The sequence below is a fragment of the Campylobacter iguaniorum genome (assembly GCF_000736415.1).
Taxonomy (GTDB): domain Bacteria; phylum Campylobacterota; class Campylobacteria; order Campylobacterales; family Campylobacteraceae; genus Campylobacter; species Campylobacter iguaniorum.
On the sequence record NZ_CP009043.1, the window covers coordinates 1,495,518 to 1,610,860 of the forward strand.

The 115,343-nt window shown below is 36.7% G+C and carries 115 protein-coding genes, 7 tRNA genes and 4 pseudogenes (1 of these 126 only partly in view); 56 read left to right on the forward strand and 70 right to left on the reverse strand.

The features are described 5' to 3' along the window. Nucleotides 1-315: 315 nt before the first annotated feature. A complete protein-coding gene (gene gltX / locus CIG1485E_RS07560; protein ID WP_038455126.1) occupies nucleotides 316-1,692 on the reverse strand; it encodes a glutamate--tRNA ligase in 1,377 nt (458 codons plus the stop codon). 72 nt (nucleotides 1,693-1,764) lie between these two features. On the opposite strand from gltX, the gene CIG1485E_RS07565 reads away from it, so the two are divergent. After that, entirely contained in the window at nucleotides 1,765-2,592 is an 828-nt protein-coding gene (locus CIG1485E_RS07565; protein WP_038455128.1) for a peptidylprolyl isomerase, read from the forward strand. A gap of 69 nt (nucleotides 2,593-2,661) precedes the next feature. Here CIG1485E_RS07565 and CIG1485E_RS07570 read toward each other — a convergent pair whose 3' ends face one another. The 6 genes from CIG1485E_RS07570 to modA form a co-directional block, all read right to left on the reverse strand. Continuing rightward, entirely contained in the window at nucleotides 2,662-3,195 is a 534-nt protein-coding gene (locus CIG1485E_RS07570) for a methylated-DNA--[protein]-cysteine S-methyltransferase (RefSeq protein ID WP_038455130.1), read from the reverse strand. Nucleotides 3,196-3,207: 12 nt separating this feature from the next. Further along, entirely contained in the window at nucleotides 3,208-3,876 is a 669-nt protein-coding gene (locus CIG1485E_RS07575; protein ID WP_038455132.1) for a DNA-3-methyladenine glycosylase family protein, read from the reverse strand. Nucleotides 3,877-3,986: 110 nt separating this feature from the next. Continuing rightward, nucleotides 3,987-5,324, reverse strand: a complete 1,338-nt coding sequence (locus tag CIG1485E_RS07580) for an acetyl-CoA carboxylase biotin carboxylase subunit (protein ID WP_038455134.1) — start codon at nucleotides 5,322-5,324, stop codon at nucleotides 3,987-3,989. Further along, nucleotides 5,321-5,773, reverse strand: coding sequence for an acetyl-CoA carboxylase biotin carboxyl carrier protein (gene accB, locus CIG1485E_RS07585; RefSeq protein ID WP_038455136.1), 453 nt, complete (start codon nucleotides 5,771-5,773; stop codon nucleotides 5,321-5,323). The genes CIG1485E_RS07580 and accB overlap by 4 nt, the downstream gene beginning before the upstream one ends. A 124-nt stretch (nucleotides 5,774-5,897) precedes the next feature. Beyond that, complete coding sequence (locus CIG1485E_RS07590) at nucleotides 5,898-6,599, reverse strand: molybdate ABC transporter permease subunit (protein WP_235183847.1); 702 nt, start codon at nucleotides 6,597-6,599, stop codon at nucleotides 5,898-5,900. Further along, a complete protein-coding gene (modA, locus tag CIG1485E_RS07595; protein ID WP_038455138.1) occupies nucleotides 6,556-7,254 on the reverse strand; it encodes a molybdate ABC transporter substrate-binding protein in 699 nt (232 codons plus the stop codon). Before modA ends, CIG1485E_RS07590 begins: the two co-directional genes overlap by 44 nt. Nucleotides 7,255-7,401: 147 nt before the next feature. Between modA and dcd the strand changes: the two genes are divergently transcribed. Next, nucleotides 7,402-7,962 carry a dCTP deaminase gene (gene dcd / locus CIG1485E_RS07600; RefSeq protein ID WP_038455139.1) on the forward strand — a complete coding sequence of 187 codons (561 nt, stop codon included), beginning with the start codon at nucleotides 7,402-7,404 and terminating at the stop codon, nucleotides 7,960-7,962. Nucleotides 7,963-7,980: 18 nt separating this feature from the next. Beyond that, nucleotides 7,981-9,108 (forward strand): UDP-4-amino-4,6-dideoxy-N-acetyl-beta-L-altrosamine transaminase, encoded by a 1,128-nt coding sequence (pseC, locus tag CIG1485E_RS07605; protein WP_038455142.1) that lies wholly within the window; start codon nucleotides 7,981-7,983, stop codon nucleotides 9,106-9,108. A gap of 1 nt (nucleotide 9,109) precedes the next feature. Here pseC and CIG1485E_RS07610 read toward each other — a convergent pair whose 3' ends face one another. The 8 genes from CIG1485E_RS07610 to hemB are packed head-to-tail and all read right to left on the reverse strand — an operon-like array spanning nucleotide 9,110 to nucleotide 15,993. Beyond that, a complete protein-coding gene (locus CIG1485E_RS07610) occupies nucleotides 9,110-9,454 on the reverse strand; it encodes a TIGR04076 family protein (RefSeq protein ID WP_038455144.1) in 345 nt (114 codons plus the stop codon). 1 nt (nucleotide 9,455) lies between these two features. Then, nucleotides 9,456-10,718: a (Fe-S)-binding protein gene (locus CIG1485E_RS09530; protein ID WP_038455146.1), complete on the reverse strand. Its 1,263-nt coding sequence runs from the start codon at nucleotides 10,716-10,718 to the stop codon at nucleotides 9,456-9,458. Then, nucleotides 10,719-11,462 carry a pyrroline-5-carboxylate reductase gene (locus CIG1485E_RS09535; RefSeq protein WP_038455148.1) on the reverse strand — a complete coding sequence of 248 codons (744 nt, stop codon included), beginning with the start codon at nucleotides 11,460-11,462 and terminating at the stop codon, nucleotides 10,719-10,721. Then, entirely contained in the window at nucleotides 11,459-12,280 is an 822-nt protein-coding gene (locus tag CIG1485E_RS07625) for a DUF5718 family protein (protein WP_038455150.1), read from the reverse strand. Before CIG1485E_RS07625 ends, CIG1485E_RS09535 begins: the two co-directional genes overlap by 4 nt. A 9-nt stretch (nucleotides 12,281-12,289) precedes the next feature. After that, a complete protein-coding gene (gene hemN, locus CIG1485E_RS07630; protein ID WP_038455153.1) occupies nucleotides 12,290-13,651 on the reverse strand; it encodes an oxygen-independent coproporphyrinogen III oxidase in 1,362 nt (453 codons plus the stop codon). Next, entirely contained in the window at nucleotides 13,648-14,091 is a 444-nt protein-coding gene (locus CIG1485E_RS07635) for a DUF2603 domain-containing protein (protein WP_038455155.1), read from the reverse strand. Before CIG1485E_RS07635 ends, hemN begins: the two co-directional genes overlap by 4 nt. Continuing rightward, the gene (gene argF / locus CIG1485E_RS07640; protein ID WP_038455157.1) at nucleotides 14,084-15,013 is read right to left on the reverse strand and encodes an ornithine carbamoyltransferase; all 930 of its coding nucleotides are present in this window, start codon (nucleotides 15,011-15,013) and stop codon (nucleotides 14,084-14,086) included. Before argF ends, CIG1485E_RS07635 begins: the two co-directional genes overlap by 8 nt. A gap of 8 nt (nucleotides 15,014-15,021) precedes the next feature. Then, nucleotides 15,022-15,993: a porphobilinogen synthase gene (gene hemB / locus CIG1485E_RS07645; RefSeq protein WP_038455159.1), complete on the reverse strand. Its 972-nt coding sequence runs from the start codon at nucleotides 15,991-15,993 to the stop codon at nucleotides 15,022-15,024. Nucleotides 15,994-16,109: 116 nt separating this feature from the next. Here hemB and ribA point away from each other — a divergent pair, with 116 nt between their 5' ends. Genes ribA through htpX form a run of 5 tightly spaced genes read left to right on the forward strand, consistent with a single transcriptional unit; the run spans nucleotide 16,110 to nucleotide 18,587 of the window. Beyond that, the gene (gene ribA, locus CIG1485E_RS07650; RefSeq protein ID WP_038455161.1) at nucleotides 16,110-16,694 is read left to right on the forward strand and encodes a GTP cyclohydrolase II; all 585 of its coding nucleotides are present in this window, start codon (nucleotides 16,110-16,112) and stop codon (nucleotides 16,692-16,694) included. After that, the gene (gene rsmG, locus CIG1485E_RS07655) at nucleotides 16,678-17,229 is read left to right on the forward strand and encodes a 16S rRNA (guanine(527)-N(7))-methyltransferase RsmG (RefSeq protein WP_038455163.1); all 552 of its coding nucleotides are present in this window, start codon (nucleotides 16,678-16,680) and stop codon (nucleotides 17,227-17,229) included. The genes ribA and rsmG overlap by 17 nt, the downstream gene beginning before the upstream one ends. Further along, nucleotides 17,223-17,417, forward strand: coding sequence for a PP0621 family protein (locus CIG1485E_RS07660; protein WP_038455165.1), 195 nt, complete (start codon nucleotides 17,223-17,225; stop codon nucleotides 17,415-17,417). The genes rsmG and CIG1485E_RS07660 overlap by 7 nt, the downstream gene beginning before the upstream one ends. Then, complete coding sequence (locus CIG1485E_RS07665; protein WP_038455167.1) at nucleotides 17,414-17,728, forward strand: hypothetical protein; 315 nt, start codon at nucleotides 17,414-17,416, stop codon at nucleotides 17,726-17,728. The genes CIG1485E_RS07660 and CIG1485E_RS07665 overlap by 4 nt, the downstream gene beginning before the upstream one ends. Nucleotide 17,729: 1 nt before the next feature. Further along, nucleotides 17,730-18,587, forward strand: coding sequence for a zinc metalloprotease HtpX (gene htpX, locus CIG1485E_RS07670; protein WP_038455169.1), 858 nt, complete (start codon nucleotides 17,730-17,732; stop codon nucleotides 18,585-18,587). Here htpX and CIG1485E_RS07675 read toward each other — a convergent pair. The 3 genes from CIG1485E_RS07675 to pgp2 are packed head-to-tail and all read right to left on the reverse strand — an operon-like array spanning nucleotide 18,584 to nucleotide 20,828. Then, on the reverse strand, nucleotides 18,584-19,594 hold the full coding sequence (locus CIG1485E_RS07675) for an alanine racemase (RefSeq protein WP_038455171.1): 1,011 nt from the start codon (nucleotides 19,592-19,594) through the stop codon (nucleotides 18,584-18,586). The two genes, htpX and CIG1485E_RS07675, sit on opposite strands and share 4 nt — an antisense overlap. Then, nucleotides 19,587-19,847, reverse strand: a complete 261-nt coding sequence (cmeU, locus tag CIG1485E_RS07680) for a CmeU family protein (protein ID WP_038455173.1) — start codon at nucleotides 19,845-19,847, stop codon at nucleotides 19,587-19,589. The genes CIG1485E_RS07675 and cmeU overlap by 8 nt, the downstream gene beginning before the upstream one ends. A gap of 12 nt (nucleotides 19,848-19,859) precedes the next feature. Beyond that, nucleotides 19,860-20,828, reverse strand: coding sequence for a cell shape-determining L,D-carboxypeptidase Pgp2 (gene pgp2, locus CIG1485E_RS07685; RefSeq protein ID WP_038455175.1), 969 nt, complete (start codon nucleotides 20,826-20,828; stop codon nucleotides 19,860-19,862). A 120-nt stretch (nucleotides 20,829-20,948) separates the two neighbouring features. Between pgp2 and CIG1485E_RS07690 the strand changes: the two genes are divergently transcribed. Genes CIG1485E_RS07690 through pseB form a run of 3 tightly spaced genes read left to right on the forward strand, consistent with a single transcriptional unit; the run spans nucleotide 20,949 to nucleotide 24,087 of the window. After that, on the forward strand, nucleotides 20,949-21,383 hold the full coding sequence (locus CIG1485E_RS07690) for a copper chaperone PCu(A)C (RefSeq protein ID WP_038455177.1): 435 nt from the start codon (nucleotides 20,949-20,951) through the stop codon (nucleotides 21,381-21,383). A 35-nt stretch (nucleotides 21,384-21,418) separates the two neighbouring features. Beyond that, a complete protein-coding gene (locus CIG1485E_RS07695) occupies nucleotides 21,419-23,041 on the forward strand; it encodes an asparagine synthetase B family protein (protein ID WP_051870954.1) in 1,623 nt (540 codons plus the stop codon). A 53-nt stretch (nucleotides 23,042-23,094) separates the two neighbouring features. Then, the gene (gene pseB / locus CIG1485E_RS07700; protein ID WP_038455178.1) at nucleotides 23,095-24,087 is read left to right on the forward strand and encodes a UDP-N-acetylglucosamine 4,6-dehydratase (inverting); all 993 of its coding nucleotides are present in this window, start codon (nucleotides 23,095-23,097) and stop codon (nucleotides 24,085-24,087) included. Between the two features lie 261 nt (nucleotides 24,088-24,348). Here pseB and CIG1485E_RS07705 read toward each other — a convergent pair whose 3' ends face one another. From CIG1485E_RS07705 to exbB, 13 genes are all read right to left on the reverse strand, one after another. After that, nucleotides 24,349-25,908 carry a flagellin B gene (locus CIG1485E_RS07705; RefSeq protein WP_038455180.1) on the reverse strand — a complete coding sequence of 520 codons (1,560 nt, stop codon included), beginning with the start codon at nucleotides 25,906-25,908 and terminating at the stop codon, nucleotides 24,349-24,351. Between the two features lie 63 nt (nucleotides 25,909-25,971). After that, nucleotides 25,972-26,142, reverse strand: coding sequence for a hypothetical protein (locus CIG1485E_RS09470; RefSeq protein WP_156412529.1), 171 nt, complete (start codon nucleotides 26,140-26,142; stop codon nucleotides 25,972-25,974). Nucleotides 26,143-26,369: 227 nt separating this feature from the next. Further along, entirely contained in the window at nucleotides 26,370-27,923 is a 1,554-nt protein-coding gene (locus CIG1485E_RS07710; RefSeq protein WP_038455182.1) for a flagellin B, read from the reverse strand. 194 nt (nucleotides 27,924-28,117) lie between these two features. Next, nucleotides 28,118-30,124, reverse strand: coding sequence for a motility associated factor glycosyltransferase family protein (locus CIG1485E_RS07715; RefSeq protein ID WP_038455184.1), 2,007 nt, complete (start codon nucleotides 30,122-30,124; stop codon nucleotides 28,118-28,120). 71 nt (nucleotides 30,125-30,195) lie between these two features. Continuing rightward, entirely contained in the window at nucleotides 30,196-30,870 is a 675-nt protein-coding gene (locus tag CIG1485E_RS07720; RefSeq protein WP_038455186.1) for a hypothetical protein, read from the reverse strand. 137 nt (nucleotides 30,871-31,007) lie between these two features. Then, nucleotides 31,008-32,354, reverse strand: coding sequence for an anaerobic C4-dicarboxylate transporter (locus CIG1485E_RS07725; RefSeq protein ID WP_038455188.1), 1,347 nt, complete (start codon nucleotides 32,352-32,354; stop codon nucleotides 31,008-31,010). Between the two features lie 182 nt (nucleotides 32,355-32,536). After that, nucleotides 32,537-33,961 (reverse strand): aspartate ammonia-lyase, encoded by a 1,425-nt coding sequence (aspA, locus tag CIG1485E_RS07730; RefSeq protein WP_038455190.1) that lies wholly within the window; start codon nucleotides 33,959-33,961, stop codon nucleotides 32,537-32,539. A 265-nt stretch (nucleotides 33,962-34,226) separates the two neighbouring features. After that, nucleotides 34,227-34,880 carry a potassium channel family protein gene (locus tag CIG1485E_RS07735; protein WP_038455192.1) on the reverse strand — a complete coding sequence of 218 codons (654 nt, stop codon included), beginning with the start codon at nucleotides 34,878-34,880 and terminating at the stop codon, nucleotides 34,227-34,229. Continuing rightward, nucleotides 34,877-36,205 carry a TrkH family potassium uptake protein gene (locus tag CIG1485E_RS07740; protein ID WP_038455193.1) on the reverse strand — a complete coding sequence of 443 codons (1,329 nt, stop codon included), beginning with the start codon at nucleotides 36,203-36,205 and terminating at the stop codon, nucleotides 34,877-34,879. Before CIG1485E_RS07740 ends, CIG1485E_RS07735 begins: the two co-directional genes overlap by 4 nt. Further along, on the reverse strand, nucleotides 36,205-37,215 hold the full coding sequence (locus CIG1485E_RS07745; RefSeq protein WP_038455195.1) for an AI-2E family transporter: 1,011 nt from the start codon (nucleotides 37,213-37,215) through the stop codon (nucleotides 36,205-36,207). The genes CIG1485E_RS07740 and CIG1485E_RS07745 overlap by 1 nt, the downstream gene beginning before the upstream one ends. Nucleotides 37,216-37,308: 93 nt before the next feature. Then, a complete protein-coding gene (locus tag CIG1485E_RS07750; protein WP_038455197.1) occupies nucleotides 37,309-38,052 on the reverse strand; it encodes an energy transducer TonB in 744 nt (247 codons plus the stop codon). After that, nucleotides 38,049-38,438: a TonB system transport protein ExbD gene (exbD, locus tag CIG1485E_RS07755; protein WP_038455199.1), complete on the reverse strand. Its 390-nt coding sequence runs from the start codon at nucleotides 38,436-38,438 to the stop codon at nucleotides 38,049-38,051. Before exbD ends, CIG1485E_RS07750 begins: the two co-directional genes overlap by 4 nt. Beyond that, nucleotides 38,435-38,854: a TonB-system energizer ExbB gene (gene exbB, locus CIG1485E_RS07760; RefSeq protein ID WP_038455201.1), complete on the reverse strand. Its 420-nt coding sequence runs from the start codon at nucleotides 38,852-38,854 to the stop codon at nucleotides 38,435-38,437. The genes exbD and exbB overlap by 4 nt, the downstream gene beginning before the upstream one ends. 219 nt (nucleotides 38,855-39,073) lie before the next feature. Between exbB and cfrA the strand changes: the two genes are divergently transcribed. The 13 genes from cfrA to CIG1485E_RS07825 all read left to right on the forward strand — a co-directional run bounded on the left by cfrA (nucleotide 39,074) and on the right by CIG1485E_RS07825 (nucleotide 53,006). After that, complete coding sequence (gene cfrA / locus CIG1485E_RS07765; protein WP_038455203.1) at nucleotides 39,074-41,176, forward strand: TonB-dependent ferric enterobactin receptor CfrA; 2,103 nt, start codon at nucleotides 39,074-39,076, stop codon at nucleotides 41,174-41,176. 146 nt (nucleotides 41,177-41,322) lie between these two features. Beyond that, nucleotides 41,323-42,099 (forward strand): sulfite exporter TauE/SafE family protein, encoded by a 777-nt coding sequence (locus tag CIG1485E_RS07770; RefSeq protein WP_038455205.1) that lies wholly within the window; start codon nucleotides 41,323-41,325, stop codon nucleotides 42,097-42,099. Between the two features lie 296 nt (nucleotides 42,100-42,395). Further along, nucleotides 42,396-44,504, forward strand: a complete 2,109-nt coding sequence (locus CIG1485E_RS07775) for a TonB-dependent receptor domain-containing protein (RefSeq protein ID WP_051870955.1) — start codon at nucleotides 42,396-42,398, stop codon at nucleotides 44,502-44,504. A 50-nt stretch (nucleotides 44,505-44,554) separates the two neighbouring features. Next, nucleotides 44,555-45,694, forward strand: coding sequence for a PepSY-associated TM helix domain-containing protein (locus tag CIG1485E_RS07780; protein WP_038455207.1), 1,140 nt, complete (start codon nucleotides 44,555-44,557; stop codon nucleotides 45,692-45,694). A 56-nt stretch (nucleotides 45,695-45,750) separates the two neighbouring features. Beyond that, entirely contained in the window at nucleotides 45,751-46,374 is a 624-nt protein-coding gene (locus tag CIG1485E_RS07785) for a MerR family transcriptional regulator (RefSeq protein WP_038455209.1), read from the forward strand. Beyond that, nucleotides 46,371-47,003 (forward strand): UPF0323 family lipoprotein, encoded by a 633-nt coding sequence (locus tag CIG1485E_RS07790; RefSeq protein ID WP_038455211.1) that lies wholly within the window; start codon nucleotides 46,371-46,373, stop codon nucleotides 47,001-47,003. The genes CIG1485E_RS07785 and CIG1485E_RS07790 overlap by 4 nt, the downstream gene beginning before the upstream one ends. A 53-nt stretch (nucleotides 47,004-47,056) precedes the next feature. Beyond that, nucleotides 47,057-47,338 carry a hypothetical protein gene (locus CIG1485E_RS07795; RefSeq protein ID WP_038455213.1) on the forward strand — a complete coding sequence of 94 codons (282 nt, stop codon included), beginning with the start codon at nucleotides 47,057-47,059 and terminating at the stop codon, nucleotides 47,336-47,338. 11 nt (nucleotides 47,339-47,349) lie between these two features. Continuing rightward, the gene (locus CIG1485E_RS07800; protein ID WP_038455215.1) at nucleotides 47,350-48,525 is read left to right on the forward strand and encodes a glutathionylspermidine synthase family protein; all 1,176 of its coding nucleotides are present in this window, start codon (nucleotides 47,350-47,352) and stop codon (nucleotides 48,523-48,525) included. Then, nucleotides 48,525-49,070: a UbiX family flavin prenyltransferase gene (locus CIG1485E_RS07805; RefSeq protein WP_038455217.1), complete on the forward strand. Its 546-nt coding sequence runs from the start codon at nucleotides 48,525-48,527 to the stop codon at nucleotides 49,068-49,070. Before CIG1485E_RS07800 ends, CIG1485E_RS07805 begins: the two co-directional genes overlap by 1 nt. 225 nt (nucleotides 49,071-49,295) lie before the next feature. Then, nucleotides 49,296-50,228: a D-2-hydroxyacid dehydrogenase gene (locus CIG1485E_RS07810; protein ID WP_038455218.1), complete on the forward strand. Its 933-nt coding sequence runs from the start codon at nucleotides 49,296-49,298 to the stop codon at nucleotides 50,226-50,228. 200 nt (nucleotides 50,229-50,428) lie between these two features. Further along, nucleotides 50,429-50,926, forward strand: a complete 498-nt coding sequence (locus CIG1485E_RS07815) for a YajQ family cyclic di-GMP-binding protein (protein WP_038455220.1) — start codon at nucleotides 50,429-50,431, stop codon at nucleotides 50,924-50,926. A 10-nt stretch (nucleotides 50,927-50,936) separates the two neighbouring features. Then, nucleotides 50,937-51,605, forward strand: a complete 669-nt coding sequence (locus tag CIG1485E_RS07820; RefSeq protein WP_038455222.1) for a thioredoxin domain-containing protein — start codon at nucleotides 50,937-50,939, stop codon at nucleotides 51,603-51,605. 99 nt (nucleotides 51,606-51,704) lie between these two features. After that, the gene (locus CIG1485E_RS07825; RefSeq protein ID WP_038455712.1) at nucleotides 51,705-53,006 is read left to right on the forward strand and encodes a coproporphyrinogen III oxidase family protein; all 1,302 of its coding nucleotides are present in this window, start codon (nucleotides 51,705-51,707) and stop codon (nucleotides 53,004-53,006) included. Here the strand turns inward: CIG1485E_RS07825 and CIG1485E_RS07830 are convergent. Genes CIG1485E_RS07830 through CIG1485E_RS07850 form a run of 5 tightly spaced genes read right to left on the reverse strand, consistent with a single transcriptional unit; the run spans nucleotide 52,998 to nucleotide 58,837 of the window. After that, nucleotides 52,998-54,704, reverse strand: coding sequence for an ATP-binding protein (locus CIG1485E_RS07830; protein ID WP_038455224.1), 1,707 nt, complete (start codon nucleotides 54,702-54,704; stop codon nucleotides 52,998-53,000). The two genes, CIG1485E_RS07825 and CIG1485E_RS07830, sit on opposite strands and share 9 nt — an antisense overlap. Continuing rightward, nucleotides 54,701-56,239 carry a fatty acid--CoA ligase gene (locus CIG1485E_RS07835; protein ID WP_038455226.1) on the reverse strand — a complete coding sequence of 513 codons (1,539 nt, stop codon included), beginning with the start codon at nucleotides 56,237-56,239 and terminating at the stop codon, nucleotides 54,701-54,703. Before CIG1485E_RS07835 ends, CIG1485E_RS07830 begins: the two co-directional genes overlap by 4 nt. 2 nt (nucleotides 56,240-56,241) lie before the next feature. Further along, nucleotides 56,242-57,516 (reverse strand): OmpP1/FadL family transporter, encoded by a 1,275-nt coding sequence (locus CIG1485E_RS07840; RefSeq protein ID WP_038455228.1) that lies wholly within the window; start codon nucleotides 57,514-57,516, stop codon nucleotides 56,242-56,244. Continuing rightward, complete coding sequence (nfo, locus tag CIG1485E_RS07845; protein ID WP_038455230.1) at nucleotides 57,516-58,364, reverse strand: deoxyribonuclease IV; 849 nt, start codon at nucleotides 58,362-58,364, stop codon at nucleotides 57,516-57,518. Before nfo ends, CIG1485E_RS07840 begins: the two co-directional genes overlap by 1 nt. After that, nucleotides 58,361-58,837: a hypothetical protein gene (locus CIG1485E_RS07850; protein ID WP_069107387.1), complete on the reverse strand. Its 477-nt coding sequence runs from the start codon at nucleotides 58,835-58,837 to the stop codon at nucleotides 58,361-58,363. The genes nfo and CIG1485E_RS07850 overlap by 4 nt, the downstream gene beginning before the upstream one ends. 135 nt (nucleotides 58,838-58,972) lie before the next feature. Here CIG1485E_RS07850 and CIG1485E_RS07855 point away from each other — a divergent pair. From CIG1485E_RS07855 to CIG1485E_RS07875, 6 genes and pseudogenes are all read left to right on the forward strand, one after another. Beyond that, nucleotides 58,973-59,047, forward strand: a tRNA-Glu gene (locus CIG1485E_RS07855). 256 nt (nucleotides 59,048-59,303) lie between these two features. Next, nucleotides 59,304-60,140 (forward strand): annotated as a pseudogene (locus CIG1485E_RS09720) (nitrate- and nitrite sensing domain-containing protein); the annotation flags it as partial. A gap of 588 nt (nucleotides 60,141-60,728) precedes the next feature. Beyond that, a pseudogene (locus CIG1485E_RS09725) lies at nucleotides 60,729-61,265 on the forward strand (methyl-accepting chemotaxis protein); the annotation flags it as partial. Between the two features lie 141 nt (nucleotides 61,266-61,406). Next, nucleotides 61,407-62,504 (forward strand): aldo/keto reductase, encoded by a 1,098-nt coding sequence (locus CIG1485E_RS07865; RefSeq protein ID WP_200876031.1) that lies wholly within the window; start codon nucleotides 61,407-61,409, stop codon nucleotides 62,502-62,504. A 29-nt stretch (nucleotides 62,505-62,533) separates the two neighbouring features. Continuing rightward, complete coding sequence (locus CIG1485E_RS07870) at nucleotides 62,534-62,944, forward strand: putative quinol monooxygenase (protein WP_235183848.1); 411 nt, start codon at nucleotides 62,534-62,536, stop codon at nucleotides 62,942-62,944. A 43-nt stretch (nucleotides 62,945-62,987) separates the two neighbouring features. Next, complete coding sequence (locus tag CIG1485E_RS07875; RefSeq protein ID WP_038455235.1) at nucleotides 62,988-63,413, forward strand: MerR family transcriptional regulator; 426 nt, start codon at nucleotides 62,988-62,990, stop codon at nucleotides 63,411-63,413. Between the two features lie 27 nt (nucleotides 63,414-63,440). Here CIG1485E_RS07875 and CIG1485E_RS07880 read toward each other — a convergent pair whose 3' ends face one another. The 15 genes from CIG1485E_RS07880 to tig all read right to left on the reverse strand — a co-directional run bounded on the left by CIG1485E_RS07880 (nucleotide 63,441) and on the right by tig (nucleotide 72,869). After that, nucleotides 63,441-63,977, reverse strand: coding sequence for a hypothetical protein (locus CIG1485E_RS07880; RefSeq protein WP_235183849.1), 537 nt, complete (start codon nucleotides 63,975-63,977; stop codon nucleotides 63,441-63,443). 20 nt (nucleotides 63,978-63,997) lie between these two features. After that, nucleotides 63,998-64,456, reverse strand: a complete 459-nt coding sequence (locus CIG1485E_RS07885; protein ID WP_051870957.1) for a hypothetical protein — start codon at nucleotides 64,454-64,456, stop codon at nucleotides 63,998-64,000. Between the two features lie 130 nt (nucleotides 64,457-64,586). Then, nucleotides 64,587-64,671, reverse strand: a tRNA-Leu gene (locus tag CIG1485E_RS07890). 9 nt (nucleotides 64,672-64,680) lie between these two features. Then, a tRNA-Arg gene (locus tag CIG1485E_RS07895) sits at nucleotides 64,681-64,757 on the reverse strand. A 49-nt stretch (nucleotides 64,758-64,806) separates the two neighbouring features. Beyond that, nucleotides 64,807-64,883 (reverse strand) — tRNA-Arg (locus CIG1485E_RS07900). Nucleotides 64,884-64,904: 21 nt separating this feature from the next. Further along, a tRNA-His gene (locus CIG1485E_RS07905) sits at nucleotides 64,905-64,981 on the reverse strand. Nucleotides 64,982-64,985: 4 nt separating this feature from the next. Then, nucleotides 64,986-65,063: transfer RNA gene (locus CIG1485E_RS07910), tRNA-Pro, on the reverse strand. A gap of 129 nt (nucleotides 65,064-65,192) precedes the next feature. Further along, nucleotides 65,193-65,912 carry a TerC family protein gene (locus tag CIG1485E_RS07915; protein WP_038455239.1) on the reverse strand — a complete coding sequence of 240 codons (720 nt, stop codon included), beginning with the start codon at nucleotides 65,910-65,912 and terminating at the stop codon, nucleotides 65,193-65,195. Further along, entirely contained in the window at nucleotides 65,906-66,490 is a 585-nt protein-coding gene (purN, locus tag CIG1485E_RS07920) for a phosphoribosylglycinamide formyltransferase (RefSeq protein WP_038455240.1), read from the reverse strand. Before purN ends, CIG1485E_RS07915 begins: the two co-directional genes overlap by 7 nt. Continuing rightward, complete coding sequence (locus tag CIG1485E_RS07925; protein WP_038455243.1) at nucleotides 66,481-67,860, reverse strand: bifunctional ADP-dependent NAD(P)H-hydrate dehydratase/NAD(P)H-hydrate epimerase; 1,380 nt, start codon at nucleotides 67,858-67,860, stop codon at nucleotides 66,481-66,483. The genes purN and CIG1485E_RS07925 overlap by 10 nt, the downstream gene beginning before the upstream one ends. Further along, nucleotides 67,857-69,371: a YifB family Mg chelatase-like AAA ATPase gene (locus CIG1485E_RS07930; RefSeq protein ID WP_038455245.1), complete on the reverse strand. Its 1,515-nt coding sequence runs from the start codon at nucleotides 69,369-69,371 to the stop codon at nucleotides 67,857-67,859. Before CIG1485E_RS07930 ends, CIG1485E_RS07925 begins: the two co-directional genes overlap by 4 nt. 2 nt (nucleotides 69,372-69,373) lie before the next feature. Further along, nucleotides 69,374-69,886, reverse strand: coding sequence for a peptide deformylase (def, locus tag CIG1485E_RS07935; protein ID WP_038455247.1), 513 nt, complete (start codon nucleotides 69,884-69,886; stop codon nucleotides 69,374-69,376). Further along, the gene (locus CIG1485E_RS07940) at nucleotides 69,886-70,956 is read right to left on the reverse strand and encodes a GGDEF domain-containing protein (RefSeq protein ID WP_051870958.1); all 1,071 of its coding nucleotides are present in this window, start codon (nucleotides 70,954-70,956) and stop codon (nucleotides 69,886-69,888) included. Before CIG1485E_RS07940 ends, def begins: the two co-directional genes overlap by 1 nt. Nucleotides 70,957-70,971: 15 nt before the next feature. Continuing rightward, the gene (gene clpP, locus CIG1485E_RS07945; RefSeq protein ID WP_038455248.1) at nucleotides 70,972-71,562 is read right to left on the reverse strand and encodes an ATP-dependent Clp endopeptidase proteolytic subunit ClpP; all 591 of its coding nucleotides are present in this window, start codon (nucleotides 71,560-71,562) and stop codon (nucleotides 70,972-70,974) included. Beyond that, nucleotides 71,562-72,869 carry a trigger factor gene (gene tig / locus CIG1485E_RS07950; protein ID WP_038455250.1) on the reverse strand — a complete coding sequence of 436 codons (1,308 nt, stop codon included), beginning with the start codon at nucleotides 72,867-72,869 and terminating at the stop codon, nucleotides 71,562-71,564. The genes clpP and tig overlap by 1 nt, the downstream gene beginning before the upstream one ends. Nucleotides 72,870-73,004: 135 nt before the next feature. Here tig and folE point away from each other — a divergent pair, with 135 nt between their 5' ends. The 7 genes and pseudogenes from folE to CIG1485E_RS07980 all read left to right on the forward strand — a co-directional run bounded on the left by folE (nucleotide 73,005) and on the right by CIG1485E_RS07980 (nucleotide 82,024). Further along, nucleotides 73,005-73,592: a GTP cyclohydrolase I FolE gene (gene folE / locus CIG1485E_RS07955; protein ID WP_038455252.1), complete on the forward strand. Its 588-nt coding sequence runs from the start codon at nucleotides 73,005-73,007 to the stop codon at nucleotides 73,590-73,592. Beyond that, nucleotides 73,589-74,893, forward strand: coding sequence for a flagellar protein export ATPase FliI (fliI, locus tag CIG1485E_RS07960; protein WP_038455254.1), 1,305 nt, complete (start codon nucleotides 73,589-73,591; stop codon nucleotides 74,891-74,893). The genes folE and fliI overlap by 4 nt, the downstream gene beginning before the upstream one ends. 156 nt (nucleotides 74,894-75,049) lie before the next feature. Then, entirely contained in the window at nucleotides 75,050-76,240 is a 1,191-nt protein-coding gene (locus CIG1485E_RS07965) for a NifS family cysteine desulfurase (protein ID WP_038455256.1), read from the forward strand. A gap of 23 nt (nucleotides 76,241-76,263) precedes the next feature. After that, complete coding sequence (locus CIG1485E_RS07970; RefSeq protein WP_038455258.1) at nucleotides 76,264-77,265, forward strand: iron-sulfur cluster assembly scaffold protein NifU; 1,002 nt, start codon at nucleotides 76,264-76,266, stop codon at nucleotides 77,263-77,265. 190 nt (nucleotides 77,266-77,455) lie between these two features. Further along, nucleotides 77,456-78,112 (forward strand): annotated as a pseudogene (locus CIG1485E_RS09730) (cache domain-containing protein); the annotation flags it as partial. Between the two features lie 282 nt (nucleotides 78,113-78,394). Further along, nucleotides 78,395-79,417: pseudogene (locus tag CIG1485E_RS09735) on the forward strand (methyl-accepting chemotaxis protein); the annotation flags it as partial. A gap of 159 nt (nucleotides 79,418-79,576) precedes the next feature. Further along, entirely contained in the window at nucleotides 79,577-82,024 is a 2,448-nt protein-coding gene (locus CIG1485E_RS07980) for an autotransporter outer membrane beta-barrel domain-containing protein (protein ID WP_038455262.1), read from the forward strand. 359 nt (nucleotides 82,025-82,383) lie between these two features. Here CIG1485E_RS07980 and infC read toward each other — a convergent pair whose 3' ends face one another. Together infC and thrS are read right to left on the reverse strand one after the other, a co-directional pair. Beyond that, nucleotides 82,384-82,902, reverse strand: coding sequence for a translation initiation factor IF-3 (gene infC, locus CIG1485E_RS07985; RefSeq protein WP_038455264.1), 519 nt, complete (start codon nucleotides 82,900-82,902; stop codon nucleotides 82,384-82,386). After that, nucleotides 82,899-84,716, reverse strand: a complete 1,818-nt coding sequence (thrS, locus tag CIG1485E_RS07990) for a threonine--tRNA ligase (protein WP_038455266.1) — start codon at nucleotides 84,714-84,716, stop codon at nucleotides 82,899-82,901. Before thrS ends, infC begins: the two co-directional genes overlap by 4 nt. A 251-nt stretch (nucleotides 84,717-84,967) precedes the next feature. Between thrS and CIG1485E_RS07995 the strand changes: the two genes are divergently transcribed. Then, a complete protein-coding gene (locus CIG1485E_RS07995; RefSeq protein ID WP_038455268.1) occupies nucleotides 84,968-86,098 on the forward strand; it encodes an NAD(P)-dependent alcohol dehydrogenase in 1,131 nt (376 codons plus the stop codon). Further along, nucleotides 86,098-86,541 carry a cyclophilin-like fold protein gene (locus CIG1485E_RS08000; protein ID WP_200876032.1) on the forward strand — a complete coding sequence of 148 codons (444 nt, stop codon included), beginning with the start codon at nucleotides 86,098-86,100 and terminating at the stop codon, nucleotides 86,539-86,541. The genes CIG1485E_RS07995 and CIG1485E_RS08000 overlap by 1 nt, the downstream gene beginning before the upstream one ends. Before the next feature lie 4 nt (nucleotides 86,542-86,545). On the opposite strand, the gene CIG1485E_RS08005 is transcribed toward CIG1485E_RS08000, so the two are convergent. The 5 genes from CIG1485E_RS08005 to glmM all read right to left on the reverse strand — a co-directional run bounded on the left by CIG1485E_RS08005 (nucleotide 86,546) and on the right by glmM (nucleotide 89,322). Then, a tRNA-Val gene (locus CIG1485E_RS08005) sits at nucleotides 86,546-86,621 on the reverse strand. A 58-nt stretch (nucleotides 86,622-86,679) separates the two neighbouring features. Continuing rightward, the gene (locus CIG1485E_RS08010; RefSeq protein WP_038455270.1) at nucleotides 86,680-87,126 is read right to left on the reverse strand and encodes a CopD family protein; all 447 of its coding nucleotides are present in this window, start codon (nucleotides 87,124-87,126) and stop codon (nucleotides 86,680-86,682) included. 60 nt (nucleotides 87,127-87,186) lie between these two features. Beyond that, nucleotides 87,187-87,549 (reverse strand): NINE protein, encoded by a 363-nt coding sequence (locus CIG1485E_RS08015; protein ID WP_038455271.1) that lies wholly within the window; start codon nucleotides 87,547-87,549, stop codon nucleotides 87,187-87,189. Then, nucleotides 87,549-87,989: a signal peptidase II gene (gene lspA / locus CIG1485E_RS08020; protein ID WP_038455273.1), complete on the reverse strand. Its 441-nt coding sequence runs from the start codon at nucleotides 87,987-87,989 to the stop codon at nucleotides 87,549-87,551. Before lspA ends, CIG1485E_RS08015 begins: the two co-directional genes overlap by 1 nt. After that, nucleotides 87,982-89,322 (reverse strand): phosphoglucosamine mutase, encoded by a 1,341-nt coding sequence (gene glmM, locus CIG1485E_RS08025; protein ID WP_038455275.1) that lies wholly within the window; start codon nucleotides 89,320-89,322, stop codon nucleotides 87,982-87,984. Before glmM ends, lspA begins: the two co-directional genes overlap by 8 nt. Nucleotides 89,323-89,501: 179 nt before the next feature. On the opposite strand from glmM, the gene rpsT reads away from it, so the two are divergent. From rpsT to CIG1485E_RS08040, 3 genes are read left to right on the forward strand one after another with little or no spacing between them, the layout of a single operon-like run. Then, nucleotides 89,502-89,768, forward strand: a complete 267-nt coding sequence (gene rpsT / locus CIG1485E_RS08030; RefSeq protein ID WP_038455277.1) for a 30S ribosomal protein S20 — start codon at nucleotides 89,502-89,504, stop codon at nucleotides 89,766-89,768. Nucleotides 89,769-89,774: 6 nt separating this feature from the next. Further along, on the forward strand, nucleotides 89,775-90,842 hold the full coding sequence (gene prfA, locus CIG1485E_RS08035; RefSeq protein WP_038455279.1) for a peptide chain release factor 1: 1,068 nt from the start codon (nucleotides 89,775-89,777) through the stop codon (nucleotides 90,840-90,842). 6 nt (nucleotides 90,843-90,848) lie between these two features. Continuing rightward, nucleotides 90,849-91,199, forward strand: coding sequence for an MmcQ/YjbR family DNA-binding protein (locus tag CIG1485E_RS08040; RefSeq protein ID WP_038455281.1), 351 nt, complete (start codon nucleotides 90,849-90,851; stop codon nucleotides 91,197-91,199). A gap of 7 nt (nucleotides 91,200-91,206) precedes the next feature. Here CIG1485E_RS08040 and CIG1485E_RS08045 read toward each other — a convergent pair whose 3' ends face one another. Together CIG1485E_RS08045 and CIG1485E_RS08050 are read right to left on the reverse strand one after the other, a co-directional pair. Then, entirely contained in the window at nucleotides 91,207-92,820 is a 1,614-nt protein-coding gene (locus CIG1485E_RS08045; RefSeq protein WP_200876033.1) for a sulfatase-like hydrolase/transferase, read from the reverse strand. A gap of 88 nt (nucleotides 92,821-92,908) precedes the next feature. Beyond that, nucleotides 92,909-93,667, reverse strand: a complete 759-nt coding sequence (locus CIG1485E_RS08050; protein WP_038455285.1) for an exodeoxyribonuclease III — start codon at nucleotides 93,665-93,667, stop codon at nucleotides 92,909-92,911. 135 nt (nucleotides 93,668-93,802) lie between these two features. Between CIG1485E_RS08050 and CIG1485E_RS08055 the strand changes: the two genes are divergently transcribed. Genes CIG1485E_RS08055 through CIG1485E_RS08065 form a run of 3 tightly spaced genes read left to right on the forward strand, consistent with a single transcriptional unit; the run spans nucleotide 93,803 to nucleotide 95,951 of the window. Then, a complete protein-coding gene (locus CIG1485E_RS08055) occupies nucleotides 93,803-95,326 on the forward strand; it encodes a phosphoethanolamine transferase (protein ID WP_051870959.1) in 1,524 nt (507 codons plus the stop codon). Nucleotides 95,327-95,334: 8 nt separating this feature from the next. Beyond that, nucleotides 95,335-95,697 carry a diacylglycerol kinase gene (locus CIG1485E_RS08060; protein WP_038455289.1) on the forward strand — a complete coding sequence of 121 codons (363 nt, stop codon included), beginning with the start codon at nucleotides 95,335-95,337 and terminating at the stop codon, nucleotides 95,695-95,697. Further along, nucleotides 95,691-95,951 (forward strand): replication/maintenance protein RepL, encoded by a 261-nt coding sequence (locus CIG1485E_RS08065; protein ID WP_144242184.1) that lies wholly within the window; start codon nucleotides 95,691-95,693, stop codon nucleotides 95,949-95,951. Before CIG1485E_RS08060 ends, CIG1485E_RS08065 begins: the two co-directional genes overlap by 7 nt. On the opposite strand, the gene CIG1485E_RS08070 is transcribed toward CIG1485E_RS08065, so the two are convergent. Beyond that, entirely contained in the window at nucleotides 95,910-96,473 is a 564-nt protein-coding gene (locus tag CIG1485E_RS08070) for a manganese efflux pump MntP (protein ID WP_038455291.1), read from the reverse strand. The genes CIG1485E_RS08065 and CIG1485E_RS08070 overlap by 42 nt on opposite strands. Before the next feature lie 81 nt (nucleotides 96,474-96,554). Here CIG1485E_RS08070 and CIG1485E_RS08075 point away from each other — a divergent pair, with 81 nt between their 5' ends. Further along, a complete protein-coding gene (locus tag CIG1485E_RS08075) occupies nucleotides 96,555-97,460 on the forward strand; it encodes a DMT family transporter (protein ID WP_038455726.1) in 906 nt (301 codons plus the stop codon). On the opposite strand, the gene CIG1485E_RS08080 is transcribed toward CIG1485E_RS08075, so the two are convergent. The 3 genes from CIG1485E_RS08080 to CIG1485E_RS08090 all read right to left on the reverse strand — a co-directional run bounded on the left by CIG1485E_RS08080 (nucleotide 97,452) and on the right by CIG1485E_RS08090 (nucleotide 100,012). Further along, nucleotides 97,452-98,258, reverse strand: a complete 807-nt coding sequence (locus tag CIG1485E_RS08080) for a metal ABC transporter permease (RefSeq protein WP_144242193.1) — start codon at nucleotides 98,256-98,258, stop codon at nucleotides 97,452-97,454. The genes CIG1485E_RS08075 and CIG1485E_RS08080 overlap by 9 nt on opposite strands. Continuing rightward, nucleotides 98,258-99,019, reverse strand: a complete 762-nt coding sequence (locus CIG1485E_RS08085) for a metal ABC transporter ATP-binding protein (RefSeq protein ID WP_038455295.1) — start codon at nucleotides 99,017-99,019, stop codon at nucleotides 98,258-98,260. The genes CIG1485E_RS08080 and CIG1485E_RS08085 overlap by 1 nt, the downstream gene beginning before the upstream one ends. A 105-nt stretch (nucleotides 99,020-99,124) precedes the next feature. Continuing rightward, on the reverse strand, nucleotides 99,125-100,012 hold the full coding sequence (locus CIG1485E_RS08090; RefSeq protein ID WP_038455298.1) for a metal ABC transporter solute-binding protein, Zn/Mn family: 888 nt from the start codon (nucleotides 100,010-100,012) through the stop codon (nucleotides 99,125-99,127). Between the two features lie 145 nt (nucleotides 100,013-100,157). Here CIG1485E_RS08090 and CIG1485E_RS08095 point away from each other — a divergent pair, with 145 nt between their 5' ends. The 7 genes from CIG1485E_RS08095 to CIG1485E_RS09540 all read left to right on the forward strand — a co-directional run bounded on the left by CIG1485E_RS08095 (nucleotide 100,158) and on the right by CIG1485E_RS09540 (nucleotide 107,256). Next, nucleotides 100,158-100,508 carry a Fur family transcriptional regulator gene (locus tag CIG1485E_RS08095; RefSeq protein ID WP_038455300.1) on the forward strand — a complete coding sequence of 117 codons (351 nt, stop codon included), beginning with the start codon at nucleotides 100,158-100,160 and terminating at the stop codon, nucleotides 100,506-100,508. A gap of 74 nt (nucleotides 100,509-100,582) precedes the next feature. Next, nucleotides 100,583-101,296: a class I SAM-dependent methyltransferase gene (locus CIG1485E_RS08100; RefSeq protein WP_038455302.1), complete on the forward strand. Its 714-nt coding sequence runs from the start codon at nucleotides 100,583-100,585 to the stop codon at nucleotides 101,294-101,296. Next, nucleotides 101,293-102,150: a cytochrome-c peroxidase gene (locus tag CIG1485E_RS08105; RefSeq protein ID WP_051870962.1), complete on the forward strand. Its 858-nt coding sequence runs from the start codon at nucleotides 101,293-101,295 to the stop codon at nucleotides 102,148-102,150. Before CIG1485E_RS08100 ends, CIG1485E_RS08105 begins: the two co-directional genes overlap by 4 nt. Beyond that, a complete protein-coding gene (locus CIG1485E_RS08110) occupies nucleotides 102,143-104,587 on the forward strand; it encodes an EAL domain-containing protein (RefSeq protein ID WP_038455303.1) in 2,445 nt (814 codons plus the stop codon). The genes CIG1485E_RS08105 and CIG1485E_RS08110 overlap by 8 nt, the downstream gene beginning before the upstream one ends. Nucleotides 104,588-104,599: 12 nt before the next feature. Then, nucleotides 104,600-105,268 (forward strand): carbonic anhydrase, encoded by a 669-nt coding sequence (locus CIG1485E_RS08115; RefSeq protein ID WP_038455305.1) that lies wholly within the window; start codon nucleotides 104,600-104,602, stop codon nucleotides 105,266-105,268. After that, a complete protein-coding gene (locus CIG1485E_RS08120) occupies nucleotides 105,231-107,105 on the forward strand; it encodes a mechanosensitive ion channel family protein (RefSeq protein ID WP_038455307.1) in 1,875 nt (624 codons plus the stop codon). The genes CIG1485E_RS08115 and CIG1485E_RS08120 overlap by 38 nt, the downstream gene beginning before the upstream one ends. Then, nucleotides 107,098-107,256, forward strand: a complete 159-nt coding sequence (locus CIG1485E_RS09540; RefSeq protein ID WP_200876034.1) for a hypothetical protein — start codon at nucleotides 107,098-107,100, stop codon at nucleotides 107,254-107,256. Before CIG1485E_RS08120 ends, CIG1485E_RS09540 begins: the two co-directional genes overlap by 8 nt. A 24-nt stretch (nucleotides 107,257-107,280) precedes the next feature. Here CIG1485E_RS09540 and aroC read toward each other — a convergent pair whose 3' ends face one another. Genes aroC through CIG1485E_RS08150 form a run of 6 tightly spaced genes read right to left on the reverse strand, consistent with a single transcriptional unit; the run spans nucleotide 107,281 to nucleotide 112,134 of the window. Continuing rightward, on the reverse strand, nucleotides 107,281-108,351 hold the full coding sequence (gene aroC / locus CIG1485E_RS08125) for a chorismate synthase (protein WP_038455309.1): 1,071 nt from the start codon (nucleotides 108,349-108,351) through the stop codon (nucleotides 107,281-107,283). Next, complete coding sequence (rnc, locus tag CIG1485E_RS08130; RefSeq protein WP_038455311.1) at nucleotides 108,348-109,019, reverse strand: ribonuclease III; 672 nt, start codon at nucleotides 109,017-109,019, stop codon at nucleotides 108,348-108,350. Before rnc ends, aroC begins: the two co-directional genes overlap by 4 nt. Nucleotides 109,020-109,040: 21 nt before the next feature. Beyond that, nucleotides 109,041-109,790: a PDDEXK family nuclease gene (locus tag CIG1485E_RS08135; RefSeq protein WP_038455313.1), complete on the reverse strand. Its 750-nt coding sequence runs from the start codon at nucleotides 109,788-109,790 to the stop codon at nucleotides 109,041-109,043. After that, nucleotides 109,783-110,733, reverse strand: coding sequence for a DNA (cytosine-5-)-methyltransferase (gene dcm / locus CIG1485E_RS08140; RefSeq protein ID WP_038455315.1), 951 nt, complete (start codon nucleotides 110,731-110,733; stop codon nucleotides 109,783-109,785). The genes CIG1485E_RS08135 and dcm overlap by 8 nt, the downstream gene beginning before the upstream one ends. Then, nucleotides 110,730-111,152, reverse strand: a complete 423-nt coding sequence (gene rnhA, locus CIG1485E_RS08145) for a ribonuclease HI (RefSeq protein ID WP_038455317.1) — start codon at nucleotides 111,150-111,152, stop codon at nucleotides 110,730-110,732. Before rnhA ends, dcm begins: the two co-directional genes overlap by 4 nt. After that, nucleotides 111,130-112,134: a tetratricopeptide repeat protein gene (locus CIG1485E_RS08150; protein ID WP_235183850.1), complete on the reverse strand. Its 1,005-nt coding sequence runs from the start codon at nucleotides 112,132-112,134 to the stop codon at nucleotides 111,130-111,132. Before CIG1485E_RS08150 ends, rnhA begins: the two co-directional genes overlap by 23 nt. 75 nt (nucleotides 112,135-112,209) lie before the next feature. Here CIG1485E_RS08150 and dnaG point away from each other — a divergent pair, with 75 nt between their 5' ends. The 3 genes in view from dnaG to CIG1485E_RS08165 are tightly spaced (each overlapping or abutting the next) and all read left to right on the forward strand, a layout consistent with a single transcriptional unit that may run on beyond the window. Continuing rightward, nucleotides 112,210-113,844 carry a DNA primase gene (gene dnaG / locus CIG1485E_RS08155; protein ID WP_038455321.1) on the forward strand — a complete coding sequence of 545 codons (1,635 nt, stop codon included), beginning with the start codon at nucleotides 112,210-112,212 and terminating at the stop codon, nucleotides 113,842-113,844. Further along, nucleotides 113,844-114,833 carry an argininosuccinate synthase gene (locus CIG1485E_RS08160; protein ID WP_038455323.1) on the forward strand — a complete coding sequence of 330 codons (990 nt, stop codon included), beginning with the start codon at nucleotides 113,844-113,846 and terminating at the stop codon, nucleotides 114,831-114,833. Before dnaG ends, CIG1485E_RS08160 begins: the two co-directional genes overlap by 1 nt. Further along, nucleotides 114,830-115,343 carry the 5' portion of a radical SAM/SPASM domain-containing protein gene (locus tag CIG1485E_RS08165; RefSeq protein WP_038455325.1) on the forward strand. Its footprint extends 377 nt past the window's final position, so the window shows 514 of its 891 coding nt (coding positions 1-514); its start codon is at nucleotides 114,830-114,832; the stop codon falls past the right edge of the window. The genes CIG1485E_RS08160 and CIG1485E_RS08165 overlap by 4 nt, the downstream gene beginning before the upstream one ends.

Consider the following 115,343-nt stretch of genomic DNA (forward strand, 5'->3'; position numbering starts at 1 on the left):
TTTGATTTTTTTAAACTCTTTAAATTTATGTATAAATATATTTTAAGTTGGGTTTTATAATTTAATTTAGAGAAATTTTAAATGGCGTATATTGGATATTTAGAAGTATTTTTATTTATCTGAATTTATAAAATAAATTTATCTCAAAATCAAATTCACGTCATATTGAAATTTGCCAAGCAAATTTATTAAATTTTTTACTTATATTTATTGCTTTGATAGATAAAAGAAGATTATAATTATTTAGTTAGTATATTTTAAATTTATTTTAATCATCTGGCTATAAAATTTAACCAGATGATTTAGTTTGAAAAACTATTTTGATAGGAGTTTTGTGATTCTTGATTTGAGTTTTTGAGTGCCAATAACTTCGATAATCTCAAAAATACTTGGACTCACAGTCCCACCAGTGATAGCAATACGGATTGGCTGAGCGATGTCTTTTAGCTTTTTACCACGATTATCTAAAAATGCAATTGTCATCTCTTCGTACTCTTTAGCACTCAAGTCCTTATCCCCAAGCTCATCTTTAAACTCGCCTAGAAGTGCTTTTGCCTCATCGCTGATAAATTTAGCCAAAGCCTTTTCATCGTAAATTTCAGGCTCATTTATGATATTTAGTGCTGAGTTTTTAAGCTCGAGCAAAGTTTTGCTACGCTCTCTAAGACTATCAAGAAGTAGCTCGCCTTTATTTATAGCCCTAAAATCCAAGCCAAAATACTTCATATCATCAGCCAAACGCTCATAAGGAAGGGTTTTGATATAGTGAGCATTTAGCCAGTCGAGTTTGGTTAGATTGTATGTTGAGGCTGATTTATTGATGTCGTGCGGATCAAAAAACTCAAGCATATCATGCATAGAAAAAATCTCATCATCGCCATGACTCCAGCCAAGACGAATGAGGAAATTTAGCAACGCTTCAGGCAAATAGCCCATATTTTTGTATTCCATCACATCAGTCGCACCATGTCTTTTTGATAGCTTGCTGCCGTCGCTTCCATTTATCATCGCTACGTGGAAAAACTCTGGTATCTTAAAGCCCAAAGCCTCGTACAAAATGATCTGTTTTGGTGTATTACTAAGATGATCGTCGCCTCTGATGACATGAGTCACGCCCATCAAAGCATCATCTATCACAACGCAAAAATTATAAGTCGGAGTGCCGTCACTTCTAGCGATAATAAAATCATCAAGTATGTCAGCGCAGTTGAATTTCATATCGCCTTTTATGCCATCTTTAAACTCAATTACACCATCAAGTGGAGCTTTTATACGGATAACTGGCTCTATGCCACTTGGTGGAGTGCCAGTAAAATCCCTATATCTGCCATCGTATTTTGGGCGTTCTTTTCTAGCTTCTTGAGCTGCTCTTAGCTCATCAAGCTCGACTTTGCTCATATAGCATTTATATGCTTTGCCCTCATCAAGGAGTTTTTGGATATATTCTTTGTACAGATCAAATCTTTTTGATTGGTATGTCACTTCGCCATCATAGTCTAAGCCACACCAGTTAAAGGCTTCTCTGATAGCCACAACTGCTTCTTGTGAGTTTCTTTTTAGATCCGTATCTTCTATACGTAGTAGAAATTTTCCGCCATTTTTCCTAGCATAAAGGTAGCTATAAAGTGCCGTTCTAAGCCCTCCGACGTGCAAAAATCCTGTTGGACTTGGAGCAAATCTAGTTGTAAGCATGTTATTAATTCCTATTATTTATCAAATTTGGATATAATTTTAACTCAAATTTGCTTTAATAAAGGTTTGTTAATGAAAAAAATAGCATTTAGCTTTGCGTTTTTAGTTAGTTTGGTTCATGGAGGATATGTAAATGGTCTTGTTGCGACAGTAGAAAATGAACCGATCACAGACTATGAAATGAACTCAGTGATGAGACAGATGAATATAGACTCACAAAAAGCCCTAAATGTCTTAATAAGACAAAAGCTTGAAGACGCGCAAATAAGTGCTTTAAATATCACAGTTGATCCATTTGAGGTAAATGAAAAAATTTCGCAAATCATCAGCGCAAACGGCCTTGATATGCAGACTTTCCAAAGTATGCTCGCCTCAAAGGGCGTAAGCTTTGATATGTTTAAAAAAGATATAGAAAACGGCTTAAAAAAAGAAAAACTTTACGCTAGAATCCTGAATAATCCAAGCCAAAACATCACTCCAGAAAACGCAAGAAGATTTTATGAATCAAATTTGGGTATGTTTGCTCAGTTTGAAACTATAAATATAGTAAGATACTCTTCAAACTCAAAAGAAGCTTTAGAAAACGCAGCAAAAAGCCCTATGAGCGTGCAACCTGGCGTAAATATAGAAAACCTAAAACTAGAATCCAAAAATCTAAATCCACAGCTAAGATATATATTTTTAAATACCAAAAATAACACTTTCACTCCAGCTTTTGGTGGCAATGGCGAATATCAGATGTTTTACGTGGTTTCAAAAGAAGGCTCATACGTGCCTAGATTTGAAGATGTTGAAAAAGAGGTTATATCTGCTATGGCAAACCAAGAACGCGAAATCGCAGTGGCTGATTATTTCAACAAACTACGCTCAAAAGCAAATATTGAAATTGTAAAGAGATAGTGGTTTGACAATAATTTAAATAAATTTGGTATCAAATTTGATACCAAATTTATTGTCAAAATTACAATTTTATAATGCACTACCCTTTTTAGGGATAAAAAAGCTTTCCATATTTGCCTTTTCTAGTTTAAGTAACTGCACTTTTTTATCGATACCACCTGCGTAACCAGTTAGGCTTCCGTTTGTTCCGACCACACGATGACAAGGGATAATGAGCGATATTGAGTTGTGGCTCACAGCGTTGCCAACTGCTTGTGCTGACATTTTGTCTAGGCCATTTTCTTTGGCGATTTTCGCAGCGATTTGTCCGTAAGTCATCGTGTGACCGTGTGGAATTTGCAGCATAATATCCCATACTGATTTGCGAAATTTAGAGCATTTCATCAAAAGTTTAGGCGTAAAATCTGGTATTTCACCACCAAAATAAATGTCTAGCCAACGCTTAGTTTCTTCAAAAACCAAAAGCTCCTTAACAAGGGCTTGTTTATCAAGCGTATCGGCAAAATATTTTTGATCATCAAACCACAAACCAATCAAACTCTCCCCGTCGCTACCAAGCGTAATACCACCTAGTGGCGAATCATAATGACTGATATATTGCATTTTCTCTCCATTTTATACCGTTTTATTGGATATTTTATTTATATTTTTTGTGTATTTTGGTGCGTAATCTCTCAGCTCAGGGATTGCCCCACCAGCAACCGCCCAAAAATACAGACTCACCACGCTGCAATAAGGGCTAAAACGCCTACGGTATTTTTCAAAAAGTTCTTTGCTAATGAATCTGTGATGATAAACCATACGAATCCCGCGCAAAATAGCAAGGTCGCCGTAACTAAATACATTTGGTCGCTGCAAGCAAAATATCAAAATCATTTCAGCCGTCCATACGCCAATTCCTTTGAGCTTTGATAACTCTGTGATAAACTCATCGTCGCCTAGCTGCGATAATTCATCTAAATTTAGTTCGCTAGATGCGACTTTTTTAGCAAAATCCAAAATATAATCTGCTTTGCGGTAGCTTATACCAAGCCCTTGAAGTTTATCTTGTTTAGCAATAATTGCTCCGGCATTTACTACGCCAAGTTCTGCTTGAAATTTACCCCAAATGCTCTGGTGAGCTTTGGTTGAGATCTGCTGACCTATGATAGAATTAACAACGCAAGCAAACAGATCCGAACGCACTTCTTTCTTGACGTGTCCTATTTGGTCTATGATGCGTGCTAGCATTTTGTCTTTATTTTTCAAATAATTTATCTCTTCTAATCCATACTGAAAATACACTATAGCGCCTTTTTGTTTTGATTAAATCTTAAAATTATAACTAAATTTGAGAATATTAAGTGATTTGCTTGAATAAATAATGAATTTGGCATCAAATTTGATGCCAAATTTTAGTGTTTAGATAGATAGTTTGTATCGTAAAGGTTATTTATAAAATCGCTATTATCCATCATATTTAGATGGAAATCTTTTGTAGTTTTAATGCCTTGGATTACAAGCTCATCAAGTGCTACTTTCATCTTCGCAATGGCTCTAGTTCTGTCTTTATCATAAACTATAAGCTTGCCTATCATACTATCATAATACGGTGGCACGCTATAGCCCTCATAAACGTGGCTATCCATTCTTACATTTCTACCACCAGGTGCAATGTATTTTGTGATCTTGCCTGGGTTTGGAGTGAAACTTTTTGGATCTTCAGCTGTGATACGACACTCTATAGCATGACCTTTTAGATTTATCTCATCTTGGCTAAGAAGTTTTTCGCCTTGAGCGATTCTTATCATCCACTCGATCAAATCTAGTCCGCTACACATCTCGCTTACACAGTGCTCGACTTGAAGCCTTGTATTCATCTCAATGAAGTAAAATTTATTATCTCTTTGGTCGTATAAAAACTCAAATGTACCAGCTCCAGCGTATCCGATAGCTTTTGTAGCTTTGACTGCTGTTTCGTGAAGCTCTGCTCTGGTTTTTTCATCTAAGATAACTGCTGGGCTTTCTTCGATGAGCTTTTGGTGGCGACGTTGGAGTGAGCAATCTCTCTCGCCTATATGCACGACATTTCCATGCTCATCGCCAAGGACTTGCACCTCTATATGGCGTGGATTTGTGATGTATTTTTCCATATACATTGTTCCATCGCCAAACGCACTCATAGCCTCGCTTTCAGCTGACCAGAAGTTTTTTTCAAGATCTTCTTCTCTCTCGACCACACGCATACCACGACCGCCACCACCAGCTGCTGCTTTTACGATGACTGGATAGCCGATTTCGCGAGCTAGTTTTTTAGCTGCTTCGATGTCTTTTATAGCGCCATCACTACCAGGGACGACAGGTATTCCAGCTCTCATCATGACTTGTTTTGCTTTGCTTTTATCGCTCATCAAAGCCATAGCTGCTACGCTTGGTCCAATGAATTTAATCCCATGTTTAGCACAAATTTCAACGAAATTTTGATTTTCGCTCAAAAATCCATATCCAGGAAATATCGCGTCTGCTTCGCTAATCTCACAAGCTGTGATGATAGCTGGTATATTTAAGTAGCTTTCACTACTTCTTGGATTGCCTATACATATAGAAGCGTCTGCGTATTTGACATATAGTGCGTCTTTGTCAGCTGTAGAATGCACGACAATGGCTTCTTTGCCCATTTCTTGGATAGTTCTAAGAGCCCTTAAAGCAATCTCGCCACGGTTTGCGATGAGAATTCTTTTTATCTCTTTCATATCTTTTCAACCTCGTATAATGCCATTCCAAACTCAACTGGCTGTCCGTCTGCAACCAAAGATTTTACTATGCGGCAGTCAAACTCAGCTTCTATCTCATTCATGATTTTCATAGCTTCGATGATACCGATACAATCGCCTTTTCTTACAGTTTGACCTGGTTTTACAAACGCTGCCGCACCCGGGCTTGGAGCTACATAAAATGTTCCTACCATAGGTGAGTTCATAGTCTCATTTGCAGTTGATGCAACTGGAGCTGAGCTTTTATCGTTTACGACTACATTTATTGGAGCTGGGGCTGGAACTGGAGGGCAAACTACTGGAGTAGCAGCCACTTCTGGCTCGTATTTTTCAAGTTCGATTTCGAAATCTTTATCTTTTATCTTAATTCTGTTGATATTTGTTTCATCAAAGAAGGTCATAAGCTCTTTAACTTCATCTCTTGTCATGGAATTCTCCTAGAAATTTATTCTTAAAATTAACATTGTATCAAATTTAAGTAAAGATTTAGTTTAAATTTAAAAATTATGAATTGTAAATGATATTTTAAAATCTCAAATCACGATTTTATGGTTAATTCTGCAATGCTTTTTTCTTAAGTAAATTTATGATAAAAAACATACTAAGGCTCAAAACAACAAGAATTAAGCTTAAAAATAGTGCTTTTTGGTTCTCGCCGTCATACACTGCATTAAAAATAGCTAGAGATATTGTATCTGTTTTGCCGATGATATTCCCGCCAAGCATAAGCGTGATACCGACCTCTCCAAGCCCTCTAGCAAGGGCTAAAATCAGAGATGAGGCGATTGTTCTTATGATATTTGGAAAAATAATAAAAATCGCGATTTCAAATTTGCTTTTTCCAAGACTCTGACCGGCTTCTATCAAAGTCTTTGGGAACGCTTCTAAGGCACTTTGTATGGGCTTGACAAATAGCGGAAGTCCGGCTAAAAAAGAGGCTAAAACAAGAGCTTTAAAGCTAAAAACTATCTCCAAACCAAAAAGCTCGCCTAAAAAACTGTTTCTACCAAGCAAATAAAGTAGCAAAAACCCAGTTGCAATAGGCGGAAAAATCAAAGGAAAAACGACTATGGTTTCAAGTACCACTTTGCATTTTCCTTTGTAAAATGCTAAAAAATAAGATAGCAAAATACCGACGCTAGCGAACAAAACCGCACACCACAAAAGCGTTTTGAAGCTAAGAAAAAGCGGGTTTAAAAACCGATCAAGATTATTTAAGTCCAAATTTAGCAAAAATAGCCTTTGAACGCTCACTTTTTAGCTCGTTTATAAAGACCTCACATGACGCATTTGCCTTGCAAGCTTCAAGCCTTGCTGCACTGATATACACAGGAGAGTATAAATCTTCATCAACATAAATGATAGAGCCAAACTCACCACTTCTAGCAATGGCTTCTGTGGAGTTGATAAATCCAGCTTCAACCTCGCCATTTAGGACATAAGCGACTGCTTGAGGCACTGTGGAAACTTCTAAAATTTTGCCTTGCAAAACGCCTTTTAAATTTGACTTTTCTAAAAACTCAGTCGCCCTAATACCATAAATCGCTTTTTTAGGGTCAGGAATTGCGATTTTGCTAAGTTTTTCTAGCTCTTTTACATCTTTTATAACGATATTTTTTGGAGTGACTAAGACCAAAGCCCCCTTGCCTATCCTTTCATAACCACTCAAATTTAATCCACTTTTGTCCAAAAACGCTTCATCTCCGACGATGATAGACATTTTCCCTTCTTTTGCTTGGATAGTGATTTGTTTGATATTTGCAAACGCACCATCTACATTTACGCCATCTTTTTGCAAATTTGATATAACTTGCATGAGCGGTTTTTTGTACCCAGCGCCAGCTCCCACAAGCAGACTTTCACCAAAAACAAAACTACAAAGCAAAGCTGAAAATAAAATCTTTTTCATAGATAACTCCTTGAATTTAAGTCGTTTGATTATATAAAATATAATCTTACATACATATAAATAACTATATTTTAAACCACTTTGATTTATGTTAAAAAAACACTATGAAAGATTATGTTATAATCCCACAAATTTAAAAGGAAAATTATGGGACTAAAAAGCGATAAATGGATACGCGAACAAAGCATAAATCACAAGATGATAGAGCCGTTTTGTGAAGAAAATGTCGGTCGTGGCGTCGTGAGTTATGGGCTTTCAAGCTATGGATATGATATAAGGGTCGGACGTGAGTTTAAGATATTTACAAACATCGGCGGAACTGTCGTCGATCCTAAGAACTTTGATGAGAAAAATGTGGTTGATTTCGTAGGCGATATCTGCATCGTGCCGCCAAATTCATTCGCTCTAGCTAGGACTGTTGAATACTTCAAAATGCCACGCGACACACTTGCTATCTGTCTTGGCAAAAGCACCTACGCAAGATGTGGAATAATCGTAAATGTCACACCTTTTGAGCCTGGATTTGAAGGACACATCACGATAGAAATCTCAAACACAACTCCACTTCCAGCTAAAATTTACGCAAATGAAGGGATCGCTCAGGTGCTGTTTTTACAAGGTGATGAGCCATGCGAAGTAAGCTACGCTGACAAAAAAGGCAAGTACCAAAGTCAAGAAGGTATTACATTGCCAAGAATTCTAAAATAAAATTTAAAGCGAGATAAAATGACTAATACTTATAGCAGACAAAGCATCGATGAAGACGATATAAAGGTAGTTTGCGACGCACTAAGAGGCGATATTTTAACAGGCGGAAGTAAGGTTAGTGAGTTTGAAAAAGCGCTTTGTGATTACACTGGAGCTAAATTTGCAGTGGTGATGAACTCTGCGACTGCAGCCCTGCACGCTGGATATTTGGCTCTTGGAGTACAAAGTGGCGATGAGATTATCACTACACCTATCACATTTGCTGCCACTGCAAATACGGCTTTGATGTGTGGGGCAAATGTCAAATTTGCTGATGTGCTTGGCAATGGAAATATCGATCCAAAAAGCGTAGAAAAGCTAATAAGCCCTAAAACAAAAGTCATAACTCCTGTTGATCTTGGCGGATTTCCAGTCGATATGGACGCTTTAAATTTACTCGCAAAAAGCCGTGGCATAAAGATACTTGATGACGCCAGTCACGCTCTTGGAAGCAGCATAAATGGCAAAAAGGTAGGCTCGCTAGCTGACGCCACCGTCTTTAGCTTTCATCCTATCAAGCCAGTTACCACGCTTGAAGGTGGAGCGCTCCTAACAGACGATGAAGAAATCGCCACAAAAGCAAGACTGATCCGCTCTCATGGAATAATCAAAAAAGAGGCTTGGAACTCAGATATGATAAGCCTAGGCTACAACTACCGCTTGAGCGACGTGGCATGTGCTTTAGGCACTTCTCAGATGAAAAAGCTTGATAAATTTATAGCCAAACGTGATGAAATAGCCAAATTTTATGACGCTAAATTTGAAAAAAGCCCATACCTTAGCACTATCAAAATCCCAGCAAATGTCAAAAGCTCTCACCATCTCTATCCTGTGCTTTTATTTAGAGAGTTTTGGTGTGCCAAACAAGATATTTACGAAGAGCTTCACGCCCAAAATATCGGCGTTCAAGTACATTATAAACCAACTTATCAGTTTAGTTTTTACAAGAATTTATACGGTGAGATGAGTTTACCAAATGTTGAAGATTTTTATAGGGCTGAGCTGAGTTTGCCTTGTCATCAGCTAATGAGCTTAGAAGATGCAAACTTTGTAGTAGAAAAGCTAAATGAAATTCTAGCTAAATTTAAAGGATGTAAGGTAATTTAAATTACCTTACTGGCGTATAGTCTATTTTAGAGTCTATATCAGTGGCTTCGAGTTTGAAAATTACTGGACGAAGACCGTCGTTGCAGCTACATATCGCAACGCCTGGTTTTCTTATCCAATCTCCATAATAAAACACCTCATTCCCACATCCATGAGCTAGAGCAAAAACATACTGATATACAGCTTTCCATGCTTCATCACAAAAGCCATCTGGCTTAGCATAATCAGCCAAAAACTCTTGCCCTACCTTTAGCATAGGACAGGCTCCAAGCCCTATTGCGCCGTACTCTTTAGCTAATTCTTCATCAAAAGTAGTCTTTAAGACTGTGATTTTTACCTTTTTCATTTTACAAAACCTTAGCTATAAGCTCGATTGGATTAAGACATCTCATGTCGGAAGCTTTAAGATGAAGAGCGTTGTTTAGCTGCATTTTACACGCACTACACTCAGCGCTCACAGAGCTAGCCTCAGTGGCGATGATAGAGCTAGCTCTACTCACTCCAGCAGCGCGGCTTAGGTGATACTTCTCGCTTTGCATTGTCACACCACCAAATCCACAGCAACTAACATTGTCGCTCATCTCTTTGATATTGTAAATTTTACTTAGCAAAGCTCTTGGTTCTTTCCATACGCCTTGCATTTTTTTAGCATGGCAAGGGTCGTGATAAGTGATTGTTTGCTTGTCTAAATTTGCTCCGATTCGAGCCAAAATCTCACCTAAATTTGTCTCTTTCTCAAAATACTGGGTCGCTAGAAAAATCCTTTTTGCCACGTTTTTAGCTCGTTCTTGCCACTGCTTATCATTGGCAAAAAAATGCTCGTAATCGACTTTTAGCATACCTGAGCAAGTCGCTTCTGGCACGATTATAGCATCAACGCTTGTTAGCATCTCTTCAAAATAAGCTATATTTTTTTTAGCCAAAACCTCAACAGTAGCAAAATCTCCAGTGAAATACGCCGGAGCGGCGCAGCAGCTTTGCTCTTTCATCAGATGTGCGTTTAATTTTACAGCCTTGCAGATTTTCAGTAGCCCCTCACCAATGCTTGTATATGCGTAGTTTCCCATACAGCCTATGAAAATCCCGACAGTTTTACTTCCGCCATTGTCGATAAACTCAGGGTGCGAGTTCATAAAGCTTTTTTTACTCGCAGTTGGCAAAAGACGCTCTTTTTTCATCATCGGAATACTAAATCGTGGCTTCATTTCGCCGTTTGCCACCTTAAATCCACAGCTTTGAAACACATATCCCATGCTTGCAGCCATATCCATGATTTTGCGGTGTCTTAGCAGCCAGAAAAACGCTCTTTTAAACCAAGCTATGCCAAATTTATCAGCTATATCTCGCCTTACATTTTCTATCATCGTATCAGTTGCTAGTGAATTTGGGCACTCGCTTACGCAGTTAGTACACAAAAAACAGCTCTCAAAAATATCTTTTGCATTTTTATCTAGCTCAAGTTCGCCACGATTATAAGCCCCAAGCAGATCCAAAAATCCACGCGGACTTCTCACCTCATCGCCACTTATTTTAAAAATAGTGCAGTTTGGCTTACACTTACCGCACTTTACACACATATCTGAAATGGTATTAAAATTATATTTTTGCATTTAACTTCTTTGCTTATTACAACTCGCCTTAACAGCTTCAAAAAAAGCGTTTCTAACGCCACATTCTTCTAGCTTGGCAACGCCCTCTATCGTCGTGCCTGCTGGACTACAAACTGCTTCTTTTATGAGCGCTGGATGTGATGCTTCTAAAAGCTTGGCAAATCCATCAAAAAGCCCACTTACAAGCTTGCTTGCATCATCTTTTTTGACGCCTTCACGCACGACAGCATTGGCTAGAGCCTCAGCCACGACAGCTAGATACGCAGGCGCACACCCTGCCACCACGCTAGCAGCGTCAAGCTCGTTTTTGGTTTCAAATTTAACACATTTGCCAAAACCATTTAGAATCTCTTCTATGATTTTTGTATCGCCCTGGCTCATAAAAGGAGTTATACTTGAGTTAAACTCTGCAGCGATATTTGGTAGGCAAATAGCGATATTTTTGGCTTTTAAATTTGTCTTTACATCTTCTAGGCTAGTTCTTGCTAGAACGCTTACGCATGAGTTTGCCTCTCCTTCAAGCAAACTACAAACGCTTTTTAAAGCGTAAGGCTTCACAGCTAAAATCAGATTTTTGCCAGTTATATCAAATTTGCTTCCATATTCGCAAGTCTCAAAATCATTGCTTAAAAGCTCTAATTTATCCTTGTTTCTACCCACGATAACGACTTCAAATTTAGCATTTTTAAGCCCATAAGCCATTGCAGTAGCCATAACTCCGCTACCTAAAATATGTATTTTCATTTTACAACCTGTTTTAAGATAGAAATATCTGATTTATCTGGTATTTGGGTATCATTTTGGACGAAACTTTCTATTAGCTCTAATGAGTATTTGTTGTGATTAAACACAACTATGCTGATCTCATCTCCGTGATTTAAAAAATAACTCTCGTAAGCCTTTTCGTATCTAGTAGCTCCTACTGAAATAATTGCTTCTTTTATGTAGCCACTTTGCTTGGTGATAGATGAAAGATTTTCTAGCACGGTGTAGTCTTTTTGGGTGTTAAAAGTGACTTTCATCCACTCTATAAGCGTGGAATAAAAGTAGTTATACTCGCTAAGTTTAGCACACTCTCCATACCTAAAAAAGCCATTTTGGTTTTTTAAAAACGACACTATAGAAAAGTTTTGACAGATTCCGTTACTGTCAAATTTATCTATCAAAATTTCATTTCCAAAGCCTTTTGAAGCGTTCGAAAAGTTCTTTTTTTGAGATACTTTTATAGCTGTCGTATCTCGCCTAATAGAAGCGTCATTAAACGCCATAAACGATTTTACTTTGATATCTTTTACCTTGCCATCTTCATCGTACTCAAGCTCACATCTTAAAGCCACTTCTGGCTCGGCTTGGACTAGCGTTTTTTCTGGCATTATCAAATAATTATTGTCAAAACAGTCATTTGACAAAAAATTATGTGCGTTTGGTACGTAAAATGGAAATATTCCCTTAGGAGCATTGTCACAAGTAGTTTTGACAAGTGCAAATGTACTAGCCTCGCCTGCTTGCTCTAAGTGAAAAGCGAAATTCCCAACAACTCCAAAACCCAAAAAATCTCTCATAATTAGTCCTTAAACAGTCTTAGAAAAGCTATTTTTAACACCTTTAAATTTAACCATATATTCATCAAAACACATTGCGATATTGCGGATAAGCAGCGTTCCAGTCTCATTTACGCTGATTTTTTCATCAGTGATATTTACAAACTCACTAAGCTCTTTTAACTCTTCTAAGCTATCTTTGAAGTGAGTGAAGAAATTTATACCAAATTTAGCTTCGATTTTTTTGATATCAAGAGCGAAATTTGCCATCAAATCCATAATCACAGCTTTTCTTAGCCTATCTTCATCGTTTAGCAAAATTCCTTTGAAATTTGGTAGTTTTCCAGCGTCTATTGCCTTTTCGAATCCCTCCATATCTTTGAAGTTTTGTGCGTAATAGTCCTCGCCCTCACCTATACTAGTAAGTCCTATTCCTATAAGATCAGCACCACCTTTTGTAGTATATCCTTGGAAGTTTCTGTGCAAAGTGCCGTTTTCAAGGGCTTTAAATAGCTCATCGCCAGGCTTAGCATAGTGATCCATACCTATCATTTTGTAGCCATTACTTGTTAAAAATTCCATTGTGTATTTTAGGATTTCTAGCTTGACTTTTGGGTTTGGCAAGGTGCTTTCATCAAATTTACGCATTGATTTTTTGATCCAAGGCACGTGAGCGTAATTAAACACCGCAAACCTATCTGGATTTATCGCCACTCCAAGCTCTAAAGTCTTTTTGAAACTCTCCAAGCTTTGAAATGGCAATCCATAAATAAGATCTGTATTTACGCTGATTATTCCTTTGGCTCTTGCCATATCTACGGCATTTTTAGTCATATCAAAAGGCTGGATTCTGTGGATCTCTTTTTGGACTTTTTCGTCAAAATCTTGCACGCCAAAGCTAACACGGTTAAATCCGTGACTTACTAAAACATCAAGTTGCTCTTCATTTAAAAATCTAGGATCAATCTCACAGCTGATCTCTGCGTCATTTGTGAAGTTTTTGAAGTGTTTTTTTATAGAAGTTATCAAGCGATCAAGTTGTTCCGCACTATAAAATGTCGGAGTTCCACCACCAAAGTGCATCTGAGTGACTGGACGAGAATTATCCAAAATCCCACTCATTAGCTCAAGCTCACGCTCCACATAATCCAAATAGCGATCCATTTTATCACTTTTGCTTGTATAAATGACATTACAGCCACAAAAATAACAAGCTGAGCGGCAAAATGGTAAGTGAAAATATAACGATAAAGGCTTTTTAGGGTCGCCATTTTTTAGTCTTTTTATATATTCATCATAGTTAAAATCATCGCTAAACTCAAGCGCTGTGGGGTAGCTTGTATATCTTGGTCCTGGTTTAGAATACTTTACAAAAGCTTCAAAATCTATCATTCTATTTCCTTATTTTGCATCAAATTTGACATATCAACGAACAAATTTGGATGTTCTTTTTTGATTTTTTTAATAACCAAATCTAAATTTGGCTCTTTTTTGATTTTTTTACTCTTTATCTCATCTATCGCCACACTCCAAACATCGCCAAAATCGACTGGAATGTGTTGCCAGATGGACTTTTCAAGCTTCAGCTCAAAGCTCTCTTTTTGTGCGTTTTTGAGTGCATTTATGATAGCTTCAAGTAAAGTTGCTGGCACTATTGCACACGCCTTGCCGTCATTGAAGCCAAACCAAGGCTGAATCTCGTCCATTTTACCTTTTGTTATGGTAAATTTCATCTCATTTTCATCTATTTTTTGCATGTCAAACATAGTTCTTTTTCGCTTTGTTATCCCCAAAGACTCACTCAAAGAATCTAGTTTTTGCATTTCATTCATAGCGTTTCCTGTCACACCAGACCATTACGGCTTTTTGGGCGTGAAGTCTGTTTTCTGCTTCGCTAAAAATCTCATCGCTATGAGCTTCAAATACGCTTTCACTCACCTCATAGCCACGATACGCTGGCAAACAGTGTAAAAATTTAGCTCCACTATTAGCTAAGCTCATCATCTCATCATCTACGCAATATCCCGCAAAATCCTTAACGCGTTTTTCTTTTTCATCTTCTTGGCCCATTGACACCCAAGTATCAGTTGTGACGACATCGGCGTCTTTTATAGCCTCTTTTGGATCATTTGAGATGATGATTTTAGCTCCACTTATTTTTGCATTTTCTAAAGCGATATCAAGCACCCAGTTTGGCACTGCGTAAGCCTTTGGAGTGGCGACTCTAAGCTCAAATCCAAGCTTGCTTGCAGCCATTAGCCATGAGTTTGTCATGTTATTGCCATCGCCTACGTAAGCTACTTTCATGGTCTCTAAATTTAATCCAAGCTCGCTTAAAGTCAGCAAATCAGCCATTAGCTGAACTGGATGAAAATCATCGCTAAGCCCGTTTATGACTGGAACTCCGCTAAATTTAGCTAGCTCTTCAAGGTCGCTTTGTTTATAAACTCTAGCCATAATCATATCTACCATTCTGCCAAGCACTCTAGCAGTGTCTTTGACTGGCTCCCCACGTCCAAGCTGGATATCACGACTGCTTAAAAACAGCCCCTTGCCGCCAAGCTGATGAATACCAACTTCAAAGCTAACTCTGGTTCTAGTTGAACTTTTTTCAAATATCATAGCCAAAGTTTGTTCGTTTAAATACGGAGTGTAGATCTTTTGCTTAGTCTCTTTTTTGATATCTTTTGCTAAATTTATTATATCTAAAATCTCATCTTTGCTAAAATCTTTAAGTGTCAAAAAATGTCTCATGTATCTGCCTATTTATTTAAAATTTTTGCTACTTCTTTTGCGTGGTAGCTGATAATTAAGTCTGCTCCAGCACGCTTAAAGCCGACCATTGTCTCCATCATCACTCTTTCATAATCAATCACTCCAGCTTTTGCTCCAGCTTTTAAAAGTGCGTATTCGCCACTCACATTATAAGCACAAACTGGAAGAAGTGTTCTATCTTTTAGATCGCGAATTATATCAAGATACGCAAGTGCAGGCTTGACCATCAAAATATCAGCGCCTTGCGCCTCATCTTCCAAGCTCTCACCGATTGCTTCAAGGCGGTTTGCTGGATCCATTTGATAGCTTCTTCTATCGCCAAAGCTAGGAGCTGATTCAGCCACGTCACGGAATGGTCCATAGTAGGCTGAGGCAAATTTAGTCGAATACGCCATAATAGGCAGATTTTCAAATCCATTGTCATCAAGCGTCTCTCTTAAAGTCTTAATAATACCATCCATCATTCCACTTGGCGCTATCATATCTGCACCATTTCTAGCATGGACTAAGGCTTGTTTGGCTGAGATTTCAAGTGTAGCGTCATTATCAACTGTTTCATGGACGTGGTCAAGTATGCCACAATGCCCGTGATCTGTGTATTCGCAAAAGCAAAGGTCAGTGATGACGACTAATTTTGGGAATTTTTCTTTTATAGCTCTTAGGCTTCTTGCTATTATACCCTCATCGCTCAAAGCGTCGCTTCCTACGCTGTCTTTAAGCCCTGGAATGCCAAAAAGCAAAATTGATTTGATACCTAAATTTACGACCTCTTCGCACTCTTTTAGAAGTTCATCAAGGCTGAGTTGAAACACGCCAGGCATAGAGCCTATCTCTTTTCTCACGCCATTTCCCTCAACCACAAAAAGTGGATAGATAAAGTCTTCAACACTAAGTTTATTCTCTCTTACCATGTCGCGAACGGCTGGATTTATTCTAAGTCTTCTATATCTTTTAAACATATTTAGCTCCTAAATTTTGGCTATTATATCTAAATTAATGTTAATTAAAAATTATCTATTTTTCATAAATTTAAATACTTTTGATAAACTTTGTCAAAAAAATAAAAGAAGAATATATGCAAATACAAAGTTCAAATATCGCAAATTTGCCAAGTCGTTTTGGTAAATTTAAGATAAAATCATACAAAGAGGGCTGCAAAGAGCATTTGGCGATATTTTCACCAAATTTGGACGTGGATAACGCTGTAAATGTGAGAATCCACTCAGAGTGTCTCACTGGAGATGCCATCGGTAGCCTTAAATGCGACTGCCGCGACCAGCTTGAAGCAAGCCTAAAATACATAAATGAGCATGGCGGAATGGTGATTTATCTTCGTCAAGAGGGGCGAAATATCGGGCTTTTAAACAAAGTAAATGCTTACGCACTTCAAGACAAGGGCTTTGATACGATTGAAGCAAATCATCAGCTTGGATTTAAGGCTGATGAGAGGACTTACGAAATAGTCGATTTCATACTCAAAGATTTTGGGATAAAATCCATAAATTTACTCACAAATAATCCACTCAAACTAGCAGGTCTTACTTGCGTGAAGATAGAAAAAAGGATTCCTATCGAGATCGAGCCAAATGAGTTTAACAAAGAGTATTTGAAAGTAAAAAAAGAGCAAATGGGGCATATGTTAGATGAATTTACCAACTAATTTTTGGGACAAAGTGGGCGAGTTTGAGGTTATTTTAAAGCAGTTTAACAAGGTTCATAACCTAACAAACTATAACGATATAAAACCAGTCGTGCTTGATAGCATAGCTCCGCTTGAGTTTTTGGGATTTAGCCCAAAGAGCGTAATCGATGTGGGTAGTGGGGCTGGATTTCCTGCTGTATTTTTGGCGTTTATCTTGCGTGATAGCGAGTTTCATCTCTATGAGCCAATAGCCAAAAAATCAAGCTTTTTAACCTATATCAAGCTAAATTTGGACTTACCAAATTTAACCGTGCATTCAAAAAAACTAGAAGATAGCTCAAAATTTATAACTGATCTAATCACGTCAAGAGCTTTGATGAGAACTGCGTTTTTGCTTCAAATTTGCAAAGGCTTTTATGATGAAAATAGCACGTTTTTACTCTACAAAGGCAGTGAAGCTGGAGCAGAAATAGCAAATTTAGAGTGTAAAAAAGATATAATACAAGCTAAAAATCATAGAAATTACGTGATATTAAAGGATGTCAAATGCTAGGAAAAATAATAATTTTTGCTCTAATTGTGGCGATAATTTACTTTTTTATTGTGCCTAAATTTAGAAAAAAAGATGATAAAAAAGATAGTCAAAACTTCGTCGAATGCGAAAAATGCGGCACTTTTGTTAGCCTTGATGAAGCAGTTTTGAGTAGTGGTAAATACATCTGCAAGGAGTGTCTGAAATGACAGTTATCGGTAGTGAGTTTGTGCCGTTTAGAAATGCTAAAATCACTAAATTTAGCTTGCAAGCTATGCAAAACCAAAGCGAATTTGTGCTGGTTAATTCCAAAAAAGAAGCAGTTTTGGCAAATGCAAACGAGATTAAATTTATAGTTTGTAACAACTTAAATTTAGCCAGACAGATCCAAAGCCTAGCCAACGACTACATATTTGACTCAAAAATCGCCCTAATAATCGCAAATGATGACGAGCTAGAAGATGCCATAGAAGCAAGAATCGACGCAGTCATCTACCAAAAAGCCGTGATCGGAGCCTAAAATGGAGATCTTTAAAACCGCATTTTTGATGGTTGCATTAATGCTTTTATTTATCACAGTTGGATTTTATATCGGTGGAAGCGGTGGTATATTAATCGCCTTTTGTGTCGCACTTGCTATGAACTTTTTTAGCTATTTTTTTAGCGATAAATTAGTACTCAAGCACTACAACGCTCAGCCCGTCCTAGAAAGCTCAGAGCTTTACAATATAGTAAGAAGCCTTGTTGCAAAAGCAAATTTGCCAATGCCAAAACTCTACATAATCGCTGATGAGACACCAAATGCATTTGCCACTGGAAGAAATCCCGCAAACGCAGCAGTAGCCGTGACTAGTGGGCTTTTAAATTTGATGAGCGAAAATGAGATAAAAGCAGTCATCGCTCACGAGCTAGGACATGTAAATCACTACGATATACTTACTGGAAGTATCGCAGCTGTATTTGCTGGCTCTATAGCGATGCTTGCTAATTTCGCTCAACTTGGAGCAATTACAAATCAAAATAATAACAGGCCAAATATCGCCGTAACTCTGATACTAGCTATCATTATGCCACTTGTTGCGACTATCATTCAGATGAGTATTTCAAGAAGTAGAGAGTATGAGGCAGATCGCTATTCAGCGTTTTTGAGCGATCCAAAGTGGCTAATAAGTGCTTTATCTAAGCTAGAAAATTACTCCAAAAACGGCGTTAGAAACGCCGATCCCCAAACCGCGCATATGTTTATCATAAATCCATTTGGGCTAAGAGCCTCAAGCATGGCAAATCTATTTCGCACACACCCAACCACAGAGCAAAGAATCGCAAAGCTAGAGAGCTATGTAAAAAGCTCGCCAGCTTCAAGATATTTTAATAGCTAAACGATTGTTCTTTTTATAATAGGGCTTAGTTTGACTAGCACGTCATAGCTGATAGTGCCAAAAAACTCAGCCCACACTCTTGCATCATCAAACACGCAAACTCTATCTCCAGCGTATTTCGTGCTAAAGCTATCCATAGACATTTTGCCAAGTAACAAGTTGCCGTTTGCAAGTTTTAGCTCGCCAATTCCTGCGTATCTCAAAAGTCCGTCACCATATCCAAGATCATAAGTGGCGATTTGTATATCTTCTTTGGCTGTAAATTTAGCCCCATATCCCACGCTTTGACCAGCTTTTAAAACTCTTTTACTGACAAGATCCGCCCACAAGCTCATTACTGGTTTTAAGCTCAAGCTAGAATTAAATTGCTCATATCCGTGCTGAGCTATTCCAGCTCTGACGAACTCATCATCAAAGTCGGTCGCTCTTTCTATTCCAGCTGAATTATTTGAATGAAAGGTTAAATTTAGTCCAAATTTAGCGCCCAAAGCTTTGATTTTGGCTTTGGCTTTGGCGAAATTTTCTCTTTGGACGAAGTATTCTGCGCTTGTTTCATCACTACTTCTAAAGTGCGTAAATGCACCACAAATTTCGATATTTCTTTGACTTGCGATCTCAAAAGCACTCTCAAGCTCATCTTCGCCAAGCCCATTTCTATGCATCAAAGTATCAATGCCAAGATGAACTTTGCAGCCGCTTTTTAAAACGCTTAAATTTGAAATATCATTTATTGTATAGATAAATCTTAGGTCTTCATCGCCTGTTGGAATATGCGATAAAATAAGGATATTTTTGAAAAACTCAGCGATCTCCTGTGCTTCGCTCATCGTTCTAACGCAAGCGAATTTGATCCCAAACTCGCTTGCTAGCTTTGCGATTTGCAATGCACCATGTCCGTAAGCATTGTCTTTTAAGATGACGATTATTCGGTCTTTTGAGCCTACTTTATTTGAAATTTGGGTTAGATTGTGAAGATAGGCAGCCCTATTTATCAAGATTTCAGACATTAAAGCTCACACCAAATCTTTTATAGACATAAGGCAAAATTTTTCTTATCGAGTAGTCGTAAGAATAAAATTTGGCGTAAAGCTCTTTTAAGCTTTTATCTTTGCAAGCATCGAAGTCAAAAACGTTGCTATTACCTTGTTTTGGGACGTTTGCGTCAAGCACTGCTAAAAACTCATCACGTGCTTTTAGCATTGTTTCGATCTGGCTTTTTATAAACTCTTTTTCTTCGTTTGAAATCTCTTGATTTTCCATATTTTTCCTTTATTATTGTTCTGTTAAAATCTTCATTTTATCACCGTCAAGCTTGACATAAAGGGTTTTTTCTCCATCAAATTTATAAGTTGCAGTTCTGTATTTTTCCATAAAACTAACTCTAAAAATCTTATCTTTGCTTGTAGATGGATATGGAGTTATCTCAAATTTGGTAAATTGTATGAATTTATCCTCTTTTTTAGCAAAAATACTCTTTTTCATCTCACTAAATCTATCAAATTTAACCCCATCAAACCGAACAAAAGTTTTATCATAAAAATTTAAATATTTGTTTATATCGCTGTCACTCCACGCTTTTTTCCACTTAAAAAGCTCAGCAAAAATAGCAGAAATTTGATCATTTGAAGCCTCTGCGATAGAGTTTTCATTGATAAGAACAAAGCCACCTTTGTCACCCACAAACTTCTCATATTCGACCAAAAAATTATTTGGTATGGCAATACAGCCTTTTGTTTTAAGTGTATCTTCTCTGACTACGCCTTGCATCGGAAAGCCGTGTATCCATATGCCGCCGCCAGTTCTATCTCTTGCTTGATCATAGATATTTGGGTACGAAAGACTAAAAGCAACTGGCCCATAATACGTGTCGCTTGGCACAAATCTTCTTGTGATGTTATAAACCCCAACAGGCGTTTTTAGGTCGCCCTCTTTTAGTTTATCGCCCATAAGACCAGTTAAAATTTCGTGGTTAAATTTTTTATTTAACTTGCCATTTTTATATTCATAAAGAAAAATATTTTTTGATTTTTTATCCACGATTGTTAGGAGTTTGTCATCTTCGTAATATCCGTATCTCAAATCCATATCTTTGATCTTGTTTGACCAATAATCCTTGCTTTGCAAATTTGATTCTATCGCATTTTGCACAGCTACTATGCCATTTTCTAAGTAAATTTCTTCAAGAGATTTTGCAAAAAGCACACTAAATCCCAAACAAATGAAAAACGCTATCTTTTTCAACCAAGCCGCCTTAAATGTAATATTTGAGGCGTTATTATAGCTGAACTAATTTTAATTTTAAGTTATAATTTATATGGTTTCATATAAAATTGTATAAATCTTAATTTTAAGGAGACAGATATGTTGAAATTTTTAGGTTTAGCATCTTTAGCTGCTAGTTTAGTTTTAGCTGCAAATATCGAAATCAGCAACGCTTACGCCAAAGCTACTCCGCCAAATGCCAAGAACAGTGCTGCTTTTATGAAAATAACAAACAACACCGATAAAAACATTGCGCTTGTTTCAGGTAGCAACAGCGTGAGTGAGTTTACAGAGCTTCACACTCACGTAAGTGAAAATGGTATGAAAAAAATGATTCAAATACCAAAGATAGATGTCCCAGCAAAAAGCACAGTAGAGCTAAAACCAGGCAGTCTTCACATCATGATGATAGGACTAAAACAAGCCGTAAATCCTGGTGATAAAGTTGATCTTACTCTTAACTTCGATAATGGCGATAAGGTTGATTTAAAAGGTATAGAAGCTAAAAAAATCCAACCTATGAAAATGAAATAATCCTAAGGCGACTTTTGTCGCCTTTCTGCTCTTTAATGAAAACTCTCTGCGAAAATTTAAACGTAATCTTTGATAAATTTGTAACCTTAGGTAACACAACTATATTTTTTGATGAAGATATTTATAACAAGCAATTTTTGGGCGATAAAATTTGTGGTAATGCTAAAAATAGTGGTGAAATTTTACTTCAACTTTATGAAAAATATGGCTCTGATTTTTTGAGTCAGCTAAATGGGAATTTCGCCTTTTTGATCTACGACAAAGACGCAAATTTAGCATTTGGTGCGAATGACACTCTTGGTGCTAAGCAGCTTTTTTACTATAAAAAATCTGGCAAATTTATATTTTCAACCAGCATAAAATCGATTTTATCAGCTCTTAATCACACTCCAAGCCCAAATTTAAAAGCCCTTGATAGCTATCTTAGTTTTATGAAAACAACAAGCTACGAGACGTTTTATGAGGGTATTTTTTGTCTTAATGGGGGCGAGTATTTTAGGCTAGAAAATGGCAAATTTGAGATAAATAGTTTTGAGAATTTGCGTGGTATTGATGAGATAAATTTGGATTTTGAAACGGCTTCAAAAAAGGCTTTAGATTTGCTAGCTAAATCGCTAAATTTAAGAGTGGCAAGTAGCCAAAATCCTTGTTTTTTGCTCTCTGGCGGGATTGATAGCTCCATGATTTGCGCACTTTATAAGCAAATTTATGGTGGTAAATTTGATACATTTAGTCTTGGATTTGATGAGTTTAAAAACTACGATGAGAGTGCTGCGGCTTTAGAAAGTAGTAGATTTCTAGACTCAAACTACCACCAAATCACGTTAAATAAAAGTGATTTTTTAGATATTTTGGATAATTTTTTTGAGATTTTTGATGAGCCAATTGCTGATAGCGCATGTTTGCCACTTTATCATTTAAGCAAAAAAATCACGCAAAACGGCTTTTGTGAGGCGTTTAGTGGCGAGGGCGGTGATGAGTGTTTTTTAGGATATAGGTTATACTTTAGGGTGCTTGAGTTTTATCAAAAAAGCCTATCCAAGCAAGATTATCCGCCCATCAGCAAGGACTATGAATATCTAAGGCGGAAAGAGCTAGGACTACCAATATATGGCTCTTTTGGGGAGGTTTTTACGCATTTTGGTAAGTCGCATTTGCTAAAAAACTACGCCTTAGGCGAACCGCTAAGCGAGTATAAAAATGACTACACAAATTTACGCCAAATGAGTTATATTGACTTTAAAATTTGGACTGGCGTGGCGATGAGTAAAACAAGGCAAATCGGCGTCAAAAACGCTCTAAACTTTAAAACGCCGTTTTTGGATCTTGATTTGGTTAAATTTAGCCTAAGTTTGGCTGATAGCACGAAATACCAGCATTCTACCAAAGATATTTTAAAATTTATAGCTAAGGATTTTCTGCCAAAAGAGATCATAGAACGCAAGAAAAAGGGCTTTAGTTCGCCATTTATGGAGTGGATTTTAGCTGAATTTGGCAAAACGATAATAGATGAAATTTTAAGCGTAAATAAACTTATACCACTTTTTGATGAAGAATTTGTCAAAATCCTCTACCAAAAAGCCACTCAAGGCAGATTCAAACAGCACCTTTACTCGCTTTTCATCTTTGCAAAGTGGTTTAAGAAAAATTACATTTGACGATTTTTAAATAAATCTAAAATTTGGTATAATCCAAATAAAAGGAATTTTCAATGTTTAATGGCAAAAATATACTGATAACTGGCGGAACTGGGAGCTTTGGTAAAAAATACACAAAAATCCTACTAGAGAACTACAAACCAAACAAAATCATCATCTACTCACGCGATGAGATGAAACAATACGAAATGGCAAGCGAATTTAGCGACAAATGTATGCGTTATTTCATAGGCGATGTCAGAGATGAAAGACGCCTCCAAACCGCAATGAACTCTGTGGATTACGTCATTCACGCTGCAGCGATGAAGCACGTGCCAGTGGCTGAATACAATCCAATGGAATGTATCAAAACCAACATAAACGGCGCTCAAAACGTCATAAATGCGGCGCTAGCAAATGGCGTCTCTAAAGTCATTGCCCTTAGCACAGACAAAGCTTGCAATCCAGTCAATCTATATGGCGCGACCAAGCTAGCTAGCGACAAGCTCTTCATCGCTGCAAACAACATCGCAGGCAACAAGCCAACTCGCTTTAGCGTCGTAAGATATGGCAATGTCGTAGGAAGTCGTGGCTCAGTCGTGCCACTGTTTAAAAAGCTAATCGCTGGGGGCGAGAGAGAGCTGCCTATCACAGATGATAGAATGACTAGATTTTGGATTACGCTTGAAGATGGCGTTAAATTTGTTCTTAAAAACTTCGCTAGAATGCAAGGCGGAGAACTTTTCATCCCAAAAATCCCATCTATGAAAATGACCGATCTAGCCCGTGCTATGGCGCCTGATCTTGGCATCAAAATCATAGGTATTCGCCCTGGAGAAAAACTCCATGAGATGATGATAAGTAAAGATGACGCACACCATACTTATGAGTTTAGCGATCATTACGTTATCACACCGTCAATTCAGTTTGTAGCAGAGCCAAATTTTGGCATAAATTTATTAGGAGAAAATGGTATAAAAGTAAATGATGAGTTTGAATATAGCTCAAATACAAATAGACAATGGCTTGATACAAATAGCTTAAATAATATACTCACAAAAATTTAATTAATTCAAAAATAAATATCCCCAAAAAAAAGGGGATATCGGACTAAAGAGTTTTGGTAAGTGTGAGATTTTCCCAAAACGAACCTACCAACATTTTGGGAATGTGTCTCTTAATAATAGCTCTTAATTATTATAACTTTAAGACATTCTCAAAGAAACAACCTTAACGTCGTAAAGCGGCTAAAAAGCTACTTTACTCGCGTAGAGACGTATTAAAACTATTGTAATAGTTTTAATACGTTTTCAAGGAAATGCTTAAAGTTATTGTAGTAACTTTAAGACATTTTGTTGTACCGCATTAGCTTGGCTCATTGCATAACTTCCTGATTGGGCTAATATATTATATTTAGAGAAGTTTGCACTCTCTTCAGCGAAGTCAACATCACGGATTTGGCTTTCTGCACTCTTGACGTTTACTTGAGTTACGCTAATGTTATTAATAGTGCTTACTAGTTGGTTTTGTACAGAACCTAAGTCAGCTCTAATGCTATCAAGTGTTTTTTGAGCTGATTGAGCTACATCTATCATAGCTTGAGCTCCGGCAAATGTATTAACGCCACCCGATTGATCGGTTGCCATTTCTCCACCTTTGAAAAATCCCATAGCTTTAGCTATAGCACTTGAAATAGTTCCTGAGTTCATATATTTCAAATTTACAGAAGCTTGATTGTAAGCTATCGAAGCGACAGAAACAGTTGAAATATTTGCTGCAGTAGAGAAAGTAGCAGACATACCACCCACAGAAAGACCATTTATACCTACTTTTATATCTCTAGCATCTTGTCTTGTAAAAGTAAGCTGACCAAGATATACACCACCAGCGCCACTACCGACTACTGCTTTACCACCAGCTATGCTAAATCCACCCACAGAAGAAGCATCTATACGTATAGCCCTGCCATCTTTAGCAGCTAGAGTTAGCTTGCCATTTTCTATACTTGCTTCTATGCCTGTTTCATCTTTGACTTTATTTATGGCAGCAGTTAAGATATTTCCCTCATCTCCAGCTTTTATAGTAAGGTCACCTATAAGAACGCCATTTATTCTAAGGTCTTTTATAGTACCAGCTTGAACTCCAACTGACATAACTTGAGTATTATTTACACTAGCCTTTACTCCGGTTAAATCCGATATAGCATTTATTTGATCGGCAACTGCTTTAAAGCCATCTACTTTTAAAGTATCAGCATCTATAGTTTTAAAAACATAACCAGCTGGATATCTATCTATACCACTAAGCTTCACCGTTAAATCAGTTAATGCACTAATCGCTGAAGCAACTGCGTTTTGAGTAGTTTCAAATCTAGTATGACCTATAGAATTTGATCCTGTAGCACCTATGCTTACTTTTGCAGTTTCATTTGAATATGAGCCGATTTGAAACTCTTTATTGCTGAAGCTTCCATTTAGGAGTTGTTGACCGTTAAAACTAGTAGTACTTGCGATATTATCTAACTCTTCAAGTAGTCTTGAGATGTCGTTTTGTAGCGCACGTCTTGAGTCACTGCTTTGACCATCTTGAGCTGCTTGGATAGATTTGGTTTTGATAGTATCAAGGATTTTTATTTGCTCATCCATAGCTTTATCTGCTGTTTGGACGATACCTATTGCATCGTTTGCGTTTTTGACTGCTTGTCCAAGACCGCTTGCTTGGCTTCTTAGAGAGTCTGCGATACTCATGCCAGATGCGTCATCTGCTGCTGTTTGGATACGAAGTCCTGAGCTAAGACGACCAAGAGAGCTGTCTAAGCTACGGTTATTTACCACCGCATTTGTGTGGGCGTTCATAGCCGCTATATTTGTGTTGATTCTAAAACCCATTTTTAGTCCTTTAAAATAGTTTGGACTAATAAAGCAAAAGATGTTCCAAAATTAAAGAATTATCTACTCTTCAAGTAAATTCACTATAAGTTTTATGATTATATCTTTTTGGCTTGGTTCGCTTTTAGCAGTCATCAAAGCTATGGTGGTAAGGGCATTATCGTTTATTTTTAACTCATTATTTGGTTTATAAAGCAATGAGTTTTTAGACAAAAACAAGTTAAACTGTCGCAAAATTTATGACAACTGAATTTCTATCTAAACTCCTTATCACTAAAAACATTATTGATATGCTTACCTATTATTTTTGAGTATTTTATCACAATGAGATTACTAAGACAAGCGAATTTTAAGAGAGGAAAAAGGGAGAAATTTAAAAAGCCGGAGTTGCCTCCAGCTTCGGATTTATGATTTAGATTATTGTAACAATCTTAATACATTTTCAAGGAAACAACCTCAAACTACTGAAGTAGTCTAAGAACGTTTTGTTGTACTGTATTAGCTTGGCTCATTGCATAGCTACCACTTTGAGCTAAGATGTTAAATTTAGAGAAGTTTGCACTCTCTTCAGCGAAGTCAACATCACGGATTTGGCTTTCTGCTGATTTAACGTTTACTTGAGTTACGCTAATGTTATTAATAGTGCTTACTAGTTGGTTTTGTACAGAACCTAAGTCAGCTCTAATGCTATCAAGTGTTTTTTGAGCTGATTCAGCGACATCTATCATAGCTTGAGCGCCTGCGAAGCTATTTACACCACCTGATTGAGCTGTAGCTGTTTCACCACCTTTAAAGAATCCCATAGCCTTAGCAATATCAGAAGCTATAGTTCCTGAGTTCATATATTTCAAGTTTACAGAAGCTTGATTGTATGAACTTGACGCAACAGACGCAACAGAAATAGATGCGCCAACAGACATACCAGAAGAAGACATTGCTGAAAGACCGTTTATACCTATTTTGATATCTCTAGCATCTTGTCTAGTGAATGTAATTTGTCCTAAATATGTTTTACCAGCACCCGTACTAGCAGTAACTTTACCACCAGCTATACTAAATCCACCAAGAGATGTTGTATCTACGGCAATAGCTCTACCGTCTTTGGTGGCTAGAGTTAATTTACCATTTTCTATACTTGCTTCTACGCCAGTTTCATCTTTTTTCTTATTGATAGCAGCTGCTAGGACATTGTCGCTATCTCCAGCTTTTACAGTTATATCACCTATTAAGACACCATTTATAGTTAAGCCTTTTATAGTACCAGCTTGAACTGCTACACTCATAACTTGAGTATTGTTTACACTAGCTTTTACACCTGTTTGATCAGATATAGCATTTACTTGATCAGCTAATGCTTTATAACCATCTTGTTTTAAAGTATTAGCATCTATAGCTTTAAATGTATATCCGCTAGGGAATCCATCTATACCACTTAATTTTACAGTAACAGAACCAGCCAAACTTGTTGTGACAACAGTATTCATTGTAGTTTCAAATCTAGTATGACCTATAGAGTTTGAATCTGTAGCACCTATGCTTACTTTAGCTGTTTCGTTTGAGTATGCACCGATTTGGAATTCTTTATTGCTAAAGCTTCCGCTCAATAGTTGTTGTCCGTTGAAACTTGTTGTTTTAGCTATGTTATCTAGCTCTTCAAGTAGTCTACTGATGTCGTTTTGAAGTGCACGTCTTGAGTCACTGCTTTGACCATCTTGAGCTGCTTGGATAGATTTAGTTTTGATAGTATCAAGAATCTTGATTTGCTCATCCATAGCTTTATCTGCTGTTTGAACTATACCGATTGCGTCGTTACCATTTTTGATAGCTTGACCAAGACCATTTGCTTGACTTCTCAAGCTGTCGGCGATACTCATACCAGAAGCATCATCTGCTGCTGATTGGATTCTTAGACCTGAGCTAAGTTTTCCAAGTGAGCTATCAAGGTTACGGTTATTCATAACTGAGTTTGTGTGTGCAGACATCGCAGCGATGTTATTGTTGATTCTAAATCCCATTTTAAATCCTTTTAATTTGAATTATCTTTTAGCGTCCTTGCTAAAAAGTTATTAGATATATCGGAGTGGTTTTGAAAATGTTTATAGATGAATGAGGAAATTTTAGATTTTTTGGGGTTGATTTTAGATTGTCAAGTTCGTTTCACTCACTCGCAATGACGCTTAAATTTGTCATTGCGAGATTAAAATAAAAGCTAATTATCACCCATCCAGTCTTTAGACGCTTCTTTTAGTCTACCTAGTGCAGCGTCTATGCTTCCTGCTAGACTAAAAAACCAGTAGCTTTGGCATGAAACCCACTCAAAAAGCTTATCGTTCTTTTCATCTTCATTATCGACTCTTCTAGCAGATATTACAGCAAGCTCTAGTTCTTGGTGTAATAGCATAGAGCTACAAACGGCGTAATATACTGATAGGAACATTGGTTCTTTGTATGTTTTTTCTTTGAGTGCATCTATATCAAAAGAAATTTGTTGTAGTTTCATATAATCGATTTTATCTTTTTGATCTTTGGCGATCAACTTTTTATCTTTTTCTATCTCTTTTGCTATCTTTAAAAACATTTTTTCACACTGTTTTTGTAGTTTTTCACCATATTTCAATACACTTTTTAGGTATCTTTTAGTTTTTATCAAACGCAATTCTTGTTGTTTTGGTGTTAATTTTGGCACAGTAGCGAATTTCTTTTTTATACCAGCTTTTATGATTTCGTCTGCTTTTTGTTTAAATGGAACTTCTATGGTGCCTTCTATCCTAGCGCCACCTTCTGTGCAGTTATATACTGGATATTCTCCATTTGCTCTTTTTAAATTTGCTATAGAATGCTCGAAATATGTCCTAAATACATTCCAAGTGGTCGTAGTGGCTATCTCGCCGACGCCACCGTATTTTGTCGTCATAATCTTTTCGCGTTTAGTTGGATCTATTTCGGTAGATTTAAAAATATGACCTTTTGAATGGCTAGAACCATCTTCACCAAAAGCCAAATCCTGACCGATAAGTATGATATCGTCACATTCTAAGACTTGAGCTACGTTAAAAGCCATGTGAGCTGCACTTTGACCCCCACCGATATATCCAAAAGTATAATCCTTAAAACTCATTTCATAAGCTAGTGGTCTAAGCGCGTAACAAACCTCTCTACCTTTTAAATTTGCCACAGTATCATCATGTGTAAGTGATGCTACAATAAATATAATACCATTATCGAAGTCGCTTACAGGCTCACTAAAAAATTTTGATGTCGCTGGAACTCTCTCGATAGATGTAACATAATCAGGCTTGATACCGTACTTTTTAAGCACTGGATAGCTCGCATCAACTGCTATTATGGTTGTATATGGGGCTAATTTTTTAAGCATGGGGAGCTGTTTGGCAAGAGATGGACCAGTAGAAACTATAACTGCTGATTTACACTTTTTTTTACGCTTATCAATAATACGTTTTAAAGGAACTCCTGAAAAGACGTTTGGCAAATGTTTTGTAGTATACTCCATACCTATAAGATTGTCTTTAGAGTCATTGCCACGCTCTTTTATCGCTTGGGAAATAGCTCTTGCCATTTCTTGATTTATCGTAAGTATATTATCTTTATACTTATCTTGTGCGTAATAGTCATTTATAATATGAAGGTTATACAATCTTAAACTATTAAATATATCTGGAATTCTGCATATAATATACAACTCTATAAACTTAACCATATCTGCTTTAAGGATGATTAACCTATCTTTGAAAATCTCTTGTGAAAAATCAATCAAACTAAGAGCCGCGTACAAAATCTCAAGTTCTGGCTCGAATACAATGATTTTTGCGTGAGAGGGATTGGCTAATAATGATTTTAAGAAAATTCCATTACCTATACCGTATATAAATATCGCTTTGTGGCGACTATATTCTTTTTCAAATTCTATAAGCTTTTTTTCTACATCTTTGGCTGGGCTTTCGTATAGATACTCTTTAGTTTCTAAATTTACTATATTTATATCAAGCGGATCTTTACCCATGAATACACCAAATTTGGTATTTTCTTTCAGCTCGAAAAGCTCAGTAGCTGTATCTATAGCATAAGGCATAATGGATACGATGTTTCTATCTAGCGTGGTTATCTCTTTTTTGGTTGCTATTTTGTCTGCGAGTTTGTCGTTTAGCTCTTTAAATTTAATCTCATCGGGCGTTAGTTTTCTAGCTTCTTTTTCCATATTTTTCCTTATATAAATGTATAACTATTTGGTATTAGATCGGCAAAGATAAGATTTTATGAAAGGTTTATCTATCCTTTTAAATTTACAACTTCAAATCCGTATTTCAAGTCGCTATTTCCTAAAAACGCCACAGTTCCTTGCATATTTTTATCAAGGCTAAAAGTAGCTTCAAGCTCTTTTTGGCTTGTTTTTAGGCTGACTTTGGCGCCGTCTTTAATCTTAGCAGCCATAGCAAAGTACATTCCGCCTCTAAACTCATCAAATTTAGGGTGAGTAAATACAACTCCGCCATCAAAGCTCTCAAGCTCGCTAAGCTCGTTTAATTCGCCATTTAGGCTGATTTTTTCTCCGCTTAAATCCACGATATCAAAGCCAAATTTCATACTTAGTAGATTTAGCATTTGCTTGGTTTGTGAGCCATTTGTGCTAAAAATCTCATCGCTTACGACGCAAACTTTTGTATTTTCTATAAATTCGCATATTTCTGGGATTTCTTCTTCTCCGATGTTGCTCTCGCCACTCAAATATCCCTCGTCAAGGTCATCAAAAAACTCATCATCAAGCAAGTTTTTGCATATCAAAGCTAATGTGTAGCTCATAGCACCGATCTCGCATTTGATAAATTTAGCATTTGCCAAAGCATCTTTTAGAGGGCTGATGACTAGTATTTCATCATCTTTATATACGTTTGCTAAATTTGGAGATTGAAAAGATAAAATAGTTGCTAGACTTAGGATTTTCATGAAATTGCCTTAAATTTAAATTTGAAAGATTATAACTGAAATTTGTTTATGAAATGCTTTTAAAATAGTATGAAAAAATGGAGTAAATTTGAGTATAAATATAGCCACCTTGCTAGGCAAAGTGACTATAAATTTGTTTATGCAAACATTGGAGCTATTAAAAATCCAAGTGCTACAGAAATAGCGATAGCTAAAACACCTGGGACTAAGAATGCATGGTTGAATATGTATTTTCCAAGTCTAGTTGTACCTGTATCGTCCATTTGAACTGCACCAAGCAAAGTTGGGTAAGTTGGAAGAACGAACAAGGCTGAAACTGCTGCGAAGCTAGCAACTAGCATATAAGCGTCGCCTGGGTTTGCTGCACTGATACCAAGAGCTGCAACTGCAACTGGAGTTATGGCTTTTGCAGTAGCTGCTTGAGAGTATAGAAGCATAGCTGCAAGGAAGAAAACAACTGCAAGTAGAGCTGGAATTGCTTTAACCCAGTTTTCAGCTAGACCTTTAATCTCGTTTGTGTAACCACCAACAAATGTATTACCAAGCCATGCAACACCAAGAACGCACACACAAGCTACCATACCGCTTTTAAATACGCTACTTTCGCCTATTTTGCCTACTTCGATTTTGCAAAGCATAGTGATAAATGTAGCCACACCAAGCATAAAGCTCATGATAGCTGCGTCACGTGGAACGATTACGTTTTCTATAAATACTGGTTTGCCACCGATTTTTGAGATAGCAGTTGCGTATAAAACAACAAGTAAAACGCCGATCAAGAATATACCAACAGATAGTTTAGCACCTGGTTTTAATTCAATATGTTGAGCGCCTTTTGGTGGGTTTACAAGACCTGCTGCTAATCTTTCTTGATAAACTTTGTCTTTTGAAAGATCAAGATCTGTGATAAGAGTCATGATAAAAGCTGTAAGCATACAAGCTGCAAATGTAGTAACTATCCAAATACCAAGTAGTAGTGGGTAACTCCAACCAAGTGGCTCTAAAACACCACTCATATAAACAACTGCTGCTGAAACTGGGCTTGCTGTAATTGCTATTTGAGATGCGACAACAGCTATACTAAGTGGTGAGCTTGGTTTGATGTTTTGCTCTTTTGCAACCTCAACGATAACAGGAATCATTGAAAATGCTGTGTGCCCAGTACCTGCTAAGATAGTTAAGAAATAAGTAACTGTCGGAGCTAGGTAGTTGATGTGTTTTGGGTTTGAACGCAAGATTTTCTCTGCGATTTGAACCAAATAATCAAGACCGCCAGCAAGTTGCATAGCTGAAATTGCAGCAATAACAGACATGATGATAAGGATAACATCCCAAGGAATGCTACCTGGTTTCATACCAAGGCAAAGCCCCAAAATAACAACGCCTAGACCACCAGCGTAACCTATGCCTATACCGCCAAGTCTGATACCTACATAAATGGCACCAAGCAAGACTATTACTTGTAAAATCAACATAATGTCCATGAATTCTCCTTATTTATACTACCTAAACTAGATAGCATTTGTGTATTTAGCTTGTGACTAAATTTTTTACGATACTAAGTTTGCTTAGCTGGCGCTTTAGGCGTCAGCTTTTGCAAAATGGTTTTTTATTCCAAATTTTTGCCGCCAAACGCTCATTTAGAGCCTTTGGCTTTTGCAAAAATTTAATTTTTAAATTTACTTTTATCTTCACTTGTCATATGTGGGTTCAACATATTTTCTGGGCGAAGAATATCGTTGATTTGATCTTGGGTTAAAAGACCTCTTTCAAGTGCGATAGCTGAAACGCTTTTACCAGTAGTTAGAGCTTCTTTAGCTATGCTTGCACTGTTTTCATAACCGATATATGGGTTAAATGCTGTAACAATACCGATTGAATTATAAACAAAATCAGCACAAACTTTCTCATTTGCAGTGATTCCATCGATACATTTTGTAGCTAGAGTTTTGCAAGCTTTTTTAAGCATAGCAATTGAATTAAACAAGCTGTAAGCTACAACTGGTTCAAATACGTTTAGTTCTAATTGACCGCCTTCGCAAGCTAGAGTTACAGTAATGTCGTTTCCGATAACTGAGAAGCAAACTTGGTTTACAACTTCAGGGATAACTGGGTTTACTTTACCTGGCATAATGCTTGAGCCTGGTTGCATTTTTGGTAGATTTATCTCATTTAATCCACATCTTGGACCACTACTTAAAAGTCTTAAGTCGTTACAAATTTTACTTAGTTTTGTACTAACTCTTTTTAATACGCCTGAAATTTGAACGTAAGCACCAGTATCTTGAGTAGCTTCTATAAGGTTTCCAGCTGTTATAAATGGACGTTTTGTAACTTCTTGAAGTTTTGTCTCAACTACTTTTGGATAGTCTGGGTGAGAGTTGATACCTGTACCGATTGCTGTACCACCAAGATTTATCTCGCGAACTAGGTTTCTAGCTTCTCTTACTCTATCGATATCTTCGCCAATCATGATAGCAAATGTTTTAAACTCTTGACCAAGAGTCATAGGAACTGCATCTTGAAGTTGAGTTCTACCCATTTTTAAAACATCTTTAAACTCTTCAGCTTTATTTTCAAAGCTATTTTTTAAGATATGCATAGCTTCAGTTAGCTCGCAAAGTCTCTCATATATAGCTACTCTTAGAGCTGTTGGGTAAGCGTCGTTTGTACTTTGGCTTAGATTTACGTGGTCGTTTGGATGGCAGTATTGATACTCACCTTTTTTGTGACCCATCATCTCAAGTGCGATATTTGCTATAACTTCGTTAGCATTCATATTTGTACTTGTTCCAGCGCCACCTTGTATCATATCGACGACAAATTGGTCATTGTATTTACCGCTCATTACAGCATCGCAAGCATCGCAAATAGCGTTTTTGATTTTTGCATCTAATAAGCCTAAATCAAAGTTAGCTAAAGCTGCTGCTTTTTTAACTTGAGCAAGTGCAACTATGAAATTTGGAAAATTGCAAAGTCTTTCATGTGTAATATTGAAATTTTCAACTGCTCTAAATGTTTGAACGCCATAATAAACGTTGTCAGCAATCTCTAATTCACCTATAAAATCGTGTTCTTTTCTAGTACCCATTTTGTTCTCCTTTGAACTATGAAATCAGAGAAAATCGTATCCTAGAATTATTAAAATTAGCTTAAATAAATAATTAAGCCGTATAACAATGGACTTAACGTATTCTTAGAAAAAAAATTTATTGCGTAAATTTATCAAAAAAATATTTTATCGATAAAAAATATAATAATCCGAATACTATTTAAGCTAAATATAAAAATAATGTTACTAAAAGTTGCACTTTTTGAGAAAAACTTAATCTTTACTTAAACAAATTTATTTTTGATTAAGCTAAATTTAATAAAAATTTTTGGGTCTGCGCTACATTTCCAAGCAATAAAATAACATCACCCTTGCATAATACTAAAGAATTATTCACACTATTTTTCCACTCATCATCTCTTTTTAGAGCTATTATATTTATGTTTGGTATAGTTTGATTTGAAAACTCTTCTATAGTGATATTTGCATATTTAGAAGGTATTTTGTATTTTATGATTTTCATTGTATTAGTTATGTCTATGAGTTCTACTTTTGGGTTTGTAGTAATACCTTTAACAAGTCTGTTTGCTGCGTCTCTTTCTGGATATATGACTCTATCTGTGCCTATTTTTGATAGTATTTTACCGTGAATTTGACTATGGGCTTTAGCCATAATCTCCTTTACGCCAATCTCTTTTAGAGCCATAACTGTAAGTATGGACGCTTCTATATTTTCACCAATGCTAACTATAGCTGTATCAACCTCATTTATACCAGCTTCTTTTAAAGAGAGTATATCTGTCGTATCTATGATAAATAAATTTTCGCAGATATTTTTAAACTCTTTGAGCTTATCTTCGTTTTTATCTATCGCGATGACTTGTTCTTCATTTTGTAATAGATCAAGGGCGACTTGAGAGCCAAATTTACCAAGCCCAATTACTGCGTAAGTTTTCATAATACAACTCCTTCTTGTGGATATTTTATATTTATTGATTTGCTCTTTTTAAGTATAGCCATACTAAAAACCAAAACCCCAACCCTACCCATAAACATCAAAAGTATAATATAAAGCTTGCCAAACTCACTAAATTTAGCCGACAGTGATAAGCTTCCACCATCTCCCACGCTCACTCCAACAGTACCAAAAGCCGAACAAATCTCAAAAAGCAAGCCTAAGAAAAATGAGTTTGTCTTATCATTTGTTGCACTCAAAATCATAATAGAGACAACTATATATAATGTAGCTATAATAAATATCAAAAAGGCTTTTTTGACTATAGCTTCTGGTATTTCTCTTTTAAAAACGACTGGATCTTTATCTCTTAAAGAGCAATAAGCATAAATAAGCAAAACCGCTACAGTAGTGACCTTTATACCTCCAGCAGTACCACCAGGAGCAGCGCCTACTATCATAAGCAGTGATGAGAAAAACAAACTTTGGTCGTTTAAGGTACTAAGATCTATAGTGTTAAATCCTGAGGTTCTTAAATTTACAGAAGCAAAAAATGTAGTCAAAAACTTACTAAAAACATCATACTCGCCAATGCTTTTTGGATTATTCCATTCAAACACTAGCAAAACAAATATTCCAAGCACCAAGCAAATAGCCGTCGCTATCAAAACTATCCTTGTATGAATGCTGATTCTTGAGCTTTTTTTATAAAAGTTAAAACACTCACTAAGCACTAAAAATCCAAGCCCACCAAAGATTATCAAAAAGCAAATTGTCAAATTTAGAACAAAATTATCTCTATAACCCATTAAGTTATACTCAAATATACTAAATCCAGCATTGTTAAAGGCTGAAACTGAGTGAAAAATCCCAGCCCAAATAGCTTTTGTTAAAGACATATCAAGCATAAAATTTAGCGTCAAAAGTACAGCTCCGACCAGCTCTATACAAAGTGTAAATATAAAAATTTTCTTTAGATATTTGATAAGACCTTGCATAGTCGGATAATCAAGCGACTCTTTTAAGGTCATTTTACCTTTGAAATCCACTCTTTTGCCTATCAACAAAAACAAAAATCCAGCCAAACTCATATACCCAAATCCACCAGCTTGGATAAGCAAAAGTATAATGCCTTGACCATAAATACTAAAATCAGTTGCCGTATTTGCCACGATAAGCCCAGTCACACAAACTGCCGAAGTAGCAGTAAAAAGCAAATCTATGAAAGCAATCGGTCTTACACGCATTACATCAAAGCTCAAAATAACAGCTCCTAAAAAGGCTAGTAAAACGTAGCTTATTAGGATAGTTAAAAAGATTTTATTCATTAATCCGCTTTATTACTCAGCAAAATGGCTAAAAATTTGGTCTTTGGATTTTCATTTAGGGCGATTTTTATACTCATTGTTAAAGGAACTGCTAAAAACATACCGCCAATTCCAAGCAAAAATCCCCAAAAAAGCAGGCTTAAAATAACCACCAAAGTCGAAATCCCAAGCCCTGAGCCAAGAAATTTCGGCTCTATGAAATTTCCTATAGCAATATTTACTATAAGATAGATCGCACTTAGCCAAACCACTGTGCTAAGGTCGTTTGCGATGAGTGCCATAAGAAGTGCTGGAATAGCTGCTATGATAGAGCCGATAGTTGGAATGTAATTTAGTATAAATGCCACAACCGCCCAAAGTGGCGCATAAGGCACACCAAAATAAACTAAAACTCCCCAAAGTATCAGTCCAGTTGCGATAGATGAAACTGTTTTTATCGCCAAATATCTTTTTAAATTTGATATGAAGTTATTTACTATGTCGTGGGCTGAATTGTGTTTTTTAGAAAAATACTCGACCTTGTCTTTAAAAACTTGAGTTTCAACAAGCATAAAAATCACAAGCAAAAACACCAAAAACGACTTGGTAACTATCTCGCTAGTCTGCCTTAGCACAGTACTTGTGGTCGCAAATATTTTATTCGTATCGATACTATCAATCACAAAGCTATTGATTTTAATGATTTCATAAGAGTTTAGCCACGCCACAGCCTCATCCATGAAAGCTTTAAGCTGAGCTTGATACTCTGGCAAAGATGCGCTAAAACCGTTTAGTGCGACAGATACCACACTACCTAAAAACCAAAGCACAAGGATAAAAGCCGATATAAGCATGATAAAAGCTAGGCTTTTACGCACTTTGAGTCGCTCCATAAATCCAAGCACCGGAGAAACGACGATCGCTATAAAAACTGCTAGCAAAAATGGAACCATAATAGCCGAAGCCGCGCTCAGTCCAGCTGCGATAATCACAAAACTCGCAACAGAAATTAGCATAAGTTGGTATTTCAAATTTAATCCTTAGGCAAAAGAAAAATCCTATCCATATTCGCCTTAACAACTCATAAATTTATAAATATTTCCAAATTTGACTTACTTTTTGAACTACTTCAAATCATAGACTATAGGGACTTCTAAGCGTATATCTTTATCCAAAATCGGGAAATCTTTTGACGCGGTTTTAATGGTCTGCAAGGCGCTTTCATCAAGCACGTCGTGGCTGGAGCTTTTTTTGATTTTTAAATCTTTTAAAACACCGTTTTTTTGCCATAAAAACTCTACCCAAACCTCGCCGCTAAGCCGCATTTTTCTAGCTTTGCGTGGATAAAATCCAGCTTCATCGATAGCCATTTTTATCTTTTTTAGCCTTTCATCGTTTGTTTTGCCATAAGTTAGAGTTTGGGGTAAATTTGAAGTCGTGGCTGGGGAGGGCAAATTTGAGCTTTGGGCTGGATTTGCAGCTTGAGTTTGAGCTAAATTTGAAGCCTTGGTTTCTTCTATTTTTGGCGTATCTTTAAGCATGTCTTTTGGTTTTTCTGGATTTTTACTAGGCTTTTTTATCTCTTTTTTAATATGCTTTTTTATAGGTTTTTTGGGTGGCTCTTCTTTTTTGATCTCTTCTTTTATTGGCTTGAGATTTGGCTCCATAGTTTTTGGCTCTTTTGGTTGTGAGCTTGCTACAAACTGAGCTATTTGCATAGAAAAATTCTCATTTTGAAGTTTAATTGGTTCCAAAACAACCGCATTTGCACTTTGGTAAATAAGAAACAAAGTCAAAATGCTAATAACCAAACTTATATAAAACGCTTGAAATTTATGCGTCCAAAACGGCAAAAATAGGCTTTTCATTGCTCTTTACTCGTGATGATTTGAAACTTTTCATGCCCTTTTAGTTTTAAGGCATCGACTATGACTACAAAACTATGAAATGTCGCATTTTTGTCGCTTTTTAGCTCCACTAAAGTATCTTTGTGTAAATCCATTATTCTATCTTTTATTTCGCCCTCGCCCTGCTCCTTGTCATCTATAAAAAACTTGCTCTGACTATCAATAACTATCAAAAGCCTATCTTTTTCATCCTCCATTTTCACAGATGACTGTCCGCTTGGCAGATCTACTTTGATTTTGCCCTCAGCCACGAAGCTAGAAATGCTTAGCACAATCGCTAGCAAAACTAGGATTATATCGATAAAAGGAACTATGTTTAACCCCTCATTTTTTGGTAGTTTTATCATAATTTTGCTTTGTATTTGTTGGCTATCAAATTTACCTTTCTAAGCAAGGCATTGTAAGCTATAAGCGTAGGAATAGCCACAAAAAGCCCAAGAGCAGTAGCTTTGAGCGCCAAAGATAGACCAGAAACGACTGATTTAACATCTATATTTCCAGCTAAGCTCATATCGTAAAATGTTATCATAATTCCGATAACCGTTCCCAATAATCCAACATAAGGAGCATTAGAATATATGATGTAAAGCGTCGTCAAATTTTCGCTCAAACTATCTTCAAATTCATCTTGGCTTTTGTAATTATCAAGATTAATTTTCCTAAAAAATAGCAATCTTTCTATAACACACCAAAGCGCTATAAATGCCATAATACCAAGTATTGCAAAGATACTTAAATCAATATATTCTTTTATGAGTTCCATTATTTTCCTTAGTTAAATTTGCCGAATTATACAAGAACAAAAATAAATTTATAATTAATATCAATTTGTTTTTTACTTGATTTTATTTGATAATTAATATTAAAATAAAATCTATAAATTTAATTTTGATAGTTACTACCAAAATTCAGTGGATATTAAATAAATTTACAATAATATTCGCTTTATCAAATCAAATTTATAAAAAATCAAAGGGAAAAAATGCGTAAATTTACCAGCAAAAGCTTTGTTTGCGTACTCGCAAGTTCTTGTATTATGACAAATTTAGTAGCGAATGATAGCGCTACTTTAGACAAATCAGTAATCAGTGCAAGCGGGTTTGCTCAAGACATCAAAGAAGCTCCAGCGACCATAAACGTGCTAACTCAAAATGAACTCCAAAGCAAACCATACCGTGACGTCGCAGAAGCCATCTCAGACGTGCCTGGCGTGGATCTATTTGCTAGCAAAGGCAAAACAGGCACATACAATATCACAATGCGTGGAATTACTGGTTATACGCTGATTTTGATAGACGGCAGACGTCAAGGCGTGGGTGGCGAGATCGGACCAAACGGCTTTGGCGAGGTCGGCTCAGCACTTTTACCACCACTCTCATCAATAGAGCGAATAGAAGTCATCAAAGGCCCGATGAGTACACTGTATGACTCTGAAGCACTTGGTGGCGTGATAAACATCATCACCAAAAAAGTCAGCAATGAATGGCACGGCTCAGTAAGCTTGGACGCCTTGATACAAGAAAATAGCGACTGGGGCAATACTTGGGGGCAAAGCGTGTTTTTAAATGGTCCGCTTATTGAGGACAAACTAGGTCTTAGCCTAAGGCTCAAAAACTCCTACAGACAAGCCTCAGATGTGACCTACTCCACTCCAGATGGCAAGCAAGTTGATGCCACTCAAGCCCAAAGCCCAACCAAGGCAAACAACTACAACATCGGAGCTAAATTTGATTATTTAGTCGATGATAAAAACACGCTCACATGGGATATCGACTACAGCCAAAACCACTACAACAATTCAAAAGGTCAGCTTGGCACTCTTACTGCTCCTGGCAAACAAGCTGGATCTCTCACTGGTGGATATACCGATAAAATGGATATAAAAAAGCTTGTAACCTACCTTGCTCACGAAGGAGATTATGATGATTTTAGCCTAAGTTCAGCACTACAATACAATCGCGTGACAAATAACGGTCGCGAGGTCGTGGGTCAAAAAACTCAGCCGTTTTTAGGCGAAAATAGAGATATAAAAGCTGAGGATTTCATCGCCGATACAAAGAGCGTTTTTAACGTCGGCTCATCAAACACATTCACACTTGGCGCCGAATATCGCCTTGAAAAAATGCACGACAAAATCGCAAATCCAACTAGCTTTGATCAATATATGCTTGCATTTTATGGCGAAGATGAGATAAGCTTGAGAGAAAATTTACTCCTAACACTTGGTGGAAGATATAATTACCACGAAATCTTTGGCAACAACTTCTCTCCAAGAGCCTATTTAGTCTATATTCCTACAGATGAAATCGTGCTAAAAGGCGGCGTCTCAACTGGCTTCAAAGCTCCTTATGCAAACCGCTTAATAGCTGGCGAATACAACTTCAGCGGTCAAGGCAAAATCCCAGTATATGGCAATCCAAACTTAAAAGAAGAAACATCGATCAATTACGAGCTTGGCGCAAACTACGATAATGGCGTATTTAATGCAGGCTTGACTGGATTTTTGACTAAATTTAAAGACAAAATCTCTTCAAGAAAATATGCGAAAAATGAAAGCATTCCAAGTATTGGAGTTTGCACGGCAGATAGTTGCTATCAAGCAATAAACCAAGGCGAAGTCGAATATAAAGGGCTTGAAGCAAGCGTTGGGCTTAAACCTACATCAAATTTAGATCTAAATTTAGGCTGGACGTATCTTGATACCAAAGTCAAAGAAAGTAGCTCACCAGAAGAGATTGGCAAGCCAGAAGTCGGCAGCTTAAAGCACAATCTAAGCGCAAAAGCATCATACAAAATAGGCAAATTTACGCCATGGATAAAGGGCGAATGGCAAAAAGACAGATACATGGGCGATACTAACATAGACCGTGAATACTACAAAGATATATTTTTAGCCTCTCTTGGCGCACGTTATGACTTTAGCAAAAATTGGAGCTTAAATTTAAGCGTTCATAATCTCTTTGATAAAGACTTCACAGATAGCTTCGAGAGCTACACTAGTGGTGGCAGCACAAGCTGGGTCAATGCGTACAATAGAGTAGAAGAAGGCAGGAGATATTATTTGCAAATCACTGGCAATTTTTAAGCTAGTTGGCTCGCTGTTTTGGTGAGCCGATTAGTCAAATTTAGTCTAAATTTAGCCCAAATTTAATCCAAAATCTGCAAAATATAAGCAAATAATATGCAAATATGGTGTAAAATCAGCTTTTAAATTTGTTAAAAGAGTGGATTATGGAATTATCTTATATATTTATTGGTATTGTCTCAGGGGTCGCTTCTGGGCTTTTTGGGATTGGCGGCGGTATGATTATCGTGCCATTTATGCTTACTATTGGATTTAGCTCTCATCACGCCATAGCGATCTCTGTTTTTCAGATGATGTTTTCGTCGGTTTTTGGCTCATTTATAAACTACAAAAAGAAAAATTTAAATCTAAAAGACGGCGTTTTAGTCGGTATCGGTGGGCTTTTTGGAGCTAGTTTTAGCGGCGTGATAGTAAGAATGTTTTCAGACGTGGCGCTTACTGGCGCGTTTTTATGTTTGAGTATAATATTTTTCTTAAAATACGCATTTGATGTAAAAAACGTCGTCAATCAAACTCAAAGAAATGAGCTACAAAAACGCATTATTTTGGTTGGGGCTGGAGCTGTGACTGGGGTTTTTGCTATATCTTTAGGCATCGGTGGCGGACTACTTATAGCACCGATTTTGGGATATATGCTAGGATTTGATAGCAAAAAAGTCGTGCCTATATCTCTGTTTTTTGTGGTATTTGCATCTTTTTCAGGTACGATTTCTTTCATAAGCTCTGGAGTTATAAACAAAGATATCATAAATGCTGGAATTACTGTTGGAATTTCATCTATGATTGGCGTTGTTATAGGCATAAAAATCATAGAAAAAATGCAACTTAAAGCTCACAAAAAAGTGCTTCTAAGCGTATATTTGCTATCGATAATTCTCACATTCATAGGACTACTAAGAAAATTAGAGATTTTAAATTTTTAATAAACAAAACTATTTCATAGATACGCAATAAAATTAAAAAATAAAATTTAATTTTTATAAATTACTGATAACCACTATAATCTAAAAAAATATTATTAATATTCCTTTAGTAGCCATTTTCTACGCAAATTCTGACTGCAAATTTAAATCAAATTTATAGAATTTTTTGATAATCTATACCAAAAAATACCTCTCAATATAATTATGATAATTGCTACCAAAATTCAGTTAATATTAAATAAATTTATAATACTATTCGCTTTGTAAATTAAATTTAAACAAAACAAAGGAGAAAAATGCGTAAATTTACTAGCAAAAGTATGACTACTATACTAGCGAGTTCTTGCATTGTAGCAAATTTATTAGCAGCAGATGAAAGCGCTACTTTAGATAAATCAGTAATCAGCGCAACAGGATTTATACAAGAGATAAAAGACGCGCCAGCGACTATTAGTGTCATTTCATCTACCGAGATTATGAGTAAGCCTATTCGCGACCTTGGAGACATAGTCCAAGAGATTCCAGGAGTATCGACTTCTGTCGAAAAAACTGGAGCCACAAGCATTCTTATGCGTGGAATGAGTAGCGACTATACTCTTATCTTGGTCGATGGAAAAAGAATTAACCAATCAAAAGGCTTTGATGGAAATGGATTTGACTCAACTAGTGGTTTTATACCGCCAACTTCTATGATAGAAAGAGTAGAAGTCATCAGAGGACCTGCTTCTTTAGTCTATGGAAGCGACGCTATGGGTGGAGTTATCAACATAATCACAAAGAAAAATACAAAAGAAGCTAAAGCCAGCATAGGACTTGAAACAAGACTTCAAGAAGACCACGATACTTGGGGTAATACATACGGATTAGACGGTAACGTTTTTGCCCCTATAAACGATCAGCTCTCTATCAATGTTCGCGGTAAATACGTTTACGGAGAGAAGAATGAATTTTTACAAAAAGATATAGCTGGATGGACGCCATCAGGTACCAATCCATACACAAGCCACTCACCATCTGCATACAGAAACTACTCTTTAGGCGGCAGATTAAACTGGGAAGTTGATCCTCAAAACAACATCTACGCAGACGCAGACTATGGATTTCAACGTTTTGGTAGCTTAAATACCTCAAGCTCACAAATCCAAGCAAAAAGAAACTACTATAAATACAAAGGCGTATTAAACCACGACGGAGATTATGACTGGGGTAAGACAAACAACTACGTACAGTTGATGAGAACAAAAATACTTCCATACACCAAACAAGTTGGCAGAGGGCTTGTTGTCACTGATTCAGAAAATAAAGATGGTCTAATACAAAATGACAATATCACATTAGGCAACTCAAATGCTGTAAATTTTGATTTCAAAAATTATGGTTCTATGATTTTTACTTTTGGTGAGTATTTCCAATATGAAGAGCTATACAAAAGAGCTGATGATTTCAAAAAAGACCAATACACTTTAGCTGGTTTTGCAGAAGCTGAATATATGTTTAATGAATATTTTTCTACAACAACTGGCGCTAGGGTAAATTATATAGAAAAATACGGCACTTTTGTAAATCCAAGATTGTATTTTAACTACTATCCAACTGAGGATTTGACATTTAAATTTGGCATAAGCACTGGCTTAAAAGCTCCACAACTTGGCGCTCAATATGATGGATACTACGACACAGATGGCACGACTGATCTATACGGCAACCAAAACTTAGATGTCGAGCAAACTACAAGCTATGAAATAAGCTCTATATGGGAGACATATTTAGCAGATTTTACTGCTACAGCATTTTATACAGAGTTTAAAGACGCTATTAATACAAAAACTTATGATAGCGGTGCAACTTTGCCAGGAGGATATGGCACTTGCGGTAGCCAAGGTGGCGCAACTTGCTCGATATATGAAAATGTAGATGAAGCCACATCAAAGGGATTTGAGCTTGCTATAAACTCAAAACCGCTATTTGAAAGAGTAATTCCACGTGGAATTTACGTTGATTTTAGCTATGGATATACAAAAACAGAGCAAAAAAGCGGAGACAACAAAGGCAAAGCCCTAAACGACGTCCCAAAACACAATCTAACAACCAAAATATCATACAAAGCCCCGAGCTGGAATACCTACTTAAGATGGGTTGCTAAGCTAGACACTCCAGCAGACAATGCCCATACAGCCAACAGCGGACTTGATGATAAATTTAAAGATATGCACGTTGTAGATCTTGGATATAACTATAAATTCAAAAACGGCATAACAGTCGGTGCAGTTATCAATAATTTACTTGATGAAAACTTTGTAGATTATCAAACATATCAAGGCTCTAGAGGACTTGCTTACACAAATACTTACCAAAGAATGATTCCAAGACGAAATCTTTGGCTAACTATAAGAGCTGATTTCTAGCATATAAAACCACCAAATTTGGTGGTTTTACTAAATTTAAAGGAAAAGCGTTGCTATTTAAAAAGAAAAAACTGATTTTTAATCTACACCTGATTTTGGGATTTTTAGCTTGTTTGCCACTAATCATCATCGCCGTAACTGGCTCAATGATAAGCTACAACAACGAAATACGAAACACCATAAACTCTCTAAGCTTCAAAGCTGATTTTAACCAAATCCACACCATAGCCAAAACGACCCAAATGTTTAAAAACAACTATCCAAACTTAGAGATAAACTCTATTAAATTTGAAATCCAAAATCCAAATTTACTCACCATTACTACGCACAAAGACCAAACAAATTATCTCATAAGCAGAAGTGACGGAGCTATTTTAGGCACTGATTTAGGGGCTAAAGTCATGCAAATCGCCCTTGCCTTACATAGAAATCTAGGGCTTTCTTTGATTAATAGTAGCTTTGATGGTAGGATTATTGGCAAACACATAGTTGGAGTTTGTTCCATTTGTCTTATTGTTTTGTGTTTAAGTGGTCTATATCTTTATGCTCCACGCTTAAAATACGCATTTTTTCGCTCTTTAAAGCCAAATTTCAAACTAAAAAAATATCAATTTTTTTATAATTTTCACTCGGTTTTTGGGGTATGGAGCTTTGCTATTTTGATTTTGATATCGCTTACTGGTTTGTTTTGGTCTTATGCTTGGGTGAATTCTTTGTTTCACAAAGCTTTTGGAATAGAGCAAGTTCAAAGAGATAGCAAAATGCGTACTAAACAAACTCAAAAAACAGCGCAAGCAAAGTTTGATCAAACCAGCTTAGAAGTGGTTTTAGCTACATTCGAACAAAATGTAAAACCCGGCTTTCAAAAGCAGACTATCAAACAAACCAGCCCAAATATATATGAGATAGCCTATCAAAACGATCTTGATACAAGAGTATCAAACAGCGTCGCAATAAATGCAAGCACTGGCGAAATCTTAAATCATCAACTAGCCAAAATCAGCCCACAAAGAGCTCTGAGCTTGACTATTTTAGACTTGCATAGTGGTAAATTTTTTGGCAAAATAGGACTTTTTATATTTTGTATTGTTTCACTTTTAGCCGCACTTTTTGCTATTAGTGGCGTTATTATGAGCTATTTTAGACTAAGCAAAAAACCCAAAATAGGCAAACACACCAAAAAGATTTAACTCAAATTTTAGTAAATTTAAAATATAATAAAAGCTAAATCAATCTGGGGCAATATATGAAAAAAGTTCTAGTCCAAGAAGCAGCTGAGATTTTGGGCATCACCAAAGAAGCAGTTTATAACCGTATTCGCAGAGGCTCTTTGAAAATGACAGAAACAAACGGCACAAAATACGTCTTTATAGGAGACACCAAAGAGACCAAACCCAAAAAAGAAGTCACCAAAAAATCCAAAAAACCAGATGATGATTTTGGAGCCTATCTCATATCTCAAGTTGAGCAACTCAAGAAAGAAAACCAAAAGCTTCAAGATGACAAAGACGAGCTTTTTAGACAAAAAGAGCAGATTTTGATAAGCAAAAATGAAGAGATAAAAGAAATTTACAAAAGCAATGATGAACGCCTAAGAAATATCCTAACCATGCTCCAACAACCGCTATTAGCCAGACAAAACGGCGAATACATCGAAGCCATCGACGTCGAGCCAAGCGATGAAATAGACAGAAAATGGATAAATTTGAATGATTTTTTATCAAATTTAGCAATAAAACAAAAAAAGTTAAAAAAACTTCAGAATTATTTGCTAAAATGTATCGGCAAAGAGAAATTTATAAAGTACAAAAACGGCATTATTTACGTCAAATTTGACTTAGACTACAAAAAAATCAAGGAGAAAATTTGAAACATATAAAAACATTAAAAGATATAAGCAAAACTGCGGGTCTTGGGGCTGTGCTGGTTTTAGGTTTAGCAGCTTGTGGAAATGGCGATCAAAATAGTGGTGCAAATAGTGGCGCTATAAATGAAGCCGCACAAAAACAAGGCGCAACCGTATTTATAGAAAAAAACCCTGACGGCAGCTACAAGATAGCAGATGAGTTCCCAAGCAACGAAACAAGAGTGTTTTTACGTGAAGCAGACGCCACTGGAGCTATGAGCGAAAGACTTCTTAGCCAAGCCGAGCTTGACAAACTCATGCAAGAAGAAAATGCCAAAATAGAAGCTGGCACAAGTGGGCTGACTAACCAAAACGCAAGCGTGAGTAGCGGCGGAATGAGTCTTGGAGAAACGATACTAGCAAGTGCAGCTGGAGCGATTATCGGTAGCTGGATAGGAAGCAAACTATTTAATTCTCCAGGCTACCAAAACCAACGCCAAACCGCATACAAAAATCCAAGCGCATATAATAGAAGCGTAAATAGCTTCAACAAATCAGCCACCACAGGAGCTAGAACTACTGGTGGCAAAAGCGGATTTTTTGGCGGGTCAAGCACGGGAGCAAGCACAAGTTCTACTTCAACTGGCGGTTGATAGGCTAAATTTGGCTTGGAATTTGCTTTTAGCTTTTAAAACAAGGAGCAAATATGCAAATCTCAAACCAATTAAACTCTGTTTTACAAGAATATGTCCAAAAAACCAGCCTTGGCGACACATCTTTTAGCGATATGTTAGAAGAAAATTTATCTAAATTTGACGAGCTTGAAGACAAGATGAAATCCATTACCGAACAAGCTAAAAAAGATAGCGATATGTTTAAGGTATTTGATTTTATGCAGATAATGAACCAGCTTATTTATGGAAATGTCAGCGACAAAGAGAGATCAAAGCTTCTTGCAAAAGCTAAAGAGATCAGCCAAAGCGTATAAATTTAAGGAAAATAATGAATTTAAAAACAATAAAACCACTTGATAATGATTATCTTCAAAGTATAGGATTTAGCTGGCATACAGATCCAGACAACACACCATATATCGCTGATGAGCTTGTAGAGGTTAGCAGTGATGAGTGTGAGGCATATTACGACGCGGCAAATGAACTTTATGATATGTTTGTCGCAGCAGCCCAGTATGTGATAGACAATGACCTTTTTCACGAGCTTGGGATTCCTTTTAATCTAATCGATACAATCAAACAAAGCTGGGAAAATGAAGTCCACTGGCATCTTTATGGCCGTTTCGACTTCGCTGGCGGGACTGGTGGTAAGCCGATTAAATTAATCGAATTTAACGCCGATACGCCAACAAGCGTCTTTGAAACAGCCATAATCCAATGGGCTATGCTTAAATTTAACAGTCTTGATGAGGGCAAACAATTTAATGATTTGTACGATGGTTTGGTCGAAAATTTCAAACGCCTTGTCACGTTGGACGAGGATACAAGCAGTTTTGATGAACATTATGAGGGCTGGAAAATTTTATTTAGTTGCATAAGTGGTAGCGATGAAGATGAAAGCACTACAAGACTACTTCAAAGCGCAGCGAATGACGCTGGATTTGAGACCAATTTTTGTTATGTAAACGACGTGAGTTTTGATGATGAAAACGGTATTTTTTATGATGGTCAAAACTACGAATACTGGTTTAAACTTATCCCTTGGGAGAGCATTGCTATAGAAGAAGGCGAGCTAGCCTTGATACTCAAAAACATCATAAATAACCAAAAAGCCATAGTCTTAAATCCAGCCTACACACTGCTTTTTCAAAGCAAAGGCATTATGAAAATTTTATGGGATTTATACCCAAATCACCCACTTTTGCTAGAGAGTAGTTACGAGCCACTAAGCGGCAAAAAACAGGTCAAAAAGCCATTTTTAGCTCGCGAAGGAGCAAATGTCACATTGCTTGATAATGACGGAAATATCATTAAAGAAAATGGCGGAAGCTACGGCAATGGTAAATTTTTGTATCAAGAGTTTGCCGAGTTTGACAAAAGTGGCGATGAGAGCTATCAAGCTGGGGTATTTTTCGCTTTTGAAGGATGTGCGCTTGGCTTTAGAAAAGGCGGCGACATCATCGATAACTACTCTAAATTTGTCGGTCACATCATAAAATAATGAAAATAATCGTTGGAATAACTGGAGCAAGCGGAGCAAATTTAGGCGTAAAACTGGCAAATTTATTGCCAAATTTAGGTCATGAAACCAGCGTGATTTTAAGCGACGCAGCTAAAATTTCGCTTGAAAAAGAGGGGTTTGAGTCTAAATTTAATGAGCAAATTCATATTTATTCTAACGATGAAATTTACGCCCCAATGGCGAGCGGATCGGCTAAATTTGATAAAATGATAGTGGCACCTTGTTCTATAAACTCACTTGCCAAGATAAGCTGCGGCATCGCTGAGAGTTTGATTTTAAGGGCGTGTGCTGTAACGCTTAAAGAAAAAAGAGAGCTGATTTTGGGCGTGAGAGAAACCCCGTTTTCGACCATTTCGCTTATGCAAATGGCTGAGCTTTCTAAGCTTGGCGTCATCATCGCACCACCAGTTTATGGGGCTTATAGTAAGGCAAAAAGTATAGATGAGCTAGAAAATTTCATCATAGGTAAGTGGCTAGATCTACTTGGCGTGGAGCATGAAATTTACAAAAGATGGAGTAAATAGCCCAAATTTAAAATAATTTTTGCCAAATTTACAAGTTGTAAATAATATTTTTGTAAATTTCAGACAATTTAAACCATAGAAATTATAAAAACAAAGGCGAAGTATTTTTTCGCTAGACAAGGCGATTTTAAAATTTAGAAAAGAGCGGACTAAACGTCCGTGACTGACTAAATTTAAAAATCAACAAAGTCTAGTAGAAAAAAGATGAGCCGCAAAGGAAAATATATGAAAATAGTATGCTTAGACGCCGATACCTTAGGCAACGACGTAGATTTAAACCAGTTTTTTTCCAAATTTGGAGAGTTCATCAGTTACCCAAAAACAGAAGCCAAAGACACAATAGAGAGACTAAAAGACGCTGATGTGGTGCTCACAAATAAAGTTCTCATCACCAAAGAAGTCCTTGCAAACACTAGTTTAAAGCTCATTTGTGTGACTGCAACAGGGGTAAATAACATAGACCTTGAAGCAGCCAAAGAAGCTGGCGTAAGTGTCAAAAACGTCGCTGGATACTCCACTTCTAGCGTCGCACAGCAGACTTTTGCAAACCTTTTAGCTCTTAGAAACCAAACAAGTTATTATGATAGCTACTGCAAAAGCGTAGAGGGCTGGGCGAAGAGTGAGATTTTCGTGCATTTAAATAAGCCGATTTTTGAGCTTAGCGGCAAGAGTTTTGGCATCGCGGGGCTTGGAAGTATCGGCAAAAGCGTCGCAAACATCGCCAAAGCCTTTGGCTGCGAAGTCTGCTACTACTCAACAAGTGGCAAAAATGACAATAACGAGTTTAAAAAAGTGAGTTTTGATGAACTTTTAAAATGCGATATTATCAGCATTCACGCTCCGCTAAACGCCGATACTAAGGGACTTTTTGATGAAAAAGCCCTTTTAAATTTAAAAAACGGCGCGACTTTGATGAACTATGGTCGTGGTGGAATAGTAGATGAAACTGCCATTGCAAGGCTAGTTGATGAGCGTGAGATCTACTTCGCAACTGACGTACTTGAAACTGAGCCGATGAGAGCCGATCATCCGTTTTTGAGTGTCAAAAACAAAGACAGATTGCTTCTTAGCCCACACATCGCTTGGGGAAGCGTTGAAGCTAGAAAAAGGCTTTTGGAGCTTGTTGTCAAAAATATTGAGGATTTTTATCAAATTTAGACAACCTTTACAAAGTCTCGCAATGACAAATTTGCATTGAAAAATCAAATAAAAATAAAAGGCGAAGTATTTTTTCGCTAGACAAGGCGATTTTAAAATTTAGAAAAGAGCGGACTAAACGTCCGCGACTGACTAAATTTAAAAATCAACACCGTATAGTAGAAAAAAAACAAGCCACAAAATAAACCAAAGGAGACATTATGGCAGACGAACACAGCTTTGATATAAGCGCTAGCGTTGATTTGATGGAAGTCAAAAACGCTATTGAAACTTCTAAAAAAGAGGTTGGCTCAAGGTTTGATTTCAAAGGGCTAAAAGCAGAGATTGACTTAAACGAAAAAGACAAAACCATAACTCTTTTGAGCTCAAGCGATTCAAAAATCGACGCTTTAAAAGACATAGTCATAAGCAAACTCATCAAACGCGACATTCCACCAGTTGCGATAACTGAGCTAAAAAGAGAAAATGCAAGTGGCGCAAACACCAAATGCACGCTCAAGCTCAATGATACGCTTGATTCAAACAATGCCAAAAAAATCACAAAAGCTATCAAAGATGAGAAGCTAAAGGTAAATGCGAGCATTCGCGGCGAAGAGGTGCGAGTAACTAGCAAGTCAATCGATGAGTTACAAGCTGTAATTAAACTAGTAAAAGGGCTAAATTTGGAGCTTCCACTTAGCTTTAGAAATTTAAAATAAAGGATTAAATTTGAGTAAATTCAGACTATTTTTAGGAGCGATTACGCTATTTTGCGCTGTTTCATTAAACGCCATTACTGAGGGCAAAGACTACATCAAGCTAAACTCAGCTCAGCAAATACCAGATGCCGATGATAAAATAATCGAGCTTTTTAGCTATAGTTGTATCCACTGCTACAACCACTTCAAAGGTGGCACTCTTGAGTTTGTCGCTGAGCTTTTGCCAGAGTTCAAATATGAAGAGTGGCAAGTAAGACAAATGGGCGATTATGGCTATTTGATGGGCGAAGTTTTGGCTTATGCTAAGATGATGGATGAGGCAAATCTTATCAAATCAACAAGCAAAAAATCAGCCTATCACGCAGTTTTGAAAGCGTATTTTGAGGCGTATTTCAAACATCGCCAAAGATGGAACACTGGGGCTGCATTTTATCAAGTAGGCGCAGACGCTATCAAAGAAGCAACCAAAAAAGATGTAAGCATAAGCGATATATCTGAGTATGCAAGCAGCGATGAGGGTAAGAAATTTACTTCAAGATTAGATGACGGACTAGAAGTAGCTAAGCTAAACGGAACTCCAGCTTTTATCATCAAAGGAAAATACCTTGTAAATTTAGAAAATGTTAAAAGCGAAGATGAATTAGTGAATATTATAAAAGAAATAATTAAACTTAAATAAAAATGAGCCACAAATTGGCTCTTTTTATTTGCATTTAAATTTAATATACAAATTTATGATAAAATCTTATAATTTTTTTAAGGAAAAGTATTAATGTTTATGGACAAGATCCAAAATCTTGCTGTAAAATATGCAAGTTTCACTATGCAAAAATCCTTGCGTCAAAATTTGCAAATAGATATTTTACACAAAGATTTTACTAAGCAACCAAATTTAGATAAAAGCTATATGCTTTATGCTCATATCCCTTTTTGCCATACGTTTTGTCCGTATTGTTCGTTTCACAAATACGCATATAATGAAGAAAAAGCCAAAGCTTACTTTGAAAATTTAAGAGCCGAGATGATAGATAAAAAAAATCTTGGCTATAATTTCACCTCCATGTATGTCGGCGGCGGCACAACTCTCATAAACGAAAATGAGCTGCTAAAAACACTCGAGCTTGCTAAAAAGCTCTTTGATATCAAAGAAATCTCATGCGAAACAGATCCAAATCATATAAATCCAAATGAATTATCTAAATTTAAAGGTCTTATAGACAGGATCAGCGTCGGAGTGCAAAGCTTCGATGATGAGATACTAAAAAAAGTAGCAAGATACGATAAATTTGGCTCAAAAGATGTCCTCATTGACAAACTTAGCAAAGCCATTGGAATACTTCCAGTTACGAGCTTGGATCTGATTTTTAACTTTCCTTTCCAGACAAAAGATGGACTAATAAACGATATATCAATAGCCAAAGCTCTAAGCCCAGATCAAATCACATTTTATCCACTGATGAAATCAAACATCACAAAAGACAAAATTGCTTCAAGTCTTGGCATCAGCCAAAAAGACAATGAAGCCCAGTTTTACGAGATAATACGTGCTGAATTTAAAGACTATCATAGCAACAACTCTTGGTCGTTTTCTAAAACAAAATCAAATCTCCAAGATGAATATGTCGGCTCAAATCACGAATATTTGGGCGTCGGAAGTGGTGCTTTTAGCTTTATGGATGGAGAGCTTTATGTCAATGCCTTCGACCTTGATGAGTATGGCTCAAGGATAATAAATCACAGAAGTGCAACCATAGCTAAATGCAAATTTGAGCAAAAACAAAGGCTAAAATATCTATTTTTAACAGAACTTTTTGACGGGCAAATTTGCATAAATGAATTCAATCAAAAAAACCAAGCAAATTTAACCCAAAGCCTATTTTTAGAACTAACAATGCTAAAACTTACAAAAGCAATCATTATCAAAGACGGCAAAATAACCTTAAGCAAATTTGGCAGGTATTTGTTTGTCGTGCTTATGAAAGAGTTTTACATAGGTATGGATATGGTAAGAGCAGTTTTTAGAGACGGCAAAAAGCTAAAATCAGGCACAAAACTAAAAGTAATGGAGGGCTTAGAGTAAGCCCACTCTTTTATCCTCGCCAAATGCTGAGTTTAGCTCCCTTTTTATCTCATTTTCAAACTCACGCATGGTAAATATCCCATTATCACTGCAAGCTACTTTGAGCGCTGTATTTTTGAGAGTAAGCATGATCTGAGCTCCGCTTAGCTCGTATTTTGCTAGCTCTTCTAGACTAAAACTCTCTTCAAAACTAGCATTTTGTGGAATGACCTTTTGCCAAATTTCAAGTCTGGCTTTGAAATCAGGCTTTTTAAATTCAATTTTATAATCAAATCTTCTTGAAAAAGCATGATCCAAGCTTTGCATAAAATTTGTTGTAGCGATCAAAACTCCCTCAAATTTTTCTATCTGTTCTAAGAAAATATTTTGCATTTGGTTATGCATTTTATCACTTCCAGAGCTTGCATCGACGCGGGTTGAGAGGAATTGATCTGCTTCATTTAGTAGCAAAACTGGCTCACTTTTACTCTTGGTGCAAATTTCTTTATAAGTATCAAAAATCTTGCGGACATTTTGCTCGCTTTCGCCCACATATTTGCTTAAAATCTTAGAACAATCAAAGCTTAGAACCTGCTTTTTAAGGCTCTTTGCGAGGCTTAAAGCGCTCATTGTTTTGCCAGTGCCTGGACTTCCGTAAAATATCACTTTTACCATAGCGCTTTTTGCCTTTTTAAATCCCCATGAGTTTAGGCGATTTAGTACCTTTTTATCGCCTTGTTTTAGGATATTATCAAGCAGCTCTTTTGTCCCAGCATTTAGCACGACGTCATTTAGATCGCTGCTTGGCTCGATGAGTTCGAAAATCTCGCTTTCTTTTACTAGCGTTTCTAGCTTTAGTTTTTTTGATTTTTTGGAGTTTTGTGGGTGCATGATGAGCTGCAAAATATCTTCATTGATAAAAAAGCTCCTACTTACACTCCCAAAAGCATTTAGCACCTCATCATAGTCAATAAGCCCATTTTCAAGCAAATTTGAGCCCTCTTCAAGCAAACTTCTGCTCTTCATTCGCTCCATTTCATCCTTGCTAACAAGGCTTACAAGAGTGTTTAAATCACGCAAAGCCTCAAATTCGCCACTATATTCTTCTTTTAGCAATGCCAAAAATATAATCTGCTCTTTTGGACTTAGTGCATTATCTTTAAAAATTTGCTCGCAAGCTAGAGGAATTTTGCTGATTTTTAGGCGATTTTCCACGATATTTTCTATCTTTTGGATCTTGCTTTCTAGCTTTGAAATGCTATTTTGACTATGATTATTTAGCCTTTTTTGATAAAGCTCGATTTTCAAAAACTGATCTTTTAGATACTCCAAATGGTCATTATATGGCTCACTTACTGGCATTAAATTTATGCTTTTGCCCTCTTCTAAAAGCACCAAAAACGGCTCACTAAGCTCAACTTCACTATAAAGCATACTTAGTTTGCTAAGCTTTGGTTTGTTTTCTTTAAAAAATGAGAAATTTTGCGTCAAATAGCCAGCGTCTATAAGATTTTTTAGCTTTGAAATTTTATCTAAATGTTCGAAATCTTTTGGACTAAAAACAGCATTTAAAAGATCGAAAACACTAATAGAGCTAACTCCATTTATATAACTTTTTGTTAGATGTCTTAAAATTTCAAGCTCGTCGCTATCGCACTCAAGCAATGAAAAAATCTCAGAGTCAGCATTTGCGTTCAAAAAATCTTTTAAATATTTCAACCAATCTTACCTTTTATCTGTTCTTTTAGAACTCTTTTTAGCACTTTTCCAGCAGCATTTTTTGGCAATTCATCTGCGAAATATATGCTTTTTGGAATTTTGAAGTTTGCAAGGTGTCCTTTTAAAAACGCCTTTACTTTAGCCCCGTCTAAGCTCATATCTTCTTTGAGCTGGATAAATGCGATCACATCTTCATCTTCAGCTTCATCTTTGATGCCTATTACTGCACACGCCTCGACCTCTTCAAGCTTGTAAATAAGCTCTTCGATCTCTCTTGGATAGATGTTTTGACCTTTTGAGATGATAAGGTCTTTCAGTCTATCTACAATGTAGATAAATCCGTCTTTATCGACTTTTCCAAGATCTCCAGTTTTGAGCCAGCCATTTATGATTGTATCATCAGTAGCAGTAGGATTGTTTAAGTATCCTTGCATGACGTTATCGCCTTTGACGATGATTTCACCGACTTCGCCGATCTTTTTTTCTACCATTTCTTCATCTACGATTTTGACTTGATAATTTGGCAGCGCTAAGCCTACGCTTGAGACTTTTTTGTTTTCTGGGCGGTTTACGCTCACAAGTGGTGAACATTCACTTAAGCCATATCCCTCAAGTAGTTTCGCACGTGGAAAAATACGCTCAAAATCATCGATTGTCTGCTTTGCTAGTGGAGCTGATCCGCAGACAAAATATCTAATAGAGTTAAACCACTTAAAATACCATGGGATTTTTGCCTTAGCAATAGCCGTATAAATCGCTGGAACACCCAAAAATACAGTAACCTTTTTAAGTAAAGTCTGTTTTAGGACGTTTGAAAATGGAAACACTGATTTTACCACGACTTCACTACTCGCGCTAAAAAGCGGCATGATAACCATAACGGTCAAAGTAAAGCTATGAAACATCGGCAAATACACGATAAATCTATCTTTTGGAGTTATGCTAAAAATCTCATTTATGCCAAGTATATTTGAAAATACGTTTTTGTAGCTGATTATCGCGCCCTTTGGGTGTCCAGTCGTGCCTGAAGTATACATGATATTTGCGATATCATCTAGCTTGGCTGGGCAAATTTGAGTGGTTGGCTCACAAGCAAGTGCGTCGCTAAATTTAAGATAATCATCTCTTTTAGCTTCACCGATAACTACTACATTTTGGATTTGCGTGCTTTCTTTGAGTCCTTGGGTCTCTTTTTGGTGTGAGTCTGAGACGAAAAGCATTTTTGCATTACAATCATTTAAGATATAAGCGAACTCATCTTTTTTCAAAAACGTATTTATAGGAACTGCAATCGCTCCTATAGAAGTAATAGCCAAAAACGATATGATAAACTCACTTGAGTTAGTCACTATCATCGCCACTCTATCTTTGTATGAAATCTCATGATTTCTTAAAAACTGAGCTACTCGATCTACTTTTTGCTTCAAATCTTTATAGTTGATTTTGACTTCATTTTCAAAAATCGCTACAGTCTTGGGATACTCTAAAGCCGAATTAGTAAGCATCTCATAGTAGTTATTAAATTTATATTCCATAATTAGAACCTATATTTTATACCTAAATTTACTAGTTGAGAGTTGGCATTTGTCATCTCGCCTACGACGTTGTTAAATTTAGCCCTTTCATCGTTTTTGTCGATATGCCTATTTTGTCTATCTTGGAATAAATATCCAAATGCAATCTCTATATCTTCATTATACTTGTAGTTCAAACCAACTGAATATATATAAGCTGAAGTATCAGGAAGCTCAAAACCTATGAGTGTCGGGTCGCTTGGGCTCTCATCATAAGCAAAACCGGCCATCAATCTTAGCTTATTTGTCGCGTCCCACGCCACGCCAAGACGGTATGTGTTTGAGTCGTGGAAGTTTTTTTCTACTGGTTTGTCAAAAACTGCTTGAGCCGGTATGCTTGAGCCACCGTAATTAAAATCAAATCTCTCAAGCTTGCTCCAATAAGTCCTTTCAAATGCAGCTAGCAAAGTCACATCATCTATCTTGTATCCAAGACCAAGAGTAAGAACTGCTGGCAAAGGTATGTTTACGCTAACTGGACCGTTGTATGAACCGTTAAATCCCGGAACAAAAGTAGAAGTCGATGAAGTAATTTGTGCATTACCTTCAAGATTCATATCTATTTTTGATCTATAGGTAGCTACCAAGCTTAGATCTTCAACTGGTCTATAAGTGATAGCCGCATTCCAGCCGAAATTTACATCATCGCCTTCAAGTTGTCTGCTTGCATTTAATGTAGCACCACCAAGACTTCCATTTGGATTTGTGCTGACCTTGCCTGTAGCATATATCACTCTAAATCCAGCTGCGATGCTAAGCTCATCACTCACTCTATAAGCTGCACTTGGGTTTAGCTCAAATACCTTTAAGCTGAAGTTGTTTGCAGTAGAAGCTGGATAGGTGTCTTTCCATCTCATAGAAAGTCCAGACGGCACGACAAAGCTTAGTCCAAAACGCCAGTTTTCTATGTATTCAGGAGATACGAAATGAAAAGTAGGAACCAAAAAGTCTGCATTTTGGGAAGTTGTTGTGTAGTTTTCAGCTGTCTTTACATCTGGGTCAAATCTGCTTTTGCCTAAATGTATATAAGTAAATGAATTTTCAAAATAATGCCTGACGTCATCAACATACATCATATTTGCTGGGTTGTAATACGCCGCGTCTGGGCCAAAACTAAAAGCCACGTTTGATGCGCTCAATGCGACAGAATCGCTGCTTTGCTCTGGTATCTTGTATCCAGCTGCGTAAAGTGTGCTAGTCGCCAAGGCAAGAAGTGAAACTTTTTTTAAATTTGTCATTATTTCCCTTTGATTAAATTTCTAAGTTGGGCGATCTCTTCGCTCCACAAACTATCATCGATAGTTTCTAAAATAAGTGGTATTTCATCGATTCTTGAATCGTTCATTATGTTTTCAAAACTACTCCAGCCAAGATAGCCTTTACCAAGACTTTCGTGGCGATCTTTTTTACTTCCAAGGTTAAATTTAGTATCGTTTAAATGCATTCCTGAAAGATACTCAAAGCCTACTATTTTATCAAACTGGCTTGTAGTTTTTTCGTAGCTTTTCGCGTCCCTTATGTCATATCCAGCGCTAAAAAGATGACAAGTATCTATGCAAACTCCAACCCTGCTTTTATCGATTGAGTTTTGCACCAAATAGCCTAAATGCTCAAATTTAAAACCTAAATTTGAGCCTTGGCCTGCTGTGTTTTCGATGACAAGTTTGATGTGATTTGAGTTTTGCAAGAGATAGTTCATGGAATCACTGATATTAGCCAAGCACTCTTCTGTGCTGATTGCTTTTAAATGTGAGCCTGGATGAAAGTTTATCATTTTTAATCCAAGCATTTCACACCTTTGGATTTCATCTAAAAAAGCGTCTATACTTTTTTGGCGTTGCAAGGTGTCTGGATGACCTAAATTTACAAGGTAGCTGTTGTGTGGAAGTATATGCTCGGGCCTAATATTTGCAGTTTTTAAATTTGCCTTAAACTCTTCTATCTCTTTTGGCTCAATCGCTTTTGCGCTCCATTGTCTTTGGTTTTTGACAAACAAAGCAAAAGCATCAGCCCCTATTTTCATAGCATTTAACGGCGCATTTGATACGCCTCCACTAGCACTTACATGTGCGCCAAGTCTTTTCAATTAAGCTCTTTCATAATGATTTTTGTACCATTTTTTTTATCAATGAAGCTAGTAAGCCCATCACAAACCTTGTATTCTACTAAAAGTTTTCTTATGCTTTGCTCAAAGCCACAAGATGTTTTTTGCATTTCAATGCCTTGAAATATCGGTTTTTGGCTGATTATATCTTCTAAAAGTTCGGGATAATGGGAGCTTAAAAAAAGCTTTTGATTGAAATCTAACTTGCTTTGGCAAGCACCGTTTATGCAAATTTGATCTTTGATATTTAGGTTTAAAATATTTTTTCCGCTGTTATAAACTTGCAAATTTATGCCATTTTTATAAAAATGCACAAAACCAGTGTCGTTTATCTTTATTAAATTTGATTTGATAAGCAAAGATATGCTTTTTGAGTGTTCAGCCTGAGGCGTAGCACAAGCATTAAGCAAGAAAATAGCCACAAATAGGCTAAAAAATCTAATAAATTTAATCAATCAAAAGCCTTTTTTAATTTAAATTAGTATGATTATATAACAAAATCTTAAATTTTTTGTATATTTAAGCAAATATTAAGTCCTACTAAAGTATAATCACACTTCCTAAACGAAACCGCAAAACCGCACTTTAGTGGCCCCTTCGTCTAGCGGTTAGGACATCGCCCTTTCACGGCGGTAACACGAGTTCGAGTCTCGTAGGGGTCACCATTTTTTATTTTAAATCATCCTAACTTTTACAAATAGCTTATAAATGTTTTCTAAATATATTTAATTTTTATTTACTATCTAGGGATAGAATGATACCCGATTTACACAATTTTTTCTGTTATTTTACCTATTTTTGCCTTGTATTTATAATTTTGTATAAATTTGGCACTTTTACGTTTCAAAATTTACAGAAAATTAAATTACAAATTTGGAGATTGCCATGTCATTTTTAAGCAATATTAGCATTAAAACAAAAATGCTTAGCTTCATTGCCATTCCACTTTTAGCCCTTGGAGTTTTTTCTGCTATCTTGATAAATGATAGATATGAAATTTACAACGAATCAGTGATACTAGATGAAGGGGTCGTGCTATCGACCAAAATCACGCCCTTGCTTCACGAATTGCAAAAAGAAAGAGGCACGTCTGGCGGATTTCTTGGTTCTGGCGGCAATGATTTTGTCGATATGCTAAAAGCCCAAAGACAAGAGAGCGACAAAGAGATCAAAACTCTAAAAAGTCTTATATCTCAGTATAATACTAACGGTCGCAAGTCACTAGAACAAAGCATCAAAGTAGCCATAAATGCCTTAGATGATTTAGGTGAGTTAAGAGCCAAGATTGATACTTTAAGCATAGCTGGAAATGAAGCTATTGGAAGATATACGCAGACTATAGCTTTGCTTATGAATGTTATGTCAGAAATATCAAAAACCAGCACAAATGACGAAATCACAAACGAGCTGATAGCTTACATAAATTTCTCATATGCCAAAGAAAATGTCGGTCAAGAAAGAGCCATACTATCAAACGCATTTAGCGCAAACAAATTTGCACCAGGCATATATGATAAACTTATCACATCTGCAACATCTCAAAAGATATTTATAAATAATTTTCAAAGATTTGGCTCAAGCAAGGCTTTGGATTTTTATGAGAAGATAGCAAAAGATGATAGCTTTAGCGAGACTTCCAAGCTAAGAGATATCGCTATCAAAAACGCTCAAAATGGTAACTTTGGCGTGCAAGGCAAATACGCCTTTAGTACTTTTACTAAAAAAATAGATCTATTAAAAAACATCGAAGATGAACTAGCTTCTGAGCTAATAATCTTAAACCCAACCATACAAAATAACGCTCTAACTAGCTTATGGACTATGGTGATTATCACAGTAGGCTCTATGTTTGCGACCTTGCTTTTAGGGTATCTAGTAGCAAAAGATACAACCACAAGGATTTTTGAGATACAAAAATACCTAATCACACTATCAAAAACAAAAAATATAAGCAACGAGCCAAATAAAAATCAGCTATCAAAAGATGAAGTTGGCGATATATTTAGATCAGTCTCTGAGTTTTTAATGGCTATTAGAGAGATTTTTACAAATTTAAACCATCAAAGCAAACAAAACGTCCAAATTTCAAAAGATCTTTTGCTTGGCTCAAATGAAGTCTTAACTCATACAAAAGATGGGTTTGATATATCACAACAAGCAAACTCTATTGGTTCAAGAGTTGAGGCTTGCTTGCTTGATAACATAGCCAAAAACGACTCAACCATGAAAGATATACTCCAAGCCCAAAACGAACTAAACTCAGCTTCTATCACTATTTCTAATTTCACAGATAGTATGAACAAAGACGCTCAAAATCAAGAAAAACTAGCCTCAGACGTTTCTATTTTAAATCAAGAAGCAACAAATATAAAAGGCATACTTGTAACTATCGCTGACATCGCAGATCAGACAAACCTGCTTGCTCTAAACGCTGCGATTGAAGCGGCACGTGCAGGCGAGCATGGGCGTGGATTTGCCGTAGTCGCTGATGAGGTAAGAAAACTAGCTGAGCGAACCCAAAAATCCCTTGATGAGATAGACGCCACCATAAATACAATAGTCCAATTCATAGACAATCTCAGCACCCAAATCACAAAAAACTCAAAAAATTTCATAAGCTTTGCCTGTAGCTCACAAAATATCAAATCTACAATCGATATTGCTCTTTCAAAATTGCAAGCTGTCAATCACATCGCCAACGAAAACATAAAAAGTTCAAAAGAATTAGGTCAAGAAACGCAGCTTTTGCTTAAAAACAACAAGCTTCTAAATCAAAATCTAGAAAATATTGCATCTGAAATGAACAAAATAACAGACGCCGCAAATGGTCTTGATGCAAAAACTATCGAAATAGAAGCCAAAATCAACGAGTTTAAATTCTAACTACTCTAAATTTAGTTCGCTATAAATGCGGACTAAATTTAACCCTTTACTAAAAAATTTTACAAATAATCCAAATTTAACTTGACTAATAGTTGCTATCAAGTCGTATAATAAATCCATAAATTCAAGTAAGGATAAAAGATGACAAACGAGAATTCCAGAAGAGAATTTTTAAAAAGTTCAACTAAATTTATCGGAGGCTTAGCGGTTTTAGGCGGAACTGGTGGCTTAAATGAGATTTTTGCAAATACCACTAAATCCACAGCTACTAATTTTGAAATAAGAAAAATCGGCGATATGAAAGTCTCAGCAGTGGGGCTTGGATGCGTGGATTTCGCTCCTATCGGATATTACGGCTGCCAAAATCAAAAATCAGACATCATAAAGCTAGTTAGACGTGCATTTGATAATGGAATCACGCTTTTTGATACGGCTGAGATTTATGGTATGACTACTAGCGAAGAGTGGCTTGGCGAGGCGATTGCACCGTTTAAAAATCAAGTCAAAGTAGAAACTAAATTTGGCTTTGAAGTAGCAGAAAATCGCCCAAGAGTTTTAAATAGCAAACCAGCCCATATCAAAAAAGCAGTCGAAGGCTCATTAAAACGCCTTAAAACTGATCATATTGATATGCTTTTTCAACACAGAGTAGATAAAAACACTCCTATAGAAGAGGTCGCAGACGTGGTAAATTCACTCATCAAAGAGGGCAAGGTTTTAAGATGGGGACTATGTGAAGCCAGTGCAAATACCATTAGAAAAGCTCACGCAATCTCACCTATAAGTGCGGTTGAAAGCGAATATGCTATTTGGTGGAGAGAGCCAGAAACCAAAATCTTCCCTACTTTAGAAGAGCTCGGGATTGATTTTGTAGCTTACTCGCCTTTGGCTAGAGGATATTTGACTGGAGCTTTTAATGCAAACTCCAAATTCGCCCTGCCAGATAGAAGAGCCGTCTTACCACGCTTTAGCCCAGAAGCGATGAAGCACAACGCACCATTGCTAGAGCTAGTCCAAAAATGGGCTAAGGCTAAAGACGTCACGCCAGCGCAGTTTTGTTTAGTGTGGGCATTGTCACAAAGACCATACATCATAGCCATTCCTGGCACGACTAAAGTGCCACATTTAGATGAATTATGTGGGGCAAAAGGCATAAGAATGAGCCAAGAAGAAATAGCTAAATTTGACAAAGAATATGCAAAATTGATATCTTGGGCCACAGAGCAAACGAAGCCATAGAGGCTCAAATAGACAAATAAATGATAGTCATGAAACAAATAATAATCTTAGCCGTTGGGGTTTGTATCGGTGTTTTGCTAAGCTTGGTTTATGCAAACAAAGACAAAAATATAGACAAAAGCTCGCTCTCAGTAAGATCTGCATATATCGAAATAATGCCAGAAAAGCTAGATGAGTTTTTACAAAGTGTAAAAACAGGTATGAAAACCTCAGTCCAAAGTGAAGATGGAGTTTTAGCATTATATGCCATCTCAGACAAAAACGATCCTACCAAAATCACATTTTTTGAGATATACAAAGATGAAGCCGCTTACGTCTCTCACATAGGCTCAGAGCATTTCAAACGCTACATCGGCCAAACCAAAGATCTAGTAACTAAAAAAGTTCTATCGCAAGTAGAAGCAGTAGAACTCCAAGCAAAAGGCGTTAAATTTGAGTGATTTAAACTATTTTAGCTACAATTAAATTTAAAAAGGGGTGAAAATGGCATCTACGATCATAGAAGTTTCAAAAGCAACTGGCATTTCTAAGTACACGCTTAGATTTTGGGTCAAAAAGGGGCTATTTCCACTCTTAGAACGCGATAAAAACGGAGTGAATTATTTCAGCCAAAAAGACATAGAATGGGCATCTTGGATAGAGTGCTTACGCGAGATGGAGATGAGTATAGAAGATATCAAAACGTATGAAAGACTAGCATTTCAAGGTATCAAAACAGCAAAACAAAGAAAGCAAATGCTCCAAAACCAACAAAACATCGTCCAAACAAAAATCCAAAAACTAGAACTCTCAATGCAAAAACTAAGCTCCAAAATCCAAATTTACGAACGCATGATAAAAACTGGCATAGACGAGCTGAATCCATCTGGCAAAGGATATGATTTTCAAATCAAGCAAAAAAATAGCTAAATTTGATTAGATAAATTTAGCCACGATTTACACGCCTAAATTTACAATCTTCCCCGCTGGGAAACCAAGCTTTGCTTCATTTGTGATATTATTAGCATTGTAATTATCAATAAAGCTTTTGTTTGCTTGATAGTATTCTTTATTTACTTGGTCTATACTTTTTAAGAATTCATCAAATAACTCTCCAGCCTTATCTGCTCCATTTGCAAATTGCAGTGCAGCATCTTTTAGATAGTCAGCTCCAAATTTACCATTAAGATAGTCAGATAGACTACTACCACTTTTTAAAAAATTATAGTAGTTCTGTACTAATTCTGATCTAGTAGGAAGTCCTGCATCAACGCTAAGTTGTGATGTTGTTGCTTCTGATTTTATAAACATGTGAAATATTTCACCAGTAGTAACTTCATCTGAATTGCTTTCTAGATTAAAGCCCAAATCTTCTTTATAATGTTCTTTAATATTTTCTACACCCGAGCTAGTTCCATAAAAATGTCCACCCACATTGTTTATATCTCCTATGTCCATGGTATAGTTTGATGCTGCACTAATCCTTCCCATCATATCTATTGGTATTGACTCATCTACATTATTTTGTTTAGAAACAATATTCCAAATATTGTTCCATTTGATGATAAGGCACTTTCTGGCATTGAAGCTAACTGTGATACACTTGGCTTACCATTACCCAAATTAGTGCCACTATTTAGTGTAGAAAAGAAACTCCAAGCCTTTGACATAGCCGAAATTGGATCTAGATTCATCTTTTCATTTTTAGCGTAATTCACTGTCATATCTACAGTCTTTACATTTATTTTTACATTACTAGGAATGCCAGCTAATTCATTAAATAATGGATCTAAAAAACCATTTTCATCAGCTTTGAAGCCGTATTTTGTAGATACAGTGTATTTGGAGTCAGCTTCGCTTACGCTGTTTAATGCCGCACTAAATGCGGAAGTATTTAAATTTGAGCTAGTTTTTGTGGTTTGAGATGGGTTGTAGGTTTGTAAATTTGTGTATAATGAATTAATACTTGGCATTGCTTTACCCCTTGATTAATTTTTTATATTTAAAAGAGTAAAGCAATAGGTGTTCCAAATAAATAACAAATTTAGATAAAAACTTAAAAATAATTTAAAATATGATTTAAAAAATTGAATGATAAAAGAATGGTGCGGACGAGAGGACTTGAACCTCCACACCGTAAGGCACCAGATCCTAAGTCTGGCGTGTCTGCCAATTTCACCACGTCCGCATAAATAAGTGGTACGCCCAAGAGGATTCGAACCTCTGGCCTACGGCTTAGAAGGCCGTTGCTCTATCCAGCTGAGCTATGAGCGCATAGCTAAAATAAACAATAAAAAGCTGCAAACTCAGCATTAACCTAAAGTGGCGCGCCCGATAGGGGTCGAACCCATAACCTACAGATCCGAAGTCTGTCGCTCTATCCAATTGAGCTACGAGCGCATCCTTAAAATCTTTAAACAATGGGGTGAGTGATGGGAATCGAACCCACGACCCTCAGGACCACAATCTGATGCTCTAACCGACTGAGCTACACTCACCAAATGGTCGGGGTGAAAGGATTCGAACCTTCGGCCCCTTGGTCCCAAACCAAGTGCGCTAACCAGACTGCGCTACACCCCGAAGCATGAGTCATCACTACTTCAAATTAAGAAGTAGAATTATATCTACTTTTTTTTGCAATGTCAATTAAAATACGCTTAAAATTTAAGGAATTTGGCTTAAATTTATCAAATAAGCCAAATTTATATATTATTTTTCGTGTTTTTTCTTTGAATAGATGTTTATCATCTCTACAACCAAAGAAAACGCCATCGCAAAGTATATATAGCCTTTTGGGATATGTAGTCCAAGCCCTTCACCCACAAGAGCGATACCTATCATTATCAAAAACGCCAAAGCTAGAACTTTTATAGTCGGATTATTATCCACAAATCTACTAATAGCTCCGCTAGCAAAAAGCATCACGCCCACAGCCAAAATGACTGCAAGTATCATGATCTCAATATGATCAGCCATACCGACAGCTGTTATCACGCTATCAAGAGAAAATACAATATCCAAAATCGCAATCTGAGTTATCACTGAGACGAAACCAGCTTTTTTGCCACTTTTTAGCTCGGCTTCTTCATCTTCGCCAGTGGCGTGAGAGTGGATCTCTAAAGTGGATTTAGCTATCAAAAACAGACCTCCAGCTATCAGCACGAGATCACGACCAGAAATAGCTTGATCAAAAACACTAAATAACGGCGTTGTTAGCTTCATAATCCAAAATAGGCTTAAAAGCAGCAAAATCCTTGTAATCATCGCAAGCCCAAGGCCGACGATTCGCGCCTTGTCTTTTTGAGAGTCTGGCAGCTTCCCGCATAAAATGGCGATAAAAATGATATTATCTATACCTAAAACTATCTCTAAACTAGTTAATGTTAAAAGGCTTATCCACGCTTCTGGCGAGTATATCCACTCTAGCATTTATCTCCTTTGGTTAGAATTTTGATTATTGTATTTGGCAATAATTCATGCTCTATGGCGTGGATTTTGCTCTCCCACTCTTCACGGCTTTTAGCCTCTCTTTGGAAAGTTTCTTGTGCGATTATCTTGCCGCCATCTAGCTCGGCGCTGACATAATGCACGCTCACTCCACCCACTTGCATATCGCTTGCAAAGCTCTCATCAATGGCATGAGCTCCTTTGAAAAGTGGTAAAATACTTGGGTGTAAATTTATCGCTTTTATGCGGTCGCAAAAAACTGGAGTAAGTATTCTCATAAATCCTGCAAGCACGGTTAAATCAATGTTTGCACTCTCTATATGCTTTACTAGCTCAGCGTCAAACTCTTCTCTTGAGCTAAATTTAGAGTTTTCGATGATTTTAGTTTCTAAGCCAAATTTTTTGGCTCTTTGTATTCCAAAGGCGTCAAATTTATTGCAAATGAGTAAATTTACTACTATTTTTGTATCTCCAAAGACCTTGTTGTGGACTTTTTGCAAGATTGCTTCTAAATTTGATCCGCTCCCACTGAATAATACTGCGATGTTTTTTATAACCATTTGATTCCTTCTATAATGTCGTTTGGTGTGAAACTATATGCGTTTGCTTTGAAATTTAACGCTGTTTTTGCATGGGCTAGAACTCCACTAATGGCTGCATTTAGCGGGGAATATCCCTGAGCAAGAAGTCCTAAAATAATGCCTGAAAGTGCGTCTCCACTACCTCCTACGCTAAGCGCTGGTGTGCCAAAAGGGCTGATATAAACATTGCCTTTTTGAGCGATGAGCGTGTTTGCGCCTTTTAGTACCAAAACGCAGGCAAATTTGGAGCTAAACTCAATGGCAAATTCCAGCCTTGAGCTTTGGACTTCTTCCACGCTAAACTCGCCAAAACTAGCGATTTTAAGTAGGTTTGCAAACTCTTTTGGGTGTGGGGTTAAGACGGCTTTTTGGCTTGTGGCTAGATTAAAAACCTCATCACGGTAAAACATATCAGCATCGACCACGCAAGGCAAAGTGATAAAATCCCCAAGATCAAATCTCGCCACGCCAAGCCCCATTCCTATGGCAACCGAACTAGCTAATTTGAAGCTATTTTTTAGCATAATTTCATCATCTAGTATGATTTGTTTGTCGCTTAAATTTACCACGCTTACACGCCCAGCTCCCATTTTTAGGGCTGCTTTTGCTACGATTTTAGCTGCACCACTCATCATTCCACAAGCCACAAAAGCATGACCAAAGTCGCCCTTGCTTACATTTTGTTTATCCCTTTTTGGAAGCTCTAAATCGCTCATTTCAAGCAAAAAGCTTCTACTCTCACCGCTAAATTTATCTTCGCAGATGCCTAAATTTGCTAGCTTTATCTCACCGACAAAATCTTTAGCAAGATCGCTGTAAAGCCCTATTTTTCTAGCTCCCATAGCCACGGTAAAATCAGCTTTGAAGCAAATTGGCGATAATCTGCCAAATTTATTCAGCCCTGTTGGGACATCGACTGCGATTTTTAGACCCGGTTTTTGATTTATCGAATTTAATAGATCTTGCAAGTCTTGAGGCAAATCCCTATCAAGCCCACTGCCTAAAAGCCCGTCCACATAGCAATCTGCCTCACAAATCTCACTAGCGATTTTCACGCCGACATTCTCTGTGATTTGGAGCTGGATTTTTGCATTTTGGTTTAAATTTGAGCTCCATAAAAATAGCTCACATTCATACTCCCCACTAAGCATTCTAGCAGCAGCTATCGCGTCACTTGCATTGTTTCCGCCACCACACAAAAACAAAATCTTCTTGCCAAAATCAAGCTTTTGTCTGATTAAATTTGCCACGCCTAAGGCTGCGTTTTCTTGGAGGACTAACTCACTTAATCCAAGATTTTCTATGCAGTTTTTATCTAGTTCATTTGTGCTTAAAAATAGCTTTTTCATGCTTTCATCCTATAGCTTAAACTCTCCAAAATATGGGCTTTTTTGATGGTTTGACTACCTTCAAGGTCGGCTATGCTTCTTGCCACTTTTAGAGTTTTGTTTATACCTCTTTGGCTAAGATTGTAGCTGCTTACTGCCTTGTCTAAAATCCCTTTTGCCTCGTCATCTAAAAGGCAAAATTTAGCTATATCAGCGTCACTTAGTTTGCCATTTAGCTCACTTTGACCTCGCATTATTTGAGCCTCAAAAGCCCTTAAAACCATACTTTGCATCTCTTTGCTACTCATACTTGGCTGATCACTTGCATTCACATCACTCATAGCCACATACACATCAATCCTATCAAGCAGAGCTTTTGAAACGCTACTTTGGTATTTGTCAATCTCTTTTTGAGTACATCTGCAAAGAGCAGTTTTGCTAAAAGCATTGCCACAAGGGCATGGATTTTGTGCGGCAACAAAGATAAATTTAGTCTCATAGCTAACTTTTGAATTTACCCTTGAAATGTTGATTTTATTGTCTTCTAATGGCTCACGCAAACTCTCAAGTATCTGCTTGCCAAAGTGTGGAAACTCATCAAAAAATAGCACGCCACCATTTGCTAAGCCAAGCTCGCCGATTTTGGCTCTAGCGCTGCCACCACCAAAAATTGAGCTTCTTGTGCTTGTATGATGAGGGCTTCGAAACGCCCTAAGAGCGCTAAAATCTGCGTCATTTGAGTTTAGTGATTCATAAGCGCTAGCTAGTAAAATCTCGTCCAAGCTTTGGGGAGGAAGTATGTAAGCAAGGCGTTTTGCGCTCATTGATTTGCCACATCCTGGGCTGCCTTCAAACAAGATATTATGCATTCCACTAGCCGCGATTAGGCAAGCTCTTTTGGCTCTTTCTTGACCTTTTATCTCTTTGAAATCTAGCTCAAATTTAGTATTTGGAACAAATTTTTTGCCATTTATCTCTATGACGTTTTGAAAAAGTGGATGAGTGGCTTGCACTTTGCACTCGTTTTTAAACTCATCATTTCTAAAAAACTCTCTAGCCTCGGCTAAATTTGAAATGCTAAAAACGTCTAAATTTGGTATCATCGCAGCTTTTAGTGCAATGTCTTTTGGCACCAAAACTTTAGCAGACTTGACCTTTGTACTAAGAAATAAAAGTATAGAAAATAGCTCAGCTGTACTTTTGACACTTCCATCAAGACCAAGCTCACCAAAGACAAAAAACTCACTATCGAATTTTTCTTTTTGGAGCAAAATGAGTAATGCGATAGGCAAATCAAAATGCGAACCATCTTTTTTCACATCGCTTGGGCTTAAATTTATGATAATTCTAAGAGCTGGAAATGCAAAATCCCCAAGCAAACTAAGAGATGATTTGACCCTTGAGACGGATTCTTTTATGGTAGTGCTAGCAAGACCAACTATATCAAAGCTTGGAAGTGCCCGTAAAAAGGAGGCTTCGATATCAATGATATGTAGCTTATCACTCAGGCTCGCACTTTTTAGGGATTTCATACTTATTTGGTTTTTGCTTTCTTTTTGTACTCTTTGTCAAATTTTTTGCGTTTATTAAAGCCAATTCTTTCTATAAAAAGATGTCCATCTATGTGGTCGTTTTCGTGCTGGATCGCTACTGCAAGCAAGCCTTTTGCTTCTAGTGTTTTTTTGTTGCCATATCTATCAAAATACTCGATTTCGATATGCTCTGCTCTTCTTACATCTTCGTAATAATCAGGTACACTAAGACAGCCTTCTTGATAGACTATCTCACCATCTTTTTTTAAAAATTTTGGATTTATTATTTCAAGTAGATCGTTTTTATCTTGAACTTCGTTTTCGTTTACTAAATTTACTATAAATGCCCTAATCGGTTTCCCGACTTGCAAAGCTGCTAAGCCGATACCATTTTTAGCTATCATAGTTTCGTACATATCATCTAAAAACTTACCCAACTCATCGTCAAATTTAGTAACTTCAAGACCTATATCATATAGCCTTTTGTCTGGGTAGGTTAATACCTCTAATATCATTAAATTCCCTCAATAACTTCATATAATTTTGTTCTTTTTCCACTATTTGGCAATCCATCAAGCGCTTTTGAGATTATCTCTTCTGAGCTATATTCTGGATTTAGTGCTATGACAGAGATTTCCATATCCATATCAAGCTCTTCTTCGCCTATGAAAAATGTTGTTTGATATAGCATTTGACCGATTCTTTCGCAAGCTTTTTTAGCTCCTGTTATATCGGTGTGTTTCATAACCATACCAAAGCATCCCTCGCCATAATGCGCGACTACGTCACTTCTTCTTGAAGTTTTTAGTAGTATTTTTGCGATATTTCTTAAGATTCCGTTTTTGTCTTTTACGCTTGGGATAAGGTCTAAAACCCTATCTTTTATATGTATTAGCATTACAGATACGTTGTAGTTGTATCTTTTTACGTTTATAAGTTCTTCTTCTACAGTTTTTAAGAAGTATTTTTTGTTGTAAACGCCAAATTTAGAGTCATAAATAGACTGTGCTTCAACTCTTTTAAATATTTTATTTACATCATCATAGTTATTTCTGATTATTTCAAGATGCTTTGCCATAAGTGAGTTTAGTTTATCTAGCTCTTCACTAAAAAATTTTATGATAGTTTGGGCTTCTAGTGGATTGGCGTTTGCTCTTGTTTCATCTAGCCTTTTTTGGACTATTCCTTTCATAACGACCAAATTTTTATATATCAGAGTTATGGTTTGTAGCATATTTTTGATCTGACCAAAGCCAAGACTAATCTCTTTTTCCATCAAGGCTTGTTGGTCGATATCGTCGTTTTTTTCACAATCCAAAAGCTCTAAAACTCTCTTTTGGAATGTTGAGGACTTAGTTTCTAGTAGTTTTCCAAAATAAATATCAAAATTTCCAGGCGTTGCTTGGACATTATCATCGCTAAGCTGCTTTAAAACCTGTTGTGAAAATTTATTTAGATCCACATTGTCATCGTTTTTTTCGCTAATTCTAGCACTTCTTGTGGCAACTGTTTTTTGAGAGTCACCCAAACTAGTGCTACTTTTATTTATATCTATACGATCTTTATCATTTCTTAATTTAACCACTAGAACCTCACTTGATTATTTAAAGCTTTTTTCTAAAACTTTATCAATAAGCCCATATTGTGCGGCTTCTTCGGCACTCATGAAAAAATCCCTATCAGTATCTTTTGCTATTTTAGCAAGTTTTTGTCCAGTATTTTTCGCAAGAGTTCCGTTCAAAACCTCTTTAAGACGCAAAATTTCTTTTGCTTGGATCTCGATGTCAGTTGCTTGACCTCTAGCTCCACCAAGAGGTTGGTGGATCATAATACGTGAGTTTGGAAGCGCATATCTTTTGCCTTTTGTTCCACAACTCAGTAAAAATGCTCCCATGCTAGCTGCTTGACCTATACAAATCGTGCAAACATCTGGTTTTATATAGTTCATGGTGTCATAAATGCTAAATCCGCTTGTCACCACGCCACCTGGGCTATTGATATAAAGATAGATATCTTTGTCTGGATCTTCAGCTTCTAAAAACAGCATTTGAGCTACAATCGCACTTGCCATTGAGTCTTCGATCTCGCCACTAAGCATGATAATACGGTCTTTTAAAAGGCGAGAGTAGATATCATAGCTTCTCTCACCTTTGCTTGTTCTTTCAACTACATAAGGAACATAATAGCTCATTATTCGCCTTTTTCGTCTTTAGCGTCTTTTTTAAATAGATTATTGAAAAGTTTTTCTTCTATCATTGCCATTTTAACAGCTGGAAGCATGCCTTGATTTTTGTAGTCTTCAAGGTGTTTTTTAGGATCGATGCCATATCTGTAAGCCTCGAAATATACAGCTTGTAAAAGCTCTTGATCGCTTACGCTTACGCCTCTTACTTTTGCAAGTTCATCAATGATAAATGTAAGTGCTACGCTTTTTTTAGCTTCATCTGCATAAGTTTCACGCTGAGCCATAGCAGCGTCTCTATCTTCGCTAAATTTCTTTCTTTCATCTTCGCTGAAGTTGCCCCAAGCGTTTCTAAATTGCATATCCATCTCTTGCTCGACGATGTTTTTTGGAAGATCAAATTTAAACTTCTCAACAGCTTTGTCAGCAAATTTTGGTTTTAGCTCTTCATTTAGCAATTTTTGGAATTTTTCATTTCTGATTTGCTCTTTGATTTTTTCTTCTAGTTTTGCAGCAGTTGGGTTTTCTTCTGTTGGAAGAAGTGCTTTTAGCGTTTTTTCGTCAAGCTCGCCGACTTTTTTGCCTTGAATTTCAAGTAATTTTACTTTGAAAACTGCAGGTTTTCCAGCAAGATGAGCTGCGCCATATTCTTTAGGGAAAGTTACGTTTACATCTTTTTCTTCGCCGACTTTTAGTCCGATCATGCCATCTTCAAATCCAGGAATGAATTGATTTGAACCGATTTCAAGGACGTAATCTTCAGCTTTTCCGCCTTCAAAAGCCACGCCATCAACAAAGCCTTCAAAGTTAAATTTAGCCCAGTCGCCTTTTTCTAAAACGTCTTTTTCGACCTTTTCAACTGGAGCCATCATAAGTAAAAACTCATTAACTTTATCTTCAATCTCTTTTTTAGTTACTCTTGGAGTAGCATAGTCGCTTATAAGCTCTTCATAGCCATCAACTTTTACTTCTGGTTTGAATGAAATTTCGATTTCTACATCGATATTTCCGTCTTTTTCATCAAATTTTAAAACCATTGGTTCGCCGATTATCTCATCTGCTTTTTTGTTTATATCAACTAAGCAAGCATTGATTATATCTTTAAAAAATTCATTTCTAGCATCATTTTGTAAATCCCCACCATATCTTTTTAGAACTTCAGCAGTTGGGACTTTACCTTTTCTAAAACCGTCTATTTTAATATTTTTAGCAGCTTTTTTAGCTAAATTTTCAACCTTTGCATTTAGCTCATCTGCTTTGATTTGTGTAGTAGCTGTAGCATTTGCAGGGTTTAAAAGTTGTGCTTTAACTTCCATTATCTTCCTTTGTTATGTTAAAAAATTGACAGTCAATATACCAAATTTTTGCTTTATTTAAGTATAAATTGTCAAATTTATAACTATAAAAGTCAAAATAGTATAAAATAATCCAAAAATTTTACGAGGTAATTTATGTTTGATGAAAGTAGAAGAAGCGAATTTGAAAATTGCGTAAAAACTATGTTAGAAATCATGGGTGAAGACCCAAAACGTGGCGGGCTTCTTGATACTCCAAAAAGAGTGGCAAAGGCTTATGAGTTCATCACTAGCGGATATTCTATGGATCCAAAAGACGTGCTAAATGACGCCTTGTTTCAAAGTAGCAACAACGAAATGGTTCTTATCAAAGACATTGAGTTTTACAGTGTTTGCGAGCATCATCTCTTGCCTATCATTGGCAGAGTTCATGTAGCCTACATACCAGATGGTCAAGTTGTAGGACTTAGCAAAATCCCACGCATGGTAAATATTTACGCAAGACGTCTGCAAATCCAAGAGCAAATGACAGAGCAAATCGCTCAGGCCATAGCTGAAACTATCAAGCCAAAAGGCGTAGGCGTCGTGGTAGAAGCAAGGCATATGTGTGTAGAGATGCGTGGGGTTGAGAAGATAAACTCAATCACTACAACTTCAGCCTTGCGTGGAAGCTTCATCAAATCAGCAGAAACTAGAAAAGAGTTTTTTGATCTGATAAACTCACCAAGGTCAGTTAAATTTTGAGCTTAGAAAATTTAAAAAGCAAACTTGATAAAAGTCTAAATTTATCAAGTGTTTTTGGGACGATTTCTAAAATTTCAGCCAGCACGATTGAGATAATTGGGCTTAGACCAAGTATCGGCGATATAGTAAGAATCGCTAGTAATGACGGGCTTAAAAGTGAGCTTGGCATGGTCACAGCCATAAGCCAAAAAGGTGCAAATGTCAGTCCGTTTGGCTTTGTTGAGGGATTTAAGATAGGCGACAAAGTCTATACAAGCGATCAAGGTATGAATATACCAGTTGGTGATGAGCTTATCGGCAGAGTTGTGGATCCATTTATGAACCCAAAAGACGGCAAAGGGCCGATAAATGCGGCCTCTTACGCTCCCATCATGCGAGCTCCGATTCCAGCGATGAAAAGAGGGCTTATCAATGAGCCTTTTAGTGTCGGGATTAAAACAATAGATGGCTTACTAACTTGTGGCAAAGGGCAAAAACTAGGTATTTTTGCAGGATCTGGCGTAGGCAAATCAACTCTTATGGGAATGATAGTCAAAAACTCAACCGCTCCCATAAAAGTCATAGCGCTAATTGGCGAGCGTGGTCGCGAAGTCCCTGAGTTTATCCAAAAAAACCTAGGCGGCGACCTAAGCAACGCAGTCATCATAGTAGCCACAAGCGACGATAGCCCACTTATGAGAAAATACGGTGCGTTTTGTGCTATGAGCGTGGCTGAATACTTCAAAAGCAGTGGCAAAGATGTGCTATTTATCATGGATAGCGTGACGAGATTTGCTATGGCTCAGCGTGAGATCGGACTAGCTCTTGGCGAACCACCGACTTCAAAAGGCTATCCACCAAGCGTACTTACACTCCTTCCTCAGCTCATGGAGCGAGCTGGCAAAGAAGAGGGCAAAGGCAGCATAACTGCGTTTTTTACCGTGCTTGTAGAGGGTGATGATATGAGCGATCCTATCGCTGATCAAAGCAGAAGCATACTTGATGGACATATTGTATTAAGCCGTGAGCTAACTGATTTTGGAATCTATCCACCGATCAATATCCTAAACTCAGCAAGTCGTGTTATGGGCGATGTGACAAGCAAAGAGCATAGAGCCAACGCTTCTAAATTTAAAAGGCTATTTTCTACTTTAAAAGAAAATGAAGTCCTAATCCGTATCGGAGCCTACCAAAAAGGCGCTGATAAAGAGCTTGATCTTGCAATATCTAAAAAATCATTTATGGAAGAGTTTATGAAACAATCCCCAAATGAGGGTTTTGAATTTGAAGAGATTATTAAAATGTTAGAGCAAATTAACTAATATTTTGATACCAAATATCGCAGAGAGATAATTTTTATAACTTTTACTCTCATTTACTAAATTTTAAAGCAAAATTTATAAAAGTTGTTATAATATTCAAGGATTAAAAAGATAAAGTTTATCCGAATTAAATCGGTAAATTACGAAAGGCTAAATTTGAAAGTATATTTAGACAATAACGCTACAACGATGATAGACCCTGAAGCTTATGAGCTGATGTTGCCGTTTTTGAGTGATAAATTTGGAAACCCAAACTCGCTTCACTCTTATGGCAGCGAAACTCACCCTGCACTTCGCACTGCAATGGATCAGCTATATGCCTGTATAAACGCAAAAGATAGCGACGATATCATAGTCACAAGCTGCGCTACTGAGAGCAACAACTGGGTTTTAAAAGGAATTTACATAGATAAAATCCTAAAAGGCGACAAAAAACGTATCGTCACAACCACAGTCGAACACCCAGCAATCGGCGCTACTTGCACGTTTTTAGAAAGCATTGGCGTGGAAGTTACAAGAATAGATGTCAATGAAGAGGGCGTCATAACAGGAGATGATTTAAGACGCGTTATGAGCGATGATGTCGCGCTTGTAAGCGTGATGTGGGCGAACAACGAAACAGGCATGATATTTCCTATCAAAGAGCTTGCGAGCATTGCTCATGAATTTGGCGCACTATTTCACACTGACGCCGTCCAAGCTATGGGCAAAATCTCTGTAAATGTTAGGGACGCAGATGTTGATTTTTTAAGTTTTTCAGCTCATAAATTTCACGGCCCAAAAGGCGTAGGTGGGCTATATATCAAAGATAGCATGCCTCTTACTAGCTTACTTCACGGTGGCGAGCACATGGGTGGTAGAAGAAGTGGCACGCTAAACGTCGCTGGCATAGTAGCGATGGGAAAAGCACTCGAAAACGCAACTAAATTTATAAAATATGAAGAAAGTCACGTACGCCGCTTAAGAGACAAGCTAGAAGATGCACTTTTAGCACTTCCAGAAGTCACAGTAGTAGGTCAAAAAGAACACCGCGTACCAAATACTATTTTAGCAAGTATAAAAGGCGTTGAAGGCGAGGCGATGCTATGGGATCTAAACCAAGCTGGCATCGCAGCTAGCACTGGTTCAGCTTGTGCTAGTGAAGATCTTGAGAGCAATCCTATCATGGAAGCTATCGGCGCCGATAGCGAGCTAGCTCACACTGCACTTCGTTTGTCACTTTCACGTTTTAATACTGAAGTTGAGATAGACTACGCGATAGAAAAGATCAAAAACGCAGTAACAAGGCTAAGAGCTATATCAAGCAGCTATGCTTACGCACCAGACTGGCACAAATCAGGACTATAAAAATTAAAAATTAGGATAAAACAATGGCTAAGGGAAATTTAATCAGTGGAAATATTTGGGATGAGTATTCACAAAAGGTTCAAGATGCGATGAATCACCCAAAAAATATGGGCGAAATCACAGAAGAGCAAGCTGAGGCTATGGGCTGCACTCTCATCATCGCAGATCACGGTGCTGAGAGTTGTGGCGACGCAGTTAGGCTATACTGGGCTGTAGAAAACGGCACAGAAATCATCAAAGACGCTAAATTTAAGAGCTTTGGTTGTGGTACTGCCATAGCTAGTAGTGATTATATGGCTGAACTTTGCAAAGGCAAAACAGTAGACGAGGCGGTCAAAATCACAAACATAGATGTAGAAAAAGCTATGCGTGACACTCCAGAAACTCCAGCCGTGCCACCACAAAAAATGCACTGCTCAGTTATGGCTTATGATGTTATCAAAGCAGCTGCTGCAAGCTATAAAGGCGTGGATCCTGAGCATTTTGAAGATGAGATTATCGTGTGCGAATGTGCTAGAGTAAGTCTTGGCACGATAAAAGAAGTAATCCGTCTAAACGACCTAAAAACAGTCGAAGAGATCACTCAATACACAAAAGCAGGAGCATTTTGTAAAAGCTGTATCAAACCTGGCGGACATGAGAAAAAAGAGTATTATCTAGTCGATATCTTGGCTGAAACAAGAGCTGAGATGGAAGCTGAACGTATGCAAGCAGTCGCAAATGCTAAGGTCAGCGGAAGTGGACTTGAGAGTGATTTAAGCTTTGAAGAGCTAACAGTCGTCAAACAACTAAAAGCCATAGAAGCTGTCATTGATGAACACATACGTCCAATGCTTGTCATGGATGGTGGAAATATGGAAATCCTCGATATCAAAAAAGACGATGAAAGCGGCAAAATAGACGTATATATCAGATATCTTGGGGCTTGTAGTGGATGTGCGAGTGGGGCTACTGGCACACTTTATGCTATAGAAAACATCTTACAAGAAAATTTAAGCCCAAATATCAGAGTTTTACCAGTCTGATAAGTTACTTGGAGTTAGCACGTTTCTAACTCCAATATTTCTATTTTATTATAAAATAATACATATATTATCTACTTATAATTCTTTTATTCAAATTTAATTAAAAATCAAATATTTATACTAACTTTAAGCTTAATTTTTCAATAAATTAGTTAAAATCGGCGATAAATTCTATATTTAAGGATATAAAATGATTCTAAGTAAAAGCATAGCGGCAAAGGTAACTGCCAGCGTTGTAGCATTATTTGCAATACTTTTTGTTATCTTAACATACATTAACTACTCAGACGCTAGAGATAACTCTTTGGAGTTACTAAATGTTGAAAGAACAAAGGCTATAAATGCTACTCAAACTATTTTAAAAGAAAATATAGGCACAAGCATTGAAGAGATAGAAAATCTAGTAAATTTGATAGCAAAAAGCGATTTGCAAGATGACAATATCTTAAATATGCTAAAAATAGCTAAAGAAACAAGTGGATTTGCGCTTCTTTATCTAGGTATGAGTGACAACGGCGTTGTTTATTACTCAGACGGTAGGACAAGATACCCAGATGCGAACTATGACCCAAGAAAACGTGGATGGTATCAAGAAGCAGTCAAACAAAACAAGACAATCATAACAGATCCATACGTATCAAACAGCACAGGCGAATATACTATTACGATAGCAAAACCACTTTATGTAAACAACAAAATGGTCGGCGTAGTATCAGGCGACTTCTCTACAGTTGAACTCAGCAAAGATATAATCGAAATTGGCAAAGTCGATGACGGCTATATCTTAATCATGAACAACGAAGGCAAAATCCTAGTAGATGCAGATTCAAAATTTATAGGCAAAACTCCAAATTTCACAAAAGAGCTGCTACAAAAACTTCAAGCTAAAGATTTCGATAAATTTGGCAGAGTATCATATGCCTATGAAGATGGCTCACAAAAAATAAGCAGATGCCAACAAACTGGCTACAATAATTGGTTAGTTTGTACAGTTATGGACTCAAACTACTTTGACAAACAAACAGATAAAATTTTAGAAAAACAAATAATCTTGGTTGTTATATTCCTTATTTTTTCAGCATTTACTGTGTGGTTTTTAATAAAAAATTCTCTAAAACCTCTTCATACAATAGTTGATGGTCTTACTGACTTCTTCGACTTCCTCCACCACAAGAATGACAATCCTAAAGTAATAGAGATAAAGACTAATGATGAGTTTGGTATCATATCTAAGCTTATTAATGAAAACATTGCAAATGTTAAATCTGCTCTTGATCAAGATGATAAAGCTGTAAATGAGTCTTTAACTAGAGCTAAAGAGGTAGAGAGTGGAAACCTTAGTGTAAGAATAATAAATACTCCATACTCTCCAGGTCTTAGACAACTAAGAGATGTACTTAATAATATGCTTGATGTATTACAAGCTAAGATTGGTAAAGATATAAATGTTATCCAAAAAACATTTGATGATTTTAAAAATCTAGATTTTACTTCTAGTATATCTGATGCTAATGGCGAAGTAGAAAAGGTAACTAATCTACTAGGTAGTCAAATAACAAATATGCTAAGAGATAATCTAGCTCAAGCAAATAACTTACAAGAAAAAGCAAATGATCTAAAAACTTATGTAAGCTCACTAAATGAAGGAGCTAAATCTCAAGCAGAATCACTTCAAGAAAGTGCAGCAGCTGTTGAAGAGATGAGTAGCTCTATGAACTCTATAAATGAAAGAGCTAGTGAAGTAATCAAACAAAGTGAAGACATTAAAAACATCATTACTATAATAAGAGATATAGCAGATCAAACAAATCTTCTAGCTCTAAATGCAGCTATTGAAGCAGCACGTGCTGGAGAGCATGGTAGAGGATTTGCAGTAGTTGCTGATGAAGTTAGAAAACTAGCTGAAAGAACTCAAAAATCTCTTGGCGAGATAGAAGCTAATGTAAATATCCTAAGCCAAAGCATAAATGAGATGAGCCAAAGCATAGGTGAACAAACTGAAGCTATAAATCAAATCAATCAAGCTGTAGTAAGTGTAGATGAACTAACCAAACAAAATGTTGATATAGCTAGCAATAGCAATAGAGTAACTACTGAAGTAGAAAAGATAGCTGATATTATTGTTAGTGAAGTTAAGAAGAAGAAGTTTTAACGCACAATCTTATACCTTGAGAAAATCTCAAGGTATAAGATTAGAAAAATAAGTCAAATTTAATAATAATCGCATAAATTTATATAAATCATATAATTATTTATATATAATCTCATAATTTAACCGATATTTAATCTACAATAGTATTAAAAAGGAGATATGGATGTGCTAAATTCATCTATTAAATTTACTCTAGCTAGTAGCTTAATAGCTATAAATGTATTAGCTGGAGAAATCCTGACCTATGATCCTGATAATGTGGGGGGGGGGTATAACCCATCTACACTAACAACACCCAAAAAAATCTCACTTTACAATAGTAGTTCTAATATAATGGGTATAGCACCAAGCAATAGCAGCCCTACAGATAATACTGTAAATATATATAGCACAACTACAACAACACAACTAGATTATATCTTTGGGGGATTAAGCAATCTAGATTCAGTCAATTCAAATACGCTAAATATGTATAATGGGACTGTAACTTATTCTATCTTTGGTGGATACGGCAATAGTAATACAAGTTCAGTTACTTCAAACACAGTAAATATGTATGATGGAACTATAAAAGTTGATCTTAATGGTGGATATAGCCAATCTTTAGCTACTAAAAATACTGTTAATATTTACGGTGGAAGTATAAATAGATATATCTATGGAGGAAATACTGCTTCAAGTAAGTTAGGGCTAGCAACAGAAAACATAGTAAATATCTACAATGGAAATATAGGTACTATTTATGGTGGATCTGCTAGTACATCTACTGATAATATTATAAACATATCTGGTGGCATTATAAAAGGCAATGTTTATGGTGGGTCTGCTGGCAATGAAGCAAAATCAAATATTGTAAATATATACGGCGGGGTTATGTATAGTCATATCTATGGTGGATCTGCTAATACAGCTAATAATAATATTGTAAATATATCTAATGGAATTATAAGTGGTAATGTTTATGGCGGTAACGGTAGATTTAGAGCAGATAGTAACACTATAAATATATCCAATGGAATTATAAGTGGTAATGTTTATGGCAGTTACAGTGTGCATTATGCAAATGACAACATTGTAAACATATCTGGTGGCACTATAGAAGGCGATGTTTATGGTGGGTCTGCAGGTTATACTTCAGCCGTTGGGAACACCGTAAACATCTTAGGCAGTCCAACCTTTGGAGCAAATACTATATTGTATGGTGGATTTATAGGAGGCACTTCATCTTTTCAAAATGATATCGCTGAAAACACCCTAAACCTAAAAACTAAAGATATAGTAGTAAAAGATATAAAAAACTTTCAATACATAAACTTCTATTTACCAAGCAATGTAGTTGCCAATGATACTATTTTAACTCTTACTGATACAGGTCAAACAAATATAAGTTATTCTATTTATCATATAGGTGTTGGAGTTATGAGTGGAGATAGCCCAGTATTAAATGCTGGAGATGAGATAACTCTTATAGATAAACCAAATGGTGAACTATTATTGCCTACTTTAGATAATTATATAGATAACATTGATAATCAAAGAGCCTTACATAAAGGAACCATATATCAAGGCATAAGTAATGCATATTCCTTTAGTCTTGATTCAAAGACAAACTCTGAAAACAAAGTAAATAAACTAGTAGTAAGCATAACAAGTGCCCCACCTCCACCAACTCCAATGCCAAGCTATGCAAACCCTAAGCAAAAAGCAATCTTAGAAAGCAGTATCGCAATAATAGGTATGCTAAACTATGATATTATTGATAATATTCTTCTTGATGAAAAGTCTGATGGAATACCTGAGATATTTGCAGTATCTAAAGGATATGATACTAGACTAAACTCAGGCTCTCATGTAGATGTAAGAGGAGCTAATCTAATAACAGGAATAAGCACAAAGGTAAATGATAGCTTTATATACTCAGCATTCTTTGAAGCTGGATATGGTAAGTATGATAGCTTTAATAGCTTTGATAGTGGAGATATAAAAGGAAGTGGAGATAACTCATACTTCGGGTTTGGTCTTATGAGTAAGACTAATCTAGTAAATAACTTCTATATAGATAATAGTATTAAATTTGGTCAAGTTAAGAGTGATTTTAAAAGTGATGATTTTGGAGATAGTAGCAATAAGATAAGTGCTAGCTTTGATTCTAAAAGAGCTTATTATGGATTATCTCTTGGAGTGGGTAATATAATAGAACTTGATAATAGATCAAATTTAGATATCTATACAAAGCTATATTATACTAGAGTAGGAAGTGATAGTGTAGATATGAGTACTAATGATAAATTTAGGCTTGATACATTTAACTCTTTTATAGCTAAGCTTGGAGCTAGATATAATTATGAGATTAAAGAGAGTACTACTTTATATACTGGGGCAGCTTATGAATATGAGTTTGATGCTAAACAAAAAGGATATAACCTAAGCTATAACTATGAGATAGATCCTACTGATATGCAAGGAAGTAGTGGGAGCATTGAAGCTGGTATCAAACTAAAACCACTTACAAATAGTGATAGACTTACTCTTGATCTAGGAATCAAAGGATTAAGCGGTAAGAAAGAAGGTGTGAGTGGTAATGTAGGGATTGAGTGGAGGTTGTAATAACTGACAATCATTTAATATTTATAGATTTAGAAGATGATTTATCTTCTAAATTTGATTGCTGAAGTATTTGTGGTAATCTCTCAAATTCACGCAGTGAATTTGCATTAAATAGACAGGCGTTAGCCCCAACTGGGAAAGGGGTTGGGGGTTTAAGGGATAGGGGAAAACTGTTTGGATGCAAATTTAGAGTTTTCCCCTGTCCCTTAAGAGAAAAAGATTAAATTTATTTGTAAAAAAGTTGCTACACTTGCGTACAGGTTAATAAATCCACTTCTCAATGACATCTGAAAAATAAATTTAATAAAATAGATTTTTTGGTATGAGTTTAGCCTGCGAAATTAATCGCAGACTTTCTGTTAAGCTTTTTTTGGAGTTACAAGCATATTGACATAGCGACCTTCTAAATTCGGTGCTTTGTCTCTTTCTGCAAAGTCTTTTATAAGTTCCCAAATCTTCTCAAGCATCACGACACCAGCTTCTGGAGCCGCCATCTCTCTACCTTTTAGGAATACTCTAAATTTAACGTGTTTGCCCTCGTCAAGAAATTCTTGTGCGTGCTTTATCTTGTAATTTATGTCATTTTGAGCTATCTTGATAGAGAGTTTTATCTCTTTTACTTCGATAACTTTTTGCTTTTTCTTCGCTTCTTTTTGCTTTTTTTCTTGTTGATAGCGGAATTTGCCATAATCCATAATCTTACAAACTGGCGGTTTAGCATCTGGAGCTATTAGCACAAGATCTAGACCCATTTTGTTTGCTATTTCTTGTGCTTCATCTCTACTCAAAACACCATATACTGTGCCTTCATCGCCGACACATCTTACTTCACTAGCACGAATTTCTTCGTTTAGATACACATCTTTTTCTTTGCTCAAATATTCACCTCATTTAATTTAACTTTGATAAACGATAAGAATTCGTCTAAATTCATATCCTTTTGTTCTCTAGCACGTCTATCACGAAGCGCTACACCTCTAGAAGCAACCTCATTATCTCCAAGCACGATTATCATCGGAACTCTTTGTTTTTCTGCTGTTCTTATTTTTTTATTTAATGTTTCATTTTTACTTGAAATTTCACTATCTACACCAAGCTCTAAAAGCAGAGAATGAACCTCTTTAGCATAAGCTAAATGCTCATCAGCGATCGGTATAATCACTACTTGAGTAGGTGCGATCCAAAACGGCAACTCACCAGCAGTATGCTCAAGCAAGATACCAATGAAACGCTCAAAACTTCCCATTATAGCACGGTGAAGCATAACTGGTTGTTTTCTTTCGTTATTTTCATCTATATAGCCAAGATCAAAACGTTTTGGTAGGTTAAAATCGACTTGGATAGTTCCACATTGCCATTTTCTTTTTAATGCGTCTGTGATTTTTATATCGATTTTTGGTCCATAAAATGCACCGCCGCCCTCGTCTATGCCGTATTTCAGCCCTTTTTCATCAAGAGCATCTTTAAGTGCTTTTGTCGCTATCTCCCATACCTCATCATCGCCAACTGCCTTTGCTGGTTTTGTTGAGATTTCCATCTCATAGCTAAAGCCAAATGCACTCATCAAAGTATCAACAAAGCTTAAAATTTCATACACATTTTCTTTGATTTGGCTTGGCATACAAAAGATATGCGCGTCATCTTGAGTAAATTCACGAACTCTAAAAAGACCGTGTAAAACTCCGCTTTTTTCATGTCTATGAACTACGCCATACTCAAAAAATTTAAGTGGCAAATCACGGTAGCTTCTTATGTCGCTTTGATAGACTTTGATATGTCCGACACAGTTCATCGGCTTGATGCCGTATTCTTGCTCGTCAATCACAGTAAAATACATATTTTCTTTGTAGTTTGCATAGTGACCGCTGATCTTCCAAGCATCACTTTTTAGGATTTCAGGACCACGAACTGGCTCGTATCCTCTTAATCTGTGAGTTTTGTATAGTTTATGCTCTAGCTTGCTTCTTAATCTTGCTCCATTTGGCAGCCAAATAGGAAGTCCCACGCCGATATCGTCATCAAAAGTGAAAAACTTCATCTCAGCGCCAAGTTTTCTGTGGTCGCGTTTTTTAGCTTCTTCAATGATACGAATATGCTCTTTTAGGCTCTCTTTATCAGCGTAAGCTGTGCCATAAATCCTTGTTAGCATTTCGCGGTTTTCATCACCACCAAGATAAGCTCCAGCTATTCTAGTAAGCTTAAAAAATCTTGTAAAAATCGTATTTGGCACGTGTGGTCCACGGCAAATATCTTCAAAATTTCCTTGAGAATAAAGGCTTACTACGCCATCTGGAATGCGTTTTAAAACCTCTTGTTTAAGGTCGTCGCTAGCGTATTTTGCAGCAACTTCAGCTTTTGTAGAGTTAAGCTTGACTATATCAGTTTTAGCCAAAGCTAGCTCTTTCATTTTCTTTTCGATCAGCTCTAAATCAGCCTCGCCAAGCTTCTCGCCGCCATTTCCCATAACCCTCATATCATAATAAAATCCATCTTCTATCGCAGGGCCTACAAAAAACTTAGCATTAGGATACAGCTCTTTTATCGCTGCAGCCATCAAGTGAGCACAAGAGTGTCTTATGACATCTAAAGCCTCTTTTGAATTATCAAATAATATCTCTTCGCCACCGTTTCCATCGTAGCTTTGAGTATCAACTACTACACCATTTACTTTATACGCAATTACATCGCTCATTAATTTCCTCTTTTCTACCTATAGCTCTTTCATACATCGAAAGAACAAAATACAAGATTTTATCTAATTGTATTTTAAGTTAAACTGAATTTTAGTATTATTAAAGTTTGGCATAGCTTTTTATTTAACAAATTTGGTACGCTAAATTTAGTAAAATTTGTAGAATTAGGCAAAACTTATGGAGTTTTATTCTAACTCAAATTTGGCTTAAATTTGTATAATTTCTTATCAATTTATTGCAAGGAATATACATGCAAAGAAGAGAATTTATGAAAAAGACAGCAATAGCAGGAGTGGCACTAGCCGCTGGGACTTCACTATTTGGCGCAGCAGGAAAAAGCACAATCACTTGCAAGGGTTACGCAGCTTTTGATGAGAGTGGGGAGCTAAAACCTTGGAAATTTCAAAGAAGAGCCGTGAGAGAAAACGACATTTTATTTGAAGTGAAAGCCACAAGTATCTGTCATAGCGATATTCACACAGAGCTTGGTCACTGGGGCAAACAAACTTATCCACAAGTGCCAGGTCATGAGATAGTCGGAGTCGTGACTGAGGTCGGCTCAAAGGTTACTAAATTTAAAGTAGGCGATAGAGTAGGAGTGGGCTGCATGGTCGATAACGTAGACGTCCCAAGCTTGCAAGGCAAATCAGAGCAATACGACGCAAACACTGTTTTTACCTATGGTCAAAGCTACAAAGCAGAGCCAACTGGCATAAGTCAAGGCGGATATAGCGATTATTTCGTCGTTCATGAGCATTTTGCCGTGCATTTACCAGACGATATCGACTTTAATCACGCAGCTCCACTCATGTGTGCTGGTATCACAACCTACTCTCCACTCATGAAATACCAAATCAAAAAAGGCGATAATGTCGGCGTAGCTGGGATCGGCGGCTTAGGACATTTAGCAGTCAAAATCGCTCTAAGCAAAGGCGCGAATGTCACAGCCTTCACCACAACTCCAAGCAAGGTAAAAGACATACAAAGCTGGGGCGCGGCAGCTGTTGTCGTAAGCTCACCAGATGATTTGGCTAAATTTAGGGCTAAATTTGATTATGTTATTTCAACCATTCCTTATGAGTTTGATATGATGCCTTACATCGCTATGGTTAAGCCTTTTGGCAACTTCACAGTCGTGGGAATGCCTGTAAATTTCAGTCAAAAAATCCAAACTCTAGCTCTAGCAGCCACAAAGGTAAACTTCAACGCTTCACTCATAGGCGATATGAAAGAAACCCAAGAAATGGTGGATTATTGCGCTAAAAACAAAATTTATCCAGAAATAGAGATCATCAAAGCAGATGAGATAAATGCAGCTTGGAAAAAAGTGGTAAATAAAGAGGCCAGATATAGATTTGTCATAGATCCAAAGACGTTTTGATGAGAGCGTTTAAATTTATCCTTTTGCTGATGATTGGAGCAAATTTAATGGCAGGTGAAAAAATCGCGCTAAGCGTGAAAAATAGCAGTGGAATGCAGAGTGAGTTTAGCGTAAGCTTGACTGATAATTCACCAGCTAGTGAGCTTGTAAAACAGCTAAAAAACTCTCCGCTCACGCTTAAAATGAGCGACTTTTCAAATTTTGAAAAGGTTGGAAATCTACCGTTTTCATTGCCAAGAAACGATGAGCCTATCAGCACGGACGCAGGAGACGTGATACTTTATCAAGGAAGCCGTTTTGTGATTTACTACGACCAAAACAGCTGGAACTTCACAAGACTTGGCGTAATTGATGAGCTAAAAAATGGTCAAATAAGCAAAGCTGAGTTTATAAAATTTCTAGGAAATGGCGATATTGAAGCTACTTTGAGAGTGAAAGAATAATAAATGGTGGCCCTAACTGGACTCGAACCAGTGACCCCCACCATGTCAAGGTGGTGCTCTACCAACTGAGCTATAGGACCAAAAGAAGTGAAATTATACAAAAAATTACTTAAATTTGGGTAAAAATACCCAAATTTATTACATTAAATTCGCTTTTATTATCATCGCAAATATAATTACAAACATTATGATTGTCGGCACTTCGTTATACATTCTAAAAAATTTACCGCTTTTAAAACAGCGATTTTCTTTAAATAATTTTAAATAATGCCCCAAACTAAAGTGATAAGCTATCAAAATAACCACACAAAGTAGCTTGATGTGGAAGTATCCAGCCTTCATAAGCTCTGGTTTTGAAAACAGTATTATCGCAAGACCTGTCAAAAGTGTCACGCCCATAGCTATCCAGCCAATACCGTGATAAAGTTTACTTTCTTGGATTTTTACAACATCAGTAAAGCCCTTGTTTTCCATGTGTTCAGCGTGATATACATAAAGTCTTGGCTGATAAAAAAGCATCGCCATCCAAGATATAAAAGCTAAATAATGCAGCCATTTAATCCACAAATAAGTCTCATAACCCATTTTGTTACTCCTAAATAAAATTTCTTGATAAGTCTATCCAACAAATATAAATATTTTATATTATTTTAAAATTTCAGCTTTTCTTTGCTCGAATTCCTCTTTGCTTATAGCTCCATTTTTGTATAGTTCATAGAGTTTTTCCACGTTTTTTAGCCTCTGAGTTTGGTTTAGCGATTTTTCAAAACCATTTAGATCATTGACCTCATAGACCATTTTTGAAGTCAAAAATATATCCACAAGCCACCAAATTCCCCAAATAGCCAAGAAAAAATATCCCACCAAAAACACAGCAGTTATACTTCCAATCCAAAAAAGTAAAAGTTGCAAAATCCCACTAAAAAATTTACCACAATAAATCCTGTGAGCCCCAAATCCACCTAGAAAAAACCATAAAGCATAAGCTATATAAATATTTCTTTGCATCATTTCTTCCTAATGAAACTTTGAATAATGATGATGACAATAGCCACATCGATCATCACATCTGCGAAATTAAACACAGCAAAATCAAACCATTTATGCCAAAATATATAATCCACAACCCCGCCATGCACGAAGCGGTCAAGGATATTCGAACAACCCGCCCCAATAAGCATTCCAAATGCCACCGTGTGCGTCTTTAAAAGCTCCTTTTGACCAAAAAGATAGCCAAAAAGCAAAGCAATAAGCCCAAGTTGGATATACTTCAAATTTGCACCCAAAAACGCAAACATCGAAAACGCCACGCCTTTGTTATAAACTAAAACCAAATCAATAAATTCGCCTTTATATCTAAAACCGTGCAAAAATACCCATTTTATCGCTTGATCAATGGCAAAAATAGCCGTAAAATAGGCTAAAAATTTAAAAATTACCCTACTCATTTAACGCTTTTGTGAAGAATTTTTCAACTTCGCTCATCTTTTTGCTTACTAGATTTTCATCTTTGCCCTCAAGCAAAAGTCTGATGACATTTTCTGTACCAGAATACCTAAATAACGTTCTTATGCCTTGTTTTTTAAGCTCACTTTCTAGCTCTTTTAAGCCTTTTATCTCTTCAAGTGGTTTTTTCTCCACTATCTTTAAATTCAGTAGTTTTTGTGGATATGGTTTGATACAGCCAAATATCTCGCTAGCTTTTTTCTTTTTTGCTAGCAAGCAAGCACTTACTTGAAGAGCCGAAACTAAGCCATCTCCAGTTTTTGCAAAGTCGCTAAATACGATATGACCACTTTGCTCACCGCCGAAATTTGCTCCATTTTCTTTCATCATTTCAAGGACAAATTTATCTCCTACATTTGAGCGAAGCAAGTTTATACCGTGTTTTGAGAGATAATCATCAAGAGCAGCGTTGCTCATCACGGTTGCTACTATCTCTTTTTTGGCTAGCATTTTGTTTTCGTTTAGATAGCTTGCAAGCACGCCAAGAAGCGCGTCGCCATCGATCACTTTGCCATCTTCATCAACCACCACAAGCCTATCAGCGTCGCCATCAAATGCAAATCCTATATCAGCTCTTAGATGCTTGACCTCTTTGGCTAAATTTTCAGGATGCAAGGCACCACAATTTGAGTTTATATTCCCACCATTTGGCGTGTCATTTAGCACGATTGTCTCAGCTCCAAGCTCGCTAAATACAGTCGGAGCGACCTTATAAACAGCGCCGTTTGCCACGTCCAAGACCACTCTTAAACCTTTTAGAGTTAGCTTATTTGGAAATGAGTTTTTGATATGCACGATATATCTGCCAATCACGTCATCAATGCGTTTTGACTGACCTATTTCAAGTCCAGTTTTTTGGTTTTGGTTGATAATCTCATCGTTAAAATAAATATCTTCTATGGCTTTTTCGACTTCCACGCTTAGCTTATTACCAAATCCGTCAAAAAATTTAATACCATTATCATAAAACGGATTGTGGCTCGCACTTATCATGATACCAGCATCGCACCTCATATCTTCAGTCAAAAACGCCACGGCCGGGGTTGGCATAGGTCCGATTTGGATTACATTATACCCAACAGCAGTAAGTCCTGCAACTATGGCAGTTTCTATCATATAGCCACTTTTTCTAGTGTCTTTTCCGACGAGTATTTTATTTGTGATTGAGTTTTTTCTAAAATAAATTCCAGCAGCCATAGCTAAACGCATAGCCATCATCGCATCTAGTTTTTCTCCAGCTTTTCCACGCACTCCATCAGTTCCAAAGAGTTTCATATTTGCCTTCTTTTTAGTTAAATTTGATCGCATTTTATCTAAAATAATATTAAATTTATCCATAAGCCTATATTATTTACATAAAAAACAGAATAGATGATTAAATTTGACTTAAATTCAGATCCATTTAATAATCTTTTAGATATAATTGCCGACTAAAATTATAAAAAAGGTAAGTTATGGCAAACCACAAATCTGCTGAAAAAAGAGCAAGACAAACTATAAAAAGAACTGAGAGAAATAGATTTTACCGCACAAGACTTAAAAACATAACTAAAGCGGTAAGAGTTGCAGTAGCAAATGGCGACAAAGAAACTGCATTAGTAGCACTTAAAGATGCAAACAAAAACCTACATAGCTTTGTTAGCAAAGGTTTCTTGAAAAAAGAAACTGCATCAAGAAAAGTTAGCCGTTTAGCAAAATTAGTTAATACTATCGCTGCATAATAATTAATGTTAGCAGACAAACTACAACCATTCATCGATCGCTATAATGAGCTAAATAGTTTGCTTAGCGATCCCTCAGTCATCAGCGATATTTCTCGCATGACTAAGCTCTCAAAAGAACAAAGAAATATTGAACCCATCAAAGATGCGACTCATAAGTATTTGCAAATTTTAAATGATATAGAAGAGAATAAAGCACTTTTAGAAGATCCAGAGCTTGGAGATTTGGCTAAAGAGGAGTTAAAAAACCTTGAAGTCGCATTGCCAGAGCTTGAAGAAGAGATAAAAGTCTTACTTCTACCAAAAGATCCAAATGATGAGAAAAATATATATTTGGAGCTTAGAGCTGGAACTGGCGGAGATGAAGCTGCCTTGTTTGTAGGTGACCTTGCAACTGCTTATATCAGATACACTGAGCAACGCGGCTACAAATATGAAATAGTAAGCTCAAGCGAAGGAAGTGCTGGCGGATACAAAGAGCTAATACTTCTGATAAAAGGCGATGGAGCTTATTCAAGACTTAAATTTGAAGGTGGAACTCACAGAGTCCAAAGAGTCCCAGAAACTGAGTCTCAAGGCAGAGTTCATACCTCAGCTATCACAGTTGCTATCATGCCTGAAGTCGAAGATAGTGAGATAGAAATAAATCCAAACGACCTTAAAATCGATGTCATGAGAAGTAGCGGACATGGCGGACAGTCAGTTAATACCACAGATAGCGCCGTTCGTGTCACACACATCCCAACAGGACTTGTAGTCGTCAATCAAGATGGCAAAAGTCAGCACAAAAACAAAGACGCCGCTATCAAAGTCTTAAAAGCTAGACTTTATGATATGCAAGAGAGCGAGCGTAGAGAAAAAGAGAGTAAAGAGCGTAAAGACCAAGTCGGAACTGGCGATAGAAGTGGTAGAATCCGCACTTACAACTATCCGCAAAACCGCATAAGCGACCACCGCATAAACTTAACTCTTTATAGGCTTGACGCTATTATGGCAGCTGGACTATTTGATGAGATTATCGATCCACTCATCGCTCATCACCAAGCTGAGGCCATAGCAAATGCTGGACTCTAGCCATTTATGACTAGAGAAGAGCTTCTAAAACATATCCATACCAAATTTAAAATCACTCCAGATTTTCCTTGGAAAACTTATCCAAATTTCGCTGTTTTCAGACACAAAAGCAATGAAAAATGGTTTGCACTTCTCATAGATATAAATGCCTCTAAACTAGGACTTGACTCTGAAGAAATCATAGAAGTGCTAAATATCAAATGCGAACCAGAGCTTACAAAACTATTGCCAAATGGTAAAAATATCTTCACTGCTTATCATATGAATAAAAACAACTGGCTATCCATAAGGCTGGATAGCACAAAGGGCGCGATGATCCACGACTTTTTAGACGATAGTTTTGAGCTGACAAAGTAAGCCAAATTTACTCTTTACTAGCTGATTTTAAATAATCATAAATATAACTTTTGTAGCTTTTTACAAGCTCTTTATTCTCACAATCATCCACGCCACCACAAAGTTTTTTCATCGCATAAATCGCCTCAAAATGCTCGTTTGGTTTAATTTGCATAAGCTCAAGTAAAGTAGCAGTATTTAGCCCAAGCTCTCCAAGATCATCCCAGATTGAAGCATTTATCTCTTTGCTACCTTTGACGTAAAATCCGGTTATAAAAAGCTGATTTTTGTATGGCAAATTTAGATCTTTTTCTTTAAATCCGAGCAATCCTTGGTGATCTCCAAAATACGCAAAGACATAAGGCTTTTTGCTACGTTGCATAAATTTATCAAAATCCATAGTCGCATTGCTAAGCTCTATTTGTCTTTCGTAGTAGTCGCTAAGCACAGTGTTTTTTAGTCCAAATTTAGGCTTTTCGTGTCTATTGTACGGGACATGCTCATTTATCGTTGTCGCATAGATAAAAAGCGGTTTGCTACTAGAGTGCAATTCATAAATTTTTTTTACACATTTGCTAAAATTCTCACTGCTAAGATGCCATAAATTTTTATATCCTTCACCGTTATCGCAATCCAAATTTGACGGATGATAGTACTTATCCACGCCCAAATCCATATAAGCATTATAAACATTGAAAAAATTTGGCAGCAAAGGATTTAAGGCGACTACAAAATACCCTTGCTCTTTTAGAAGTTTAGGGAGAGAATATTTGATATGTTTGGTTCCACTGTAAAAAATCGTCGATGAGCCACTCCCAAAATCATCAGGATTAAGCCCAGTAAGTATCTCAAACTCACTTCTAAACGTCTCTCCGCCAAAAGTATGAACCCTATTAAAGGCTTTAAATTTAAACTCACTACCTTCAAACATAGGGACTTGCTTTAAATTTGGCTCATATAGCGATGCATCAACTGTGCTTTCTTGCAGCCACAACACCAAATTTGGCTTTAAATTTGAGGTTTTATAAGGCTTCACATCTCTCATTTTTTCTTTGAAATATTCATAATTATCACCAAATTTAGGCGAGCTATATTCCAAGCTTCCAAACGACATAGCTAGATTCATACTTATCTCTTTTGCGTGAGGAAATGTTTTTGCCCAGTGCTCTTTCATAAGTTTTGTTTGGATCAAAAACGCATCTAAGAAAATCAAAAATATAAAAAACACCAAAAAGCCAAAACGTATTTTAAAGCTTGATTTTTTAGTATTTCTATACGCCCAAACCCCATACCCTAACACCAAAATATAAATCAAAATGATAAATATAAGGCTTTTATATTCAAACACAATAGGCCAGTTTGAAACATCAAAAAATACTAAAAAATCTGATATAAAAAGTGGTTTTTTATAAAAATGATATGTTAAATTTGAAAGATAATAAACACAAATCGTAAAAATAGAGCTAAAATTTATAGCTCTTAGCCATTGTCCGCTTAAAACAAATGCTGCCGAAAAAATCAGTAAAAATTGTATTGTGTTAAAGATTAACGCATAGGGGGGGGTAGCCTTGTATCTTGCTACAATAACCATGGCAAATATAAACAGTGCAAATGTAAAAAAATGTGAGATATACTTTTTCAAAATTTAAGCCTTTTTATAAATTAAAAAGGGCTATTCTAACCAAATATAGCACAAATATACATTAAAAATTTACACAATATAAGATGATTTACAGCTCTATCTCAATACCTACAGGACAATGGTCGCTGCCAGTTATATCGCTTAATATAAATGCGTCTTTGAGCCTACTTTTGAGATTTTGGCTGATGAAAAAGTAGTCGATTCTCCAGCCGACATTTTTGGCTCTTGCATTAAATCTATAGCTCCACCAAGAATATGCATCACTCACGTCACCATGAATAAACCTAAAAGTATCGATAAACCCCGATTCCAAAACGCGGTCGATCCACGCTCTTTCCTCAGGCAAAAATCCGCTTGTTTTGGCATTGCTTTTTGGATTTTTTAGGTCGATTTCACGGTGAGCTGTATTGACATCTCCGCAAAATATCACGCCTTTTCCTTGCTTTGTTAGCTCATTAATATAGGCTAAAAATTTATCATAAAACTCCATTTTGTGGCTAAGTCTGTCATCACCACTTTGTCCGTTTGGAAAATAGATATTAAAAAGCACAATATCGCCAAATCTATGCTCCAAAACCCTACCCTCATCATCATCAAAAAACTGCGATTTGAAGCTCGCACTCTCAAATTTAGCCAAGCTCATAACTCCACTATATCCGGCTCTTAAACCCGAATTTACACTTATATTTTCAAATCCAAGATTATAAACTTCGCTTGGCACTTTATCCGCGCTGGCTTTTATCTCTTGAAGTCCAAGAAAATCAGGATTTTGCTCTCCTAGCCACGCAAAAGCGTCTTTGCCCACGACTGCTCTAAGCCCATTTACATTCCACGAAATCAGTTTCAAAAATTTATCCTTTTATTTTTATTATAACTTTAAATTTAAAATATTTTTTTAAATTTACTAAGTATTAGCTGCGTAATTACCAAAACGTTACTAATAAAATTTATAATTCGACACTTTTTATTTCAAAGGATCATTGTGTCTATAAGCTCAAACAAATTTACCTTATATTTTGCGCTGTTTTTAACCTTGCTAAACTACAAATTTTTCGCCTACACTTTTAGCGTATCAAATTTGACAAATGACATTTTAGTTTTGGTCGCGATTCCATTTTTGATATTTGCTTTGATGGGCGTAGTTTTTGGGCTTTTATTTGTGCCGTTTCTCACCAAACCACTTAGCATTTTTCTAGCTGTCGTTGGCGTGATTGGCGCGTATTTTATAAATACTTATGGCACGATACTTGATAGCGAAATGATAAGAAATGCCGTCCAAACAGACACAAAAGAGGTGCGAGACTTGCTTAGCCTTAGTATGTTGCCTTGGCTGATTTTAGCCATTTTGGTCGTGGGTTTTATAATAAAAGTTAAAATTGTCTACAAACCATTTTTCAAAGAGCTTGCAGCTAAAGCTATTTTTGTGGTTTCATTTTTGGTTTTATTTGGCGTAGTTTTTGCCGCGCTTAGCAAGGATTTGGTGCCATTTTTTAGAAACCACAACGACATTAGATTTTACACCACGCCATTTTATCCCTTGTATTCAACTATCAAATTTAGCAAATCGCTTGCACCAAAAGAACCATTTAAACAAATCGGACTTGATGCGACCAAGAATGATGATACAAAACGCCTTTTTGTCTTTGTGCTTGGCGAGACTGCGAGAAGCTTTGATTATTCGATAAATAACTACTCTCTTCACGATACAAACCCATACTCAAAAGCAAATGATTTGCTTAGTTTCAGCGATTTTAGCTCATGTGGGACAAGCACAGCTATCAGCGTTCCTTGTATGTTTTCTAACTTCACAAGAAGTGATTTTAGCCCAAGCAAAGCCTCAAATACTGGCAATTTACTAGACGTCTTAAAAACCGCAAAAGTAAATGTCTCATGGCTAGGCAACAACTCTGGCTGGTGTAAAGGAGTTTGCGATAGGACAAGTGACTCAAGAGATTTTGGCGGAACGGATTTTGATGAAGTTATGCTTGAAGATGTACAAAAAAAGATATCTGACGCAAACGAAACTTCATTTATCGTTGTCCACCTCCAAGGCAGCCATGGGCCGACATATTTCAAACGCTACCCAAAAGAGTTTGATAAGTTCAAACCCACTTGCGACACTGCGACTTTAAAAGACTGTAGCCACGAGCAGATCGTAAATACATACGATAATACCATTTTATACACTGATTATATAGTAAATAAAATCGTTGATATGCTAAAAAACAATACCAAATTTGAAACTGGGCTATTTTATGTGAGCGATCACGGGGAGAGTCTTGGGGAAAATGGAATATACTTGCATGGTATGCCTTATGCTCTAGCACCTGAATTCCAGACCAAAGTCCCTGCAATGCTATATTTAGATGATGAAACAAGACTTGAAAAGCTAAGAAATTTAAAAGATAGCGAGCTTTCACAAGACTATATTTTTAGCTCAATTCTTGGATTTTTTGGTATCAAATCAGAGATTTATAATCCAAATTTAGATATATTTGCCAAATAAGGAAACCCATGAGAAACCAGCCAAAATACAACTTTTTTAAAAACACAAACTACGCAGTTGATGGTTTAAAAGACATCATCAAAAACGAAAAAAGCTTTAAAATAGAGCTTTTTTGTATAATTTTGCTTGCGATTTTTTCACTATTTTTGAAGTTGAGCCTAGCTCTTCATCTGCTTTTAATCAGCTCACTTTTTGTGATTTTGATAGTTGAGGCGATAAACTCAGCTATCGAAAGATGCGTAGATCTAGTCACAAAAGAGTATAACGAGCTTGCCAAAAAAGCCAAAGACGCTGGAAGTGCAGCTGTTTTTTTAAGCATTAGCTTGGCTAGTTTGATTTGGATTTTTGTCTTAGGAAGTCTGATTTGGTAATAGAGATTTTCAAGCAAATTTTAGGCGAAAAAAAGGTTGCCGTGATAGAGTTTTTAGCCAGCAACGCCTATGAAGATGGCACCATAAAATACAAAATAACTGAAATCTGCTCCGAACTAAATGTAAGCAAACCAACAGTCATCGAAACCCTAAAACTACTCGAACAAAAAGGCGTAATCAAAAAAATCAAAACCGGAGTTTATAAGCTCACTTTAGAGCCCCAAAAGCTGCAAAACCCCCAAATGCTCGGCTAAAATTTTAACACCAAGTGCTATAAGTATCACGCCGCCTAAAATCATGGCCTTACTCTCAAGCATATCGCCCAAAACCCTGCCAACAAAGCTCGCCGCCACACACAAAATAAAGCAAACCGCCCCGATAATCAAACAGGCTTCATAAATATTTGCATCACCAAAACTAAGCGTCACACCGACTGCAAGTGCGTCGATACTTGTGGCGATTGCTCCAAGCATAAGCATTCTGAGATTTAAATTTAGCGAACACTTAGGATCCATATCCTTGCTCTCTTTTATCATTTTTGCACCCAAAAACGTAAGAATCACAAAAGCGATAAAATGATCTATCGAAGCTATAAATTTAACAAAAGCAAGCCCAAAAACATAACCAACAGCTGGCATAATAGCCTGAGCCAGACCAAAAATAAACGACATTTTTAGCACGTCAGCCAAATTTAGATTTTTACACCTTGCACCATTTGCCATGCTTAAAGCCACGCTATCCATAGCTAAAGCAATAGCCAAAAAAATGATTTCCATTGATATCCTTAAATAAAAAGGCGTAATTATATCTTAAATTTTATTATGATAAAATTAACGCCATTTTGGCAAGGATTTGAGTTGAAAAAAAATATTGTAGCAGAGTTATTACTAGTTTTTGTGGCGATCTCTTGGGGCGGGACGTTTTTGCCTGTGGCTGAAGCGATAAAGAGTATAAATGTTTTTAGCTTTTTGTTTTGGAGATTTTTACTGGCCGTTATTTTGATGTATATTTTGACGATAAAAGTGATTAAATTTGACAAGATTTCCATTCTTTGTGGCTTGTTTTTGGGATTTTGGCTATTTGGTGGATTTACTTTGCAAACTTACGCGCTCAAATTTACTTATAGTTCCACTGTGGCTTTTATCACTGGGCTAAATGTCGTTGTAGTGCCATTTTCTATGCTTATATTTTTCAAACAAAGCGTCAATAAATTTGCATTTGCAGGTGCTTTTATAGCCATCATTGGGCTGTATTTTTTGAGCGGAAATGAAGGGCTTGGATTTGGGCTTGGAGAGAGTTTGGCTATAATTTGTGCTATTTGCTACGCCTTGCATATCGCATTTACTGGGGTTTTAGTACAAAAATGCAACATCTATGCCATGGTGGTTTCTCAGTTTTTTGCTGTGGCGTTTTTGTGCTTTTTGGGCGCGGTGTTTTTTGGGGAAGATAATGCTAAAAGCGTGCTTGGCGGGCTTGAGTTTAGCCTTGAGGCAGACTTTTTGATAGCCATTGTTGTTTGCGCTGTTTTTGCCACAGTGTTTGCGTATTTCGTTCAGACATACGCCCAAGTCTACACCACACCGACCAAAACTGCCCTAATCCTTACTCTTGAGCCAGTAAGCGCTGGGATTATCGGGTATTTTTTTGGTGGGGAAGTTTTGAGTATGGCTCAAATTTGTGGTGCTGTGGCGATACTTTTTGGGGTGCTTTTTAGCGAACTTGGTTCAAATTTAGTCAAAAACTCATCTATAAAATTAGACTGATTTGATTTTATAGATGATTTGAGTTAGGAAGAAAAACAGAGTCGCGACCAAAATAATACTAGCTCCACTTGTGAGATTATATGTGAAGCTAAGCCAAAGCCCAACAACTGTAAAAAATGCCGACGTAACAGAAGATAAAATCATCATTACACCTAAATTTGAGCTAAATTTCTCAGCGACAAATGGAGGAATAGTAAGCAGAGCAATAACCAAAATCAGCCCCACAACTCTTATAGTAGCCACCACGCAAAGTGCCATTAAAGCAGTTATTGCATAGTAAAAAACGCTAGTTTTCACGCCACGTAATTTTGCAAACTCACTATCAAAACTCACAGCGCAAATTTGCCTATAAAATAGCAAAACAAAAAGTATAAAAATAACGTCCAAAATAGCCATAAAATACAAATCACTCTTTGGAACAGCCAAAATCGAGCCAAAAAGATAACTCATCAAATCCACATTATATCCAGGCGTAAGATCGACTAATATAATACCAAAAGCCATACCAAAAGCCCACAAAGCCCCGATAATGCTATCGACTCGCTCTTTGTTTTCCATGCTTATAAATGCTATCAAAAGCCCAAGAGCTACAGCAAAAATACTCGCTCCAAGAAGCGGTGCAAATCCCACAAAAAACGCCAGCCCGATCCCGCCATAAGCCCCATGTGCCACGCCACCAGCTATGAAGGTCATTTTGTTTATGATAGTAAGCGAACCAATAATCCCACAAGCAATGCTTACTAAAATGCCAGCTATCAAAGCATTTTGCATAAATTCATAGTTTAAAATCGCATCTATCAAAGTGTTCTCCATTTTGTGTTACAGCCACATTTTTTTAGGGCAAGTTCGACGTCACAAAAATGCTCGTGGTTGTGACTTAGATGATTGATAAAGGCTTTATTATCACGAAATCCACCAACATCGTGCAAAAATATCTTTTTATCCACGTAAGCGACCAAATTTGAAAAGTTCAAGGCCATATTTATATCGTGGCTTACCATTATTATGCCTGTTCCTTGCTTGTTTATTTGGGATAAAATAGAGTAGATTTCAGCCTGACCACGTGCGTCTATACTGGCTGTTGGCTCATCTAACATCAAGACTTTTGCATTTGCTTGGAGCGCTCTAGCGATATAAACTCTTTGCCTTTGACCGCCACTGAGCTCACTTATACGCCTATTTGCAAACTCCTCCATACCGACTAAATTTAGAGCTTTTAGAGCCTCTTTTTTGTCATTTTTACTATAAAAACCAAATATTTTTTTATCTATTCGCCCCATCAAAACGACTTCTAAAACGCTGATTGGAAATGCCGCATTTACTGGTATATTTTGCGGGACGTAGCTTGTGTCTGCTTTTTTAGGGTTTTTGCCACCGATCAAAATCTCGCCGCTACTAGGCTCCAAAAGTCCAATCATAAGCTTTAAAAGCGTGCTTTTGCCACTTCCATTTGCACCGATTATACTAAGAAAATCTTTCGTATCATACTCTAAGCTTACGCCGCTTAAAACCTCGCTATTAGCGTAGCTAAAGCTCACATCTTTTATCTGTATTTTCATAACACAATTACTTTATTTGACACCATAAATACTCCAAGCTAGCCGTTTCAAAGCTAAATTTGAAAGTTATTTTAGCGTTTTTAAATTTAAAATCCAAAATTTGCACTAAAATGACTCTTTAAACGCCCTTATAGTCTCTTGCATACTGCTCATCCAATCGCTTGGTAGCTGGTCGATACTAACTACTTTTGCACCAGCTTCTTTGGCTATTAGCAAGGCTGATTTTTTAGAAAACTGAGGTGAGACGAATATCACTTTTACGCCCTCTTCTCTAGCTTCACTTATCAAGCTTGCAAGCTCTTTTGGTTTGGGCTCTTTTCCCTCTACTTCGATAGGGATTTGCACTAGATTATAACGCTTTGCAAAGTATCCCCAAGACGGATGATAAACTATAAAATTTCTATTTTCAAGCCCATTTAACTGCTCTTTTGCAAAACTATCAAGCCCATCAAGCCTGACTTCAAATTTAGCCAAATTTAGCTCATACAAAGCCCTATTTTGTGGATATTTTGCTATTAGTGCGTTTGCTATATTTTTTGCTTGGATTTTTACTAAAACTGGATCAAGCCAGATGTGTGGATCAAGGCTAAATTTAGCATTAGCTTCATCTTTTTGGTGGGTGTGTTTTGCGTGTTCTTCTTCGCTCTCATTTTCATGGTGAGCGTGATTTGACATTGGCAAATACTCTACATTTGCACCAGTTTGGACTATTTGCATATTTGGAAAATTACTTACTAATTTGCTTAGCCAAACTCTCTCATAATCCATTCCAGCGGCAAAAAATATATCACTTTTTTCTACTAATCTCATCTGCTCGGGGCGCGGCTCATAAGTATGCGGATCTGCGCCACTTCCTACCATCACATTTACCTCCACGCTATCTCCTGCGATCTGCTCTACAAAGTATTTAGTCGGCAAAATGCTTGCAGTCACGACTGGTTTTGCATAAATACTTATGGCAAAAAAGCATAAACAAGCTAGGAATTTTTTCATTATATAATCCTTTTAAATTTGATAAAAATTGCGAAATTATATCAAATGCAACTTAGTTGCAACTTAACTTTTTATCATAAAACAAACCACAATCTTAAATTTTAATTTTTTTTATGTTATCATACTAAAAACTTTGGATAAAGATATGGATGGAGCAACTTTTTTAAACGAACACTCTATAGCGCCGACGCCCATTCGGGTCAGCATCATAGAGATTTTACAAGCCAATGATAAACCCATAAGCTATGATGAATTTCTTACAAAAATCAAAGCAAACAAAACGACTATCTATAGAAATTTAGATATTCTTTTGGATAAAAATTTGATTATCAAAAATGAAATAGACCATAAAAGTTTTTATGAGCTTGCAGACCACGCAAAAGCGTATTTCGTCTGCGAAACTTGCCATAAACTTGAAGAAATAGAGCTTCCAAAACTTCCTGGAAAAAGCGTCAAAAGCGTAGTTATAAAGGGACTTTGTGAAAAATGTAGTTAAAAATTTAATAGCTTATTTGGGCTTAAGTTTATTTTATATACAATTAAATTTCATCTTAACAAGAAAGGTAAATTTTGGAAAATATCTGGGATAAAAAGTCAAAATCATATCCAAAATTTACAAATAGCTTGAGCGAATTCCAAATAGAATTTTTTGATTTTTTGGGAAGCTCTGGGGTTGATTTTAGCTCCAAAAGTGTCGTTGATATTGGGTGTGGGACTGGAGTTTATACTCTGTATATAGCCAAATTTGCGAAGTCTATTTTAGGCGTGGATACAAGCCCAAAAATGCTAGAAATCCTAAACCAAACAGCGAGCGAATTTGGGATAAAAAACGTCCAAACAAAAGTAGGAAGCTTGCAAGAAATCAGCGAAAATTTTGATATTTCGTTTCTTACTATGTCACCAGCCCTCAAAGATGAAAACGACTTTGCAAAGTTTTTAAGTCTTGGCAAAACTAGAGTTTATATGAACTGGCAAGCCCAAAGAAGCTCAGATTTGCTTGAGCCGTTTTTTGCTAAATTTGGTAGAAAAAACTCCCAAAATACGGCTTTGAAATTTGAAAACTACCTCATAAAAAATAAAATAAACTACAAAAGCACTGTTTTAGAAGAGTTTAGAACCGCCAAAAGAGATTTGGCAGCGACATTCGAAAACGTGCTTTGGCATCTTGAGATCAATGAGTGTAAATTTGACAAAAACGAAGTCTTTGAAGAGTTAAAAAATTTAGTAAAAGATGGCTTTATAGAAGAAAATTTAAGCTCATCAATGAAAGTTTTGGTATTATGATAAAAACGCTATTTTTGGTAATCTTTTTGCTTATTTGTCCAGCTTTTGGCGAAGTAAGAAGCACTATGTTTACGCCTATTGTAAAAATGCCAAAATATGATAAAGAAAAAGCCTTGCTTGGCAAAGCTCTTTTTAGCGATATAAGGCTTAGCACGGATAAAAAAACATCTTGCGAAATGTGCCACAATATCGTGCAAAATAAGAGCCTTACATCAAACAATATGTACCCAAACCCACCTACTTTGCTAAATGCGTATTATAATTTTTTGTACTCATTTGATGGTTCACAAAGAGATCTAAAAATCAAGATAGAAGACTCTTTTTTAAATCCCACAGAGCTTGGAAGTAGCAAAAAACTAATAATAGAACGCATAGAAAAAAACCCAAACTATAAATTTAAATTTAACCACCTTTATGGCGAAGTGACTTTTGAAAATGTCGTTGATAGCGTTTATGAGTTTATAAAAGCGTTAGTAACGCCACTTAGCAAATTTGATATGTATCTTGATGGCAACGAAACTGCCTTAAATAGCGATGAAAAAAAGGGCTTTGATCTCTTCATTCAGTACGGCTGCTCGAACTGTCACAACGGCATAAATATAGGCGGAAATATAATTAGCAGGTTTTTATCCACAGACAAATATCACAAAATACTCATAAAAGTGCCGACTTTGAGAAACATAGCAATCACAACGCCGTATTTTCACGATGGCAGCAAGTCATCACTATACAACGTAATACAATTCGCAGATAAAATTTTAGTCAGAAAACATATGAGTAATGAAGAGTATGAATACTTGCATAAATTTTTCCTTTCTTTAACAGGTCAAACTCCGGAGATATTATATGAATAAAAAATATAGCATAGGCAAAATCGTCGTTGTCCTCATAATCACACTTAGCATCGCTTGTGGATTTTTTATACTACAAACCAGCAATCTCATCATCAAAAACCACGAGTGGAACTCAAAGATTTATGAAATAGATAATATCAACAAAAAAATAGATTTAGAGCTTAGTAAAGAGCTTGTTATGGTAAATTTCGATAACTTAAATATAAGTATCAAAAAAATTTATGAAACTCTATCAGAAATGAAAAACTCAAACGACTTTACCAAATTCTTTTTTATCGCAAAAAACAAAGAGTTATTCGATCACATAGAAGCCATATTCAAAAAAAAATCAGACCTCATACAACAGTATCAAACGCTAAAATCCCTAAACGGCGACATAGTCGTATATCTTGGAGAAAATCTTAAATTTACTAAAAATATAAACATCACAAGTGCGCTTTATTCGAGTTTGATTTTAAATAAATTTGGTATAAAAATAGACGAAAAAACGTTTGAAGAAGACTCAAAAAGGCTTTTAGAAAATGTAAAAGACACTGGCAGTATCGACTATATATTTTTAACAAAAATCAAAGATGCAATAGACCATCTACACACATTTTCTAGTCTAAATATCAAAAACCATGAGCTAAACATAGAGACAAATTTAATCCTTCTAAACAAGGCTTTAGATGAGTATTTCAAAGAAAATACACAAACTATGGTTATGGCTATATTGCTTTTATTTTTAATTATTCTTATCTCATCTATTAGAAATATCTATCTAAGCCAAGCAAACAGAACGAGCGTAGCGACTATAATGCAGTTTAGAGAGCTTATCAAGCTAGCTCCAGACTCTATCGTCATGATAAATAAAAATGGCAAAATAACATACGCAAATGAAGCTTTTGAGCTGCTTAGTGGATATAAATTTGAAGAGGTTAGAGGACGCAATATCGCATTTTTAAGCAATAACGCCCAGCACCAAAACACATACGAAACAATACTAAAAAATATCCAAACAAAGCAATCTTGCAAGTACGAAAACTTCATCTCAAAAACCAAAAATGGCATACTTGCTTATGGAAATATTGTAGCTGTTCCTAGCTTGGATAGCGATTTTGACGTAAATGGAGCCATAATACTGCGAAAAGATACAACAAGAGAGAGGCTCATCACAAAAGAGTTAAATTTCAAAACCCAGCAGATCAAAAATACCTCACTCACAGACAGATTAACTGGACTTGGCAACCACATCGCACTTATGGAAAGGATAGATGACAAGAAAAAAGGTATTATTATTTATATCAACATCAATCACTTTACAAATTTAAGATTTTTTTACAAAACCACCACTGTGGATCTGATACTTGTAGCTATCGCTGAGACTTTGAAGCTTTGTGTTGATACTTATAAAATGAACTCAACCATATACAGAATCCAGCTTGATGAGTTTGCTATATGGTATGATGGAAATAATGTCCAAAAAGACATAGAATACATAGCAGAATACATCAATGCAAAAAACATAGATATAGCCACTGATGATGGTAGGGAAATTCTACCAAATATTGATATAACAATGGGTATAAGCACAGATCAAGACACGCAAAACACAAATAGACTAACCCAAGCCATACTAGCTCACCACGAAGCAAAAGCAAACGACCTTACAGTAGCGTTTTATCAAGACAACAACCAAATCGAACAACAATACCACAAAAACCAGCTCATCACTAGAATGATCCAATACGCTCTAAACCAAAATAGCGTTATAGTAGAATGTCAAGGAATATTCGATGTCCAAAGCAGCAAAGAGCCTAAAATTTGGTCGTATGAAACCTTAATCCGTATAATAGACAAAGACGGCAAGATCCACTATCCAGGCGAGTTCTTAGACATAGCCAAAAAGACTTCGCTCTACACAGCACTAACCAAACAAGTCATAAACAAAGCATTTGACCTTGTTGAAACCTTTGAAGATAGGAAGTTTTCGCTCAACCTTTCTAGTATCGATATGGTAAATGAATCAGTCAAAAAACTCTTCATGCAAAAGCTAGAAGCTTGCTCAAATCCAAATCACATAACAGTAGAAATCCTAGAAAGTGAAGGTATAGACGACTATGACTCTATAAATCCATTTATCGAAGGTATCAAAAATCACGGCTGCAAACTAGCTATAGATGACTTTGGTAGTGGATATTCTAACTACTACCGTATGCTAGAGCTAAACATCGACTACTTAAAAATCGACGGTTCAATCATCAAAAAACTACCATTTGACGAAAATGCAAGAAGCGTTGTTCAAACTATAGTTGAGTTTTCAAATAGACAAGGATACGACGTAGTCGCAGAGTTTGTAGCAAGCACTGAGATTTTAGAACATATTAAACATTATGGTATAAAATACGCGCAAGGATTCTTGCTTGGCAAACCAACCCATCCAAAAAACATTGACTAGATAGGAATTTATATGCATGATGTCATCAATGGCGCTGTTAAATTTATGGAAGAGGATTTCTTAGAGCATAAACAACTCTTTGAAAGTCTTGGAGATAAGCAAACGCCTCATACGCTTTTTATCGGTTGCGCAGATTCTAGAGTGGTTCCAAATTTAATCACAAACACGCTTCCTGGCGAACTTTTTGTCGTAAGAAATATAGGCAATATCGTGCCGCATTACCGCGTGAGCGAGGAGTTTTTGGCTACGACTTCAGCCATAGAATACGCTATAAACGTCTTACAAATCAAAAATATCATAGTTTGCGGACATAGCAACTGCGGTGGCTGCCAAGCCTTGTACGATAGCGAAGAAAAGCTAAACAAAGTCCCTACTGTAAAGCGTTGGCTAGCACTAATTAGTGATATCAAAGATGAAGTTTCAAAATACAAAAACCTGACTCCAGCCAAAAGAGCTTGGATAACTGAACGCCTAAATATCATCAACTCAACAGAAAATCTCCACACATTTCCATACGTAAATGAAAAAATACAAAGCGGAGAGCTAAAAATTTATGGTTGGCACTATATCATCGAAACTGGCGAAGTATACAACTACGATGAAAAAACAACAAGCTTCCAACTACTTGAAAAGAGCATAGACTATGACAAAATTTATAACCAAATTTTTGCTGATTTTTAGTATCTGCTTGTCTGCTTACGGACAAGATAAAGATAAAAATCTTATAGATGTAATAACCGAAATCAAAACAATAAATCATCAAATTTTGATTATCAAAGATCAAAATAAAGACAAAAATGGCACAAATCAAGAGCTAGATGCGGTCACTTTGAAAAAACAAAGGCTTTTAGAAAGCATTTCGGTTTTTATCACCAACTACTCAAAAGCAGATATAAAAGAATTTGACTCCTTAAAGCAAACGCTAGATAAAAGGATAAAAAACTACCAAGAAGGCTCCAATAAATACATACAAACCAAAATAGAAATCCTAAGCCTAGAGATCAAATCTAGCTTTTATAACGCTATGCTAAGCTTAAGCAACGCATTTAAAGCAAACGCCGATCAAAGCGAGATAAACTCCATACTCCAAAACGGTATTATATCGGTTCAAACAGACAGCTATCATGATTTAAAAGCTCTAAAAGACAGTCTAAGCGAAACGAACAAAAGCGATTTTAGCGACTTACTGCTAAATTTAGATATCCAAAAACAAACCTACGAAGAGATCCTTAGCTACCTAAGCAGCCATTCTGATTTGCTAGCTAGCAACTTTTTATTTTCAAGCCTAAATTTAAAAGTCGTGATAAACTACATAAATGAGCTAGTACCATTTGACACAAACAAATTTAACTTTGGCAAATTTATACTAATTATTGCTATATTTGTGTTTTTTATATCTCTTCGCAAATCGCTTTCTAAGATCATATTTGTGCTATTTACCATATTTTTACACAAAGAAAAGATAGAAAACCAAACCCTAAGAGAGCAGTTCATCTCTATCATAAGAAGACCGATTTCAGTGTTTTTGATAGCGTATTCTGTCGATGTGTGTTTGAGCGTATTTTTCTATCCAAGCCCAGTTCCTATAAGGATCGCAAATTTATTTGTCATCATCTACATCGTGCTTATTTCGTGGCTGTTTGTCGGAATGCTTGATGGCTATGGCATGGTCGCACTAAGCAAATTAGCTCAAAAAAGTGGCCGCAAAGAAGTGGTAAATTTAATCATTAAAATTCTATATTTTATCATTATCATTATAGCGATTTTGATGATTTTAAGCAGGCTTGGATTTGATATAAGCACGCTTATTGCTTCACTTGGTATTGGTGGTCTTGCTGTAGCTCTAGCTACAAAAGACATCATAGCCAACTTTTTTGCTTCGATTTTGCTTTTGTTTGACAACTCATTTAGTCAAGGCGATTGGATAGTTTGTGCTGGAGTGGAAGGGACTGTCGTCGAAGTAGGACTTAGAAAGACGACTATAAGGACATTTGACAACTCCTTAGTATTCGTGCCAAACTCAAAGATAATGAGCGAAAATGTCAAAAACTGGAACAGAAGAAAGATAGGCAGGCAGATAAAAATGAGTATAGGTCTGACCTATTCTAGTACTCCAGCACAGATAAAAGAGTGCATAAACGAGATAAAAACTATGCTCCAAAACCACCCAGGCATCGCAAAAAGTGGCGAAGACAGCGCCCTAAACTCAAAAGACGTCAGATTAAAATATAAGCAAAATATGGTCTCAGTAGATGACCTAGCAGGGTACAAAAGCAACCTTTTTGTAGTCCTTGATGAGTTTGGCGATAACTCCATAAATATCTTGATATATTGCTTTAGCAAAACTGTGATTTGGGGAGAGTTTTTAGAAACCAAACAAGATGTAATGCTAAAAATCATGGATATTTTAAGCAAGTATGAAGTGGATTTTGCATTCCCATCTCAAAGCTTATATATTGAAAAATTACCAAAAATTGAGTATGATTTTATAAATTCAAAGGAGAGTAAAAATGCGTGATGAATTTGATGAAGTAGAAGATGAAGAAATAGACGAAAACTATGACGATGAGGGCTTTGACGAAAAGTCAAACGGCTATGATTATAATTACGATGAAAACGACTATGACTACGACGATAGTGATAGCGATGAGGAGACTTATGAGTATTAAATTTAAGCTCAAACGAGCTTAAATTTAGCTGTATATTTTCTTTAGATTTTCTAGTTTGCTACTTGCATTTAGTAGGAGCATATCGGCTATGACTAATCTTGCCATAGCTGTAGCTACCACGCTTCCACGCACGCCGATACATGGATCGTGTCTTCCACGTAACGCACATATCGTATTTTCGCCACTTAAATTTAGCGTTTCTTGATCTTTAAATATGCTTGGAGTTGGCTTGAAGTATGTTTTGATCACGATTTGCTCGCCATTGCTTATGCCTCCAAGTATCCCACCGCAGTTATTTGAGCTAAATTTACCATCTCTCATTAAGTCGTTATTCTGACTGCCAAGCATTTTGCTAGCCTTAAATCCAGCTCCGATTTCTACGCCTTTTACGCCGTTTATCCCCATCATGGCTTCAGCCAATCTCGCATCAAGCTTGTCATAAAGCACCTCGCCAAGCCCAGCAGGAGCATTATTTATCACAGTTAGCACGCTAGCCCCGATGCTATCGCCGTTTTCTTTGGTTTGAAGTATGAGATTTTTACCAGCCGTGTCAAGCTCCTTATCAAGGGCGAAAATCTCGCTCTCATCAGCAAAATCAAAATCCAAGCCCCTAGCCTCCAGATCGCCTATACCAAAAACTCCACTTCTCACGCTCACGCCAAACTCGCCTAAAAGCATCGCTGCGATTGCCCCACCAGCCACTCTTACTGCTGTTTCTCTAGCTGAGCTTCTGCCGCCACCCCTGTGGTCACGAATACCAAATTTAGCAAAATACGTGAAATCCGCGTGTCCTGGACGAAATAAATTTTTGATATTGTCATAATCTTTTGAGTGCTGGTTGGCATTAAATATCGCAAAACCTATTGGCGTCCCAGTGCTAAGACCATCAAAAACGCCACTTAGTATCTGCACTGCGTCAGCTTCTTTTCTGCTAGTTGCGTATTTGCCACCTGGTTTTCTTTTATCAAGTTCGCTTTGCAAAAACTCAGCGTCTATTCTAAGCCCAGCAGGCACGCCGTCCAAAATACCGCCAATAGCCACGCCATGGCTCTCGCCAAATGTAGTTAGTCTAAATTTGCTCCCAAAAGTATTCACTCTTCAATCCTTTGTAGCACAATAAGCGCCGCACTTTGCTCTGCTTCTTTTTTGCTATTTCCACTTGCACGCGCCAGCTCTTTTTCGTTTAAAAAAACCGCCATTTCAAAGATTTTTTTATGATCTGGTCCACTTGAGCTAATCAGCTCATATCTTGGAGTTACACCAAATCTAGCTTGAGTTATCTCTTGGAGCGCTGTTTTATAGTCCTTGCCAAGGCTTTTTAGATCTATGCTTTTGTACTCTTTTTCTAAGATTTTTATGAATATTTCTTTGACTTTTTCAAGCCCACTTTCTAAATAAATCGCACCCATTACCGCTTCAAAAGCGTCACTTACTAGGCTTGGCTTATTTCTGCCGTTGTTGTTTTCTTCGGCAGTTGAGAGATACAAAAAGCTACCCAAGCTTATCTGAGCGCTCAAATTTGCAAAGCTTTTTTCGCTCACTAAAGCAGCTCTTAGCTTACTTAGATTTCCCTCATCTATATTTTTAAATTTTAGATAAAGATACTCGCCGACTATTAGATCTAGCACCGCATCGCCCAAAAACTCAAGGCGTTCGTTGTTAAAAGCTGCTTTTGTGCTTTTGTGAGTCAAAGCCTCTTTTAGCATATTTTTGTCTTTAAACTCGTAGTTTAAAAGTTTTTCTAGATTTTGAAATTTATCCATTTTGCACCTTCATTGCTTCGTTTATATGTCAAATAATAAACACGGATTTATCTTAAACTGTAGCATTTTAGCTGTATCTCTGCCACCATCTCCACCTTTGCGTTGGATTGTGATTTTGCCAAATTTGATTGAACCCTGTTTGCTTACGCAAACTTCACCATTATAAAAGTTTATTACTTCATTTATTGGTTTTAAAACCCATTTTACCACATCGCCACTTATTCGTAAAATTACCAAAAACCACTCACTAGCAAACTGACCACGTCCTTTTAAAATATCACACAAAATCATCGCTTGATTATCTTTAAACCATTTTAAAAATTCATTTTGTTCGCTATCGCTAAACTCATCTACAAACATCCGTTTTTTGTTTTTACTACCTTGTCTTGGTGGTAATTCGCCTGTAAAAAGTGCTAAAAGCTCATAAATATGTTGTGGAATTTGCCAAATTTCATTGTAACTTTTGAGCCACCTTTTATCGATTTGATTAAAGCCTCGTGGGTTTGAAACTAATTTAACTTGTATATTTTGTATATCGACAAGAGACTTTAGCTTTATTTGAACACTTATTGAGACTTGAATATCAGCTTTAAATTGCCCTTTAATCTTTTGAGCTTTAACAAATTCTATCTCATTTAAATTATAGCCCATTGCCAAAAGCCACGCACGAGCCAACTCATTAGTTTCCCACGCATTAAATGTAGCCACGGCAAAATCTTCATTTTTAAACCCGTTTTTTGCCGTTTGTGAACCAAGTTCTACTTTATCCATTTATCAACCTTTTTACTATAGCTTCGATCACATTTACACTCATTGCATTACCGCATTGTCTTAAAATATCGCTAGTTTTTAAATTTACTATTTTGTCATTTAAATTTGTCAATTTATCAAAACCTTGCAGTTTTAAGGCTTCTATGCTGCTTAATTTATAGAGTTCTCCTTGAAATACATATAAAATCCCCTGTCTATCTCTTCTAAGAGTAGGACAAGTATCTTTATATATTCTTAAATCACTCTGTCTAGTATCGACTATCACGAAATCATCTGCTAAGATTTCACTTAAATTTATACGATTTTTATTGTATTTATTATTTATATATTTTACAAAAGTTGGACTTTGCTTATCAAATTTATTTTCTACTTTTGGGCTTAAAAAATCTTTTAACTCAGATTGCTTTTCTACCAAATCATCAAAACTAAAATTCTTTTCAATATCATTCCTAATACCAATAAAATATATGCGCTCTCTACTTTGGGCTAATCCAAATTTTTTTGAATTCAATACTTTGTAGCTAACTTTGTAACCACAGTCTAAAAGCAATTCATTTATGATTTTTAATGTCCGACCTTTATCGTGATTTACAAGTCCTTTTACATTTTCAAGTATAAAAAAACTTGGTTTTTTAGCTTTTAAAATATCTACTATATAAAAGATTATTTGCCCTTTTTCTTGATTTTGTAGACCTTCTCTTTTGCCATTTATACTAAAACTTTGGCAGGGAAAACCACTTATTAAGATATCAAAATCTATCAAATTTTGTGGATTTATCGCTGTAATATCACCCAAATTTAGTTCACTTTTTGTATTGTAAAAAGTAGTATAGGTATTTATGGCTTCTTTGTCAATCTCACTAAAAGCAAGACATTTTAAACCGTTTAACTCAAGTCCTAAACGACCACCACCAATACCAGCACAAAAGTCTATAAAAGTCATTCTTTTACCTTCATTGCTTCGTTTCTTGCTAGCGTGTCGCACTCTTCATTTTGCGGATGTCCGTTGTGGGCCTTGACCCAGTTCGCACTGACTTTATGTACTGATAAAAGCGTACAAAGCTCTTTCCAAAGCTCTACATTTTTTACGTTTTTAAAGCCCTTTTTTATCCAGTTTTCAAGCCACAAATTTATCGCATTTGCCACGTATGAGCTATCTGTGTATAAATTTACTATACAAGGCTCTTTGAGTGCTTTTAGCCCTTCTATTACAGCTTTGATTTCCATTTGATTGTTTGTCGTTAATTTTTGCGAACCGCTTGCTGATTTTTTGAAATTTCCATACTCAAGTATGTACGCCCAGCCACCAGGTCCTGGGTTTCCAAGACAGCTTCCATCGCTAAAAAGGCATATCGTTTTCACTACTCTCCTTTGTTACTTGAGTGCTTATTTTCACGCTTCCAAGCCTAGCGCAGTTTGGACATCTGTAGAAAAATAGCGGATAAGTCGTCTTGCATTCATTGCAAAAAAAGTTAAAGCTAAGAGTTGCGTTTATGCCGCTTTTTTTGGCGCTATTTAAGACGCTTAGGTTGAAATCTTTGATCTCCACTTCATCATCTATAAGCCCTTTTGCTTTAAACAGTGCCTTAAACTCATCGTCACCCAAATTTACAGCTTCATTTAGCCAAAAAACAGTGTCTATAGACTGATTTAGACTTGGGAACTCTTTTAAGCCACTTAGTGGCTCGTGATTTTTAATAAACTGCTCCAAAGCCACTCTTTTTAAAAGTGGAAATTCAGAGCTGAGCTTTAAAATCTCATCTATTTTTTTGGCAAATTCCATTTTTTGTGAGCAGACGATGAGAGCCTTTGTATATGCCACTTCAGCGCCCACTTCAGCGCCTTGCTCATCAAGAGCGTCAAGTGCCTCAAGGCAGTTTTCATACATTTTTAGCTTTTCATAAACCACGCTTAAAAATCTAAGAGCCTCATCGTTTCTAGGGCTTAGCTTTAAAGCCTCCAAAAACACATCGCTAGCTCGCTTCAAAAATCCAGCTTTTAGATAAATTTTACCCAAATTTACCAGCAAAAACTCTCTTTGCTTTTTGTCTTTTACCTTGCTTAAAGCTATCAAATACACGCTTATGGCTTTATCAAAATCCCCACTTTTAGAAAAGGTTGATGCCAAAATCCCAAGAGAACTCACATCTATGCCAAGCTCCAAAAGTAGCTTTTTGTGCTCGTCGCTAAGACCCGTTGTTTTTTCAAATTTTTTGACAAATTTTTCTATATTGTGCTTCTCATCTTTCGCACCCAAAATGCCCCAAACATAGCTCAAAACAGCCACTAAAAGAAGCACGCCAAAAAGAACAATCACGCCAAAAATAGGGTCACGATACCCCACAAAAAAGAAATCCAAAGTCGCTAGCCTGTGTTAAATTTAAGCCCATTATAGCAAAGAGTTGGTATAATCTCGCTTATGATAGAACCAAGTAGCATAGAAAATTTACTAAATACCGTTGATATAGTCGATGTCGTGGGCAACTATTTGCCACTGAAAAAATCAGGGCGAGATTTCGTGTGCGTATGTCCGTTTCACAATGACAAAAACCCGTCCATGCACGTAAGCTCATCAAAAGGGATATTTCACTGTTTTTCTTGCAAGGCTGGCGGAAATAGTATCAAATTTATCATGGATTATGAAAAATTAAGCTACCCTGAAGCCATCGAAAAACTAGCAAATATGTACAACTTCACGCTCTCATACACGACTAGCAAAAACGAAGTCGTATACGACAAAAAAATACTAGAAAATCTAAATTTACACTACAAAAGTTTGATTTACAAAAATAAAGAAGCACTTGATTATCTTCATCAGCGTAAAATCACAGACGCTTTGATAGAAAAATTTGAGCTTGGCTGGGCAGGAGATAACCAAAACACACTAAATTTACTCCAAAATCTAAACATAGACCCAAAAGAAGCCCTAAACGTCGGCGTAGTCAAACAAAACGAAACCGGACTTTACGCAAGCTTCATCAACCGCATAACATTTCCTATCTACAATCATCTTGGCAAAATCGTAGGCTTTGGAGGTCGCACGATAAGTAATAATCCTGCCAAATACGTCAATAGCCCACAATCAGCGATCTTTGACAAATCCAAGCTATTTTACGCTTATGACAAAGCCAAAAACGAGATTTTTAGCAAAAATGAGATAATCATCTGCGAAGGCTACATGGACTGCATAATGCTCCATAGCGCTGGTATTAGCAACGCTGTAGCTGTGCTGGGCGTGGCTCTGACTGAGAAGCATATTCCGCTTTTAAAGCGTGGCGATATCAAGGTCGTTTTGTGCTACGATAGCGATGAAGCGGGCGTAAATGCGGCGTTTAAAAGCTCAAAGCTTCTAGCCCAAAATGAAATAGACGGCAGAGTTGTTTTAATAAGTGGTGAAAAAGATCCAGCCGACATGGTAGCAAACGGTAAGTCTGTAGAGCTCAAAACCATGCTTAGTGGCGGCGTGGAGCTTGGAGAGTTTTATATAAAAACCCTTATCAAAACGCTAAATCCAAAAACTCCATTAGAGACCGCAAAAGCCCTTGAAAACGTGCAGGAATTCACAAAAAGCCTAAATGAAATCGTGGCGAACTCTTATACTCCACTTGTCGCCTCACTTCTTGGGCTTGATCCATCAAGTTTCATGCTTGGAAATGGCAAATTTAGATACAAAAGGCAAGAGAGAAAACCTGAGACTTCAACACCCAAAAAAGACCTTTTGGAGCTTGCAATACTAAAAAATATGTTAGCTAGCGATAAGTTTTTCGAGCTTGGCAAGAGTGAGCTAAGTGCGGATATGTTTTTATCTCATCCTGAGATTTACACAGCAGTTGTGGGGGCAAAAAATCCAAATAATCCTTGCATTAGAGAGCTTGAGCTAAGCGATAATTTAGAAATTTACGCAGGGCTTGATGAGTTCAAAAAAGCTCTAAATATCCTAAAATCTAGCTTTTGCGATAAGGCTATAAAGCTCCTTGCAAGCAGCAATGATGAGCAAAAATACGAAAAAATCGCCAAGCTTCAAAATCTCAAAAAACAACTAAAAGGAATCTAATGAAACGTAAAAAATGCCTTGCGCTTTTTAGCGGTGGGCTTGATAGTATGCTGGCAATTAGGCTCATAAGCGACCAAAATATAGCCGTCCATGCCCTAAATATCGACATCGGCTTTGGTGGCGATAAGGATAAATTTGAGCTGATGAAAAGACGCGCAGCTATGGCTGGAGCTAGTTTTGAAGTGATTAATATGAGAAGCAAATACCTCCAAGACGTGCTTTTTAGCCCCAAATTTGGCTATGGAAAGCAGTTTAATCCTTGCATTGACTGTCATGGATTTATGTTTCGCACGGTTATTTCTATGCTTGAGCATTACGGCGCTGATTTTGTCATAAGTGGCGAAGTAGTCGGTCAAAGACCAATGAGCCAAAGAAATGACGCTATGGTTCATGTCAAAAATCTAGCCTTAGATAGCGATGATATCGTGCTTCGCCCACTTTGTGCTAAGCTACTTAAACCAACCAAGCCAGAGCGTGAGGGCTGGGTCGATAGAGAAAAACTCCTTGGGCTAAATGGTCGTGGCAGATCGCCCCAACTCGCCCTTGCTAAAGAATTTGGTTTTGAAGACTATGAAAGCCCAGCAGGCGGCTGTCTTTACACAATGGAAAGCTTCTCAAACCGCATTCGCGACTTTATTAAATTTGATAAAGAGATGAGTGAAGACGACTTGCAAAGCCTACGTTATGGTAGACATTTAAGGCTCCCAAATGGCGCTAAAATGATAATCGGTCGCGATGAGAGTGATAATCTCGCCCTTGAAGCGTTAAATTTAGATAAAATGAATAGCATAAACTTTGATCTAATCGGCGCTCATTCATTCATATCAAAATATGCAAACGATGATGATTTGACGCTTGGAGCAAGGCTCGCTCTGACATATACCAAGTGCGAAAAAGGTGTGAAACACACAGCCACAATCGGACAAAAAGAGCTTGAAATAGAGCCATTTGAGAGCAAAAACGCAGCAGCTGAGTTTTTCATCAAATGAGTTTTAAAAAAATCTATATCGAAATCAGTGATATTTGCTCTTGCAAATGCTCGTTTTGTCCATCGCCTATGAGAGTGGAGCATCGTGGCGTGATGAGTTTAGCACTATTTGAGCGAGTTTTATCTCAAGTAAAGCCACTTTGCAAACGCATTTGTTTGCACGTCTTAGGCGATCCACTTGAGGTGAAAAACTTCAAAGATTACGCTGATTTAGTGGCTAAATTTAGGCTTGAAATCGACCTAGTCACGACTGGCAAAAATCTCAAAAAAGATAGTTTCGCCCTGCTCTCTTCGCCACCATTTCACCAAATTTCACTCTCTTTGAGTGCGTTTTTTGATGAAAATAACCATTTCAAAGAGGATTTCATCTCAAATTTACTTGCGTTTTGCGACTACAGTGTCGCCCAAAAAAGCGATGTTTTTGTAAATTTAAGAGTGCAAAGTGAGTTTTTGCTAAACCAAAACCCAAAAATGCTAGAGCTTTTTGACTACTTACAAAACCATTTTGGAT

Excerpts from the sequence above, each read along its gene's own strand:
- gltX (WP_038455126.1), bottom strand. The coding sequence starts at position 1,692 with ATGCTTACAACTAGATTTGCTCCAAGTCCAACAGGATTTTTGCACGTC.
- CIG1485E_RS07565 (WP_038455128.1), top strand. The coding sequence starts at position 1,765 with ATGAAAAAAATAGCATTTAGCTTTGCGTTTTTAGTTAGTTTGGTTCAT.
- CIG1485E_RS07570 (WP_038455130.1), bottom strand. The coding sequence starts at position 3,195 with ATGCAATATATCAGTCATTATGATTCGCCACTAGGTGGTATTACGCTT.
- CIG1485E_RS07580 (WP_038455134.1), bottom strand. The coding sequence starts at position 5,324 with ATGAAAGAGATAAAAAGAATTCTCATCGCAAACCGTGGCGAGATTGCT.
- accB (WP_038455136.1), bottom strand. The coding sequence starts at position 5,773 with ATGACAAGAGATGAAGTTAAAGAGCTTATGACCTTCTTTGATGAAACA.
- modA (WP_038455138.1), bottom strand. The coding sequence starts at position 7,254 with ATGAAAAAGATTTTATTTTCAGCTTTGCTTTGTAGTTTTGTTTTTGGT.
- dcd (WP_038455139.1), top strand. The coding sequence starts at position 7,402 with ATGGGACTAAAAAGCGATAAATGGATACGCGAACAAAGCATAAATCAC.
- pseC (WP_038455142.1), top strand. The coding sequence starts at position 7,981 with ATGACTAATACTTATAGCAGACAAAGCATCGATGAAGACGATATAAAG.
- CIG1485E_RS07610 (WP_038455144.1), bottom strand. The coding sequence starts at position 9,454 with ATGAAAAAGGTAAAAATCACAGTCTTAAAGACTACTTTTGATGAAGAA.
- CIG1485E_RS09530 (WP_038455146.1), bottom strand. The coding sequence starts at position 10,718 with ATGCAAAAATATAATTTTAATACCATTTCAGATATGTGTGTAAAGTGC.
- CIG1485E_RS09535 (WP_038455148.1), bottom strand. The coding sequence starts at position 11,462 with ATGAAAATACATATTTTAGGTAGCGGAGTTATGGCTACTGCAATGGCT.
- CIG1485E_RS07625 (WP_038455150.1), bottom strand. The coding sequence starts at position 12,280 with ATGAGAGATTTTTTGGGTTTTGGAGTTGTTGGGAATTTCGCTTTTCAC.
- hemN (WP_038455153.1), bottom strand. The coding sequence starts at position 13,651 with ATGATAGATTTTGAAGCTTTTGTAAAGTATTCTAAACCAGGACCAAGA.
- CIG1485E_RS07635 (WP_038455155.1), bottom strand. The coding sequence starts at position 14,091 with ATGAATGAAATGCAAAAACTAGATTCTTTGAGTGAGTCTTTGGGGATA.
- argF (WP_038455157.1), bottom strand. The coding sequence starts at position 15,013 with ATGAGACATTTTTTGACACTTAAAGATTTTAGCAAAGATGAGATTTTA.
- hemB (WP_038455159.1), bottom strand. The coding sequence starts at position 15,993 with ATGTTTAAAAGATATAGAAGACTTAGAATAAATCCAGCCGTTCGCGAC.
- ribA (WP_038455161.1), top strand. The coding sequence starts at position 16,110 with ATGCAAATACAAAGTTCAAATATCGCAAATTTGCCAAGTCGTTTTGGT.
- rsmG (WP_038455163.1), top strand. The coding sequence starts at position 16,678 with ATGAATTTACCAACTAATTTTTGGGACAAAGTGGGCGAGTTTGAGGTT.
- CIG1485E_RS07660 (WP_038455165.1), top strand. The coding sequence starts at position 17,223 with ATGCTAGGAAAAATAATAATTTTTGCTCTAATTGTGGCGATAATTTAC.
- CIG1485E_RS07665 (WP_038455167.1), top strand. The coding sequence starts at position 17,414 with ATGACAGTTATCGGTAGTGAGTTTGTGCCGTTTAGAAATGCTAAAATC.
- htpX (WP_038455169.1), top strand. The coding sequence starts at position 17,730 with ATGGAGATCTTTAAAACCGCATTTTTGATGGTTGCATTAATGCTTTTA.
- CIG1485E_RS07675 (WP_038455171.1), bottom strand. The coding sequence starts at position 19,594 with ATGTCTGAAATCTTGATAAATAGGGCTGCCTATCTTCACAATCTAACC.
- cmeU (WP_038455173.1), bottom strand. The coding sequence starts at position 19,847 with ATGGAAAATCAAGAGATTTCAAACGAAGAAAAAGAGTTTATAAAAAGC.
- CIG1485E_RS07690 (WP_038455177.1), top strand. The coding sequence starts at position 20,949 with ATGTTGAAATTTTTAGGTTTAGCATCTTTAGCTGCTAGTTTAGTTTTA.
- CIG1485E_RS07695 (WP_051870954.1), top strand. The coding sequence starts at position 21,419 with ATGAAAACTCTCTGCGAAAATTTAAACGTAATCTTTGATAAATTTGTA.
- pseB (WP_038455178.1), top strand. The coding sequence starts at position 23,095 with ATGTTTAATGGCAAAAATATACTGATAACTGGCGGAACTGGGAGCTTT.
- CIG1485E_RS07705 (WP_038455180.1), bottom strand. The coding sequence starts at position 25,908 with ATGGGTTTTAGAATCAACACAAATATAGCGGCTATGAACGCCCACACA.
- CIG1485E_RS07710 (WP_038455182.1), bottom strand. The coding sequence starts at position 27,923 with ATGGGATTTAGAATCAACAATAACATCGCTGCGATGTCTGCACACACA.
- CIG1485E_RS07715 (WP_038455184.1), bottom strand. The coding sequence starts at position 30,124 with ATGGAAAAAGAAGCTAGAAAACTAACGCCCGATGAGATTAAATTTAAA.
- CIG1485E_RS07720 (WP_038455186.1), bottom strand. The coding sequence starts at position 30,870 with ATGAAAATCCTAAGTCTAGCAACTATTTTATCTTTTCAATCTCCAAAT.
- CIG1485E_RS07725 (WP_038455188.1), bottom strand. The coding sequence starts at position 32,354 with ATGGACATTATGTTGATTTTACAAGTAATAGTCTTGCTTGGTGCCATT.
- aspA (WP_038455190.1), bottom strand. The coding sequence starts at position 33,961 with ATGGGTACTAGAAAAGAACACGATTTTATAGGTGAATTAGAGATTGCT.
- CIG1485E_RS07735 (WP_038455192.1), bottom strand. The coding sequence starts at position 34,880 with ATGAAAACTTACGCAGTAATTGGGCTTGGTAAATTTGGCTCTCAAGTC.
- CIG1485E_RS07740 (WP_038455193.1), bottom strand. The coding sequence starts at position 36,205 with ATGAATAAAATCTTTTTAACTATCCTAATAAGCTACGTTTTACTAGCC.
- CIG1485E_RS07750 (WP_038455197.1), bottom strand. The coding sequence starts at position 38,052 with ATGAAAAGCCTATTTTTGCCGTTTTGGACGCATAAATTTCAAGCGTTT.
- exbD (WP_038455199.1), bottom strand. The coding sequence starts at position 38,438 with ATGATAAAACTACCAAAAAATGAGGGGTTAAACATAGTTCCTTTTATC.
- exbB (WP_038455201.1), bottom strand. The coding sequence starts at position 38,854 with ATGGAACTCATAAAAGAATATATTGATTTAAGTATCTTTGCAATACTT.
- cfrA (WP_038455203.1), top strand. The coding sequence starts at position 39,074 with ATGCGTAAATTTACCAGCAAAAGCTTTGTTTGCGTACTCGCAAGTTCT.
- CIG1485E_RS07770 (WP_038455205.1), top strand. The coding sequence starts at position 41,323 with ATGGAATTATCTTATATATTTATTGGTATTGTCTCAGGGGTCGCTTCT.
- CIG1485E_RS07775 (WP_051870955.1), top strand. The coding sequence starts at position 42,396 with ATGCGTAAATTTACTAGCAAAAGTATGACTACTATACTAGCGAGTTCT.
- CIG1485E_RS07785 (WP_038455209.1), top strand. The coding sequence starts at position 45,751 with ATGAAAAAAGTTCTAGTCCAAGAAGCAGCTGAGATTTTGGGCATCACC.
- CIG1485E_RS07795 (WP_038455213.1), top strand. The coding sequence starts at position 47,057 with ATGCAAATCTCAAACCAATTAAACTCTGTTTTACAAGAATATGTCCAA.
- CIG1485E_RS07805 (WP_038455217.1), top strand. The coding sequence starts at position 48,525 with ATGAAAATAATCGTTGGAATAACTGGAGCAAGCGGAGCAAATTTAGGC.
- CIG1485E_RS07810 (WP_038455218.1), top strand. The coding sequence starts at position 49,296 with ATGAAAATAGTATGCTTAGACGCCGATACCTTAGGCAACGACGTAGAT.
- CIG1485E_RS07815 (WP_038455220.1), top strand. The coding sequence starts at position 50,429 with ATGGCAGACGAACACAGCTTTGATATAAGCGCTAGCGTTGATTTGATG.
- CIG1485E_RS07825 (WP_038455712.1), top strand. The coding sequence starts at position 51,705 with ATGGACAAGATCCAAAATCTTGCTGTAAAATATGCAAGTTTCACTATG.
- CIG1485E_RS07835 (WP_038455226.1), bottom strand. The coding sequence starts at position 56,239 with ATGGAATATAAATTTAATAACTACTATGAGATGCTTACTAATTCGGCT.
- CIG1485E_RS07840 (WP_038455228.1), bottom strand. The coding sequence starts at position 57,516 with ATGACAAATTTAAAAAAAGTTTCACTTCTTGCCTTGGCGACTAGCACA.
- CIG1485E_RS07865 (WP_200876031.1), top strand. The coding sequence starts at position 61,407 with ATGACAAACGAGAATTCCAGAAGAGAATTTTTAAAAAGTTCAACTAAA.
- CIG1485E_RS07870 (WP_235183848.1), top strand. The coding sequence starts at position 62,534 with ATGAAACAAATAATAATCTTAGCCGTTGGGGTTTGTATCGGTGTTTTG.
- CIG1485E_RS07875 (WP_038455235.1), top strand. The coding sequence starts at position 62,988 with ATGGCATCTACGATCATAGAAGTTTCAAAAGCAACTGGCATTTCTAAG.
- CIG1485E_RS07880 (WP_235183849.1), bottom strand. The coding sequence starts at position 63,977 with ATGATGGGAAGGATTAGTGCAGCATCAAACTATACCATGGACATAGGA.
- CIG1485E_RS07885 (WP_051870957.1), bottom strand. The coding sequence starts at position 64,456 with ATGCCAAGTATTAATTCATTATACACAAATTTACAAACCTACAACCCA.
- CIG1485E_RS07915 (WP_038455239.1), bottom strand. The coding sequence starts at position 65,912 with ATGCTAGAGTGGATATACTCGCCAGAAGCGTGGATAAGCCTTTTAACA.
- purN (WP_038455240.1), bottom strand. The coding sequence starts at position 66,490 with ATGGTTATAAAAAACATCGCAGTATTATTCAGTGGGAGCGGATCAAAT.
- CIG1485E_RS07925 (WP_038455243.1), bottom strand. The coding sequence starts at position 67,860 with ATGAAAAAGCTATTTTTAAGCACAAATGAACTAGATAAAAACTGCATA.
- CIG1485E_RS07930 (WP_038455245.1), bottom strand. The coding sequence starts at position 69,371 with ATGAAATCCCTAAAAAGTGCGAGCCTGAGTGATAAGCTACATATCATT.
- def (WP_038455247.1), bottom strand. The coding sequence starts at position 69,886 with ATGATATTAGAGGTATTAACCTACCCAGACAAAAGGCTATATGATATA.
- clpP (WP_038455248.1), bottom strand. The coding sequence starts at position 71,562 with ATGAGCTATTATGTTCCTTATGTAGTTGAAAGAACAAGCAAAGGTGAG.
- tig (WP_038455250.1), bottom strand. The coding sequence starts at position 72,869 with ATGGAAGTTAAAGCACAACTTTTAAACCCTGCAAATGCTACAGCTACT.
- folE (WP_038455252.1), top strand. The coding sequence starts at position 73,005 with ATGTTTGATGAAAGTAGAAGAAGCGAATTTGAAAATTGCGTAAAAACT.
- CIG1485E_RS07970 (WP_038455258.1), top strand. The coding sequence starts at position 76,264 with ATGGCTAAGGGAAATTTAATCAGTGGAAATATTTGGGATGAGTATTCA.
- CIG1485E_RS07980 (WP_038455262.1), top strand. The coding sequence starts at position 79,577 with ATGGATGTGCTAAATTCATCTATTAAATTTACTCTAGCTAGTAGCTTA.
- thrS (WP_038455266.1), bottom strand. The coding sequence starts at position 84,716 with ATGAGCGATGTAATTGCGTATAAAGTAAATGGTGTAGTAGTTGATACT.
- CIG1485E_RS07995 (WP_038455268.1), top strand. The coding sequence starts at position 84,968 with ATGCAAAGAAGAGAATTTATGAAAAAGACAGCAATAGCAGGAGTGGCA.
- CIG1485E_RS08000 (WP_200876032.1), top strand. The coding sequence starts at position 86,098 with ATGAGAGCGTTTAAATTTATCCTTTTGCTGATGATTGGAGCAAATTTA.
- CIG1485E_RS08010 (WP_038455270.1), bottom strand. The coding sequence starts at position 87,126 with ATGGGTTATGAGACTTATTTGTGGATTAAATGGCTGCATTATTTAGCT.
- CIG1485E_RS08015 (WP_038455271.1), bottom strand. The coding sequence starts at position 87,549 with ATGCAAAGAAATATTTATATAGCTTATGCTTTATGGTTTTTTCTAGGT.
- lspA (WP_038455273.1), bottom strand. The coding sequence starts at position 87,989 with ATGAGTAGGGTAATTTTTAAATTTTTAGCCTATTTTACGGCTATTTTT.
- glmM (WP_038455275.1), bottom strand. The coding sequence starts at position 89,322 with ATGAAACTCTTTGGAACTGATGGAGTGCGTGGAAAAGCTGGAGAAAAA.
- rpsT (WP_038455277.1), top strand. The coding sequence starts at position 89,502 with ATGGCAAACCACAAATCTGCTGAAAAAAGAGCAAGACAAACTATAAAA.
- prfA (WP_038455279.1), top strand. The coding sequence starts at position 89,775 with ATGTTAGCAGACAAACTACAACCATTCATCGATCGCTATAATGAGCTA.
- CIG1485E_RS08040 (WP_038455281.1), top strand. The coding sequence starts at position 90,849 with ATGACTAGAGAAGAGCTTCTAAAACATATCCATACCAAATTTAAAATC.
- CIG1485E_RS08060 (WP_038455289.1), top strand. The coding sequence starts at position 95,335 with ATGAGAAACCAGCCAAAATACAACTTTTTTAAAAACACAAACTACGCA.
- CIG1485E_RS08070 (WP_038455291.1), bottom strand. The coding sequence starts at position 96,473 with ATGGAAATCATTTTTTTGGCTATTGCTTTAGCTATGGATAGCGTGGCT.
- CIG1485E_RS08085 (WP_038455295.1), bottom strand. The coding sequence starts at position 99,019 with ATGAAAATACAGATAAAAGATGTGAGCTTTAGCTACGCTAATAGCGAG.
- CIG1485E_RS08090 (WP_038455298.1), bottom strand. The coding sequence starts at position 100,012 with ATGAAAAAATTCCTAGCTTGTTTATGCTTTTTTGCCATAAGTATTTAT.
- CIG1485E_RS08095 (WP_038455300.1), top strand. The coding sequence starts at position 100,158 with ATGGATGGAGCAACTTTTTTAAACGAACACTCTATAGCGCCGACGCCC.
- CIG1485E_RS08105 (WP_051870962.1), top strand. The coding sequence starts at position 101,293 with ATGATAAAAACGCTATTTTTGGTAATCTTTTTGCTTATTTGTCCAGCT.
- CIG1485E_RS08110 (WP_038455303.1), top strand. The coding sequence starts at position 102,143 with ATGAATAAAAAATATAGCATAGGCAAAATCGTCGTTGTCCTCATAATC.
- CIG1485E_RS08115 (WP_038455305.1), top strand. The coding sequence starts at position 104,600 with ATGCATGATGTCATCAATGGCGCTGTTAAATTTATGGAAGAGGATTTC.
- CIG1485E_RS08120 (WP_038455307.1), top strand. The coding sequence starts at position 105,231 with ATGACAAAATTTATAACCAAATTTTTGCTGATTTTTAGTATCTGCTTG.
- CIG1485E_RS09540 (WP_200876034.1), top strand. The coding sequence starts at position 107,098 with ATGCGTGATGAATTTGATGAAGTAGAAGATGAAGAAATAGACGAAAAC.
- rnc (WP_038455311.1), bottom strand. The coding sequence starts at position 109,019 with ATGGATAAATTTCAAAATCTAGAAAAACTTTTAAACTACGAGTTTAAA.
- CIG1485E_RS08135 (WP_038455313.1), bottom strand. The coding sequence starts at position 109,790 with ATGGATAAAGTAGAACTTGGTTCACAAACGGCAAAAAACGGGTTTAAA.
- dcm (WP_038455315.1), bottom strand. The coding sequence starts at position 110,733 with ATGACTTTTATAGACTTTTGTGCTGGTATTGGTGGTGGTCGTTTAGGA.
- dnaG (WP_038455321.1), top strand. The coding sequence starts at position 112,210 with ATGATAGAACCAAGTAGCATAGAAAATTTACTAAATACCGTTGATATA.
- CIG1485E_RS08160 (WP_038455323.1), top strand. The coding sequence starts at position 113,844 with ATGAAACGTAAAAAATGCCTTGCGCTTTTTAGCGGTGGGCTTGATAGT.